General features: G+C 66.7%; 117 protein-coding genes, 1 other RNA gene and 1 pseudogene (1 of these 119 cut by a window edge). 48 read left to right on the forward strand and 71 right to left on the reverse strand.

The window, feature by feature from the left end; translation table 11 throughout:
* Positions 1-202: 202 nt before the first annotated feature.
* Positions 203-1,363, reverse strand: coding sequence for an FAD-dependent monooxygenase (locus tag AC13C7_RS13970; RefSeq protein ID WP_482867854.1), 1,161 nt, complete (start codon positions 1,361-1,363; stop codon positions 203-205).
* A 97-nt stretch (positions 1,364-1,460) separates the two neighbouring features.
* The gene (dksA, locus tag AC13C7_RS13975) at positions 1,461-1,883 is read right to left on the reverse strand and encodes an RNA polymerase-binding protein DksA (RefSeq protein ID WP_172317555.1); all 423 of its coding nucleotides are present in this window, start codon (positions 1,881-1,883) and stop codon (positions 1,461-1,463) included.
* A gap of 184 nt (positions 1,884-2,067) precedes the next feature.
* Here dksA and AC13C7_RS13980 point away from each other — a divergent pair, with 184 nt between their 5' ends.
* The 10 genes from AC13C7_RS13980 (at position 2,068) to AC13C7_RS14025 (ending at position 9,520) form a co-directional block, all read left to right on the forward strand.
* The gene (locus AC13C7_RS13980) at positions 2,068-2,919 is read left to right on the forward strand and encodes an AAA family ATPase (RefSeq protein ID WP_482867855.1); all 852 of its coding nucleotides are present in this window, start codon (positions 2,068-2,070) and stop codon (positions 2,917-2,919) included.
* Positions 2,920-3,837, forward strand: a complete 918-nt coding sequence (locus AC13C7_RS13985) for an AEC family transporter (protein WP_482867856.1) — start codon at positions 2,920-2,922, stop codon at positions 3,835-3,837.
* A 178-nt stretch (positions 3,838-4,015) separates the two neighbouring features.
* The gene (locus AC13C7_RS13990) at positions 4,016-4,471 is read left to right on the forward strand and encodes a GNAT family N-acetyltransferase (RefSeq protein WP_482867857.1); all 456 of its coding nucleotides are present in this window, start codon (positions 4,016-4,018) and stop codon (positions 4,469-4,471) included.
* Positions 4,472-4,478: 7 nt separating this feature from the next.
* On the forward strand, positions 4,479-5,849 hold the full coding sequence (locus tag AC13C7_RS13995) for a DUF2927 domain-containing protein (protein WP_482867858.1): 1,371 nt from the start codon (positions 4,479-4,481) through the stop codon (positions 5,847-5,849).
* Between the two features lie 23 nt (positions 5,850-5,872).
* Positions 5,873-6,034, forward strand: coding sequence for a hypothetical protein (locus AC13C7_RS14000; protein WP_172317545.1), 162 nt, complete (start codon positions 5,873-5,875; stop codon positions 6,032-6,034).
* A 5-nt stretch (positions 6,035-6,039) separates the two neighbouring features.
* Positions 6,040-7,224, forward strand: a complete 1,185-nt coding sequence (locus AC13C7_RS14005) for a vWA domain-containing protein (protein ID WP_482867859.1) — start codon at positions 6,040-6,042, stop codon at positions 7,222-7,224.
* Positions 7,225-7,294: 70 nt separating this feature from the next.
* A complete protein-coding gene (locus AC13C7_RS14010; protein ID WP_482867860.1) occupies positions 7,295-7,654 on the forward strand; it encodes a hypothetical protein in 360 nt (119 codons plus the stop codon).
* The gene (locus AC13C7_RS14015; protein ID WP_446170775.1) at positions 7,651-8,259 is read left to right on the forward strand and encodes a DedA family protein; all 609 of its coding nucleotides are present in this window, start codon (positions 7,651-7,653) and stop codon (positions 8,257-8,259) included. The genes AC13C7_RS14010 and AC13C7_RS14015 overlap by 4 nt, the downstream gene beginning before the upstream one ends.
* Before the next feature lie 82 nt (positions 8,260-8,341).
* The gene (locus tag AC13C7_RS14020) at positions 8,342-8,767 is read left to right on the forward strand and encodes an OsmC family protein (protein WP_482867931.1); all 426 of its coding nucleotides are present in this window, start codon (positions 8,342-8,344) and stop codon (positions 8,765-8,767) included.
* Between the two features lie 66 nt (positions 8,768-8,833).
* Positions 8,834-9,520 (forward strand): M48 family metalloprotease, encoded by a 687-nt coding sequence (locus tag AC13C7_RS14025; protein WP_474886951.1) that lies wholly within the window; start codon positions 8,834-8,836, stop codon positions 9,518-9,520.
* A gap of 125 nt (positions 9,521-9,645) precedes the next feature.
* Here the strand turns inward: AC13C7_RS14025 and AC13C7_RS14030 are convergent, their stop codons facing one another.
* The 16 genes from AC13C7_RS14030 to AC13C7_RS14105 form a co-directional block, all read right to left on the reverse strand.
* Positions 9,646-10,182, reverse strand: coding sequence for an RSP_2648 family PIN domain-containing protein (locus AC13C7_RS14030; protein WP_482867861.1), 537 nt, complete (start codon positions 10,180-10,182; stop codon positions 9,646-9,648).
* On the reverse strand, positions 10,179-11,381 hold the full coding sequence (locus AC13C7_RS14035) for an RSP_2647 family RNA methyltransferase (RefSeq protein ID WP_482867862.1): 1,203 nt from the start codon (positions 11,379-11,381) through the stop codon (positions 10,179-10,181). The genes AC13C7_RS14030 and AC13C7_RS14035 overlap by 4 nt, the downstream gene beginning before the upstream one ends.
* Before the next feature lie 41 nt (positions 11,382-11,422).
* On the reverse strand, positions 11,423-12,037 hold the full coding sequence (locus AC13C7_RS14040; protein WP_172317531.1) for a DUF6778 family protein: 615 nt from the start codon (positions 12,035-12,037) through the stop codon (positions 11,423-11,425).
* Positions 12,038-12,264: 227 nt separating this feature from the next.
* The gene (locus AC13C7_RS14045) at positions 12,265-13,089 is read right to left on the reverse strand and encodes a fumarylacetoacetate hydrolase family protein (RefSeq protein ID WP_482867863.1); all 825 of its coding nucleotides are present in this window, start codon (positions 13,087-13,089) and stop codon (positions 12,265-12,267) included.
* A 73-nt stretch (positions 13,090-13,162) separates the two neighbouring features.
* A complete protein-coding gene (locus AC13C7_RS14050; protein WP_482867864.1) occupies positions 13,163-14,152 on the reverse strand; it encodes a FliM/FliN family flagellar motor switch protein in 990 nt (329 codons plus the stop codon).
* 58 nt (positions 14,153-14,210) lie between these two features.
* Complete coding sequence (locus AC13C7_RS14055) at positions 14,211-16,886, reverse strand: ATP-binding protein (RefSeq protein WP_172317525.1); 2,676 nt, start codon at positions 16,884-16,886, stop codon at positions 14,211-14,213.
* Positions 16,886-17,155, reverse strand: a complete 270-nt coding sequence (locus AC13C7_RS14060; protein WP_172317523.1) for a hypothetical protein — start codon at positions 17,153-17,155, stop codon at positions 16,886-16,888. Before AC13C7_RS14060 ends, AC13C7_RS14055 begins: the two co-directional genes overlap by 1 nt.
* Complete coding sequence (locus AC13C7_RS14065; protein WP_172317521.1) at positions 17,152-17,523, reverse strand: response regulator transcription factor; 372 nt, start codon at positions 17,521-17,523, stop codon at positions 17,152-17,154. Before AC13C7_RS14065 ends, AC13C7_RS14060 begins: the two co-directional genes overlap by 4 nt.
* Positions 17,524-17,614: 91 nt before the next feature.
* On the reverse strand, positions 17,615-18,928 hold the full coding sequence (locus AC13C7_RS14070) for a short-chain fatty acyl-CoA regulator family protein (RefSeq protein WP_482867865.1): 1,314 nt from the start codon (positions 18,926-18,928) through the stop codon (positions 17,615-17,617).
* 255 nt (positions 18,929-19,183) lie between these two features.
* The gene (locus AC13C7_RS14075; RefSeq protein ID WP_482867866.1) at positions 19,184-20,170 is read right to left on the reverse strand and encodes an ABC transporter substrate-binding protein; all 987 of its coding nucleotides are present in this window, start codon (positions 20,168-20,170) and stop codon (positions 19,184-19,186) included.
* Between the two features lie 29 nt (positions 20,171-20,199).
* Complete coding sequence (locus AC13C7_RS14080) at positions 20,200-21,090, reverse strand: ABC transporter permease (RefSeq protein ID WP_482867867.1); 891 nt, start codon at positions 21,088-21,090, stop codon at positions 20,200-20,202.
* A gap of 56 nt (positions 21,091-21,146) precedes the next feature.
* Positions 21,147-22,199 (reverse strand): ABC transporter permease, encoded by a 1,053-nt coding sequence (locus AC13C7_RS14085; protein ID WP_482867868.1) that lies wholly within the window; start codon positions 22,197-22,199, stop codon positions 21,147-21,149.
* Between the two features lie 69 nt (positions 22,200-22,268).
* The gene (locus AC13C7_RS14090; RefSeq protein WP_482867869.1) at positions 22,269-23,045 is read right to left on the reverse strand and encodes an ABC transporter ATP-binding protein; all 777 of its coding nucleotides are present in this window, start codon (positions 23,043-23,045) and stop codon (positions 22,269-22,271) included.
* A complete protein-coding gene (locus AC13C7_RS14095; protein WP_172317511.1) occupies positions 23,042-23,452 on the reverse strand; it encodes a VOC family protein in 411 nt (136 codons plus the stop codon). Before AC13C7_RS14095 ends, AC13C7_RS14090 begins: the two co-directional genes overlap by 4 nt.
* On the reverse strand, positions 23,453-24,916 hold the full coding sequence (gene hydA / locus AC13C7_RS14100) for a dihydropyrimidinase (RefSeq protein ID WP_482867870.1): 1,464 nt from the start codon (positions 24,914-24,916) through the stop codon (positions 23,453-23,455).
* 219 nt (positions 24,917-25,135) lie between these two features.
* Positions 25,136-26,386, reverse strand: a complete 1,251-nt coding sequence (locus AC13C7_RS14105) for a Zn-dependent hydrolase (RefSeq protein ID WP_482867871.1) — start codon at positions 26,384-26,386, stop codon at positions 25,136-25,138.
* A gap of 237 nt (positions 26,387-26,623) precedes the next feature.
* Here AC13C7_RS14105 and AC13C7_RS14110 point away from each other — a divergent pair, with 237 nt between their 5' ends.
* Positions 26,624-27,241 carry a TetR family transcriptional regulator C-terminal domain-containing protein gene (locus AC13C7_RS14110; RefSeq protein ID WP_474886432.1) on the forward strand — a complete coding sequence of 206 codons (618 nt, stop codon included), beginning with the start codon at positions 26,624-26,626 and terminating at the stop codon, positions 27,239-27,241.
* A 38-nt stretch (positions 27,242-27,279) separates the two neighbouring features.
* Here AC13C7_RS14110 and AC13C7_RS14115 read toward each other — a convergent pair whose 3' ends face one another.
* The 4 genes from AC13C7_RS14115 to AC13C7_RS14130 all read right to left on the reverse strand — a co-directional run bounded on the left by AC13C7_RS14115 (position 27,280) and on the right by AC13C7_RS14130 (position 30,736).
* The gene (locus tag AC13C7_RS14115) at positions 27,280-27,669 is read right to left on the reverse strand and encodes a VOC family protein (protein ID WP_172317501.1); all 390 of its coding nucleotides are present in this window, start codon (positions 27,667-27,669) and stop codon (positions 27,280-27,282) included.
* The gene (locus AC13C7_RS14120; RefSeq protein ID WP_172317499.1) at positions 27,666-28,010 is read right to left on the reverse strand and encodes a hypothetical protein; all 345 of its coding nucleotides are present in this window, start codon (positions 28,008-28,010) and stop codon (positions 27,666-27,668) included. Before AC13C7_RS14120 ends, AC13C7_RS14115 begins: the two co-directional genes overlap by 4 nt.
* A 1-nt stretch (position 28,011) precedes the next feature.
* Positions 28,012-29,316, reverse strand: coding sequence for an NAD-dependent dihydropyrimidine dehydrogenase subunit PreA (preA, locus tag AC13C7_RS14125; RefSeq protein WP_172317497.1), 1,305 nt, complete (start codon positions 29,314-29,316; stop codon positions 28,012-28,014).
* A gap of 88 nt (positions 29,317-29,404) precedes the next feature.
* Positions 29,405-30,736 (reverse strand): NAD(P)-dependent oxidoreductase, encoded by a 1,332-nt coding sequence (locus tag AC13C7_RS14130; protein WP_482867872.1) that lies wholly within the window; start codon positions 30,734-30,736, stop codon positions 29,405-29,407.
* A gap of 247 nt (positions 30,737-30,983) precedes the next feature.
* On the opposite strand from AC13C7_RS14130, the gene accB reads away from it, so the two are divergent.
* The 3 genes from accB to aat all read left to right on the forward strand — a co-directional run bounded on the left by accB (position 30,984) and on the right by aat (position 33,639).
* Positions 30,984-31,481 carry an acetyl-CoA carboxylase biotin carboxyl carrier protein gene (gene accB, locus AC13C7_RS14135; protein ID WP_446121834.1) on the forward strand — a complete coding sequence of 166 codons (498 nt, stop codon included), beginning with the start codon at positions 30,984-30,986 and terminating at the stop codon, positions 31,479-31,481.
* A 10-nt stretch (positions 31,482-31,491) separates the two neighbouring features.
* A complete protein-coding gene (accC, locus tag AC13C7_RS14140; RefSeq protein WP_172317492.1) occupies positions 31,492-32,838 on the forward strand; it encodes an acetyl-CoA carboxylase biotin carboxylase subunit in 1,347 nt (448 codons plus the stop codon).
* Between the two features lie 135 nt (positions 32,839-32,973).
* Positions 32,974-33,639 carry a leucyl/phenylalanyl-tRNA--protein transferase gene (gene aat / locus AC13C7_RS14145; RefSeq protein WP_172317490.1) on the forward strand — a complete coding sequence of 222 codons (666 nt, stop codon included), beginning with the start codon at positions 32,974-32,976 and terminating at the stop codon, positions 33,637-33,639.
* Here aat and AC13C7_RS14150 read toward each other — a convergent pair.
* From AC13C7_RS14150 to ald, 4 genes are all read right to left on the reverse strand, one after another.
* Positions 33,603-34,013 (reverse strand): DUF2155 domain-containing protein, encoded by a 411-nt coding sequence (locus AC13C7_RS14150; RefSeq protein WP_482867873.1) that lies wholly within the window; start codon positions 34,011-34,013, stop codon positions 33,603-33,605. The two genes, aat and AC13C7_RS14150, sit on opposite strands and share 37 nt — an antisense overlap.
* Positions 34,010-34,471: an outer membrane lipid asymmetry maintenance protein MlaD gene (gene mlaD, locus AC13C7_RS14155; RefSeq protein WP_482867874.1), complete on the reverse strand. Its 462-nt coding sequence runs from the start codon at positions 34,469-34,471 to the stop codon at positions 34,010-34,012. Before mlaD ends, AC13C7_RS14150 begins: the two co-directional genes overlap by 4 nt.
* Positions 34,472-34,490: 19 nt before the next feature.
* Positions 34,491-34,868, reverse strand: coding sequence for an NADH:ubiquinone oxidoreductase subunit NDUFA12 (locus AC13C7_RS14160; RefSeq protein WP_172317486.1), 378 nt, complete (start codon positions 34,866-34,868; stop codon positions 34,491-34,493).
* A 126-nt stretch (positions 34,869-34,994) separates the two neighbouring features.
* Positions 34,995-36,113 carry an alanine dehydrogenase gene (ald, locus tag AC13C7_RS14165; RefSeq protein ID WP_482867875.1) on the reverse strand — a complete coding sequence of 373 codons (1,119 nt, stop codon included), beginning with the start codon at positions 36,111-36,113 and terminating at the stop codon, positions 34,995-34,997.
* A gap of 134 nt (positions 36,114-36,247) precedes the next feature.
* Between ald and AC13C7_RS14170 the strand changes: the two genes are divergently transcribed.
* Positions 36,248-36,703 carry an Lrp/AsnC family transcriptional regulator gene (locus tag AC13C7_RS14170; protein ID WP_446121843.1) on the forward strand — a complete coding sequence of 152 codons (456 nt, stop codon included), beginning with the start codon at positions 36,248-36,250 and terminating at the stop codon, positions 36,701-36,703.
* A gap of 76 nt (positions 36,704-36,779) precedes the next feature.
* Positions 36,780-37,655, forward strand: a complete 876-nt coding sequence (locus AC13C7_RS14175; RefSeq protein WP_482867876.1) for a hypothetical protein — start codon at positions 36,780-36,782, stop codon at positions 37,653-37,655.
* Positions 37,656-37,724: 69 nt separating this feature from the next.
* Here AC13C7_RS14175 and AC13C7_RS14180 read toward each other — a convergent pair whose 3' ends face one another.
* Complete coding sequence (locus tag AC13C7_RS14180) at positions 37,725-37,991, reverse strand: DUF2312 domain-containing protein (RefSeq protein ID WP_172317478.1); 267 nt, start codon at positions 37,989-37,991, stop codon at positions 37,725-37,727.
* A gap of 137 nt (positions 37,992-38,128) precedes the next feature.
* Here AC13C7_RS14180 and AC13C7_RS14185 point away from each other — a divergent pair, with 137 nt between their 5' ends.
* On the forward strand, positions 38,129-38,344 hold the full coding sequence (locus tag AC13C7_RS14185) for a hypothetical protein (protein WP_446121848.1): 216 nt from the start codon (positions 38,129-38,131) through the stop codon (positions 38,342-38,344).
* Positions 38,345-38,351: 7 nt separating this feature from the next.
* On the opposite strand, the gene AC13C7_RS14190 is transcribed toward AC13C7_RS14185, so the two are convergent.
* The 5 genes from AC13C7_RS14190 to acnA form a co-directional block, all read right to left on the reverse strand.
* Positions 38,352-39,068 (reverse strand): DUF1223 domain-containing protein, encoded by a 717-nt coding sequence (locus AC13C7_RS14190; RefSeq protein WP_482867877.1) that lies wholly within the window; start codon positions 39,066-39,068, stop codon positions 38,352-38,354.
* 77 nt (positions 39,069-39,145) lie between these two features.
* Positions 39,146-39,595: a methyltransferase family protein gene (locus AC13C7_RS14195; protein ID WP_446121852.1), complete on the reverse strand. Its 450-nt coding sequence runs from the start codon at positions 39,593-39,595 to the stop codon at positions 39,146-39,148.
* A gap of 6 nt (positions 39,596-39,601) precedes the next feature.
* Entirely contained in the window at positions 39,602-39,952 is a 351-nt protein-coding gene (locus tag AC13C7_RS14200; RefSeq protein ID WP_172317471.1) for a DOPA 4,5-dioxygenase family protein, read from the reverse strand.
* An 82-nt stretch (positions 39,953-40,034) separates the two neighbouring features.
* Positions 40,035-40,370 (reverse strand): hypothetical protein, encoded by a 336-nt coding sequence (locus AC13C7_RS14205; protein WP_482867878.1) that lies wholly within the window; start codon positions 40,368-40,370, stop codon positions 40,035-40,037.
* A gap of 363 nt (positions 40,371-40,733) precedes the next feature.
* Positions 40,734-43,508 (reverse strand): aconitate hydratase AcnA, encoded by a 2,775-nt coding sequence (gene acnA, locus AC13C7_RS14210; RefSeq protein ID WP_482867879.1) that lies wholly within the window; start codon positions 43,506-43,508, stop codon positions 40,734-40,736.
* A 185-nt stretch (positions 43,509-43,693) separates the two neighbouring features.
* Between acnA and ccmA the strand changes: the two genes are divergently transcribed.
* The 6 genes from ccmA to AC13C7_RS14240 all read left to right on the forward strand — a co-directional run bounded on the left by ccmA (position 43,694) and on the right by AC13C7_RS14240 (position 47,975).
* On the forward strand, positions 43,694-44,320 hold the full coding sequence (gene ccmA / locus AC13C7_RS14215) for a heme ABC exporter ATP-binding protein CcmA (RefSeq protein WP_482867880.1): 627 nt from the start codon (positions 43,694-43,696) through the stop codon (positions 44,318-44,320).
* Positions 44,317-44,973, forward strand: coding sequence for a heme exporter protein CcmB (gene ccmB, locus AC13C7_RS14220; protein ID WP_172317463.1), 657 nt, complete (start codon positions 44,317-44,319; stop codon positions 44,971-44,973). Before ccmA ends, ccmB begins: the two co-directional genes overlap by 4 nt.
* Before the next feature lie 56 nt (positions 44,974-45,029).
* On the forward strand, positions 45,030-45,758 hold the full coding sequence (gene ccmC / locus AC13C7_RS14225; RefSeq protein ID WP_172317461.1) for a heme ABC transporter permease CcmC: 729 nt from the start codon (positions 45,030-45,032) through the stop codon (positions 45,756-45,758).
* On the forward strand, positions 45,755-45,913 hold the full coding sequence (gene ccmD / locus AC13C7_RS14230) for a heme exporter protein CcmD (protein WP_172317459.1): 159 nt from the start codon (positions 45,755-45,757) through the stop codon (positions 45,911-45,913). Before ccmC ends, ccmD begins: the two co-directional genes overlap by 4 nt.
* Complete coding sequence (locus AC13C7_RS14235) at positions 45,910-46,500, forward strand: DsbE family thiol:disulfide interchange protein (protein ID WP_482867881.1); 591 nt, start codon at positions 45,910-45,912, stop codon at positions 46,498-46,500. The genes ccmD and AC13C7_RS14235 overlap by 4 nt, the downstream gene beginning before the upstream one ends.
* Positions 46,501-46,682: 182 nt before the next feature.
* A complete protein-coding gene (locus tag AC13C7_RS14240; protein WP_446249274.1) occupies positions 46,683-47,975 on the forward strand; it encodes an O-acetylhomoserine aminocarboxypropyltransferase/cysteine synthase family protein in 1,293 nt (430 codons plus the stop codon).
* A 265-nt stretch (positions 47,976-48,240) separates the two neighbouring features.
* On the opposite strand, the gene AC13C7_RS14245 is transcribed toward AC13C7_RS14240, so the two are convergent.
* Complete coding sequence (locus tag AC13C7_RS14245; protein ID WP_482867882.1) at positions 48,241-48,951, reverse strand: SIMPL domain-containing protein; 711 nt, start codon at positions 48,949-48,951, stop codon at positions 48,241-48,243.
* A gap of 182 nt (positions 48,952-49,133) precedes the next feature.
* On the opposite strand from AC13C7_RS14245, the gene AC13C7_RS14250 reads away from it, so the two are divergent.
* A complete protein-coding gene (locus AC13C7_RS14250) occupies positions 49,134-52,187 on the forward strand; it encodes a hypothetical protein (RefSeq protein WP_482867883.1) in 3,054 nt (1,017 codons plus the stop codon).
* 175 nt (positions 52,188-52,362) lie between these two features.
* On the opposite strand, the gene mgtE is transcribed toward AC13C7_RS14250, so the two are convergent.
* From mgtE to AC13C7_RS14275, 5 genes are all read right to left on the reverse strand, one after another.
* Complete coding sequence (gene mgtE / locus AC13C7_RS14255) at positions 52,363-53,751, reverse strand: magnesium transporter (RefSeq protein ID WP_474886467.1); 1,389 nt, start codon at positions 53,749-53,751, stop codon at positions 52,363-52,365.
* Positions 53,752-53,966: 215 nt separating this feature from the next.
* Positions 53,967-54,377: a CAP domain-containing protein gene (locus tag AC13C7_RS14260; protein ID WP_482867884.1), complete on the reverse strand. Its 411-nt coding sequence runs from the start codon at positions 54,375-54,377 to the stop codon at positions 53,967-53,969.
* Between the two features lie 13 nt (positions 54,378-54,390).
* The gene (locus AC13C7_RS14265) at positions 54,391-55,722 is read right to left on the reverse strand and encodes an 8-oxoguanine deaminase (protein ID WP_482867885.1); all 1,332 of its coding nucleotides are present in this window, start codon (positions 55,720-55,722) and stop codon (positions 54,391-54,393) included.
* Between the two features lie 127 nt (positions 55,723-55,849).
* Entirely contained in the window at positions 55,850-56,659 is an 810-nt protein-coding gene (hisN, locus tag AC13C7_RS14270) for a histidinol-phosphatase (RefSeq protein WP_172317445.1), read from the reverse strand.
* 55 nt (positions 56,660-56,714) lie between these two features.
* Positions 56,715-57,080, reverse strand: a complete 366-nt coding sequence (locus AC13C7_RS14275; RefSeq protein ID WP_172317443.1) for a helix-turn-helix domain-containing protein — start codon at positions 57,078-57,080, stop codon at positions 56,715-56,717.
* A 141-nt stretch (positions 57,081-57,221) separates the two neighbouring features.
* On the opposite strand from AC13C7_RS14275, the gene AC13C7_RS14280 reads away from it, so the two are divergent.
* On the forward strand, positions 57,222-58,187 hold the full coding sequence (locus AC13C7_RS14280) for an NADPH:quinone oxidoreductase family protein (RefSeq protein ID WP_482867886.1): 966 nt from the start codon (positions 57,222-57,224) through the stop codon (positions 58,185-58,187).
* Between the two features lie 256 nt (positions 58,188-58,443).
* Here the strand turns inward: AC13C7_RS14280 and AC13C7_RS14285 are convergent, their stop codons facing one another.
* Complete coding sequence (locus tag AC13C7_RS14285; RefSeq protein WP_172317439.1) at positions 58,444-59,295, reverse strand: LysR family transcriptional regulator; 852 nt, start codon at positions 59,293-59,295, stop codon at positions 58,444-58,446.
* Between the two features lie 110 nt (positions 59,296-59,405).
* Between AC13C7_RS14285 and AC13C7_RS14290 the strand changes: the two genes are divergently transcribed.
* Positions 59,406-59,618, forward strand: a complete 213-nt coding sequence (locus tag AC13C7_RS14290; RefSeq protein ID WP_172317437.1) for a YjiS-like domain-containing protein — start codon at positions 59,406-59,408, stop codon at positions 59,616-59,618.
* A gap of 139 nt (positions 59,619-59,757) precedes the next feature.
* Complete coding sequence (locus AC13C7_RS14295; protein WP_482867887.1) at positions 59,758-60,534, forward strand: Bax inhibitor-1/YccA family protein; 777 nt, start codon at positions 59,758-59,760, stop codon at positions 60,532-60,534.
* A gap of 137 nt (positions 60,535-60,671) precedes the next feature.
* Here the strand turns inward: AC13C7_RS14295 and rpmG are convergent, their stop codons facing one another.
* The 4 genes and pseudogenes from rpmG to rnpB form a co-directional block, all read right to left on the reverse strand.
* Positions 60,672-60,839 carry a 50S ribosomal protein L33 gene (gene rpmG / locus AC13C7_RS14300; RefSeq protein WP_035256543.1) on the reverse strand — a complete coding sequence of 56 codons (168 nt, stop codon included), beginning with the start codon at positions 60,837-60,839 and terminating at the stop codon, positions 60,672-60,674.
* Positions 60,840-60,937: 98 nt separating this feature from the next.
* Positions 60,938-62,251, reverse strand: coding sequence for a chromate efflux transporter (gene chrA, locus AC13C7_RS14305; RefSeq protein ID WP_407925843.1), 1,314 nt, complete (start codon positions 62,249-62,251; stop codon positions 60,938-60,940).
* A pseudogene (locus AC13C7_RS14310) lies at positions 62,214-62,405 on the reverse strand (chromate resistance protein ChrB domain-containing protein); the annotation flags it as partial. The pseudogene AC13C7_RS14310 and the gene chrA, both read right to left, overlap by 38 nt.
* A 314-nt stretch (positions 62,406-62,719) precedes the next feature.
* An RNA gene (rnpB, locus tag AC13C7_RS14315) (RNase P RNA component class A) lies at positions 62,720-63,122 on the reverse strand.
* 171 nt (positions 63,123-63,293) lie between these two features.
* On the opposite strand from rnpB, the gene AC13C7_RS14320 reads away from it, so the two are divergent.
* Positions 63,294-63,920 carry an isochorismatase family protein gene (locus tag AC13C7_RS14320; RefSeq protein ID WP_482867888.1) on the forward strand — a complete coding sequence of 209 codons (627 nt, stop codon included), beginning with the start codon at positions 63,294-63,296 and terminating at the stop codon, positions 63,918-63,920.
* On the opposite strand, the gene AC13C7_RS14325 is transcribed toward AC13C7_RS14320, so the two are convergent.
* From AC13C7_RS14325 to gatC, 4 genes are read right to left on the reverse strand one after another with little or no spacing between them, the layout of a single operon-like run.
* Complete coding sequence (locus AC13C7_RS14325) at positions 63,896-64,564, reverse strand: N-acetylmuramoyl-L-alanine amidase (RefSeq protein WP_482867889.1); 669 nt, start codon at positions 64,562-64,564, stop codon at positions 63,896-63,898. The genes AC13C7_RS14320 and AC13C7_RS14325 overlap by 25 nt on opposite strands.
* Entirely contained in the window at positions 64,561-65,214 is a 654-nt protein-coding gene (locus tag AC13C7_RS14330) for a hypothetical protein (protein ID WP_482867890.1), read from the reverse strand. The genes AC13C7_RS14325 and AC13C7_RS14330 overlap by 4 nt, the downstream gene beginning before the upstream one ends.
* A gap of 49 nt (positions 65,215-65,263) precedes the next feature.
* Positions 65,264-66,748 carry an Asp-tRNA(Asn)/Glu-tRNA(Gln) amidotransferase subunit GatA gene (gene gatA, locus AC13C7_RS14335; protein WP_172317431.1) on the reverse strand — a complete coding sequence of 495 codons (1,485 nt, stop codon included), beginning with the start codon at positions 66,746-66,748 and terminating at the stop codon, positions 65,264-65,266.
* A complete protein-coding gene (gene gatC / locus AC13C7_RS14340) occupies positions 66,748-67,035 on the reverse strand; it encodes an Asp-tRNA(Asn)/Glu-tRNA(Gln) amidotransferase subunit GatC (protein WP_172317429.1) in 288 nt (95 codons plus the stop codon). Before gatC ends, gatA begins: the two co-directional genes overlap by 1 nt.
* 158 nt (positions 67,036-67,193) lie before the next feature.
* Between gatC and AC13C7_RS14345 the strand changes: the two genes are divergently transcribed.
* Positions 67,194-67,886, forward strand: a complete 693-nt coding sequence (locus AC13C7_RS14345) for a metal-dependent hydrolase (protein ID WP_482867891.1) — start codon at positions 67,194-67,196, stop codon at positions 67,884-67,886.
* A gap of 51 nt (positions 67,887-67,937) precedes the next feature.
* Here AC13C7_RS14345 and AC13C7_RS14350 read toward each other — a convergent pair whose 3' ends face one another.
* Positions 67,938-68,387: a nucleoside deaminase gene (locus tag AC13C7_RS14350; protein ID WP_446169941.1), complete on the reverse strand. Its 450-nt coding sequence runs from the start codon at positions 68,385-68,387 to the stop codon at positions 67,938-67,940.
* Between the two features lie 202 nt (positions 68,388-68,589).
* Here AC13C7_RS14350 and AC13C7_RS14355 point away from each other — a divergent pair, with 202 nt between their 5' ends.
* Complete coding sequence (locus AC13C7_RS14355; RefSeq protein WP_446121485.1) at positions 68,590-69,408, forward strand: pseudouridine synthase; 819 nt, start codon at positions 68,590-68,592, stop codon at positions 69,406-69,408.
* On the opposite strand, the gene AC13C7_RS14360 is transcribed toward AC13C7_RS14355, so the two are convergent.
* Together AC13C7_RS14360 and AC13C7_RS14365 are read right to left on the reverse strand one after the other, a co-directional pair.
* The gene (locus AC13C7_RS14360; RefSeq protein ID WP_172317898.1) at positions 69,405-70,016 is read right to left on the reverse strand and encodes an inner membrane-spanning protein YciB; all 612 of its coding nucleotides are present in this window, start codon (positions 70,014-70,016) and stop codon (positions 69,405-69,407) included. The genes AC13C7_RS14355 and AC13C7_RS14360 overlap by 4 nt on opposite strands.
* A gap of 14 nt (positions 70,017-70,030) precedes the next feature.
* Positions 70,031-70,933: an EamA family transporter gene (locus tag AC13C7_RS14365; protein ID WP_482867932.1), complete on the reverse strand. Its 903-nt coding sequence runs from the start codon at positions 70,931-70,933 to the stop codon at positions 70,031-70,033.
* A gap of 143 nt (positions 70,934-71,076) precedes the next feature.
* Between AC13C7_RS14365 and AC13C7_RS14370 the strand changes: the two genes are divergently transcribed.
* A complete protein-coding gene (locus tag AC13C7_RS14370; RefSeq protein ID WP_172317421.1) occupies positions 71,077-71,559 on the forward strand; it encodes an MgtC/SapB family protein in 483 nt (160 codons plus the stop codon).
* A gap of 17 nt (positions 71,560-71,576) precedes the next feature.
* On the opposite strand, the gene ftsY is transcribed toward AC13C7_RS14370, so the two are convergent.
* The 4 genes from ftsY to AC13C7_RS14390 all read right to left on the reverse strand — a co-directional run bounded on the left by ftsY (position 71,577) and on the right by AC13C7_RS14390 (position 75,774).
* Positions 71,577-72,731 (reverse strand): signal recognition particle-docking protein FtsY, encoded by a 1,155-nt coding sequence (gene ftsY / locus AC13C7_RS14375; protein WP_482867892.1) that lies wholly within the window; start codon positions 72,729-72,731, stop codon positions 71,577-71,579.
* Positions 72,732-72,804: 73 nt separating this feature from the next.
* Complete coding sequence (locus tag AC13C7_RS14380; RefSeq protein ID WP_482867893.1) at positions 72,805-73,344, reverse strand: dTDP-4-dehydrorhamnose 3,5-epimerase family protein; 540 nt, start codon at positions 73,342-73,344, stop codon at positions 72,805-72,807.
* 100 nt (positions 73,345-73,444) lie between these two features.
* Positions 73,445-74,092, reverse strand: coding sequence for a lysoplasmalogenase (locus AC13C7_RS14385; protein ID WP_482867894.1), 648 nt, complete (start codon positions 74,090-74,092; stop codon positions 73,445-73,447).
* Complete coding sequence (locus AC13C7_RS14390; RefSeq protein WP_482867895.1) at positions 74,089-75,774, reverse strand: NAD(P)H-dependent oxidoreductase subunit E; 1,686 nt, start codon at positions 75,772-75,774, stop codon at positions 74,089-74,091. The genes AC13C7_RS14385 and AC13C7_RS14390 overlap by 4 nt, the downstream gene beginning before the upstream one ends.
* A gap of 162 nt (positions 75,775-75,936) precedes the next feature.
* Here AC13C7_RS14390 and AC13C7_RS14395 point away from each other — a divergent pair, with 162 nt between their 5' ends.
* Positions 75,937-76,953 (forward strand): alkane 1-monooxygenase, encoded by a 1,017-nt coding sequence (locus AC13C7_RS14395; RefSeq protein WP_482867896.1) that lies wholly within the window; start codon positions 75,937-75,939, stop codon positions 76,951-76,953.
* Positions 76,954-77,138: 185 nt separating this feature from the next.
* Here the strand turns inward: AC13C7_RS14395 and xseA are convergent, their stop codons facing one another.
* Positions 77,139-78,701 (reverse strand): exodeoxyribonuclease VII large subunit, encoded by a 1,563-nt coding sequence (xseA, locus tag AC13C7_RS14400; protein ID WP_482867897.1) that lies wholly within the window; start codon positions 78,699-78,701, stop codon positions 77,139-77,141.
* A 58-nt stretch (positions 78,702-78,759) separates the two neighbouring features.
* A complete protein-coding gene (locus tag AC13C7_RS14405) occupies positions 78,760-79,350 on the reverse strand; it encodes a hypothetical protein (RefSeq protein ID WP_482867898.1) in 591 nt (196 codons plus the stop codon).
* An 81-nt stretch (positions 79,351-79,431) separates the two neighbouring features.
* Between AC13C7_RS14405 and purD the strand changes: the two genes are divergently transcribed.
* Positions 79,432-80,700 (forward strand): phosphoribosylamine--glycine ligase, encoded by a 1,269-nt coding sequence (gene purD, locus AC13C7_RS14410; protein WP_482867899.1) that lies wholly within the window; start codon positions 79,432-79,434, stop codon positions 80,698-80,700.
* A gap of 379 nt (positions 80,701-81,079) precedes the next feature.
* On the opposite strand, the gene AC13C7_RS14415 is transcribed toward purD, so the two are convergent.
* Both AC13C7_RS14415 and AC13C7_RS14420 read right to left on the reverse strand, forming a co-directional pair.
* A complete protein-coding gene (locus AC13C7_RS14415) occupies positions 81,080-81,865 on the reverse strand; it encodes an FG-GAP repeat domain-containing protein (protein WP_172317403.1) in 786 nt (261 codons plus the stop codon).
* The gene (locus AC13C7_RS14420) at positions 81,865-82,185 is read right to left on the reverse strand and encodes a 2Fe-2S iron-sulfur cluster-binding protein (RefSeq protein WP_172317401.1); all 321 of its coding nucleotides are present in this window, start codon (positions 82,183-82,185) and stop codon (positions 81,865-81,867) included. Before AC13C7_RS14420 ends, AC13C7_RS14415 begins: the two co-directional genes overlap by 1 nt.
* 255 nt (positions 82,186-82,440) lie before the next feature.
* Between AC13C7_RS14420 and AC13C7_RS14425 the strand changes: the two genes are divergently transcribed.
* Complete coding sequence (locus AC13C7_RS14425) at positions 82,441-83,001, forward strand: peptidoglycan-binding domain-containing protein (protein ID WP_172317400.1); 561 nt, start codon at positions 82,441-82,443, stop codon at positions 82,999-83,001.
* Positions 83,002-83,081: 80 nt separating this feature from the next.
* On the opposite strand, the gene AC13C7_RS14430 is transcribed toward AC13C7_RS14425, so the two are convergent.
* From AC13C7_RS14430 to AC13C7_RS14465, 8 genes are all read right to left on the reverse strand, one after another.
* Entirely contained in the window at positions 83,082-84,497 is a 1,416-nt protein-coding gene (locus tag AC13C7_RS14430; protein WP_172317894.1) for a DegQ family serine endoprotease, read from the reverse strand.
* A 405-nt stretch (positions 84,498-84,902) separates the two neighbouring features.
* Entirely contained in the window at positions 84,903-85,382 is a 480-nt protein-coding gene (locus AC13C7_RS14435) for a GNAT family N-acetyltransferase (RefSeq protein ID WP_482867900.1), read from the reverse strand.
* On the reverse strand, positions 85,379-85,576 hold the full coding sequence (locus tag AC13C7_RS14440; RefSeq protein WP_172317398.1) for a DUF2065 domain-containing protein: 198 nt from the start codon (positions 85,574-85,576) through the stop codon (positions 85,379-85,381). Before AC13C7_RS14440 ends, AC13C7_RS14435 begins: the two co-directional genes overlap by 4 nt.
* A 4-nt stretch (positions 85,577-85,580) precedes the next feature.
* A complete protein-coding gene (gene hflC / locus AC13C7_RS14445) occupies positions 85,581-86,576 on the reverse strand; it encodes a protease modulator HflC (RefSeq protein ID WP_172317396.1) in 996 nt (331 codons plus the stop codon).
* Positions 86,576-87,721: an FtsH protease activity modulator HflK gene (gene hflK, locus AC13C7_RS14450; protein ID WP_172317394.1), complete on the reverse strand. Its 1,146-nt coding sequence runs from the start codon at positions 87,719-87,721 to the stop codon at positions 86,576-86,578. The genes hflC and hflK overlap by 1 nt, the downstream gene beginning before the upstream one ends.
* Positions 87,722-87,808: 87 nt before the next feature.
* On the reverse strand, positions 87,809-89,167 hold the full coding sequence (gor, locus tag AC13C7_RS14455; protein ID WP_482867901.1) for a glutathione-disulfide reductase: 1,359 nt from the start codon (positions 89,165-89,167) through the stop codon (positions 87,809-87,811).
* Positions 89,168-89,272: 105 nt separating this feature from the next.
* Positions 89,273-90,061 carry a ribose-5-phosphate isomerase RpiA gene (rpiA, locus tag AC13C7_RS14460; RefSeq protein WP_446119181.1) on the reverse strand — a complete coding sequence of 263 codons (789 nt, stop codon included), beginning with the start codon at positions 90,059-90,061 and terminating at the stop codon, positions 89,273-89,275.
* A 75-nt stretch (positions 90,062-90,136) separates the two neighbouring features.
* The gene (locus AC13C7_RS14465) at positions 90,137-90,763 is read right to left on the reverse strand and encodes a thiamine diphosphokinase (protein ID WP_482867933.1); all 627 of its coding nucleotides are present in this window, start codon (positions 90,761-90,763) and stop codon (positions 90,137-90,139) included.
* Between the two features lie 172 nt (positions 90,764-90,935).
* On the opposite strand from AC13C7_RS14465, the gene AC13C7_RS14470 reads away from it, so the two are divergent.
* Positions 90,936-93,389 (forward strand): hypothetical protein, encoded by a 2,454-nt coding sequence (locus tag AC13C7_RS14470; protein ID WP_482867902.1) that lies wholly within the window; start codon positions 90,936-90,938, stop codon positions 93,387-93,389.
* An 84-nt stretch (positions 93,390-93,473) separates the two neighbouring features.
* Here the strand turns inward: AC13C7_RS14470 and AC13C7_RS14475 are convergent, their stop codons facing one another.
* Entirely contained in the window at positions 93,474-93,719 is a 246-nt protein-coding gene (locus tag AC13C7_RS14475; RefSeq protein ID WP_172317384.1) for a DUF2842 domain-containing protein, read from the reverse strand.
* A gap of 22 nt (positions 93,720-93,741) precedes the next feature.
* Positions 93,742-95,037 carry an adenylosuccinate synthase gene (locus AC13C7_RS14480; RefSeq protein WP_482867903.1) on the reverse strand — a complete coding sequence of 432 codons (1,296 nt, stop codon included), beginning with the start codon at positions 95,035-95,037 and terminating at the stop codon, positions 93,742-93,744.
* A gap of 165 nt (positions 95,038-95,202) precedes the next feature.
* Between AC13C7_RS14480 and AC13C7_RS14485 the strand changes: the two genes are divergently transcribed.
* The 13 genes from AC13C7_RS14485 to AC13C7_RS14545 all read left to right on the forward strand — a co-directional run bounded on the left by AC13C7_RS14485 (position 95,203) and on the right by AC13C7_RS14545 (position 107,126).
* Positions 95,203-96,444: a GAF domain-containing sensor histidine kinase gene (locus AC13C7_RS14485; protein ID WP_482867904.1), complete on the forward strand. Its 1,242-nt coding sequence runs from the start codon at positions 95,203-95,205 to the stop codon at positions 96,442-96,444.
* Between the two features lie 123 nt (positions 96,445-96,567).
* Entirely contained in the window at positions 96,568-96,942 is a 375-nt protein-coding gene (gene secG / locus AC13C7_RS14490) for a preprotein translocase subunit SecG (RefSeq protein ID WP_172317378.1), read from the forward strand.
* A 163-nt stretch (positions 96,943-97,105) separates the two neighbouring features.
* Positions 97,106-98,749 carry a CTP synthase gene (locus AC13C7_RS14495; RefSeq protein ID WP_482867905.1) on the forward strand — a complete coding sequence of 548 codons (1,644 nt, stop codon included), beginning with the start codon at positions 97,106-97,108 and terminating at the stop codon, positions 98,747-98,749.
* A 132-nt stretch (positions 98,750-98,881) separates the two neighbouring features.
* Positions 98,882-99,463 carry an outer membrane protein gene (locus AC13C7_RS14500; RefSeq protein ID WP_482867906.1) on the forward strand — a complete coding sequence of 194 codons (582 nt, stop codon included), beginning with the start codon at positions 98,882-98,884 and terminating at the stop codon, positions 99,461-99,463.
* 139 nt (positions 99,464-99,602) lie between these two features.
* A complete protein-coding gene (locus tag AC13C7_RS14505) occupies positions 99,603-100,178 on the forward strand; it encodes a porin family protein (RefSeq protein ID WP_482867907.1) in 576 nt (191 codons plus the stop codon).
* 64 nt (positions 100,179-100,242) lie between these two features.
* Positions 100,243-101,145 carry a PhzF family phenazine biosynthesis protein gene (locus AC13C7_RS14510; RefSeq protein WP_482867908.1) on the forward strand — a complete coding sequence of 301 codons (903 nt, stop codon included), beginning with the start codon at positions 100,243-100,245 and terminating at the stop codon, positions 101,143-101,145.
* A gap of 39 nt (positions 101,146-101,184) precedes the next feature.
* Positions 101,185-101,625 (forward strand): tellurite resistance TerB family protein, encoded by a 441-nt coding sequence (locus AC13C7_RS14515; RefSeq protein WP_172317370.1) that lies wholly within the window; start codon positions 101,185-101,187, stop codon positions 101,623-101,625.
* Positions 101,622-102,413: a phosphate/phosphite/phosphonate ABC transporter substrate-binding protein gene (locus tag AC13C7_RS14520; protein WP_172317368.1), complete on the forward strand. Its 792-nt coding sequence runs from the start codon at positions 101,622-101,624 to the stop codon at positions 102,411-102,413. The genes AC13C7_RS14515 and AC13C7_RS14520 overlap by 4 nt, the downstream gene beginning before the upstream one ends.
* 75 nt (positions 102,414-102,488) lie before the next feature.
* The gene (locus AC13C7_RS14525; RefSeq protein ID WP_328700452.1) at positions 102,489-103,268 is read left to right on the forward strand and encodes an ABC transporter ATP-binding protein; all 780 of its coding nucleotides are present in this window, start codon (positions 102,489-102,491) and stop codon (positions 103,266-103,268) included.
* A 33-nt stretch (positions 103,269-103,301) separates the two neighbouring features.
* Complete coding sequence (locus AC13C7_RS14530; RefSeq protein WP_172317366.1) at positions 103,302-104,042, forward strand: transporter substrate-binding domain-containing protein; 741 nt, start codon at positions 103,302-103,304, stop codon at positions 104,040-104,042.
* A gap of 60 nt (positions 104,043-104,102) precedes the next feature.
* The gene (locus AC13C7_RS14535) at positions 104,103-104,984 is read left to right on the forward strand and encodes an ABC transporter permease (protein WP_482867909.1); all 882 of its coding nucleotides are present in this window, start codon (positions 104,103-104,105) and stop codon (positions 104,982-104,984) included.
* Complete coding sequence (locus AC13C7_RS14540) at positions 104,981-105,805, forward strand: ABC transporter permease (protein ID WP_482867910.1); 825 nt, start codon at positions 104,981-104,983, stop codon at positions 105,803-105,805. Before AC13C7_RS14535 ends, AC13C7_RS14540 begins: the two co-directional genes overlap by 4 nt.
* A gap of 109 nt (positions 105,806-105,914) precedes the next feature.
* A complete protein-coding gene (locus AC13C7_RS14545; RefSeq protein WP_482867911.1) occupies positions 105,915-107,126 on the forward strand; it encodes a DegT/DnrJ/EryC1/StrS family aminotransferase in 1,212 nt (403 codons plus the stop codon).
* Between the two features lie 49 nt (positions 107,127-107,175).
* On the opposite strand, the gene phaR is transcribed toward AC13C7_RS14545, so the two are convergent.
* The 3 genes from phaR to AC13C7_RS14560 form a co-directional block, all read right to left on the reverse strand.
* On the reverse strand, positions 107,176-107,718 hold the full coding sequence (gene phaR / locus AC13C7_RS14550; protein WP_172317358.1) for a polyhydroxyalkanoate synthesis repressor PhaR: 543 nt from the start codon (positions 107,716-107,718) through the stop codon (positions 107,176-107,178).
* Positions 107,719-107,905: 187 nt separating this feature from the next.
* The gene (locus AC13C7_RS14555) at positions 107,906-108,355 is read right to left on the reverse strand and encodes a phasin family protein (protein ID WP_482867912.1); all 450 of its coding nucleotides are present in this window, start codon (positions 108,353-108,355) and stop codon (positions 107,906-107,908) included.
* Positions 108,356-108,500: 145 nt separating this feature from the next.
* Positions 108,501-109,174, reverse strand: partial view of a PHA/PHB synthase family protein gene (locus AC13C7_RS14560; RefSeq protein WP_482867913.1) — the end only. It continues 1,138 nt past the right edge of the window; the window shows 674 of its 1,812 coding nt (coding positions 1,139-1,812); the start codon falls outside the window, past its right edge; the stop codon is at positions 108,501-108,503.

Genomic DNA, 109,174 nt, shown 5'->3' on the forward strand with positions numbered 1-109,174 from the left:
GTGCAGGACAAACCAATGCGGGCGGGGCTCAAGCCCGGAGACGATGTCTTTGAAAGCTCAAAGCATCTGGATATTTACGAGCTCCCGCCCGCAACCATCATCGCATAATCCAAACGGACTGGATATTTGCGGAACAAAGAAGGCGGGCGGGGACCGTCGGAAAGAAGGGCGCGCGTCAAGGTGAACGGCGCGCGCGTTAACCTTAATGTCGGGTTACGTCATGCCCGTAGAGCCACTCGAACTGGCGTGCGGCGAGGCCGGGGGCCAGCCTGGTGCCCAGTCTCAGGGCCAGATGTGCCGCAGCGCGGGTGGGACCGGGATGCAGGTGGTAGTTCCGCGCGTTCCGGGAGGCGGCGTCGATGACACGCGCGGCGCGCGGGCGGCGGCGGGCCTGGTAGGTGGCGAAGGCGGCCTCGGTCGTCGCATGGGTGTCGAGGCAGTCGGCCAGCACCCAGGCATCCTCCAGCGCCATGTTGGCGCCCTGCGCCAGGAAGGGCAGCGTCGGATGCGCCGCATCGCCCAGGATGGCCGCGCGGCCCTGGCCCCAGTTGCGCGCGACCGGGTGGCGGAAGAGGCCCCAGAGAAACACCTCCTCGGCGCGGTAGAGGATGTCGCGCACCTCGGGGCAGAAATCGACGAAGGCGCGCCAGGGGGCCTGGGGGTCGTCGCGGTGGTGCCAGCCCTCGGCGGCCCACGCATCGCGTTCTTCGACCGCCACCACATTGAGCAGCGCGCCACCGCGCAGGGGATAGGTCACCAGGTGGCGGCCCGGCCCCATATGGACCGTCGCCTCGGGCGGGGTGGTCGGGTCATCCCAGGGGATGGTGCTGCGCCAGGCGACCTGGCCGGTGAAGAAGGGCTGCCCGCCGGGGTTCAGCGCGGCACGGGTGGGCGAATGCAGCCCCCCTGCCCCGATGATCAGCGGCGCGGTTTCGGTGTGGCCGTTGACCTGCATCTGGCCCGCCTCGGGGTCGACGCCCGTGACGTGCTGGCCAAGCTCGATGCGGGCGCCGGCCTCGCTCGCGCCCTGGCGCAGGATATTGATCAGGTCGGCGCGGTGGGTCAGGTGATAGGGCCGGTCGGGGCGGGTGAGGTCCAGCCGGAACACCGGATCGCCGCGGCGGAAATCGCGCAGCTGCACCGCGCGCGCGAGCGGGGCCGCCGCCTGCAGCGCGCCTTCCAGCCCGAGCGCGCGCAGCACCGCCACGCCATTGGGCGTGACCTGCAACCCGGCGCCGACCTCGCGGATCGCATCGGCCTGTTCCAGCACGCGCACCTGCGCGCCGCGCTGCGCCAGGGCGGTTGCCACGGCCAGCCCCGCGATGCCCGCGCCCAGAACGGTGATCTCCTGCCCTTTCAGCATGGCCCCTGCCTTTCGCATGAAAAAACCGGGCACCCCCAAAAGGCCCCGGTTTCATCCCTGCCCCGGTCGCCCGGGGATTGCCATGAGGCACCGCGCCTCAGTCGTCGCGATGCACTTTCTCGCGGCGCTCGTGGCGTTCCTGGGCCTCCAGGCTCATGGTCGCGATGGGCCGCGCATCGAGGCGCTTGAGCGAGATCGGATCGCCGGTTTTCTCGCAATAGCCGTATTCGCCCTCTTCGATCCGGCGCAGGGCAGAGTCGATCTTCGAGATCAGCTTGCGCTGGCGGTCGCGGGTGCGCAATTCCAGCGCGCGGTCGGTTTCCTCCGAGGCGCGGTCGGCCACATCGGGGATGTTGCGGGTGTCGCCCTGCAGGACCGCGACGGTCGAGCGGCTTTCATCAAGAAGGTCCTCGCGCCAGGCGATCAGCTTGCGGCGGAAATACTCCACCTGGCGGTCATTCATGAACGGTTCATCCTCGGCGGGACGGTAATCATCAGGCAGAAAGACTTCAGCTTTCATTGTTCTCCCTTTCGCGGGACCGGAACGAGGGGGCGACTCAGTCATCACGTCCTCACGCGGCCTCATTGCGGCCCGATTACTCCAACATCGCCCCCTTGTCACCCCACCTAATGGCCGCTTGTGACCAAATGAGGGCATGCTATGGTCCGGCCCGATCGGGCAGGCCAAACGATTGAGGCAGTATATGAAATTCGACGGAACCGCCGATTACGTGGCGACGGAAGACCTGAGCGTGGCGGTCAATGCCGCGGTGACCTTGCAGCGCCCGCTCTTGGTCAAGGGCGAGCCCGGAACCGGCAAGACGGAACTGGCGCGGCAGGTGGCCCGGGCGCTGGATCTGCCGATCATCGAGTGGCATGTCAAATCCACCACGCGGGCGCAGCAGGGGCTATATGAATACGACGCCGTCAGCCGGTTGCGCGACAGCCAGCTTGGCGAGGGGCGCGTGCATGACGTCGCCAATTACATCCGCAAGGGCAAGCTGTGGCAGGCCTTCGAGGCGCCCGAACGGGTCGTGCTGCTGATCGACGAGGTCGACAAGGCCGATATCGAGTTTCCCAACGATCTTCTGCAAGAGCTCGACCGGATGGAATTCCATGTCTACGAGACCGGCGAGACCGTGAAAGCCGTCAATAGGCCCATCGTGATCATCACCTCGAACAATGAAAAGGAACTGCCCGACGCCTTCTTGCGGCGCTGTTTCTTCCACTACATCCGCTTTCCCGATATCGACGTGCTGAAACGCATCGTCGAGGTGCATCACCCCGGCATCAAGCCCGCGTTGCTGACCACCGCGCTCACGCAGTTCTACGAGATCCGCGACCAGCAGGGGCTGAAGAAAAAGCCCTCCACCTCGGAAGTGCTGGACTGGCTCAAGCTGCTGCTGGCCGAGGATCTTTCGCCTGAAGACCTCAAGCGCGACGGTGCCTCGGCCCTGCCCAAGCTGCACGGGGCGCTTCTGAAGAACGAGCAGGACGTCGCGCTTTTCGAACGGCTCGCCTTCATGGCGCGCTCCGGCGGGCGGTCGGCCCGCTAGATGCTGGCCACCCTCGCCGATCCGATCCTGCCGGTCTTCATGGTGATGGCGGCGGGCTACCTGTTGCGCAGGATCGGCGTGATGGAGGCCGAGCATGCGGGCATCATCAACCGCTATGCCTTCTACCTCGCGGTGCCCGCCCTCATCGTGTCGGTCGTGGCAACGACGCCCTTCTTGCAGATCGAATGGCGCGCGGTGGCGGTCTATTCCTCGCTTCAGGTCGGGCTGGCGCTGGCCGGTTTCGCGGTGCTGCGGCTGCTGTTCAGGATCGAGATGCGCGAGGCGGTGCTGCTTGGCATGGCCACCAGCTTCGTCAACCACGTCTTTTTCGTCCTGCCCATCGCCGAGCGGCTGGTGGGCCCCGATGCCGCCATGCCGATGGCGGGGATCGTGATGGTCGATGCCGGGTTCATCTTCCCGATGAGCGTGCTGCTGGTGGCACGGCTCAGCGGCGGGCGCACGGGACAGGGGCGGCTGGCGGGGCTGCTCTTTCGCAACCCTTTCGTCTACGCCTCGCCCATCGGGGTGGCGATCGGGCTGATGGGGGATGCCGCGCCCGCGGGGCTGATGACCTTCATGACCTTCGCGGGCGGGTCGGCGGCGCCTGTCCTCCTCTTCACGCTTGGCATCACGCTGGCGGGCTCGTCCCTGCTGCGCACCGGGGGCGCGGTCTGGACCGTCGTCGGGCTGAAACTGCTGGCCCATCCCGTTCTGGTCGGCAGCGGGCTGGCCTTGGTCGGAGCCAGCGCCTTTACCGGCGACATCACGCTTCTGGTGGCTGCCGGTCCCTGCGGGGCCATGCCCTTCGTCATCGCCACGCAATACGGTGTGGCAACCGAGCGACTGGCCAAGGTCGTGCTGATCTCGACCTTGCTTTCCATATTGTCGCTGGCCTATCTCACTTTGCGTTTTGTCTGATGCAGACAGCATCGAAAGGCGCGTTCGACCGCAGGGAGAGGCAGCGTCTTTCGATTCCAATCCAACGCAATGTGCTTTATCTCACGGGATAGTGCGGGCGGATTGACTTGTCCGACCCCCAAATTGTGCCACAATCGCAGGCTAAGACCCCCCGAAACCCGCAAAGGCCCGCCTCCGCATGACGTCCGACCTTGTTATCCGGCCCCTTGCGGCCCGCGACCGCGACAGCTGGCAACCGCTCTGGCGGGCCTATCTGGCGTTCTATGAGACGCAGGTGGATGGACAGGTCTATGATGCAACCTTCGCGCGCTACGCCGACCCGGAAAATTCGGATATGCGCGGCTGGCTCGCCTGGCAGGGGGACGCCGCGCTTGGCCTTGCGCATGCCATCGCACATCCGCATGGCTGGCGGGTGGCACCTGTGACCTATCTGCAAGACCTCTTCACCGTTCCGCAAGCACGCGGGCGCGGCGTTGCGCGCGCGCTGATCGACGCCGTTTACGCGGATGCCGACGCGGCGGGCCGCCCCGCCGTCTACTGGCTGACCCAGACCGGCAACGCCACCGCCCGCGCGCTTTACGACCGCATCGCCACCCCGACCGATTTCATGGTCTATCGCCGAAAGACAAACTGACCCGCCCATGATCAAGACCAGTCTTGCCATCCTGTCCCTCGCCTTCGTGGCCGCCTGCGCGGCCACGCCTGTTGCCGATCTGCCCGAGCGGCGCGGCGCGACCCTGCCCGCGGCGCTGCCGCCCATGGCCATGTTCGGCACCCCGCGCCCCGAGGCCAGCACCCGGTCGAACACCGAGATCGCGCGCGATTTCCTGGAACTCAGCTTCGAGATGGAAAGCGGGCGGGCCATCCCCACCCTGTCGCGCTTCGAAGGGCCGGTGACTGTCGCCGTGGCCCCCGGCGCGCCGGTCACGCTGAACCGCGACCTCGAACGGCTGATCGCGCGCCTGCGCGCCGAGGCCCGGATCGACATTCGCCAGGTCGCGCACGGGCCCGCGCCCGCCTCGATCACCATCCAGACCCTGCCGCGCGCCCGGATGCAGCGCGCGGTGCCGCAGGCGGCCTGTTTCGTGGTGCCGCGCGTCTCCTCCTGGGCCGAGTTCCGGCAGGCGCGGCGCAGCGCCGGCGCGCTGGACTGGACCACGCTGGAAACCCGCGAACGGGTGGCCATCTTCATCCCCAGTGATGTCAGCCCGCAAGAGGTGCGCGATTGCCTACACGAGGAGATCGGCCAGGCGCTTGGCCCCCTGAATGACCTCTACCGGCTGTCGGACTCGGTCTTCAACGACGACAATTTCCATGCCGTGCTGACCGGGTTCGACATGCTGATCCTGCGCACCTATTACGACGACGCGCTTGCATCGGGCATGTCGCGCGCCGAGGTCGCGGCCCGCCTGCCCGCCATCCTTGCCCGCCTCAACCCCACCGGCAACCGGGCCGCGGCCAGCGGGCCATCGCGTCCGCACCGGCAATGGATCGCCTCGATGGAGGATGCGCTTGGCGACCGGCTGCCGCTGCAATCGCGCATCGCGGCGGCCGAACGCGCGGTGCAGATCGCGGTTGCGCAGGGCTGGAGCGACACCCGCATCGGATTTTCCCATTTCGCGCTAGGCCGCCTGACGCTGGCGCGGGACGCCAACCGCTCGGTGCGGGCCTTCGTCACTGCCGGCACCTATTTCCGCCGCATCGACCCGAATGGCATCCAGGTCGCGCATGTGAACATGCAGCTTGCCGCCTTTGCCCTGTCCGCGGGCGAGGCCGACCAGGTCCTGGCCCTTGTCGGCGATGCCCTGCCCGCCGCGACGCGGGCCGAAAACGCCTCGCTTCTGGCAACCCTCCTGATGCTGCGCGCCGAGGCGCTGGAATTGCAGGGCCGCCCCTCCGAGGCCGCCACCGTCCGGCTCGACAGTCTGGGATGGGCGCGCTATGGCTTCGGTGCGGACCAGGCCGTGCGCGAACGGCTGACCGAGGTCGCCGCCCTGCCGCCGCAAAGCTGACCGACCCCATGGGATAGGATGACATGGCGAACCTTCTGGGACTGTTCCTTGGCGTGGCGATCGGCCTCTTCCTTGCGCGCCGCAAGGGCGGCAACCGCATGGATATGGCGCATTACGCGGGCGTCTTCGGCCTGATCGGGCTGATCCTCGGCACCCTTGTCGGCGTGTTCCTGCTGCGCGGGTAAGGGCGATGTTCCTGCCCTTCTTCGAGACCCTGCGCGCCGCCCGAATCCCCGTCAGCTTGCGCGAATACCTGGCCTTTCTGGAAGGCGTCGGCGCGGGGCTGGTCACCTATGACATCGACGGTTTCTACTACCTCGCGCGCACCGCGATGGTGAAGGATGAACGCCATCTCGACCGCTTCGACCGCGCCTTTGCCCACAGTTTCGGCAGCCTTGAGGCGATCACGCCGCAAGAGGTGCTGGAGGCCGCCGAGATCCCCGCGGACTGGCTGGAGAAACTGGCCGAAAAACACCTCAGCCCCGAGGAACGCGCCGAGATCGAGGCACTTGGCGGCTTCGACAAGCTGATGGAGACGCTGCGCGAGCGCCTGAAGGAGCAGCAGGGCCGCCACCAGGGCGGCAACAAGTGGATCGGGACCGCCGGAACCTCGCCCTTCGGCGCCTATGGCTACAACCCCGAGGGCGTGCGCATCGGGCAGAAGGAAAGCCGCCACCAGCGCGCGGTCAAGGTCTGGGACAAGCGCGAGTTCCGCAATCTCGACGACAGCGTGGAGCTTGGCACCCGCAACATCAAGGTGGCGCTGAAACGCCTGCGCCAATGGGCCCGCACCGGGGCCGAGGAGGAGCTGGACCTCGACGGCACCATCCGGTCCAGCGCCGAGAAGGGCTATATCGACGTGAAAACCCGGCCCGAGCGGCACAATGCGGTCAAGCTGGTGCTGTTTCTCGATGCGGGCGGCTCGATGGACCCCCATGTAAAGGTGGTGGAGGAGCTGTTCTCCGCCGCGCGGTCCGAATTCAAGCACCTGGAACACTATTACTTCCACAACTGCCTCTATGAAGGCGTCTGGCGCGACAACCGCCGCCGCTGGACCGAGCAGATCCCCACCTTTGACGTGCTCAACACCTACGGGCCTGATTACAAGTGCATTTTCGTGGGCGACGCGGCGATGAGCCCCTATGAGATCGCGATCCCCGGCGGCGCGAACGAGCATTGGAACCAGGAGGCGGGCCAGGTCTGGCTGGACCGCGCCCGCGCGCACTGGCCCGATCACCTCTGGATCAACCCGACCCCGCGCACGCATTGGCCCTATACCCAATCCATCGCCATGATCCGCGAGATATTCCAGGGCCGCATGGTGCCGATGACGCTGGAAGGCATTGATACGGGCATGCGGATGCTGTCGCGGTGACGGAAACGCCCGCCTGCCGCGTGTAACCGCAAACCGCCCGCCGATCCGGGCCAAGGCAGGGGCCACCCGCATGATCCGATTCCTCAGACGCATCTGGCAGGCCGCCCCGGTCGCGACCGTGATCCTGGCCCTCGCGCTGGCCGCATCGGTCTTTTTCGGGGCAAAGGTGATCAGCCGCGCGATCTACTGGAACGATCCGGCCCACCAAGAACAGGCCATCGAGCCCTGGATGACGCCGGGCTATGTCGCGCGGTCCTGGCGCGTCCCGCGTGAGACGGTGGGCGACGCGCTGGACGCGTTCGGCGCGCGCCCCGCAAGGCCGATGAATCTCGACCGCATCGCCGAGGAATCCGGCATCCCGGTCGCGGACCTGATCGCCGCCACCGAGGCCGCGATTGCCGCCTTCCGCGCCACAGAGGGCGCGGAATGAGCGATCTCGTCCTGTCGCTGGTGACCGAGTTCGGGGCCTATGTCATCTTTGCCTCGGCCTTCCTGTCCTGCCTCGCGCTGCCGATCCCCACCTCGTTGATGATGCTCTCGGGCGGGGCCTTCGTGGCCACGGGCGACCTGTCGCTCTGGACCGTTGTGCTTGCGGCCTATGCGGGCGCGGTCCTGGGTGACCAGACCGGGTATGTCCTGGCCCGGTGGGGCGGTGCGCCCTTGCTGGCCCACCTTGCCCGCGCGCCTGCGCGCCGCGCCGCGCTGGACCGGGCCCGCGCCCTTGTCGAGCGTCGTGGCGCGGTGGGTGTGTTCTTTTCCACCTGGCTTCTGGCCCCGCTTGGACCTTGGGTGAATTTCGTGGCCGGGGCGACGGGGTTTTCCTGGGCGCGGTTCGCGCTCTGGGACATCCTGGGCGAGGTCATCTGGGTCACCGGCTATGTCGGGCTCGGCTATGCGTTTTCCAGCAGCATCGGCACCGTGGCCGACGTGATGGGCAATATCGTCGGGTTGCTGGTGGCCGTTACCGTGGCGATCGCCATGGGCCTGTGGATCCGCACCATCCTGCGCCAACAGCGCCGCGCCAGGGCCCCTTGAGGCGTTTTTTATATGCAACCTTTATCGCCCCCCGCGCATTGGGCCTCCAAGACAATTCACAAAAGGAGACCGCGACATGGCTATCGAAAAACACGGGAGCGCGAACTGGAAGGGCGGATTGAAGGACGGCAAGGGCCTTGTCTCGACCCAGTCCGGCCACCTCTCGGACCAGCCCTATGGCTTCAACACCCGCTTCGAGGGTCAGGGCGGCACCAACCCCGAGGAACTGGTCGGCGCGGCCCATGCCAGTTGCTTCGCCATGGCACTGTCGATGATCCTGGGCGAGGCCGGCATGACGCCCGAGAACATCGACGCCACATCGACGGTCTATCTCGAAGAGGTCGATGACGGCTTTGCGGTGACGCGGGTGCACCTGGATGTCGAGGCGCAGATCCCCGGCGCGGATGCCGCGAAATTCCTGGAGGCCGCGGAGACCGCCAAGCTCAACTGCCCGATCTCCAAGCTTCTGGCGGGCGCCGAGATCACCATGGACGCCGCCCTGGTCTGACAATCGCGCCCCCCTGCCGCCCGCGCCATTGCCGCGCGGGCGCGCAGGCCCCATATCTGCGCCATGATTTTGCGCCTGACCCCCATCCTGCTTGCCATCGCCTACGGGCTGGTGATGTATCATTTCTCGGCCTGGCGCACCCGGCGCGAGCTGGATGCGAAATCCACCGAACTGGCCGATCCCGGCCTGCGCGCGCTCTGCGCCCGGATGGCGCGCGCGCTGGACATCGCGCGCATCCGCGTTGACATCTACGAGGTCGACCCGGTGAACGGGCTTGCCGCGCCCGATGGGCGGATCTTCCTGACACGAGGGTTCTACGAGAAATACCGCAAGGGCGAGGTGACCGGCGAGGAAATGGCCAGCGTCATCGCGCATGAGCTGGGCCATGTGGCGCTTGGCCATGCGCGCCGCCGGATGATCGACTTTTCCGGCCAGAACGCGGTGCGCACGGTGCTGGTGACGGTCCTGGGCCGCTTCATCCCCTGGGTCGGGCCGATGATCGCGAACCTGTTGATGTCGCTCCTGGCCGCGCGTCTCAGCCGGGGCGATGAGTATGAGGCCGACGCCTATGCCGCGGCGCTGCTGACGAAGGCCGGCATCGGAACGGGCCCGCAGAAATCGCTGCTGACCAAGCTGGAAGGGCTGACGGGGATGCGCGGGCGCGGCACCCCGGCCTGGCTGATGAGCCACCCGAAGACGGCGGAACGCATTGCCGCGATCGAGACGCTGGAGGCCCGGTGGGTGAAGGCGTGAAGGGCGTCGAACGCTGCCGCGTCCGACCGGGGGCCATGCGTGAACGCATGGCGGGACCCCTCCCTCCAGCATTGCGCCCCGGGGCGGATGGGCCCTCCGGGAGAGGTATTTCTGGCAAACTGAAATCAGCGGGTAAGGGCCTTGCCCAGTCGCGGCAGGCGGGCGCGCTTGAGGAGCGGGCGCAGGGCCAGGTCGGTCAGGGGCTCCGCCTCGGCATGGACCTGTCGTGCGGCGGCGGCGACAGGGTCGGGGTCGGAGAGCCAGAGGTCATGGAGCACCGCATCGGGATGGCGGGCGGCAAGGCCGTGGGCGGAAAGCTCCCGCGCCGGAAAATCCTTGAGGTTCAGGGTGATGATCGTGTCGGCGCGGCCCTCGATGGCGGTGGCCAGCACATGGATATCGCCCGGATCGGGCAGCCAGAGACCGGCCTCGCGCGCGGGGCTGGCCGCGATTTCGGCCCGGGGCCAGCGCGCCGCCATCCGCGCCATTTCCCCGCGCGCGAAGACCCCGTCGCCGGGATTGAGCCGCTCCGCGGTCAGATACCATTCCTTTAGGATGCGCGCCGACCAGAGCGGCGTGATCATCCCCGCCCCGGCCACGCCAAGCAGGATCTGGCGCAGCACGGTCGGGTAGAGCACGCAGGCATCCAGCACCGCCCTCATGGGAGGAGGCGGAAGGCCAGCGCCTTGAGGTAGCCGGTCTCGGTCAGCGCCGGGTGTTGCGGGTGATCCGGCCCGGCAAAGCCCGTGTAGATCAGGCGCGGGTCGCGGCCCGCCCGTCCGATCCCGCGCAGGCAGGCGGCACGGAACTTGCCCAGGTCGGCGGCGTGCGAGCAGGAGCAGAGCACCAGCGTGCCGCCCGGCGCCACCAGCGGGGCCGCAAGCCGCGCGATGCGTTCATAGGCGCGCAAACCTTGCGTCAATGCGGATTTGGACGGCGCGAAGGCGGGCGGGTCGGCGATGACGATGTCGAAGCGGGCCGGTTCCTCGGCCATCGCCTCCAGCACCGCGAAGGCATCGCCCTGCCGTGTCTCGAACCTGGCGCCCTGCCCCATCGCGGCGGCGCCCTGTTCGGCCAGCGCCAAAGCGGGTGCCGAGGCATCGACGGCCAGCGCGCTCTCCGCGCCGCCCGCCAGCGCCGCAAGGCCGAAACCGCCGACATGGGCGAAGACATCGAGCACGCGTGCCCCCCGCGCGAGCCCTGCCACGAAGGCGTGGTTGGGCCGCTGGTCGTAGAAAAGGCCGGTCTTCTGCCCGCCCGTCACATCGGCCAGATAGGTGGCCCCGGTCATCTGCACCGGCAGGGCCGCGTCGGGGGCGGTGCCGGTCAGGATCGCGCTCTCCTCCGGCAGGCCCTCCTGGGCGCGGGCGCGGGACTGGCCGTTCTTGATCACGGTCGTGGCCCCGGTCAGATCGCTGAGAATCGCAGTGATCTCGTCGAGCCTCTCCTCCAGCCAGATCGCGTTGGGTTGCAGCACCAATACATCGCCGAAACGGTCCACGATGAGACCGGGCAGCGCGTCGCCCTCGGCATGGACCAGACGGTAGAAGGGCGCGTCGAAGAGGCGCGCGCGCAAGGCCAGCGCGGCGGACAGACGCGCGCGCAGCCAATCCCCGTCAAGCGTCGCGCCCGGATCGCGGTCCAGCACCCGAAAGCCGATCTTCGCCTCAACGCTCGCGGTGCCGATGGCCAGCGGCTGACGCTCGCCATCCTCAAGCACGGCAATCGCACCGGGGGCGACCCCGCGCGCGCGGCGGTCGAGCACAAGCTCATCGGACCAGACGAAGGGATGCCCATGGCGGATGCGGCGCGCATCGGCCTTGGGTTTGAGCCGCAGAACGGGAAAGGGGGACGCTGTCATGCGCCCCCCTTATCGGGATTTCTTACCGTTGGAAACGGGGATCAGGAGGTGAAGCCCGGCACCGGTGGTGTCAGCCCGAACTCCTGTTGCGCCCACCTGACCACCTGGCTCTGGATGCGGTCGCGCTGGAAGATGCCGTTGCGTTCCGATTCGATGGCGCGCTGGCCGCCCAATGCGCGGAAGGTCAGGTCGATTTGGCGCGGGCCGGTCAGGGCCTGGCCGGTCTCGGCATGGCGCACGGTGAACAGGAACTCGATCTCGTGCTGGCCGCCGATCGTATAGCGGGTGCGTTCGGTAAGCGCGTGGAACCGGGTCATCTCGATCTCGACGATGACGGGGACAGAGCCCTCCATCGGGGTCAGGGCAAACTCCATCGCTTCGGCCATGATCGCCTGCACCTGGGCATGACGGTCGCCAAGCGGATCCTCGCGCCAGACGATATCGGCGCGCGGCTTGAGGCGGTTGGCCTCGGACACGGTCAATTCTGCGGGGACGTCGATGATGATCTCCTGCACGTCCCAATCGGCGCTGACGATATGGGTGGGCAGCGCGCCGGGCGCGGGAAGATCCTGCGTCACGTCGACGCCGGGAACGGTGGAACAGGCCGAAACGCCAAGTGCGGCAAGGCCAAGAAATGCGACTACGAAGCGGTTCATGCTCATCTCTCCTGCCCCGTACCTGGTTTTTGTTTTCACAGGGCTCTTTGGTTGCTCGATGGCATGATCATGACAGTGAATGAGGGCGGAAAATGGATGGCCCCGGTGCCAATCCGGGGCCATTTGGTGCAAGATCAAGGCAAATGCGACGCGAATTGTGGCGATCACATCCGCGCCCTATCGCCTGTTTTCATGGGGATTGTTTCGGATCCATCCCCAATATTGTGTCAGCCCTGCGCCACAATCATGCGCTGCTGGCCAAGCCCGTCAACCTCCAGCACGACCTCGTCGCCCGCCTTCAGGAAGGTCGGCGGGTCCATGCCAAGCCCGACGCCCGCGGGCGTGCCGGTGGCGATGATGTCGCCGGGATGCAGGGTCATGAACTGGCTCAGATAGGCGACCGAATAAACCACGCCGAAAATCATGTCGGCGGTATTGCCGTCCTGCCGAGTCTCGCCGTTCACCGTGAGGCGCAGGCCGAGCTTCTGCGGGTCCGCGATCTCGTCGGGCGTGACCAGCCAGGGGCCGATGGGGCCGAACGTGTCGCAGCTCTTGCCCTTGGTGAACTGGCCCGCGCGGCGTTTCTGATACTCGCGCTCGGAGACGTCATTGACCGCGACGAAGCCCGCGATATGGTCCATCACCTGATCTTCGGTAATGTATTTCGCGCGCTTGCCGATGACGATGCCAAGCTCCACCTCCCAATCGGTATTGGTCGAGCCGCGCGGCAATTCGATGGTGTCGTTCGGCCCGCAAATGGCCGAGGTGGCCTTCATGAAGATCATCGGCTCGGGCGGCGGGGTGGCTCCGGTTTCGGCGGCGTGATCGCGGTAGTTGAGGCCGATGCAGACCATCTTGCCCGTCCCCGCGACCGGAGGACCGAGGCGCGGGTTGCCCTCGACGACGGGACCATCGGCGGTCAGGCTGTCGAGCCGCGCCAGCACGTCACCCGCCAGGTCATCCACCTGCCCCGAAAGGTCGCGCAGCACGCCGTTCCCGTCCAGAATGCCGGGCTTTTCCCGCCCCGGTTCGCCATAGCGCAAGAATTTCATCGCCCTTGTCCCTTTCGATGTTCGGATGTCTGGCGACAGAAAGACCCGAAGCGCGCGCAGGGTCAAGCCATGCTCAGCCGGGGCCAGGCATGGCGGCGTCGATCAGGCGTTCGGCGGGGGTTTTCTCGGGTGCCGGTTCGGGCGCGGGCCTGGCCACGGTCTTCGGCGGCGGCAGCCCCGCGCCGGGCACCAGACAGAGCGCGCGCTTGCCCGCAACCGCGCCCAACCGCGCCCGCAGGACCGGTTTGCCCTTCACATCCGTGACCCGCATCTGCGCCAGGTCGGCGCGGTCGAACTCCAGCACGTCGCCGACATCGAGGCCCTGCAGGCGCGCCAGCGGCATGGTCTGGCGCAACAGCACCGCCTCGAGCGCAACCGGCGCTTCGGACGCGATGGCGGGCCAGAGCCGCGCCCAGGCCAACCCGTCGCCGGGGCCGTCCTCGGCCTGATACGCGGTCTCGCCGGTGACCGGCACCAGCAGCATGATCCGGCCCGTCTTGGCCCCGTCGCCCAGCGACAGCTGCACCGTGATCAGGTGATAGGGCCGGTCGGGCAGCAGCAGGTCCAACTGGCGATCATCGGTGACGCAGGCGCCATAGGTCAGGCCGAGGGGCCAGTTGACGCCCGCCTGCCCGCCCATCTCGGCGGCAAACCCGCCGAGGAACAGCCCGATGAAATCGCGGCTGAGCGCGGCGTCGATCTGGGTGGTGGCGCGCAGCATCGCTGGCGCGGTATCGACGCGCCCCGTGGTCTGCACCTCGACCAGCGCATCGACGACGCCGTTTTCCAGGATGCAGAGCGCGCGCGCGCCCTGCCCCCCCTCCAGCACCACCAGCAGGCGATGTTCGGGCAGCGCGGCGCGGGCCTCGGCCAGCGTCATGTCCCATTGGGCCTCTTGCGGGTCGGGCGTGGCCATCAGCCCCTCATAGGGGGCCGCCGCCTTTCGCAGCGCGCGGGTCAGCGCCGCCGACAAGCCATCGGGGCGCAACGCCGCGCGGGCGGCACCTGCCCCCGTCCCTGCCAGTTTCTTCCGCAATGCCGCGTTGAAGCCGCTTTCCGCCATGGCCTACCTGTTTGAAACCCATCCGCGCCTTTATGGCAGGCCCAGGGTTAAGAAAGCGTCAAGCCGCGCGCAGGGCACGGGCCGGCAGGCGCACCCGGAATGCCGCGCCGCCATGGCCCGCCACATAGGTCAGCCCGCCCCCCAGCCGCGCCATGATCTCGCGGCTGATGGCCAGGCCAAGCCCCGCGCCTTGCGCATCGCGCGCCGTCTCCAGCCGGGTGAATTTCTCGAAGATCAGGCGGCGCTGGCGTTCGGGTATCCCCGATCCGTTATCTATGAAATCCACATCCACATGCGGCCCCAGGCGCGAGACCGTGATGCGCAATTCCGGCTCCTCGGCATCGCAATATTTCCGCGCGTTGGAGAGGATATTGATGAAGACCTGCGCCAGCCGGTCGGGATCGGTCCAGAGCGATATGCGCTCAGCTTCAACGTCGCGGAGGATGCGCAACCCCTCGCCCGCCTCGATCACGCCGCTCGCGTGGATGGCCCTGTCCAGCACGTCGCCAAGGCTTGCCGCGCTTTCGTTCAGGCTGACGCGGCCATGTTCCAGCACGCTGAGATCAAGCAGATCGTCCAGCAGCCGGGTCAGGCGCAGGCTCTCGGCATGGATGATCCCCGCAAACCGCGCGCGGGCGGCCTCGTCCAGATCGCCGGACTTGAGCAATTCGGAAAACGCCCGGATCGAGGTCATCGGCGTGCGCAATTCATGGCTGATCTGGCTCAGGAAAGCGTCCTTCTGCTCGCCCAGTTGAGTCAGCTTCTGGTTGGCCTCGCGCAATTGCCGGGCCGAGCGGGTCAGTTCCTGGCTCTGCCGTTCCAGGCGGCTGGAATATTCCATCATCTGCGCGGTCTCATCGGCCACGGCCAGGAGGTCCTGCACCGACACCGTGGTGCCGCCGGTGATCTGGTAGACCATCGCATGTGCCGTCGCGGCCCCCACGGACCCGGCCAGTTCACGCTCCAGCATCTTCAGGAAATCGGGGTCCGGGTCGGGCAGCCGCGCGGCCCGGCCTTGCGCGCGGGCCGCCTCCTGAAACAGGCGCCCCGCCCGCCCCGTGCCCAGGATCCGCTGCGCCATCACCAGCAGGTCATCGGCGGCCGCCACCCCCGCCTGCCAGCCGATCGCGGGCGCGGAATGGTCGAAGACATTGACAAACTGCGCGCCCTGCAACCGCTCCATCGGCGAGGGGAACGTCACCAGCGAGACCAGCGTGAACATGGCCAGGTTCGACCCCAGCGACAGCACCATCGTCAACAGCAGCGGATCGGCCCCGGTGATGCCAAGCGGCGTTTCCGGGCGCAGCCAGCCGATCCCGAAGGGACCGCCCGCCAGCATCCCCTCCATCAGCCCGGAGGTCGCGGCATTGGGCAGAAGCAGCACCCAGGCCCAGATGCCAAAGCCCACGGCAATGCCCGCGCCCGCGCCTGCCCGTGTCGCGCCGCGCCAGAAGATGCCGCCGATGAGGGCGGGCAAGACCTGCGCCACACCCAGGAACGCGATCAGCCCGATCGAGGCCAGCGCCGCCGACCCGCCCGAGGCGCGATAGTAAATGAGCCCAAGCGCCATCACCCCGATGATCGACAAGCGCCGCGCCATCAGCGCCACCCGCCGCATATCGCCCGACATCGGATCGTCGCCCGCCGTCAGCCGCAGCCAGATCGGCACAATGATATGGTTCGACAGCATAGTGCTGAGCGCCAGCGCCGCGATGATCACCATCGAGGTGGCGCTGGAGAACCCGCCCAGAAACACCAGCAGCGCCAGCCCCTCCTGCCCCATCGCCTGCGGCAGGGTCAGCACGTAGAGGTCCGGGTTCGCCCCCGGCAGCACCTGCAACCCCACGACGGCAATGGGCAGCACGAAGAGACTCATGAGCAGCAGGTAGAGCGGAAAGGCCCAGGCCGCCGTCGCCAGGTGCCGCTCATCCGCGTTTTCGACCACCAGCACCTGGAACATGCGCGGCAGGCACAGGATCGCGGCCGCCGACAGCATGGTCAGCCCGACCCACCGCGCGCCATTGAGCTGCCATTCCGCCAGCGGGCTTTCCGCGATGCGGTCCAATATGTCCGACGGCCCGTCGGCCACGCCCCAGACCACGAAGACCCCCACCGCCAGCAAGGCCGCCAGCTTGACGATGGCCTCCAGCGCGATGGCGGACACAAGCCCCGGATGGCGTTCGTTCACATCCAGGCTGCGGGTGCCGAAGATGATGGTGAACAGCGCCATGCCCCCCGCCACCCAGATCGCGGTCACGTCCGATCCGACCTGCCCGAAGGCGCCGGGCTGCGCGAAGACCGAGAAGGACAACGTCACCGATTGCAGTTGCAGCGCCAGGTAGGGCGTGGTGCCGACCACCGCCAGGACCGTGACCAGCGCCGCCAACCCGCCCGATTTGCCGTAACGGCTGGAGATCATGTCGGCGATCGAGGTGATCCGCTGCGCCCGCCCGATCCGGACCAGTTTCCTGAGCAGCCAGAACCAGCCGACGAAGACGATCACCGGGCCAAGGTAGATGGTCATGAACTCCAGCCCCGAGCGCGCCGCCGACCCGACCGCGCCGTAGAAGGTCCAGGCCGTGGTGTAGATCGACAGCGACAGCGTGTAGGTCAGGGGCGAATTCAGCCAGCCTGCCCGCCCCTCGGCGGCGCGCTTCTCGGCCCAGAAGGCGACCGCGAACAGGCCCAACACGTAGAGCACGCAAATCGCGATGAGCCCGTCCAGCGACAGCATCAGTCGCCGCCATCCGCGTCCGGCCCCTCATCGGGGAAGGCGCGCGCCAGCGCCCCCGACAACACGCCCGACAACACCACCAGCCCGGCCCAGACGCCCAGGAAATAGACCAGCCAGCCGCCGGTCTCGCCGCTGATGCCGGTATTCGATGTCAGGATGAAGACCGGTCCGAAAAACAGGAACATCGCCAGCACCGGGGCCAGCCTTGCGGCATCCTGCAACCGGTTGCGCCGATAGGTGCGCCGTTCGAGAAACAGCCGCCGGCTCATGACGCGCCCGCCACGTCGCGCAGCGTCGCCACCATCTCGGCGTTGGAAAAGGGCTTGGTCAGGTAGGCATTGGCCCCCAGCGCCAGCGCCAGGTCGCGATCCTTGGTCTGGCCCTTGGCGGTCAGCATCAGCACCGGCAGATCGGCGGTCGCGGCATCGCGGCGCAGATCGCGCAGAATATCGAGGCCCGAGCGCCCCGGCAGCATCACGTCGAGGACCAGCACATCGGGGGCCTGGCGGGCGATCTCGGCCAATGCGGTCGCGCCATTGCCATGGCCATGCACCTCCCACCCGTCGCGCGACAGGATGAAGCTGATGGCCTCGAAGATGTTGACCTCATCCTCGACAAGCAGAACGCGACCCTTCACCGGCACCTCCCCTGGTCTCGCTCATGGCGACACACACCGTAAGAGTGCCGATGCGCGCGCGCGAATGTCAAACATTGAGTGGCGGGCCCCCTCATCCCCGCCGCGCCGCGCACTCCTCGCGCGGGCACATCTCGCAGCCCGGCCCCACCGGGCGCGGCCCCTGCGCCAGCGCCTCGTCCTCGGGCACCGCGCGCAGGAGCATCACCGCCTGCATCACCGGCTGCGCGCCGAAGCCCGTGGCCCCCACCGGCGCCGCCACCGCCCAGGCCCGGAACCGCGCCCCGTCGGGCTGCTCCAGCACCGCCAGGTCGGGCACCATGGGCCGCGCCAACGCCCCGTAAAGCGGCCAGAGCGCGCAGCCCGCCCCGTAGCGCGGCACCGAAAAGGCCGGGATGCGGCGGCGAAAGATCAGCGCCCCGGCCGCGTCGCAAATCGCAAGGCCGAACCCCGGCACGCCTTCCGCGCCACCCTCGGGCAGGCTCGCCAACCGCCGCAGCACCAGCGCCACGTCGCCGCCGCCCATCCCGATCAGCGCCTCGGGGTTGAAATCAACCGCCGCCGCCGCCGCCAGGAACGGCCCCAGAGGCAGCCGCGCCGCATCCTCGGCGTAGCGCGTCAGCCGGTCCCGCGCCAGCCGCGCCGCGCCCGCGTCCAGCCCCTCCATGCCCTCGATGACCTCCGCAACCGACACCACGCCACCCGCCTCGATGGCCGGAAAATGATGCCCCGCCGCGTCGAAAGCCGCCTCCACCCGCTCCTGCGGGGTCGAGACCAGGTCGGTCCGCGCGCCCTGCCGCTCGAAATGGCGCAGTAGCGCGGTGGCATTGTCCGACAGCCGCTCCGCCTCCTCGTGCAGGTTGCGATGAAACCGCCCCCGCCAGACCGCTTCCAGGTCGGGCTCGCGCACCAGGATATCCGAGGTCGAACGGATCGCGGCCACGGTCGACAGCATCTCGTGCATCGCGCCCGCCAGTACCGGGTCATGCGCCAGCCGGTCGCGCAACCCCTCCACCGCCGCTTCAAGATCGGCGATCCGTTTCTGCTGCGCCGCGATGATCCCGATCCAGCCGGGAAAGCGGCCTGCGAATTCCTCGATCCGATCCAGCTCGGCAGGCGGCCCGAGCGCCGGCAACCCGGCGCCTGCCGCGGCATGAACCATGTCGCTCAGGCTGGCATCCATGCCATCCGACAGCCGCGCCGGTTCCACCTCCATCGCGCGGGCCAGGTCCAGGAGAAGCTTGCCGCCGATGCGCCGCTTGTTGTGCTCGATGAGGTTGAGGTAACTGGCCGAGACCCCGACCCGCTCGGCCAGATCGCCCTGCTTCATTCCCAGCGCCAGCCGCCGCTCGCGGATCCGGCTGCCGGTCAGCGCATGCCTGCGCGAGGGGGGGGTGCTGCGCGCCATCTCGGGGCCGCTCCTGTCAAGGGTCTGAAAAGAAATTAACAACCTTTCCAAGCGCCGTCAAAGACATGACACCCCCCGCAACCCGCCCTCCCCTTCTTTGTTCCGCAAATATCCCCCCCGGAGGGTCCGCACTCAAATCCCGCGCCGCCCGTCTGGCCCAAAACGCCCCGCCGCCACAAGCGCCAATCAGGAACAAAGCGGCGCGGCCCTGCATCTTGCAGGGCCGCGCCTCAATTCAACACCAGTCGCGAGGTCTCAGTTGTTCAGCGCCGCGTCCGTCACCGCATGGGTGAACGCCCCCTCGGGCTCTTGCGTGATCACCGGGTCGGACCCGCCCGCCAGAAGCGTGTCGACCGTGCGCTGATAGGCCGCCTCGTCCAGCCGCCCGACCGAGCCCTCGGTCAGCTGCGCGATCTCGCCCATCATGCGGATCTGATGCGCCTCGGTCTGCGCCCCGCTTTCATCGTAATCCAGCACGATCATCGCGGCCTCTTCGGGATTCTCCTCGGCCCAGTCCCAACCGCGCATCGAGGCCCGCACGAAACGCGCCATGCGATCGACGAACGCGGGATCGTCCAGGTTCTCCTCGGAGACGTAGAGCCCGTCCTCCAGCGTCGCGACCCCCTGATCCTCATACTGGAAGGTAATGAGGTCATCCTCGCTGACGCCCGCATCCAGGACCTGGCCATATTCGTTATAGGTCATGGTCGAGATGCAATCGGCCTGGCGCTGCAACAGCGGGTCGACATTGAAGCCCTGCTGCAGCACCTCGACCCCGTCCTCGCCGCCCTCGGTGGGGATGCCAAGCTGGCTCATCCAGCTCAGGAACGGGTATTCATTGCCGAAGAACCAGACCCCCAGGGTATTGCCCCGGAAATCCTCCGGCCCCTCGATGCCCGAATCCGCCCAACAGGTCAGCATCATGCCCGAGCGGGCGAAGGGCTGCGCGATATTGACCAGCGGCAGGCCGCGTTCGCGCGCCGCCAGCGCGGCGGGCATCCATTCGACGATCACATCGGCGCCGCCGCCCGCCAGAACCTGCGGCGGGGCAATATCCGGCCCGCCGGGGTTGATGGTGACATCCAAGCCCTCTTCCTCGTAATAGCCGTTCTCCAGCGCCACGTAATAGCCCGCGAACTGCGCCTGGGTGACCCATTTCAGTTGCAGGGTCACCTCGTCCTGCGCCTGCGCCGCGCCCGCGGCAAGGCCGAGGGCCAGCGTTGTCGTCATCAGTCTTTTCATTGTCTTTCCTCCCAGAGTTATGGTTCTTGTCATGTCTTGCCGCGCTGCGACGGATGCCAGAAGGTCATGCGCGCCTCGATCCAGGCAACCAGCCCGTAAAGCGCCGAGCCCGCCACGGCGGCCACCGCGATCTCGGCCCAGACCATCGCCAGTTCCAGCGCGCCGAAACTGGTCTTGATGCGGAACCCCATGCCCACGATGGGCGAGCCGAAGAACTCCGCCACAATCGCCCCGATCAGCGCCAGCGTGGTGCAGACCTTGAGGCCATTGAAGATAAAGGGCAAGGCCGCAGGCAGGCGCAGTTTGAACAGGCCCTGCCAATAGCTTGCCGCGTAGGTGCGCATCAGGTCGCGCTGCATCGCGTCCGAGGCCTTCAGCCCCGCCACCGTGTTCACCAGGATCGGAAAGAACACCATGACCACGACCACGGCGGCCTTGGATTGCCAGCCGAAACCGAACCACATGACCAGGATCGGGGCCGTGCCCACGATGGGCAGCGCCGCGATGAAATTGCCCACCGGCAGAAGGCCCCGTTGCAGGAAGGGCGAACGGTCCACCGCGATCGCCGTCCCGATGGCCAGCATCGCGCCGATGATATAGCCGCTCAGCGCCCCCTTCACGACGGTCTGCACGAAATCGGCCCACAGGATCGGCCCGTTGGTCCGGATCTCGACCCAGATATCGGAGGGCGCGGGCAGGATCACCTGGTTCACATCATAGAGCCGGACCGAGACCTGCCACAGCACCAGCAGCGTCAGCCCGAAGATCACCGGCACCGCGAACCGCGTCGCCTGCGTCGGCCGGACCGAGAGCACCGTGTTCAGCCCCCAGGCCCCGAACCAGATCGCCAGGAGCAGCCCCGCGCGCCAGTCCAGAGCCGCGGCAATGACTACCAGCCCCGCGATCAGCCCCAGGCGCACAAGGCTCTTCGAAGAGCCTCGTGAGGTCCTTCGAAGGACCTCATTCCCCGCCGCACTCATCGCGCCAACCCCATTCTGTCCAGAACCCTGCGCTCCACCGCGCCAATCAGCCAGACCAGCACCGCCGCGCAGAGCGCCGCCATCAAAAGCGCGGCCCAGATCTGCACCGTCTGCCCGTAATAACTGCCCGAGAGCAGCCGCGCCCCAAGCCCGAACCGCGCCCCCGTCGGCAGTTCCGCCACGATGGTGCCGACCAGGGCCGCCGCGATGCCGATCTTGAGCGAGGCGAAGAGATAGGGCAGCGAGGCGGGCAGCCGCAGCTTCCAGAACACCTGCGCCCCGCTCGCGGAATAGGTGCGCATCAGGTCCAGCTCCATGCCCCTTGGCGATCGGAGGCCCTTCACCATGCCGACAACGACGGGAAAGAAGCTCAGGTAACTCGATATGAGCGATTTCGGCAGCAACCCCTGCACCCCGACCGCGTTCAGCACCACGATGACCATCGGCGCGATGGCAAGGATCGGGATGGTCTGCGAGGCAATCGCCCAGGGCATCACGCTGAGATCCATGGTCCGGTTATGCACGATCCCCACGGCCAGCAGAATGCCAAGCCCGGTGCCGATGGCAAAGCCCAACAGCGTCGGCGCCAGCGTCTGCCAGGCGTGGAACAGCAGCGACCGGCGGTTGTTGACGACCCGCAGGCAGCCCTCGGAAAGACCCGTCCAATGCTCGCGGCCCGCGCCCCACCCGGTGAACTCGCAACCGCGCGCGAGGCCGATGGTGTTCTCATACATCTCCACCACGACATCCTGCGGTCTCGGCAGGCGCGGGCGCTCGAACGCGTAGGCGGCGGGGATGACGCCGGGATTGTCGATCATCAGCCGCACCAGCCCGGTCTCGGATTGCGCGTCGGGCGTCGCCGGCGTCACATCCTCGCCGCCGCGCATCGCCGCATCCAGCGCCAGCCGGAAATTCATCGGCGCGACGGCGGCCAGCCAAAGGCCCAGAAGCGCCGCCACCACCACCACGACCGGCAGCGCGCCGCGCAGGCTGGCGAAGAGATGCGCCAGCAGGGTGCGGCGCGGGGCGGGGTTGGTCAGCGCCGTCATCGCGCGCCCCTCGTCTGCACGGGGGGTGCATGGGGGGGTGTACAGGGGGTGTACACGGGTTTCACGGCCTCAATCGTCATAGGCATGCCCCGCCCTCAGCCCTTCGCGCACCCGATGCGCGATCTCCAGAAACTCCGGCGTATCGCGGATATCGAGGGGGCGCTCAGACGGCAGATCGCTCTCGATCACGTCCGAGATCCGCCCCGGCCGCGGGCTCATCACCACGATCTTGGTCGAGAGATAGACCGCCTCGGGGATCGAGTGGGTGACGAAGGCAATCGTCTTGGTCGTGCGCGCCCAAAGCTTGAGCAACTGTTCGTTCAGATGGTCGCGCACGATCTCGTCGAGCGCCCCGAACGGCTCATCCATCAGCAGGATATCGGCATCGAAGGCCAGCGCCCGCGCGATGGAGGCCCGCTGCTGCATCCCGCCCGATAACTGCCAGGGGTACTTCTTGCCAAATCCTTCCAGATCAACGAGTTGCAGCACGTCCCTCACGCGCCGCTCCTGCTCGGCGCGGTCGAATCCCATGATCTCCAGCGGCAGCTTGATGTTCTTCTCGATGGTCCGCCACGGGTAGAGCCCCGCCGCCTGGAAGACATAGCCATAGGCCCGGTTGCGCCGCGCCTCATCCGCGCTCATTCCGTTGACGGTGATGCTCCCGCCGGTGGGGTTTTCAAGCGCCGCCATCGTGCGCAGGAAGGTCGTCTTGCCGCAGCCCGAGGGGCCGATGAAGCTGACAAACTCGCCCTTCCCGATTTCGAGCGAGACATCCTTGAGCGCATGGACCGGACCGTCATTGGTCTGGAAGGTCAGGTCGAGATTCTTGGCCTGAATGACACTCATACCGGACGCCCCCAAAGTTTCGGCTCGCTCACCTCGACCGAGTTCCGCGCCGGATCGCGCACATAGATCGACCGCGCCCCGTTGGGCCAGAAAAAATCGGACTCGATCCCGACCCCCTGCCCTTCGAACCACGACGCCCATCCGTCAAGTGCCTGAGCATCCACGCGAAAACACACATGCCCCGGCCCGCGCGCGCCATGCGGCGGCACCGGCAGCTTGCCGCCGGGCACTTCGGTCGCATCGGGATTGAACAGCATCACCATGCCCGGCCCGCACTCGAAAAACACGTGCCGCCCCTCGCTGCGCGAATGTTCCCGCAGCCCGATCACATCGGCGTAGAACCCGGCGGTCTCGTCCAGATTCCGTGCATAAAGCGCCGTTTCCAGCACCGCTTCGGGACCTCTCATTCAGATCCCCGCCGGAATGTTCAGCGGATCGCGGTTGATCTGCTTGGGCGCGGTCAGCGCCTTCCATTTGCTCAGCGCCTCATGCGCCGAGGGGAAAGGCGGGCGCGGCACGAAGCGGCCCCGGCCCGGTTGCGGCTGGCTGTTCTGCCCCCAGGCCCAGATGACCTCGCCCCGGCTCAGCGTGTAGCGCGCCTGAGCGGTCACGTCGAAGCCCTCGAAGACGTTGTAATCCAGCACCGAATGGTGGTTCGACGCGCTGATCGTCTTGGAGATCTTGGGATCCCAGACCACAATATCGGCATCCGCACCTTCCACGATCGCGCCCTTTTTCGGGTAGATATTCAATATCTTGGCGACGTTCGTTGAAGTGGCCGCGACAAATTCGTTCGGCGTCAGGCGACCGGTTTCCACGCCTTCCGTCCACAAGACGGCCAGGCGCTCCTCCAGCCCGTTCGAGCCGTTGGGGATGATCCGGAAATCGTCTCTCCCTGCGCGTTTCTGTTCGGTATTGAAGGCGGCGTGATCGGTGGCCACGACCTGCAACGATCCGGCCTGCAACCCCGCCCAGAGGCTCTGCTGGTGTTCCTTGTTGCGGAAGGGCGGCGACATCACGCGGCGCGCGGCATGGTCCCAATCCTTGTTGAAATACTCCGATTCATCGAGCGTTAGGAATTGTATGAGAGGCTCGCCATAGACCCGCATCCCCTTTTGCCGCGCGCGCCGGATGGCCTCATGCGCCTGTTCACAGGAGACATGCACAATGTAGAGAGGCACGCCCGCCGCATCGGCGATGGTAATCGCGCGGTTCGCTGCCTCGCCCTCGAATTCGGGCGGGCGCGAATAGGCGTGACCCTCGGGGCCGGTGATGCCCTGCGCCATCATCTGTTCCTGCATGTCGGCGACCAGGTCGCCGTTCTCGGCATGCACCATGGGCAGCGCGCCAAGCTCCTTGCAGCGCTTGAACGAGGCGAACATCTCGTCATCCTCGATCATCAATGCGCCCTTGTAGGCCATGAAATGCTTGAACGAGTTGACGCCCATATCGACGGCATCCTTCATCTCGTTGAAGACGCTCTCATCCCATCCCGTGACGGCCATGTGATAGCCGATATCCGAGCAGATCTGCGGCGCCGATTTCCGGTGCCATTCATTGATCGCGTTCTTGATGCTGCCATCGGCGCCCGGCAGGCAGAAATCGACCACCATGGTGGTGCCGCCCGTGGCCGCCGCCCAGGTGCCGGATTCGAACGTTTCCGCCGCCGTCGTGCCCATGAAGGGCATTTCCAGATGGGTATGCGGGTCGATGCCGCCGGGGATGACATAGGCGCCTTCCGCGTCGATATATTCATCGCCCTTCAGATCCTCGCCGATCCGGCTGATGGTCTCGCCCTCGATCAGCACATCGGCCTTCCAGGTGCGGTCGGCGGTGCAGACCATGCCACCCTTGATGACTTTCGTGGTCATTGTTTTTCCTCCCTTTTTCGTGCGCGCATCGCCCTACAGGCAGACCGGCACGTTTTCCTCATCACGCACCGGAATCAGGCGCGAGTCCCGTGGCCCGTGTTGCCTGTCCCGATCGCAGCGATCGACCGTGCCCTGCCGGATCGACTCCCCGGGCATGTCCGCGGGGATGTGATCCAAGGCGATCGGCGGACCCGACCCCGATCAGAGCAATGGCTGTTCTCATTCCACGATCTCCGCCGTTTCGACCACAGCGTGCATCAGGACGTTGGCCCCGGCCTCGGCCCATTCGGGGCTGATCTCCTCGGCCTCGTTATGGCTGAGGCCATCGACACAGGGGCACATCACCATCGCCGTGGGGGCCACATCATTGATCCAGCAGGCATCATGGCCCGCGCCCGAGACAATATCCATATGCGAATAGCCGAGCCGTTCGGCGGCGTTCCTCACCGCCGCGACGCAGCCCTCGTCAAAGGCGGGCGGGTCGAACTGGCCAACGATCTCGCTTGAGAATTCCACCCCGATATCTTCGCAGAGTTTCGGCGCGCGGGCGTTGAACTCCTCCACCATCCCGTTGAGCTTGTCCAGAAGATGCGTGCGCATGTCGACGGTGAAGACCGCGCGGCCGGGGATGATGTTGCGGCTGTTGGGGTAGATGTCGATATGGCCGATCGCGCCCACGGCATTGGGCTGGTTGTCCATGGCGATTTCATGCACCAGCTCGGTGATCAGCGCGAGGCCCCGGCCTGCATTCCTGCGCATCGCCATGGGGGTCGAGCCGGTATGGCTTTCCTTGCCCGTCACGGTGCATTCGATCCAGCGCAGGCCCTGCCCGTGGGTGACGACACCGATATCCTTGCCCTCGGCCTCCAGAATCGGGCCCTGTTCGATATGCAGCTCGAACATGGCGTGCATCTTGCGGTCGCCGACCTTCTCGGTGCCTTTCCAGCCGATGCGCTCCAGCTCATCGCCGAAACGCTTGCCCTCCGCGTCGACGCGGTCGTAGGCCCAATCGCGGTCATGCTTGCCCGCGAAGACGCCCGAGGACAGCATCGCGGGGGCATAGCGCGTGCCCTCCTCATTGGTCCAGTTCGTCACCACGATGGGGTGTTTCGTCTTAATTCCCAAATCATTGAGCGTGCGGATGATTTCGAGCCCCCCGAGCACGCCCAACACGCCGTCATACTTGCCGCCCGTGGGCTGCGTATCGAGGTGGCTGCCCACATAGACCGGCAGCGCGTCGGGGTCGGTGCCCTCGCGCCGCGCGAACATGTTGCCCATCTCGTCAAGCCCCATGGACAGGCCCGCCGCCTCGCACCATTCCTGGAACAGCGCGCGGCCCTCGGCATCCTCATCGGTCAGGGTCTGGCGGTTGTTGCCGCCCGCGATGCCGGGGCCGATCCTGGCCATCTCCATCAGGCTGTCCCAAAGGCGGCTGCCGTCGATCTTGAGGTTTTCACCGGGGGCGGGCATTCGGGCTCTCCTTCGCGTTCATGTCAAAGGGGGGCTTGGCACCGTCGAACGCGCCGCGCCGAACAGGTCTGATCCTGGTCATCTTCCCCCCTGGTCTTGCGTGCCGCCGGTAAAACTCCGGCCGGCTTGATTGTTCTTTTTGACCAATCGGTCAAGAACAGGCTATCAGAGGGATATGGTCAGTCAAGAAATAGCATGGCGCTTTGTCGGATTTGGCGCGAGATTCGAGGGACGGGGATGAACCTGCAGCCGCCGCGCACACGAATTCAGCGCAAGAATACCGAGAATATCCTGAATGCCGGGCTGGAGGTGTTCTCGCGCCACGGGTTTCGCGGCGCAACGCTGGACCAGATCGCCGCCGAGGCGGGGCTGTCAAAACCCAACCTGCTCTATTACTTCCCCTCGAAGGAGGCGATTCACGTCACCCTTATGGACCGGCTGATGCAGACCTGGCTGGACCCGCTGCGCAAGCTGGATGCCGGCGGCGACCCGGTGGCCGAGCTTTTGGCCTATGTCCGGCGCAAATTGCAGATGAGCCGGGATTTTCCGCGTGAAAGCAAGCTCTTCGCCAACGAAATCCTGCAAGGCGCGCCGCGGATGCTGGCGGCATTGGAGGGCGATCTCAAGCGGCTGGTCGATGAAAAGGCAGCGGTGATCGCGGGCTGGTCGCGGGCCGGGCGGCTGGCGCGGATCGACCCGCATCACCTGATCATCTCGATCTGGGCGCTGACGCAGCATTACGCCGATTTCGACGTGCAGATTCGCGCCGTTCTGGGGCCGGGGCACGACCCGATGACAGAGGCCGAGAGCTACCTTGTGACGCTGTTCACCAAGCTGCTGACGCCGGAGGGGTAAGGGCTTTCGAAAGCCCTCATGAGGCTCTTCGAAGAGCCTCAGCGCGCCACATCGGCAGCGGTGAAATCGATATGGATATGGTTGCCGTCGGGGTCGTGGATATTGACCTGCACCACATCGACCGGGCCGGGTGGCACGCGGGACAGGCGGTAGGGGATGCCCATCTCCTCCAGCCGCGCGATGAAATCGGCATAGCCCGTTGCGCGCAGGGCGAAATGCTCCAGCGCCAGGGTGTCGCCGCCGGGGCCGTCGACGGCCCCATCCTCTATCAGATGGATAACCGCCTGATCGCCCGCATAGAGCCAGGCGCCCGGAAAACCGAACGCGGGGCGCGCACCGGGCTGCATCATCAGTACACGCCCATACCAGTCGACCATCGTGTCGAGCTGGCCCGTGCGCAGGTTCACATGGTCGAGCGCTTCAATCATGTCTTGTCCTTTCTCTCACGCCGGAACCGCAATTGCCGCCGTCCGGTCATCCCCGCCTCGACACGCCCCGCCCAACGAAAGTAGCGAAACACAAGCTCGGCCTCGCAGATCTTGAAGACGAGATAGCAGGTCAGGGCCACCAGCCCGGTGCCCGTCAGTTGCAGAAGCTGCACCAGCGCCCCTTCGCGCAGCGCCACCAGCCCGTGGCGCTGGATGAAGTCGAAATTGGCCATCGCAATGGCAAAGAGGTTGACCGAGATGAAGGCCAGCGCCACCGCCGACAGCCCCGCAAGAGCAATTACGGCAAGGGCGGGCCAGCGCGTGACATTCAGCAAGATCACCTCATTCCGCCGCCTGCGCGCCGGGATTGTTGGGATGGGTCGTCCAGTTGGCGTAGTCCTCCTCCACCACCTTGCCGGTGCGTTCGTCGATCTGGCCGGGCTCCAGCGTCACCATGGTGATGCAATCCTCGACCGGGCAGACATTGACGCAGAGGTTGCAGGCAACGCATTCGTCATCCTTGACCTCGAAGACGCGATCCGCCGACATGGAAATCGCCTGGTGCGACGTATCCTCGCAAGCCGCATAGCAACGCCCGCATTTGATGCACATATCCTGGTCGATGCGCGCCTTGGTGACGTGGTTGAGGTTGAGGTAATTCCAATCCGTCACGTTCGGAACAGCCTGGCCGATGAAGTCCTGCGTGCTGGTATGGCCCTTTTCGTCCATCCACTGGGAAAGCCCCGAGATCATCTCCTCGACGATCTTGAAGCCATAGGTCATGGCGGCCGTACAGACCTGCACATTCCCCGCGCCAAGCGCCATGAACTCGGCCGCGTCGCGCCATGTGGTGATGCCGCCGATGGCCGAGATGGGGAAGCCGTGGGTTTCCGGGTCGCGGGCAATCTCCGCCACCATGTGCATGGCGATGGGTTTGACCGCCGGCCCGCAATACCCGCCATGCGTGCCCTTGCCGTCGATCATCGGCTCGGGGCTCATCACATCGAGATTGACCGAGGTGATCGAGTTGATCGTGTTGATGAGGGACACCGCATCCGCCCCGCCCGCCTTGGCCGCACGCGCCGAGCTGCGAATATCGGTGATGTTCGGTGTCAGCTTCACGATGACGGGGCGCGAGTAATACATCTTGCACCATTCCGCGACCATCTGGACATATTCCGGCACCTGCCCCACGGCAGACCCCATGCCGCGTTCGGCCATGCCATGCGGGCAGCCGAAGTTGAGCTCGATCCCGTCCGCGCCGGTATCCTCGACGCGCGGCAGGATGTCCTTCCAGGCCTGTTCCTCGCAGGGCACCATGATCGAGGCGATGATGGCCCGGTCGGGATAGTCCTTCTTGACGCGGGCGATTTCATCAAGGTTCACCTGCAAGGGCCGGTCGGTGATCAGCTCGATATTGTTGAGGCCCAACAGGCGGCGATCCGCCCCCCAGATCGCGCCATAGCGCGGGCCGTTCACATTGACGACGGGCGGGCCTTCCGCGCCGAGCGTCTTCCAGACCACGCCGCCCCATCCGGCCTCGAAAGCGCGGCGGACATTGTATTCCTTGTCCGTGGGCGGGGCAGAGGCCAGCCAGAACGGGTTGGGGGTCTTGATGCCGAGGAAGTCTGTCGTCAGATCAGCCATGGGTGTCGTCCTTTCAGGTCTCGCAGCGGGCCGAGTGTAGCACGGAAGGCCGCATCGCCCGGAATCACATTCAAATCGGGGCCGCGCGTCACGCGCTCAGGCTTGCGTGGATGTCCTCCGCCGCGTCGCGCCCTTCGGCCACCGCCGTCACGGTCAGGTCATCGCCGCTGCTTGCGCAATCGCCCCCGGCCCAAACCCCGGCCTCGGAGGTGCGGCCCGCGCCGGTGATGGCGATCTTGCGCCCGTCCAGTTTCAGAGCCCCGGCATCGCCGAGCGACTGCCCGATGGCCTTGAAGACCTGGTCGGCGGGGAGGGTAAAGCGCTCGCCCGTGCCTTTCAGCCCCTCGGGCGTCTGCGTCGTGTATTCGGCCTCAAGGGCCTGCACCGCGCCGTTTCCGGTCATTCGCACCGGCATGGCGTTGAAGATGATCCGAACGCCCCTGGAGGCGGCCAGATCCTGTTCATAGCGGCTGGCGGGCATGGCGTCGCGGCCCCGGCGGTAGAGGATGGTGACACTCTCCGCCCCGAGGAGCTTGGATTGCACGGCGGCGTCCACCGCCGTCATGCCGCCGCCGATAACCACCACGTTGCGGCCCACGGGCAAGGCGGAGAGGTCGCCCGTCTGGCGCAGGTCGGCGATGAAATCCACCGCGTTGGCCACACCCTCCTTGTCCTCGCCGTCAGCGCGCAGCGCGTTCACACCGGCCAGCCCCATGCCCAGGAACACCGCGTCGTAATCGCCGCGCAACTCCTCCAGGGTCAGGTCGCGGCCAAGCGCACGCCCGTTCAGCATCCGGATGCCGCCGATCTGCATCAGCCAGTTCACTTCCGCCTCGGCGAAGCCACCCACCGTCTTGTAGGCGGCGATGCCGTATTCGTTGAGGCCACCGGGTTTCTCCCGCGCCTCGAAGATGTCGACGTCATGGCCCTTCATCGCCAGGCGATGCGCACAGGCCAGACCGGCGGGGCCCGCGCCGACCACGGCGACCTTTCGGCCCGTGGGCGCGGCGCGGGAATAGGGATGCGTGCCCGCCGCCATCACCGTGTCGGTGGCATAGCGTTGCAGCCGCCCGATCTCGACCGGCTTTCCTTCCGCGGCCTCGCGCACGCAGGCCTCCTCGCAGAGCGTCTCGGTCGGGCAGACGCGGGCGCACATGCCGCCCAGGATGTTCTGGTCGAAGATCGTTTTCGCCGCCGCCTCGGGCGTATCGGTCGCGATCTGGCGGATGAACAGGGGAATGTCGATCGAGGTCGGACAGGCCGTGATACAGGGCGCGTCATGACAGAAATAGCAGCGATCCGCCGCCACCAATGCCTCATGGTCATCCAGCGGCGCGTGCAGATCGGCGAAATTGGCCGCGTATTCCGCGCGATCCAGCCGCGCGGGCGCGATGCCGGGGGTGAATGGGCTGTTCGACATGGGGCCTCCCTTCCCTGATCGAATGAATGTCTTGGCAAAACGCTTGCACAGGTCTGATTTTTGATCAAGTGGTAAAAAATGAAATCTGCGGGATCGCAGGCGCGTCCGCCGCGAAAACGGGGCCCCGTGGTTGGCTTTTGCTTTTCACCCCCCGCGCGTGGCACTATATACGGGCGAACAGGATCATGCGCAGGGCAATGACGGCAGAAAGCCGGGGCCCTCGCGCGGCACATGAGGGACAGGACATATGGCAGACAAGTCGCATGACGGGGACGTGGCATTCATCAAGGCGCTGGCCGAATTGCTGGAACAGAACGACCTGACCGAGATCGAGGTCATGCGCGAATATGGCGAGGATGACAGCCTGAACGTGCGCGTCAGCCGCCAGATGGCCGTGGCCCCCGCCCCCGCCTATCACGCCCCCGCGCCTGCCGCGCCGCAGGCCCAAGCGACGCCCGCCGCCCCGGCCACGCCCGCGGCCCCCGCGACCGGCGGCGACCCGGCGCAGGACCCCGATGCGCTGACCTCGCCGATGGTGGGCACCGCCTACCTGGCGCCGGAACCGGGATCACCCAATTTCGTCTCGGTCGGCGACAAGGTGGCCGAGGGGCAGACCCTGATGATCGTCGAGGCGATGAAGACGATGAACCAGATCCCCTCGCCCCGCGCGGGCACCGTCACCCGCATCCTGATCGGCGATGGCGACCCGGTGGAATTCGGCTCGCCCCTGATGATCATCTCCTGAAGGGCGCGACATGTTTGACAAAATCCTGATTGCCAATCGCGGCGAGATCGCCCTGCGCGTCATTCGCGCCGCGCGCGAGATGGGCATCCAGTCGGTTGCCGTCCATTCCACCGCCGACAGCGACGCGATGCATGTGCGCATGGCCGATGAGGCGATCTGCATCGGCCCGCCCTCGGCCACGCAAAGCTACCTGTCCATTCCCGCCATCATCTCGGCCTGCGAGATCACCGGCGCGCAGGCGATCCATCCCGGCTATGGTTTCCTGTCGGAAAACGCCGCCTTCGTGCAGATCGTCGAGGATCACGACCTGACCTTCATCGGCCCCACGGCGGAACATATCCGCGTCATGGGCGACAAGATCACCGCCAAGGAGACGATGAGGAAGCTCGGGGTTCCTTGCGTGCCGGGGTCCGAAGGCGGTGTCGACACGCTGGAGGACGCGCTGAAGATCGGCGAGGAATTCGGCTATCCCGTCATCATCAAGGCGACGGCGGGCGGCGGCGGCAAGGGCATGAAGGTGGCGCGCTCGGCCGAGGAGATGAAATCAGCCTTCCAGACCGCGCGTGCCGAGGGCAAGTCGAATTTCGGCAATTCGGATGTCTATATCGAGAAATACCTGACCACACCGCGCCATATCGAGATCCAGGTCTTCGGCGACGGCAAGGGCCGCGCCGTGCATCTGGGCGAGCGTGACTGTTCCCTGCAACGCCGCCACCAGAAAGTGTTCGAGGAGGCCCCCGGCCCCGCGATCGACGCGGCGACCCGCGCCCGGATCGGCAAGATCTGCGCCGATGCAATGGCCGATATCAACTATATCGGGGCCGGCACGATCGAGTTCCTCTTTGAGGATGGCGAGTTCTATTTCATCGAGATGAACACCCGGCTTCAGGTCGAACACCCGGTGACCGAGGGCGTCTTCGGCGTCGACCTCGTGCGCGAACAGATCCGCGTCGCCGCCGGTTTGCCGATGTCCTTCACCCAGGACGACCTGCAGGTGCAGGGCCACGCCATCGAGGTGCGCATCAACGCCGAGAAACTGCCGAATTTCTCGCCCTGCCCCGGCAAGATCACGCAATTCCACGCCCCTGGCGGGCTTGGCGTGCGGATGGATTCGGCGCTCTATGACGGCTATTCGATCCCGCCCTATTACGACAGCCTGATCGCCAAGCTGATCGTGCAGGGCCGCGACCGGCCCGAGGCGCTGGCGCGTCTGCACCGGGCGCTTGGCGAATTGATCGTGGACGGCATCGACACCACCATCCCCCTCTTCCGCGACCTTTTGCGCGAAGAGGCGGTTCAGACGGGCAATTACAACATCCACTGGCTGGAGAAGTGGCTGGCGGAAACCTATCCCTGACCCGACGCTTTCCGCCCCGTAACCCGATATGGATACGGGGGCGATTTCGCCTTTGCGCTGACCCGGATCGCGCAACAGTCTGTCGCAGCCGCCCCCCGCTACATTCGCGGGAAACCCTGCTAGACTGCCGGTGCAATGCCTCATGATGTCCTGACCCCCACACGCCCTGCCATCACCCCTGATCTTCTGCTCAGGGCCTATTCGGTGGGCATCTTTCCAATGTCCGAGGGACGCGAGGATCCGGGCGTTTTCTGGGTCGATCCGCAGATGCGCGGGATCATTCCCCTGAATGGCCTGCACATCTCGCGCAGCCTGGCCCGCGCGATCCGGGCAGAGCGCTACCAGGTCCGCGTCAACGCCGATTTCGCGGGCACCGTGCTGGGATGCGCCGCGCGCGACGAGACCTGGATCAACGACCAGATCTTCGACCTCTACGAACAGCTTCACGCCGCGGGCTTCGCCCATTCGGTCGAGGTCTGGGATGGGGATGACCTGGTCGGCGGCGTCTATGGCGTGGCGCTCGGCGCCGCGTTCTTCGGCGAAAGCATGTTCTCGCGCCGTACGAATGCCTCCAAGATCGCGCTGGCCTACCTGGTCAAGCGGCTGCGCTACGGCGGCTTTCAGCTGTTCGATACGCAGTTCGTCACCGATCACCTGCTGAGCATGGGCGCGGTCGAAATCCCGCGTTCCGAGTATCGCAAGCGGCTGGAAAAGGCGCTGGATTGGGAGGCCGATTTCCTCGCCCAACCCTCACCGGTGCCGGTTCACGAGATCCTGCACCGCAGAACCCAGACATCGTAGCGCGGGTGTTCCAGCGCCACCAGCGCGGGGCTGGAGGCGATCATCCAGGCGTTGAACAGCTCCTCGCCCTCAAGATCGAGCACCTGGACATGGGCATAGGCCTCGGCCTCGGGAGTGTCCTCGGGGTAGCGGCATTCGATCAGCCGCACCGCGATGCGCCCGACCAGCACGGTCTGGCCGCGCGCGATGTCGATATCGGTGGACCGGCCCACGGTCTTGTCCAGCATCCGCAGCACCGCGCCGGGGGCTTCCAGAACCACCGGGCCGGGGTCGAAATTCGGGTTCGGCTCCTGCGTGAGTTGCACGCCGTCCTGCTGCGCCAGCGCCGTGAGGGGCCAGAGCATCAGGGTCAGCGCAAGCGCGAGCCGCCTCATTGCGTGCTGTCCCCGCCATTGCCGCCGACATAGCGCAGCAGAAGCGTGACCAGCGAGACCGAGCTTTGCGTGTTGTAGACCTCGTCCCCCTCGGCCAGGGCTTCGAGGGATCCGCCGGGCAGAAGCTCAACGAAATTGCCGCCGAGCAGCCCTTCCGAGGAGATCGCAACCGTGCTGTCCTCGGGCACCTCGACATCGTCGAGCACGGTGAACCCGACATCGGCGCGGAAGGTTTCGGTGTTCAGCGTCAGATCGGTGACGGATCCCACGCGCACGCCGGCCAGCCGCACATCGGTGCCGACCGTGATGCCGTCCGCGGCGCGGAACGAGGCCGACAGGCGGTAGCTGTCGCTCGATTGCATCTCGTAGCCGCCGACCTGCGCGGCATAGATGAAGAACCCCACCGCGGCGGCCAGGACGGCGCCGCCGACCAGAACTTCTGTCGTGTTTTCGGACATGTGAAAGGCTCCCCGAGGGTTATTCCGGGCTCCAGGCCTCGTAATCGCTGCGCTCGGCCGGCACCGCGCGGCGGATCGACCCGGCGGGCGCATAGGCGTTTTCCGTGCCGGTCAGGTTGGGAATATGCGGCTTTTCCCAGGTCTTATGAACCATGGGCCGGTCGGTCGGCGGCTCGGCATAGGTGTGGTGCAGCCAGCCATGCCATTCCGGCGAGACGCGGCTGCCCTCGACCAGGCCGTGATAGATCACCCACCGGCGGCTGTCATCGGCGTTGCGATAGTAGATATTGCCCTGATCGTCCTCGCCCACCTTCTGGCCCTTGCGCCAGGTGAAAAGCTGCGTGCCGATGGTCTGGTCGTTCCACCAGGTGAACAGGCGATTGATGAACGCAAGCATTTGGGCCTCCGGCAAGGGGGTAATCGTCGCCTTCCCTAATGCCGCAACTGGGCGGGGAGGTCCAGCGCGAAAGCCTCGGGCAGGGTGACGCGGGCAGAGGTCCGCACCCCCTGCCCGCGCGGCGTCTCAGGCGGCCAGCGCCGAGGCGACGTCGGTATAGTCCAGGCCAAGCGCCTCGGCGACGGCCTTGTAGGTGACCTTGCCGTTCCAGACGTTGAGACCGTTTGCCAGATGCGGATCGGCGCGCAGTGCTTCCTGCCAGCCCTTGTCGGCGATGCGCAGGGCATGCGGCAGCGTCACGTTGTTCAGCGCATAGGTCGAGGTGCGGGCCACGGCACCCGGCATGTTGGCGACGCAGTAATGCACGATACCATCGACCAGGTAGGTTGGATCGGCATGGGTGGTCGCCTTCGAGGTCTCGAAACACCCGCCCTGGTCGATGGCCACGTCGACCATCACCGCGCCGGGCTTCATCGTCGACAGCATGTCGCGGCTGACCAGCTTGGGCGCGGCGGCACCGGGCAGCAGCACCGCACCGATGACCATATCGGCCTCGGCCACGCATTCGGCGAGGTTCGCCTGGTTCGAGAAGCGCGTCATGGCGCGGGCCTCGAAATGGATCGCCAGACGCTCCAGCACTTCCGGGTTGCGGTCGAGGATGGTGACATCCGCGCCAAGCCCCACCGCCATCTGTGCCGCGTTGAACCCGACGACGCCGCCGCCCAGGACGGTGACCTTGCCCGGCGCCACACCCGGCACACCGCCAAGCAGCACGCCGCGCCCGCCATGGGCCTTTTCCAGCGCCGAGGCCCCGGCATGGACCGACATCCGGCCCGCGACCTGGCTCATCGGCTTGAGCAGCGGCAGGCCGCCATGGCGGTCGGTGACGGTCTCATAGGCGATACAGGTCGCGCCCGAGGCCACGAGATCCTTGGTCTGGGCGGGATCGGGGGCGAGGTGCAGGTAGGTATAGAGGATCTGCCCCTCGCGCAGCATCGCGCGCTCACCGGCCTGGGGTTCCTTGACCTTGACGATCATGTCGGCGGCGGCAAAGACCTCCTCGGCGGTATCGACGATCGCGGCGCCCGCGGCACGGTAGGCGTCATCCTCGGCCCCGATTCCGGCCCCGGCCCCCGCCTCGATCACGACCTGATGGCCATGCGCGATCATCTCTTCGGCGCTTTCGGGCGTTATGCCGACGCGGTATTCGTGGTTCTTGATTTCCTTCGGGCATCCGATCTTCATGGCGCTGGTCCTCCCCCTATGCGTGAATTGCGCGTAAAATACCCGCGAAACGCCGGGATTTTGTTGATTTTTTCCTGATGTTATGGTGAGTTTCTGCAAGTTTCTTGCGCAACCGACACGGTATCCGGAAAATAATGGACCAGATCGACACCCGCATCCTGCGCGCCCTGCAACGCGATTCGCACCGCCCGGTGGCCGAACTGGCCGCCGATCTGGGTCTGTCGGCCTCGGCCTGTCACCGCCGCATCAAGGCGCTTGAAGGCGCGGGCATCATCGCCGGATACGCCGCCCGGCTGAGCCGCAGAAAACTGGGCTTCAGCCTGCTGGTCTTTGTCGAGATCACCCTGAAAAGCCAGGAGCGCAGCGTGCTGCAGGCGTTCGAGCAGGCGGTGCGCGCCGCCGATGACATCCTGGAATGCCACCTGACCAGCGGCCAGGCCGATTACACCCTGCGCGTCAGCGCCCGCGACATGGACGATTACGACCGCATCCACCGCGACGGGCTGGCCACCCTGCCCCATGTCGCGGCGATGCACACGACCTTTGCCCTGCGCCCCATCAAACACTGGCAGGGCTACCCCGTCAGATAGGGGTTTTGCTTGGCCGGGGGCTTCTGTAGGTTGCCCCCCAAAGGCCCATAAAAACGAGAGGTTCGAGGGGGATCACATGCAGGTAGTGTTTCACATCGGCGCGCCCTGCACGGATGACGACCGGCTGATCAAATCGCTCCTGCGCAACCGCGAGGCGCTGGCCCGCGACGGCATCGCCATCCCCACCCCGGCGCAGTATCGCGGCGTGATCTCGGACACGATGCGCGCGCTGGCCGGTGCGCCTGCGCCGCTCGAAATGCAGGACGCCATCCTTGAGGCCGCCCAGGTGCCCGATGGTGCCGCGCGGGTGGTGTTCTCGGATGCCAAGGTCGTCACCATCCCGCGGCTGGTCATGATCGGGCCGCAGATCTGGCCCAAGATCGAGCGCAAGGCGCGCAATCTGCGCAACCTTTTCCCCGAGGCCGAGGTGGAGTTCTTCGTCGGCATGCGCGACCCCGCCACGCTGATCCCGACGCTTTTCAAAGGCTCGCGCTTTACCGATTTCGCCGAGTTCACCGACGACATGCAGCCCCTCGCGCTGGCCTGGTCGGAAATGCTGATGCGGATGCGCGCCGCGGTGCCCGACAGCCCGGTCACGGTCTGGTGCAACGAGGATACGCCGCTGATCTGGGGCGAAGTCCTGCGCGAGATGGCCGGCTGCAACCCGACGGCCCCTCTGGCGGGCGTCGACGACCTGCTGGAGGAGTTGATGGAGCCCAAGGGTTTCAAGCGGTTGCAGGAATATCTGGAGAAGAACCCGCCGGAAAACGAGATGCTGCGGCGCCGGGTGACGGCGGCCTTCCTCGACAAATACGTGCGCGACGACATGATCGAGGAAGAACTGGACACGCCCGGCTGGTCGCCCGAGATGCTGGAGGCGATGACCGACGCCTACGAGGATGACATGGACGCGGTCGCCCGCATCCCCGGCGTCACGCTGATCACGCCGTGAGACCGGAGCGATGCGCGGGGTCGATCCCGCGCACGCAAACTGCGTCGGCGCAGTCTTCCCCCCCGGCAATCAGCGCATGCCCAAGGCTTCCTTGTACATCTCCAGCACCGCCTCTTCCTCGGCGATATCGTCGGGCTCGCGCTTGCGCAGCGCCACGACCTTGCGGATCACCTTGGTGTCGTAGCCGCGCCCCTTGGCCTCGGCCATGACCTCCTTCTGCTGGTCCGCGATGTCCTTTTTCTCGGCCTCGAGCCGCTCGAACCGTTCGATGAACTGGCGCAGCTCGTCTGCGGTCACGCGGTAGCTGTCGGGGGGGGAGGAAGCGGTGTCGTCCATCACGGGCCTGCCTTGTTGTTGGAAATCAGCTCTGGCCAGCGGTCTACCCCGACGCCCGCGCCCTCGCAAGACTTGCGAAGCGGCCCCCGGCGGGCTAAGGCCCAAAACGGCAGAGGGGCGGCGAAAGGATATCGGGGATGGTGTGGCTGGTCTGGGTCGGCGCGGGGCTGACATTGGCGGGGCTGGTGCTGATCGGCTACTGCATCGCGGCGGCGCTCAGGGTGCGGCGCGCGGGGCTTGCCGACGAGGAGACGCGCGCGCGCCTGCAACGCATCGTCTTCATCAACATGGGCGCGCTGTTGCTGTCGGCCCTCGGGCTGATGTCGGTCGTCCTGGGCGTGTTCCTGGCCTAGGCCCGCCCTATTCCAGCCGCGCCGCCCCCAAGATCAGACCCGGTCCGGCCTCCTGCACGATCACCACTACGGGCGTGTCGCTGGCATCGGTCAGGCTGAGGCGGAAAGGCTCCTCGCCGGTCCAGGTGCCGACCTGCGACCATTCGGTGACGATATTGGTATAGGTGAGGGTGCGGCCCGCATTCTCGCCGCGCCGGATCTCGACGGTTGCCGTCGGATCGTAGCGCACGACCTGCACCACCATCGCATCATCAGGCATCGCCATTGTGGCCTCGGCCTCGATATTCAGGACCGAGCCCTCGCGGCTCAGCCGCACATGCACCGGGTATTCGACCTCGCGTTGGGTCATGATCAGGTCGGCCACGCGCATCGTCTCGCTGCCGACGACATGCTCGCCGCCGCCAATGATCATCTGGGGCGTGTAGACCATGCGCCGCCCCGCCGCGCGGGCATAGGCGTGCTGACGGCGGGTGAACTGGCGCGAGGCAAAGGTGTCCTCCCACCCGATGTAATCCCAGTAATCGACATGCAGCGCCAGCGGGATGACGTCGTCGCGCGTCGCGAGCTCGGCCAGAAGCGCATCGGCGGGCGGACAGGCGGAACAACCCTGGCTGGTAAAAAGCTCGATCACGACGGGTACATTCACGACGGGGCCATCCGCGCGCGATGCGGTGGCCGGCGCGAGGCCGAGGATCAGGGCGAGGGCAAAGGCGATGCGGTGCATGGGGGTCCCTTCGGGTCTATGACCTAGACCTAGCCATCCGAAGCCCGGCTTACCAATCAAGCCTTTGCGATATTTCGTTACAGCCAGCGGCCTGTGGTCTGCATGTAACGGCGCGCCTCCAGCCCGAAGGTTTCGATCAGGCGTTCTTCTTCCGGTTGAATGAAGCGCAGGGTGAGGACCGAGATGAACAGCCCCGGCAGCAGCGCCGCGCTGAGCGCCCCGAGCCAGAGCACATAGCCCGTCAGCATCGCCACCAGCCCCAGGTAGATCGGATTGCGCGAGAAGCGGAACGGGCCCTCGGTAATCAGCACGCGCGGCGCGTGATGCGGCTCGATCGTGGTGCGCTTGGCCCGGAACCACAGCGCGGACCAGACGATCAGCCCCGCTCCGCCCGCGATCAGCACCAGCCCGAGCCCCCAGAAGACCGGCCCGAAGGCCAGCACCAGCGGCAATTCGCGCGCCAGCAGCCAGGCGGCGAGGCAGAAACCCGCGAACCAGATCGGCGGCAGATCGGGAAATCCCTTCATCAAGCGTCACTGGAAGATCGACAGGTCGAGGTCCAGCCCGCAGCCAAGCCAGATCGCGTGATCGCGGTGATCGGCCAGTTGCGCCGGTTTGCTCTCGCCGGTGATCGGATGGGCGAAGACGACCAGCCCGCCCCGGTTCAACGCCAGCCAGGGCAGCAGGCGGGCGAACTCCTCGGGCGTGGCGGACAGCTGGCACGAGCCGCAGGGATGCGGGCCGACGGGCTTGTCATGCAGCCGGCCCATCCCGACGCCGAAAACCTCATGCGCCGCCTCGCACAGCTCCTGCGCCCGCGCGCGGGTCTGCGCCGTGAAATAGACATGGGCGTGATAACCCTTGATTTCGGCGGTTCCGGTCATGGCGCAAGCCCCCCCTCTCGTAACCGCCCCAGTCTAGATCAAGCGCGGGAGTATCGCCAGAGGCGGTTGGGGGCCTGCCCCGTCAGGACACCGCCCGAACTGGGGCAGTTTCTGCGGCGGTTCCACCGAAAATCCCGAGCCGCGCCTTGAGGGCGTCCGGCAACAGCCGCGCGGTGGAAATCCGCGGCTGTGCCATCTCGGGGATGATGCGCTCGGCCCCGTAGAGGTCGAGATATTCGGCGTGGTTGTCGAAGGCGGCGCGTCCGAGATTAGAACCGTATCCGTCATAGCCGATTTTCTGCCCGGAAAGGCTGTTGGCGTTGGTCAAGATGAAATAGAGGCCGCCATCGACGATCATCGGATCGTTGCCCGGCCCCGCAGGCCCCACCACGGTCACCGGGTTGGGGGAATCCGTCAAGGTCGCCGGCTGTCCCGAGTTGGTCATTCCGTCGTCGATGGCGTCCAGATTGTCGGAACGCCTACTGCTTTCAACCGTTCCTGACCCGGCTACGATCGACCTGTCGGGCGGCGTGGATCCGAGAGGTAACAGAAATCGTAAGTCGCAGGTATTGGCTCAGTCCAATCTCCATCATCGCATCGGGTAAGGCGCGCCTTCGGGCGGGCGCGGGTATGCAACGCGCCAAGCACGTGCCTATTCTCACCAAAACAGGCTTTCCGGTCGCAACGCGGCCCGTCATGATTTTCCAGCGCGCACAGGGTGGGCAGTCCTGCCCTCCGATAACCTTGGAAAAGGTGGGCAGATCCCTGCCCACCCTGCCCGTCACCCCGCCTTGGCCAGGTCGCGCAGCACGTAATGCAGCACGCCGCCATGTTCGACATATTCCTTCTCGATGGCGGTATCGATACGGCACTTGAGGGTGATCTCCTTCACCGTGCCGTCCTCCATCGTGATCTTGCAGGGCACCTCCTGCTGCGGCTTGACCTCGTCGAGCCCCAGGATCGAGACCGTCTCCTTGCCGGTCAACCCAAGCGTCTTGCGGGTGTCGCCGCCGGTGAACTCGAACGGAATCACGCCCATGCCGACGAGGTTGGAGCGGTGGATACGCTCGAAATTCTCCGCGATCACGGCCTTGACGCCCAGAAGCGCGGTGCCCTTGGCGGCCCAATCGCGCGAGGAGCCTGCGCCGTATTGCTCACCGCCGAAGATGACCAGCGGCGTGCCCGCCTCCTGATGCGCCATCGCGGCGTCGTAGATCGAGGTCTGCTTGCCGTCGGGCCCAAGCGTGTAGCCGCCCTCGACCCCGTCCAGCATCTCGTTCTTGATGCGGATATTGGCGAAGGTGCCGCGCATCATGACCTCGTGGTTGCCGCGGCGTGAGCCGTAGGAGTTGAACTCGCGCACCGGCACCTGGCGTTCGACCAGGTATTGACCGGCGGGCGTGCTTTCCTTGAACGACCCGGCGGGGCTGATGTGGTCGGTGGTGACCATGTCGCCCAGAACCGCCAGCACCTTGGCATTCTCGATATTCGAGATCGTGCCGGGTTCCTTGCTCATGCCCTGGAAATAGGGCGGGTTCTGCACATAGGTGGATTGCGGCGGCCAGTCATAGGTCTCGGCCTCTGAGGTTTCCACCTGCTGCCATTTCTCGTCGCCCTTGAAGACATCGGCGTATTTCTCGATGAAGGCTTTCCGGGTCACGGTCTTCTGGACCAGGTCGGCGATCTCCTTCTGGGAGGGCCAGAGGTCTTTCAGGTAGACCGGGTTGCCGTCCTTGTCCTCGGCCAGCGGATCCTTCGTGATGTCGATATTCATGTCCCCGGCCAGCGCATAGGCCACGACCAGCGGCGGGCTGGCCAGGTAGTTGGCGCGCACATCCGGTGAAATCCGGCCCTCGAAATTGCGGTTGCCCGACAGGACCGAGACGCCGATCAGATCGTTGTCGTTGATCGCCTTGCTGATCGCGGGCTCCAGCGGGCCGGAATTGCCGATGCAGGTGGTGCAGCCATAGCCCACGAGGTTGAAGCCGATGGCGTCGAGATCGTCCTGAAGCCCGGCGGCTTCCAGGTATTCCGAAACGACCTGGCTGCCCGGCGCCAGCGAGGTCTTGACCCAGGGCTTGCGGTTGAGGCCCAATTCGCGCGCCTTGCGTGCCACCAGCCCCGCGCCGATCATCACGTAAGGATTCGAGGTGTTGGTGCAGGACGTGATCGAGGCGATCACGACCGAGCCGTCATGCAGCTGGTAATGGCCGTCCTCGGTGCTGACGAAGGCGTGCTCGTGCTGGCCGGTACTGCCGGGGATGTCGCGCGGCTCGGGCGCGCCGCCTTCGCCCAACCAGCGCGTCTCATCCTTGCCCCGGACATCGCGGCCTTCACGGAAGCCGTTGACATATTTCGTGAATTCCGACGCGGCGGCATCCAGCGCGATGTGATCCTGGGGCCGTTTCGGGCCGGAAATAGCGGGCACGACCGACCCCATGTCCAGGCTCAGCGTGTCGGTATAGATCGGCGCATAGCTGTCATCGCGCCACATACCGTTTTCCTTGGCATAGGCCTCGACCAGCGCGATGCGGTCCTTGTCGCGGCCGGTCAGCTCCAGGTAGCGCAGGGTTTCGCCGTCGATCGGGAAGAAGCCGCAGGTGGCGCCGTATTCGGGGGCCATGTTGGCGATGGTGGCGCGGTCGGCCAGCGGCAGGTGGTTCAGACCCTCGCCGTAGAACTCGACGAACTTGCTGACCACCCCCTTTTCGCGCAGCATCTCGACCACTTTCAGCACCAGGTCGGTGCCGGTGCAGCCCTCGACCATCTTGCCGATCAGCTCGAAGCCCACAACCTCGGGGATCAGCATGGAAATCGGCTGCCCCAGCATCGCGGCCTCGGCCTCGATCCCGCCGACGCCCCATCCCAGGACGGCCAGGCCGTTGATCATGGTGGTGTGGCTGTCGGTGCCGACCAGCGTGTCGGGATAGGCCACGCTCTCGCCATTCTGGTCCTCGTCGGTCCAGACCGTCTTGCCCAGATATTCCAGGTTGACCTGGTGGCAGATGCCGGTGCCCGGCGGCACCACGCGGAAATTGTTGAACGCGCCCTGCCCCCATTTCAGGAACTGGTAGCGCTCCATGTTGCGCTCATATTCGCGGTCGACGTTCATCTGGAAGGCGCGCGGGTTGCCGAACTCGTCGATCATGACCGAATGGTCGATGACCAGATCGACCGGGTTCAGCGGGTTGATCTGCTGCGCGTCGCCACCAAGCGCCACGATGCCGTCACGCATCGCCGCGAGGTCCACCACCGCCGGAACCCCGGTGAAATCCTGCATCAACACGCGCGCGGGGCGATAGGCGATCTCGCGCGGGTTCTGGCCGCCCTTGTCGGCCCAGTCTGAGAACGCCTTGATGTCGTCCACCGTGACGGTCTTGCCATCCTCGAAGCGCAGCATGTTTTCCAGCACCACCTTGAGGGCGGCGGGCAGCTTGGAGAAATCGCCAAGCCCGGCAGCCTCGGCCGCGGGGATGGAGTAATAGGCGACGGACTGGTCGCCAACGGTGAGCGTCTTGCGCGTCTTGGCGCTGTCTTGACCGACGGTAATGGGCATGGGTGGGGCCTCCCTGAACTGCGCGGAAATTGGGTATCGCTGCCGCTTCACATGCCAGCAAACCCTGCCCCGATCAAGGGGGGTGCGGCGATTTTGTATGCAATGGCATACTGAAATCGAGGGCTTTCGCGCTGTGACAGGCTGGCGCTTCCCCCCTTGCCCGGTTTGGGCTAGGGGTTCGGCCCATGACGCTTGTTGTAGACGCCCTGTCCTGCGCCCGAGGCGGTGTTCCGATCCTGACCGGGGTGGGCTTTGCGCTGGCGCCGGGCGAAGGGCTTGTCCTGCGCGGGCCGAACGGGTCGGGCAAGACGACCCTGCTGCGCGCGCTGGCGGGGCTGACGCCGCCCGTCGCGGGCCGGATCGACGCGCCCGAGGATGCCATCGCCTATGCGGGCCATGCCGACGGGCTGAAGGCGCAGCTCAGCGTCGCCGAGAACCTGACCTTCTGGGCGGGTGTCTTCGGCGGGCGCGACATATCGGCGGCGGTCGAGGGGTTCGACCTTGCGGGCCTTCTGGACCGGCGGGCGGGCAACCTTTCGGCGGGGCAGAAACGGCGGCTGAGCCTGGCGCGGCTTCTGGTCACCGGGCGGCCGATCTGGTGCCTCGATGAGCCGACTGTGTCGCTGGACACCGAAAACGTCGCCCGCTTCGGCGCGGCGGTGCGCGGGCATCTGGACGCGGGCGGGATCGCTGTCATCGCCACCCATATCGACCTCGGGCTGGAGGATGTGCAAAGCCTCGACATCACCCCCTTCATCGCACGGACCGAGCGCCAGAGCGCCGATCCGTTCCTGTCCGAGGGCGCGTTGTGAAGGGACTTCTTCTACGAGATCTGCGGCTCGCCTTCCGCGCCGGCGGCGGGTTCGGGCTTGGCCTTGCCTTCTTCCTGATCGTCACCGTCCTGATGCCCTTCGGGATCGGCCCCGAGACCGCGACCCTGGCCCGCATCGCGCCGGGGATTCTCTGGATCGGGGCGCTTCTGGCCTGCCTCTTGTCGCTGGACCGCATCTTCGCGCTGGACTGGGAGGACGGATCGCTCGACCTGCTGGCCACCGCGCCGCTGCCGCTGGAGGCCGTCGCCGCCGTCAAGGCGCTGGCGCATTGGATCACCACCGGCCTGCCGCTGGTCGCGCTCAGCCCGGTGCTGGCCGTGCTGCTGAACCTGCCCGCCGAGGGGTTCCCCTGGCTCATCGCGTCGCTCACGCTCGGCACGCCCGCCCTTTCCGCCATCGGCAGTTTCGGCGCGGCGCTGACGGTGGGGCTGAGACGCGGCGGGCTGCTCATGTCGCTATTGGTGCTGCCGCTCTATGTGCCGACGCTGATCTTCGGGGCCGAGGCCGTGCGGCGCGGGGCGGACGGGCTGGACGCCGCCACACCGCTGGCATTGCTGGCCGGGGTCACGCTGGCGACGCTGGCCGCGATGCCCTTCGCCGCCGCCGCCGCCCTCCGCGTCAATCTGCGCTAGGCGCGCGTCCTCAAGCCCCATTGTGATGCAAGGTAACGCGGCATAGGTTGCGGCGCATGTCGATCTGGGAATATGCAAATCCACGCAAGTTCATGGCCCTTTCGGGCGCTGTGCTGCCATGGGTCAGCGCAGCTGCCGCGATCGTGCTGGTCGGCGGGCTGATCTGGGGCTTCTTCTTCACGCCCGACGATTTCCGCCAGGGCTCCACCGTCAAGATCATCTACCTGCATGTGCCCGCCGCGATCATGGCGACCTCGGTCTGGTTCATGATGCTTGTGACCTCGCTGATTTGGCTCATTCGCCGCCACCATGTCAGCGCCCTGGCCGCCAAGGCCGCCGCCCCCGTGGGCATGGTCTTCACGCTGATCGGTCTTTTCACCGGCGCGGTCTGGGGGCAGCCGATGTGGGGCAGTTGGTGGGAATGGGATCCGCGCCTGACCGCCTTCCTGATCCTGTTCCTCTTCTACCTCGGTTATATCGCGCTGTGGGAAGCGGTCGAGAACCCGGACGCCGCCGCCGACCTGACCTCCGTTCTGTGCCTTGTCGGCACGGTCTTTGCCGTGATCTCGCGCTACGCGATCCTCTTCTGGAACCAGGGCCTGCATCAGGGCGCGTCGCTGTCGATGGATGCCGAGGAAAACGTGGCCGATGTCTTCGCCTACCCGCTCTGGACCAGTATCGGCGGGTTCTTCCTGCTCTTCCTGGCGCTCGTGCTCTACCGCACGAGGACCGAGATCCGCGCCCGCCGCCTGCAAGCGCTGGTGCAACGCGAGAGGATGGCATGATGCCGGATCTGGGGGCCTACCGGGTCGAGGTGCTGTCGGCCTATGCCGGGACGCTGCTGCTTCTCGCGGTGCTCGTCGCCGCATCCATCTGGAAGGCGCGGCGCACCTTGCGCCAGTTGCGCGATGCCGAGGCGCGTCGGGAAAACGTCAAATGAAATACAACTGGTTGCTGGCCCTGCCGCTGATCGTCACGGCGGCAATATCGGGTTTCTTCCTGGCGCAGCTTGTGCTCAATCGCGGCGATCCGGCGAGGGGGGGCGATTCCGCCGCCCTGCCCTCGACCCGCGCGGGCAGCGTGGCGCCGGATCTCGACCTGCAACCGCTCGCGCAATTGCCCGGACTGACCCGCGCCGATCTTGAAGGCAACGGGTTGGTGATCGTCAATTTCTTCGCCAGCTGGTGCGTGCCCTGCCGCGCCGAGCACCCGACCCTGACCGCGCTGGCCGAGGCGGGCAACCCGCTTTACGGGGTGAATTACCGCGATGCGCCCGACGATGCGCTCGGCTTCCTGTCCGATCTCGGCAACCCTTACGACCTGATCGGGGCCGATCCCGAGGCCCGTGCCGGCCGGGAGTGGGGCGTGGCGGCGTTGCCCGAGACCTTTTTCATCAACGACGAAGGTATCGTCGTGCTGCATTTGCGGGGCCCGGTCCTGCGCCGCAGCCTGCGCAACCAGGTGATCCCGGCCTTGGCCGAGGCCGGTTACACGCTGCAAGGCGCCGAGGCCATCGCGCAGCAGTGACGAACGGCCGTCCCGTCCCTCACGCCGTTGGCAAGACGGATATTCCTGCCCGCCGCCTGAACTGGCGAAACCGTCCCTGTTCCCGCACCACCCGCCCTGCGCGCCAAAGCGCTCTGTTGTGACGCGGGGGAACTTGGCCTAAGACGATGCGGGAATTTCTTGATCAGGGAGGCTTTCGCCCGATGTCCGACGCACCCACCTACGGTTTCGACACGCTGCAGATCCACGCGGGCGCCAAGCCCGACCCCGCCACCGGCGCGCGGCAGACGCCGATCTACCAGACCACCGCCTATGTGTTCCGCGATGCCGATCACGCCGCGGCCCTCTTCAACCTGCAAGAGGTCGGCTATATCTACTCGCGCCTGACCAACCCCACCGTCGCCGTGCTGCAAGAACGCATCGCCACGCTGGAGGGCGGCGCCGGTGCGGTCTGCTGTTCCTCGGGCCACGCGGCGCAGATCATGGCGCTGTTCCCGCTGATGGGGCCGGGCAGGAACGTCGTGGTCTCGACCCGTCTCTATGGCGGCACGGTCACCCAGATGAGCCAGACCATCAAGCGCTTCGGCTGGTCGGCCAAATTCGTCGATTTCGACGATCTGGACGCGGTGAAATCGGCGATTGACGAGGACACCCGCGCGGTGTTCTGCGAAAGCATCGCCAACCCCGGCGGCTATATCACCGATATCCGCGCCATTGCCGACATCACCGATGCGGCGGGCCTGCCACTGATCGTCGATAACACATCGGCCACGCCCTACCTGTGCAACCCGATCAGCCTGGGCGCGACGCTGGTGGTGCATTCCACCACCAAGTTCCTGACCGGCAACGGCACCGTCACCGGCGGCTGCGTCGTCGATTCGGGCAAGTTCGACTGGATGGCGTCGGACAAGTTCCCCTCGCTCAGCCAGCCGGAACCGGCCTATCACGGGCTGGTCTTCGCCGAGGTGCTCGGGCCGATGGCCTTCACCTTCCATTCCATCGCGATCGGGCTGCGCGACCTTGGCATGACGATGAACCCGCAGGCGGCGCATTACACGCTGATGGGGATCGAGACGCTGTCGCTGCGCATGGAACGCCATGTCGAGAACGCGGTGAAAGTGGCGAAATGGCTGGAAAATGACGACCGGGTCGATTTCGTGACCTATGCGGGGCTGGAAAGCTCGCCCTATTATGCCCGGATCGAGAAGGTCTGCCCGAAAGGTGCCGGCGCCCTCTTCACCTTTGCCGTGAAGGGCGGCTACGAGGCCTGCGTGAAGCTGGTCGATTCCCTTGAGATCTTCAGCCATGTCGCCAACCTGGGCGATACGAGGTCGCTGGTGATCCATTCGGCCTCGACCACGCACCGGCAGTTGACGCCGGAGCAGCAGGAGGCGGCGGGCGCGGCCCCGAACGTGGTGCGCCTGTCGATCGGGACCGAGAATTTCGAGGATCTGATTGCCGATCTGGACCAGGCATTGACCAAGGCCACCGCCTGACCTTTGCGTCGGATTGCCTGACGGCAATCCGATCCGTGGGGGGGCTGTCTGCCCCCGTCGCCATTGTCGCTCGGACCAATGGCGCAACAATGACGACCCCCCGAAGGTATTTCTGGCAAAATGAAGATAGGGGCGCGCGCGTTAAGGGTAACGGGCATGCGTTAGAGTTCGTCGCGTTCATTCGCATTCACGTAACGCCCTCTAACCTCTTGATGACGCATGTCCGAGAAGCTCGAAACCGGTTCCCACTTTTGAGCGACATGCTCTAATCATTTGACAGGGATCGGTTTTCGATCTCATAGGTGATCGTGACCTGCGCCGTGAGGGACAGCGCGCCTTCCGCCACCGGGACCGCGCTGCGCGTGGCCATCTCCATCATCTGCGGGCGCGGCTCGGGGCCGGTCTGCTCGGACAGTTCCAGCACATCGCCAAGCGTGACGCCCGCCGCCTCGGCATAAAGCGTGGCGCGGGCCTGCGCGGCCTCCACCGCCGCGATGCGGGCCTCGTCGGTCAGGGGTCCGGGTTCCTGCAGGCCGAAACTGATGCCGCGGAACTCGTTCGCCCCGGCCTCGGCCACCGCATCGAGCACCTCGCCAAGCGCGTCGATGTCGCGTACGATCACGGCAAGCGCATTGGTCACGCGGTAGGCCTCGATCCCGGCCGGGTCGCCGCCGCCCTCGCGCGCGTCCTGCCAGACCGGGGCCAGATCGAAGCGGGTGGTCTGCATGTCCGCCTCGGCGATACCGGCCCCCCGCAGCACCTCGAAGATGCGCGCCATGCGGGCGGAGTTCCGCGACAGCGCATCGGCAGCGGCCGCATCGCGGGTGACGACGCCAAGCGAGATCGTCGCCATGTCGGGGTCGGCCTGGACCTCACCGCGTCCGGTTACCGTCAGGATTGCGGGATCATCGGCCAGGGCCGGAGTTGCGACCGGGGCGGCCAGGATCAGACCCAGAACAAGGACAATAGGTTTCATGCGGCGACTTTCCTTTTACATTTTGCCCAAAGAGCTTAGGATGATTTCCGCCAACCCGCACCCGGTCGGGCGGCAGTAGGTTTTCCTTGGCGAATTCCTGCTATAGAGACCGGGTTTTCAGGATGAGGGCCGTCCCGGGGGGATTCGCGGCCCGATCTGACCGAACGGCATCAGAGGCATCAATGGCACCGGAATTCGCTCTGTTTCTATCACCCGATGGAATCGCATTGGCGCATCGCCAGCCAAAGGGCCATTGGGCCGTGCTGGCCGATACGCCGCTGGATGTGGACGACCTGTCGGTCGCGCTGACCGCTCTGCGCAAGCGGGCCGAGGAGCGGGCGGATGGCAAGTTCACCACGCTGGTGGTCCTGCCCGACGACCAGGTTCTGTTCACGTCGCTGACCGCGCCCGGCCCCGATGAGGAGGATCGGCTGGAGCAGATTCGCAGCGGCCTGGAGGGGCTGACGCCCTACCCGGTCGAGGATCTGGCCTTCGATTACACGCCGCTGGAATATGGCCGGGTCAAGCTGGCGGTCGTTGCGCGCGAAACCCTGGCCGAGGCCGAGAGCTTCGCCAAGGAACACGGGTTCGAGCCGGCGGGCTTTGCCGCGCGGCCCGTGGACAATCGCTTTCCGGGCGTGGCGCTGTTCGACCGCGAACCGGACTGGACCGCATCGCTGACCGAGATCGAGTTCGGGCGCGACAGCTGGCCCAAGTCGAATGCCAAGCCCGCAGAGGCAGCAGCAGCAGCAGCGGAACCGGCAAAGGAGGCAGTGCCCGAGGCTGAGGCCGATAGAGCGCCCGACAAGGCCGAGGACGCGGCGAAGGCGGCGACAGCCAAGACCAAGGACGCCCCCGCACCGAAAGACGAGCCGAAAGACGAGCCGAAGGACAGGACCGACCCGCCAGAAGCCGCCGAAGGGGCGGACGGCCCGGCCCCCGATCCCGTCACCGGGGACGCGGTCAAGGCCCCCTCCAAGGCCGCGAAGCCCGCGACCGGCACAGCGGCCGAGACCACGCGGGACAACGCCGAAAACGCCGCGCAGGTGCAACTCTCGGCCCTGTCCCTGCCCGAGGGTTTCGGCCTGCGCCGGGATCGCGACAACCCGGACGATGCCGTTGCCGACCGGATCGGCTCGCGCCCGCCGCGCTTCGGTATTTCCCCTCCCGAGTTGAGCCGCGGCACCGCCACGGGCGACGACATGGGCGACGACACTGGAGACGACGCGGGCGACCGCCCGCGCTTCGGGCGCGGCGAGACCCTGCCCGATCCGCTTGACGACCCGGAAACCAGCCCCGCGCGCCCCTCTGCCGCCGGTCCCGCGCCGGAACTGCCGCCGCTGACGCGGACCAAGCTCCAGGCGCAGCGCGCCAGCACAAGCCTGTCCTCCTCCGACCCTGTGCCCCGCCCCGACCTGCCGCCGCTCTCGACCGCGACCGGTGCGGGGGGGGGCGCGAAACCCGCACGGCGGGGGCGGCTTTCGGGCATGGGCAAGCGGCTGAGCGCGAAGAAACAGTCGCAGACCGGCGCGGCCCCGGCGCCCGAGGCGAAGGCAGGGGCGGAGGCGGCTCCGACACCAACCCCGGTCGGCTCGATCCGGTCACGGCTCAAGACGCTGGCCCGACGCCCCGGCGCGAAAAACGGCACGGCTGCCGACTCCGCGCAGGAGCGACAGGAAAACCCCGCCGCCAAACCAGCCACCATCGCGCCGCCGCCCGCCACCAAGCCGCGGCGCGCGGAAAAGGCGGTCGGGCGGAAATCCCCCGCGCCGGCCGCGCCGATGACGGATGCCGATGCCTCGCTGACAGGCGGGCTGCTGGCGCGCGAGGCGATGTCCAGGCCCAAGGGTCCGTCGCTGCGCGCGGGTCTGATCCTGACGCTGATCCTGCTGGCGGTGCTCGGCCTGATCGCGATCTGGGCCGCGCTCTACCTGCCCGACACCGCGCTTGCGCGCTGGCTCGGGATGGGGCGGGAGGAGCCGGTGATAACCGTCACCGAACCCGCCCCCGAAATCGCCGCGCCGCCCGCCCTGCCCGAGGCCGGGACCGCGGGCGACAGCGTCGCGGGCCTGCAGCCCGAGGCCAGCGCGCCCGAGATGCCCGCCGGGACGCCGGAGGCGCCCGAGCTTCTGCCCGATATCGACGCCGACCTCGATCTTGCCCCGGTCGCGCCACGCGTCGATCCCGAGACGCTCCTGCCCACACGCGCGGAGAACGAGGCCTTCTATGCCCGCACCGGCATCTGGCAGCGCCCGCCGGTGATCGACCTGCCGGTGCCGGAAGAGGTGCTGGACGATGTTCTGCTGGCCAGCCTCGATCCCCCCGTCACCATCCATGACGCCATCGCCCTGCCCGTCCCCGCCTTCAACCCCGCGGGCGACCTGCCGCGCAGGCAGACCATTCCGGTCGATCCCGACACGGAGTTTGTCTTCGATGATAACGGGTTGGTCGTGCCGGAGGCCGAGGGCGCGCTGAACCCCGATGGTATCTTGATCTATGCGGGCACGCCGGAGGTCACGCCGCGACCGCGCCCCGGCGACAACCCGGCAGCCCTGGCCGCCGCCGAGGCCGAGGCCGATGGCACAGCGGGCGAGGCCGATCCGACGGCAGGCGCGATCGACACCGCCGTGCTGGCCGCGCTGCGCCCCGATCAGCGCCCCGCCGATCTGCAGGAAACCCGCGAACGGCAGATACTGGGCGGCATCTCCTATTCCGAACTGGCGCGGATCCGGCCCGATACGCGCCCCGACTCGATCCAGGAACTTGCCACCGCCGAAGTGGCGGAATCCGAGGCCGAGACCCTCGCCCTGGGGACCGACCCCGCCGAGATCACCAGCGACAGCCCGATGGCCGTCGCGGTCTCCTTCGTGCCGCCCACCCGGCCCGCGAATTTCGCGGCGCTGGTCGAGACCGCGCGCGAGGCCGACAGCACCGAGCCCGCGCCCGTCGTAGCCGCCAGCATCTCGGATACGGTGCAGCCCTCGGTCCCCAGCTCGGCCTCGGTGACCCGCGCCGCGACCCAGGAAAACGCGATCAACCTGCGCCGGATCAACCTGATCGGCGTCTCCGGCAGCCCGTCTGACCGGCGCGCGCTGGTGCGCCTGCCCTCGGGCCGCTTCGTCACGGTCGAGCGCGGCGACCGCCTCGATGGCGGCCAGGTCGCCGCGATCGGCGAGAATGCCCTGCAATATATCAAGCGCGGCCGCACGATCACGTTGGAAATGCCGGCGGGTTGAGGCAGGCGCTGCGCCGATCCGGATCGGTAGGGTCGAATTGCCTTCGGCAATCCGACCGGTTGGGGCGCTCGCCCCGTCGCCAGTGTCGCCCGGACCAATGGCGCTACAATGACGACCCCCGAGGATATTTTCAGATCAAGGAAGGCGCGCTGGTCCCCGTGAAATCAAGCCTGGGTCAGAGAAGCACCACCGCCGCCAGCCCCAGGAAGGCGAAGAAGCCCACGATATCGGTCACGGTGGTGACAAACGCGCCCGAGGCCAGCGCCGGGTCGATCTTGAGCCGTTCCAGCGTCACCGGCACCAATACGCCCGCCAGCCCCGCGATCACCAGGTTGATCACCATGGCGACCGCGATGACGCCGCCAAGGGCGGCCGAGGCGAACCAGAAATAGCCGACCAGCCCCATGACGAGGGCAAAGGCCAGCCCGTTGATCAGGCCCGCCCCGGCCTCGCGCAGGACGACGCGCATGAGGTTCGAGCCGGTGAGGTCGCGCGTGGCGATGGCGCGCACCGCGACGGTCAGGCTCTGGGTTCCGGCATTGCCGCCCATCGAGGCCACAATCGGCATCAGCACCGCCAGCGCCACGAATTGCGCGATGGTCTCCTCGAACTGCGCGATGACGGCGGAGGCGAGGATCGCGGTGATCAGGTTGACGAAGAGCCAGGGAAAGCGGCGTTTCGTGGTCTCGAGGATGCGGTCGCTGAGGCTGCTGTCGCCGACACCGGCGAGCCGCAGGATGTCCTCCTCGGCCTCTTCCTCCAGCACGATCATGGCATCGTCGATGGTGATGACGCCCACCAGCCGCCCGTCGGCATCCACAACGGGGGCCGAGATCAGGTGATACTGGTTGAACGCATAGGCCACGTCGGCCTGGGGCTGGTCGGCGGGGATGGTGCGGAACATCTCCTCGACCAGGTCACGCATCATGACGGGGCGTGGGGTGGACAGGAGCCGCCCGAGCGTCACGTTGCCCACCGGCTTCATGCGCGGATCGACCAGGATCACGTGATAGAACTGTTCGGGCAGATCCTCGGTCTGGCTGCGCAGGAAATCAATGGTCTCGCCCACGCTCCAGAACTCGGGCACGCGGACCACCTCGGTCTGCATGAGGCGGCCGGCGGAGTCCTCGGGATAGCTGAGCGCGGCCTCGACCGCGGCCCGGTCATCATCGTCGAGCGCGCCGAGGATGGCCTGCTGCTGCCCGGCATCCTCGATATCCTCCAGAAGGTCGACGACATCGTCGCTTTCCAGGTCGCGCACCGCCTCGGCCAGCGCGCCCTCGGGCAGGAGCGAGATGACCTCCTCGCGCAGCACCTCGTCGAGATCGGAGAGCACCTCGCCGTCGATGGCGCGGCTGTAGGCGCCGAGCAGCTCGGCCCGCTCGCCCGAGGACATCTGTTCCAGAAGGTCGGCGATATCGGCGGGGTGGAGCGGTTCGAAAAGCGCGTCCAGCCGCGCCTCGTCCCCCGCATCGACCGCCGCGATGACATCCTCGTAGAGCGTCGCATCCAGCGCATAGGCGTCCTCGTAGCCCTCCGTGCCGCTCAACTCGTCCTTTGCCATAGGCCTGCCCCCGGGTCGCTGTTCGGGCTCAACATAAAGCGGCGGGTGCGGAGATGACAGGGGGAAGGCTGCGGGAAATGACGGGGGCAACTGCGTGGACGCAGTTGCGGGCGCCCGTGGTGAGGCAGGGGCCCATGCCGTCCGGGACGGTGCCTGGCTGAGAGCGACGGCAGCCTGCGGCGCAGGTATTTATGGCAAAATGAAAGGGTGTCCGGTCAGCAAGGAGAGGCCAGCACCAGCACCCGGATTGTGCCGTCGGAGGCGAAGCCATAAAGCGTTGCGCGCCGGTCCAGCATGTTGCGGCAGTGGCCGGGGGACGCCGCCCAGTCGGACAGCGTGGCGGCATCGCTGGCCTGCCCCATGGCGATGTTCTCGGCCACGAAACAGGGCGTCAGCCCCGCGCGGCGCACGCGCTCCATGACATCCGATCCATCCCGCCCCTCATGGCTGAGGCGGCCCGTCGCGGCCAGATCGGCGGCATGGCTCGCGGCGGCGGCGTCCAGCTTGCCCATCCGTTGCAGGGGCGCGCGCCCTTCCGCTTCTCGATAGGCGTTCAGCGCAAGGTCGGCCTCTGCCGGGAATGGCAGCAGGACCAGGACGACGAAGAGGACAAGCCGGGGGATCATGCGCCCATCCCGCCTATGCCATCAATGCCGCGGCAAGGCCGCGCTGGCGCGCGAGCGTGCCGGCCAGGTCAATGCTGGTGACCTGGCCATCCGCCACGATCGGGCGGCCCTCGACCAGCAGGTCGCGCACGCGGGTCGGTCCCGCAAGCAACGCCGCGCCCATGTCCCAGTTGCCCGCCGCCTCGACGCCCGACATGTCCCAGATCGCGATATCGGCGCGTTTGCCGGTCGCGATCTGGCCGCAATCATGCCGCCCCAGAACCTCCGCCCCGCCGCGCGTGGCGATCCACAGCGCCTCGCGCGCGCTCATGGCGTCGGCGCCGCTTTGCACCCGTTGCAAGAGCATCGCCATGCGCGCCTCGGCCACCAGGTTGCCGGAATCGTTGGAAGCCGAGCCATCGACGCCGAGACCGATCTTGACGCCTGCATCGCGCATCGCCCGGATGGGCGCGATGCCCGAGCCAAGCCGGCAGTTGGAACACGGACAATGCGCGATCCCGGTGCGGGTTTTCGCAAAGAGATCAATTTCTTGCCCATCCAGTTTCACGCAATGCGCATGCCAGACATCATCGCCGGTCCAACCCAGGTCTTCGGCATATTGGCCGGGGCGGCAGCCGAATTTCTCCAGGGAATAGGCGATATCCTCGTCGTTCTCGGCCAGGTGCGTATGCAGCATCACGCCCTTGTCACGGGCCAGGATCGCCGCGTCGCGCATCAGATCGCGGCTGACCGAAAAGGGCGAACAGGGCGCGATGCCGACGCGGCACATGGCGCCCTCGGCCGGGTCGTGGAACGCGTCGATGACACGGATGCAATCGTTCAGGATGTGGGCTTCACGCTCGACCAGGCTGTCGGGCGGGAGGCCGCCATCGCTCTCGCCGATGGACATGGCGCCACGGGTGGGGTGGAAGCGCATGCCGATCTCCGCGGCGGCGGCGATGGTGTCATCCAGCCGCGCGCCATTGGGATAGAGATAGAGGTGATCCGAGGTCAGCGTGCAGCCCGAGAGCGCCAGTTCGGCCAAACCGGTGAGCGCGGAGACATGTATCTCCTCCGGGCCGAAGCGGGCCCAGATCGGGTAGAGCGTCTGCAACCAGCCGAAAAGCAGCGCGTCCTGTGCTTGCGGCACCGCGCGGGTCAGGCTCTGGTAGAGATGGTGGTGCGTGTTGACGAGGCCGGGTGTCACCAGGCATCCGGCGGCGTCGATTGCCTCGCCGCCCGTCAGGCCCGCGCCGATCTCGGCAATCACGCCGTCCCGTACCCGGATGTCGACGCCGGCAAGTTCCCGCGCCGCATCATCCATCGTCAGGATCAGGCTGGCGGATTTTATCACGATTTCAGTCATATATGTCTCACACTTCATCCGGCCCCTTTGGTGTCACGAGGTGTGAGGGCGCGTGGCATAAAACGGGTGAAAGGCGGCCAGGCATCCCTGCCGAGCAGCCTAGCGCGCGCGCCACCCGCCGCAAATCCTAAAAATCAGATAGGATTTTCAGGACATTTCGATGCAGTTCGGGACAGCCCGCCGCAACCGCGCGCCCGCCCTCATGGACCGGGCCGCCCTGCCAGTCGGTGACGATGCCGCCCGCCGCCTCGATCACCGCGATGGGGGCGGCGATGTCATAGGCGTTGAGGCCCGCCTCGATGACCAGATCGACATGGCCGCCCGCGACCAGCCCGTAGGCGTAGCAATCCATGCCGTAGCGGGTCAGTTGCACCCGGTCGCGCACCGCTTCGAAGCCGCGCCGTTCCGCCGCGCTGCCAAGTTCGGGGAAGGTGGTGAACAGAACCGCCTCGGCCAGGCCCCGGCCCCGGCGGGTGCGCAAGGGACGGGGTCCGTGCGGGCCGGTCAGCTCGGCGCGGCCAAAGCCGCCCTCGAACCGCTCGCCGATATAGGGCTGGTCAATGAGGCCATAGAGCGGGCCATCCGTCCCCTGCACCGCGATCAGCACGCCCCAGGTGGGCGTGCCGGAGATGAAGGCGCGGGTGCCGTCGATGGGGTCGAGCACCCAGGTCAGGCCGCTGGTGCCGGGGGCCGCCCCGAATTCCTCGCCCAGGATGGCATCCTCGGGGCGGCGCTCGGCCAGGATGGCGCGCATCGCGGCCTCGGCGGCGCGGTCGGCCTCGGTCACCGGATCGAAGCCGCCCGCCAGCTTGTTCTCGGCGGCCAGGTCGACGGTGCGGAAATAGGGCAGGATCACCGCGCGCGCGGCATCTGCCATGGCATGCGCCGTGGCGATCAGATCGTCGGTCAGGTCTTGCGATAACGCGGGGCGGGTCATGGGCGCGGGCCTTCTTGCTGCTCGCACGCCCCGTGGCACGGCCCCGCCCCTGCCGTCAAGCGGCGCTGCCCGACAGCACGCGGGCCAGCTCGAACAACTGGCGGCGCTGGTTTTCCGGAATCGCGTAGTAGGAGCGGACCAGTTCCAGCGCCTCGCGGTCGGCCAGAACGTCGCCGGGCAGCGGACCCGACGCCTCCGTGCCGCCCTCCAGCCCGTCGAAGAAATAGCTGACCGGCACATCCATCGCGCCCGCAATTTCCCACAGGCGCGAGGCGCTCACCCGGTTCATGCCGGTCTCGTATTTCTGGATCTGCTGGAACTTGATGCCGACCTGTTCGGCCAGTTGCTGCTGCGTCATCTCGACCATCCAGCGGCGGTGGCGGATCCTCTTTCCAACATGGACATCCACGGGATGCTTCATAGTCCTCGATACTCCATACGCTCGACCCTTGCGCACAACCATAGGTGGAAGCGCGGCCATAGGGAACCCGCGATTGCCCGGTTGCACTCTGCTAAGGTAGCGCTAGCCTCGGCGGCGGCAACTGGAACGAGAGGAAAATTGATGCGCGCCTTCCGATTGAACGGGTTCGATACCGCGCCGGAGATCGAGGAACTGCCCCGCCCCGTGCCGCAAGAGGGCGAGGCGCTGGTGCGGATCGCGGCCTGCGGGCTGAATTTCGCCGATCTGCTGATGCTGACGGGCCGCTACCAGGACACGCCCGCGCCGCCCTTCACCATCGGGATGGAGGTGGCGGGCATCGTCGAGGCGCTCGGCCAGAACACGGACGGCCCCGCCCCCGGCACCCGCGTGGCGGTCTTTGCCGGAGAGGGCGGGCTGGCCGAGGCGGGCTGCTTTCCGGTCGCGCGCATGGTGCCGATCCCCGATGCGATGCCCTTCGACCAGGCGGCGGGGTTCCTGGTGGCCTATGGCACCTCGCACCTGGCGCTGGACCACCGGGCGCGGCTGCAGAAAGGCGAACGGCTGCTGGTCCTGGGGGCCGCGGGCGGTGTCGGGCTGACGGCGGTCGAGATCGGCGCCGGCATGGGGGCCGAGGTGATCGCCTGCGCCCGAGGGGCCGCCAAGCTGGAGGTGGCGCGCGCGGCCGGGGCGCACCACCTGATCGACAGCGAAACGGGCGATATCCGCGAGGCGGTGCGCGCGCTTGGCGGGGCCGATGTGGTCTATGACGCGGTCGGCGGCGACCAATTCAAGGCGGCGATGCGCGCGAGCAATCCGGGCGGGAGGCTGATCCCCATCGGCTTTGCCAGCGGCGAGGTGCCGCAGATCCCCGCCAATATCCTGCTGGTCAAGAACCTGAGTGTGATCGGCTGCTACTGGGGCGGCTATATGGGCTTTGCGCCCGACATCCTGCGCGACAGCCTGGCGGAGCTGTTCCGTCTCTACGAGGCGGGCCGCCTGCACCCCCATATCGGCGCGACCTACCCGCTGGAGCGGGCCGCCGATGCGCTGGCCCTGATGAAGGCGCGCAAATCGACCGGCAAGGTGGTGGTGGTGATGTCGGGCTGACCATGGTCCGCGCTTGCGCCTTGTTGCCGTTGGCGTCGAATTGCCTTCGGCAATCCGACCGGTTGGGGGGACGCTGTCCCCCCAAACCCCCCTGGGATATTTTCAGAACAAAGAAGGGGGCAGGCGCAGGCCAGGGACCGGGGGGAGCCCGGCTAGAGCATGTCTCTCAAAAGTGGGAACCGGTTTTGAGCTTCTCGGACATGCGTCATCAAGAGGTTAGAGGGCGTTGCGTGACTGCGAATGAACGCGACGAACTCTAGAGCGTCGCGAAGGCTTGGCGGACGAACTCCACCATGGCCTTTTCCGGCTCGCTCTTGGCCAGGTCGGCGCCGTACATGTTGATCTTGACCTGCGGCAGGTCCGGCAGCGCGCCGCCATGGCGCAGCTGCGCGACATAGCGCGGCTCGGCCCCCTCGATACAGGCATTGACGGCCAGATCGGCGCTGATCGTGGCCTCGATGGTGCGGGTGTTGTCGCTTTCGACGGCCATTTCCCAGGGGATCCCGGCGCGGTCCAGCTCGCGCTGCACGGCATGGCGGAAGATGCACATCTCCTCGAAGGCCAGGCGCAGCGGGCGCGCGCGCCATTGCTGCCCGTCGATGGCCCCGACCCAGACCAGGGGGCGCTCCAGCAGGGTCTCGCCGCCGCTGTCCAGATGCGGTTCGGTGGCCAGCGTCAGGTTGACCTCGCCGCGTTCCAGCATCCGGCGCAGGCGCGAGGTGAAGGAGCTGACCAGCTGCACCTTCATTCGCGGAAAGGTCGCGTTGAAACGTTGCAACACCTGCGGGATCGCCGGGTAGATGATGTCGCTCGGCACGCCCAGGGCCAGCTGCCCCTCGTAATCCTGCGCGGTCAGCCGGGTCATCGCCTCATCGTTCAGCGACAGCATCCGGCGCGCGTAGCTCAGCATCTGTTCGCCCTGCCGGGTCAGCGCCAGCTTGCGCGCCGAGCGATCCAGAAGCGAGACACCGACGCTTTCCTCAAGCCGCTTCAACTGCATCGAGACCGCCGATTGCGTGAGGTTCAGGAAGCCGCTGGCACGGGTGACGCCGCCGGTATCGGCGACGGTCACGAAGGCGCGCAGGGCGGTCATATCGAGATTTCGCATTCATCACGTTCCTTGATGCAAGCGTTCATGAACATTCATTTTCATAATGGATATGGGCGGCCTACATATCAAGCATCGAAATGATCCGACTGCTGAAAAGGCCTCCTCCCATGGCACATACCCTCCTGCACCGCCCCGTCACCACCGCCCGCCGCCCGTCCGTTCTGGCCTATGCCGCTGCCGGCCTCTCCGCGTGGCGCCAGCGCCGCGCCCTGACCCGCCTGGACGCCGCCGCGCGCCGCGACCTGGGCCTCTCCGAGGCGGATGTCTATGTCGAATCCAACCGCCCGGCCTGGAACATTCCGGCGGGCTGGCTGCGCTGAGCCGGAATTTCCGGAAAATTCGCGCGGGATCGGTCCCGGTTATCCTTGAATTTGCGCCCCGCCTTGCCGATATTCAGGCAGGAGGCGGGGCGCATGTCGTTCCGCCATACGAATCACTTGCCTTTCATCGGAGGATTCCATGGCAGAGTTTGACACGATCCGGTCGCGCGGCGCAGCCGTAAGCCAGGCCGAGATCGACCAGGGCCTGCGGGCCCACATGAACAAGGTCTATGGCACCATGTCGATCGGCATGGTGATCACCGCCGCCGCCGCGTGGGCGATCTCGGGCCTTGCCGTCACCGATATTCCTGGTGGCGTGCCCCTGCGTCCCGGCACGTATCTGACCGGCCTTGGCGAAACACTGTATCTCACGCCGCTGAAATGGGCGGTGATGTTCGCGCCGCTGGCCTTCCTGCTCTTCGGATGGGGCGCGCTGATGCGCCGGGGCTCGGCCGCTGCCGTCTCGCTCGGCTTCTTCATCTTCTCCGCCGTGATGGGCGTCTCGATGAGCTCCATCTTCCTGGTCTTCACGCCCTATTCCATCGTGCAGGCCTTCCTGGTGACCGCCATCGCCTTCGCGGGGCTCAGCCTGTTCGGCTACACCACCAAGCGCGACCTCAGCGGCATGGGGACGTTCCTGATGATGGGCGTGTTCGGCCTGCTTGGCGTGATGATCGTCAACCTCTTCATCCAGTCCGAATTGATGATGAACGTGATCGCGGTTGTCGGCCTGCTGATCTTCGCCGGTCTCACCGCCTTCTACACCCAGGCGATCAAGTCCGAATACGTGGCCCACGCCGCGCATAACGACCAGGAGTGGCTGGACAAGGCCGCCGTCGATGGCGCGTTGAGCCTCTATATCGCCTTCCTGAACATGTTCCAGTTCCTGCTAATGTTCCTCGGGCAACAGGAATAACAGCGGCGCAAGCTGACAGGATCAAGGGCCGGTCGCCAGTGACCGGCCCTTTTTTCATGGCCAGGGCGCCAGACGGAAAACGGGCCGCGACTGGATCACCAGCGCGGCCCGTTTGCAAAGCGGTTCGGCAGATCGGCTTACTTGATCTTGCCTTCCTTGTATTCGACATGCTTGCGCGCGACGGGGTCGTATTTGTTCACGACCATCTTCTCGGTCATCGTGCGTGCGTTCTTCTTGGTCACGTAGAAGTGGCCGGTGCCCGCCGAAGAATTGAGGCGGATCTTGATGGTGGTCGGCTTCGCCATGTGAAAACTCCTGATCAGCGGGGCGCAAGGGGCCTAGGGCCGCCCGCGCGGGCGTTCCTTGGTGTTGAGCGCGCTTTTTACCCTTGTCGGGCCGGGTGTCAACCGAAAACGGGCGCGATCAGGCCCATCCAGATCGCCCCGGCCCCCGCCATCAGCGGCAGCACCAGCAGCAGGTCCAGTTTGCGCCCGATCAGCAACCCTGCCGCGATCAGCGACAGCACCAGCGCGCCGGGGTTCAGCGTGGCCAGGTCGGGCAGCCACAGCCGCGCGGGGCCAAGATCGACCCGCGCCACATCGGCAAAGAGGACATTGAGCCCGAACCACAGCGACAGGTTGAGGATGACGCCCACCACCGCCGCCGTGATGCCGCGAAGCGCGCCCCCCAGGCGCGGCTGGTGGGTGATCCACTCCACGTAAGGCGCAAAGGCGAAGATCCACAGGAAACAGGGCGTGAAGGTCACCCAGAGCGTGATGAGTGCCGCCAGCACGCCGCCCCAGAGCCCGCCCTGCCCCGCGCCTGCCATGAAGCCCACGAACTCGGTCACCAGGATCAGGGGGCCGGGTGTGGTCTCGGCCAGGCCAAGCGCATCCATCATCTGCCCGGTGTCCAGCCAGCCGAAATCGCCCACCACCGCCTGCACCATATAGGCCAGCACCGCGTAGGCCCCGCCGAAGGTGACCACGGCAAGCTTGGAGAAGAACAGCGCGACCTCTGCCATGACGCCCTCGGGCGCGATCAGCCACAGCGCCGCGACCGGCAGCAGCCACAGCGCCAGCCACAGCGCGATGGTGGCGAGCGTGCCAGTCTCCACGGGGCGCGCGGGCGCGGGGTCGCTGGATGTCCTGCCCATGGCCAGCGCCCCCGCCAGCGCGGCGCCCGCGATGATCAGCGGAAAGGGCAGATCAAAGGCGAAGAGCGCCAGGAACGCCGCTGCGGCCAGCCCGTAGGCCAGCCTTGAGGTCAGCGCCTTGCGCGCCACCCGGATCAGCGCCTCGATCACGATGATGATGACCGTGGCCTTGATCCCGAGGAAGAGTGCGGCGATCAACGGCACCTGCCCGAACGTCGAATAGAGCGCGGCCAGCACCAGGATCACCATCGCCCCCGGCAGCACGAACAGCCCGCCCGCCAGAAGGCCCCCGCGCGTGCCGCCCAATCGCCATCCGGCATAGGTGGCCAGTTGCATCGCCTCCGGCCCCGGCAAGAGCATGCAGAAGGAGAGCGCGTTGAGGAACCGCTGCTCGCTCAGCCACGCCCGCGTTTCGACAAGCTCGCGGTGCATCAGCGCGATCTGCGCGGCGGGGCCGCCGAAGCTCAAGAGGCCGATCCGCCCGAAGACGCGAACCATCTCGCGATATCCGATCTCCATCGCCTCAGCCCCGGCCCGGTCCGGGCCAGTCATGCCCCTCATCCACCCCGTCCCGCGCCCACCGGTAGAGCGCATCATAAAGCGGCAGGGCCGCCTCAAGCTGCGCATTGTCATCGCGGTATTGGCGCGAGAAGCCGACGCTTGCGGCCAGCAGCCCGGCGGCCTGCGGGGCGAGGTCATGCGCGTTGGTGTCGGCGCCGCCCGATCGGCGAAGCGCCGGATCAGGCAGGGGCAGGCCGCACCCGCACATGTGGCGGTCAGGGGTGATCAGGTTGAGGCCGGACATGGGTGGCATCCTCCTTGTCGGTCAAGGGTTGGGGATGCGGGCAGGTTCGGCCTTGGCCTCACGGGGGTTGCACGCAGGGATGCCCCCATGCCCCCACCATCCGGCCAGTCGGGCGATGCTGTCAACCCCGGCGGCGCGTCAGGGGGTGTACAGGGGGTGCATCGGGGGGTGTACGGGGGGGTGCCCCCCGAAAATGGGCCGCGGAGGCCGGTTCGTGGATGAAAATGCGCGGAGGGCCTGTAAGCCGGATTCTGTCCTCGAGCCGGGTTTCCCCGTCCGATGGATGACCATTCCTCTCGGCTGCCGGTTGCCCGACAGCTCTAGCTGCCAACCCGGATCTCTCGGGCTGAAGCGGCCCTGTGACACGCACGCGAGATCCCTATTTGGCATTGCTCCCGGTGGGGCTTGCCATACCGTCCTTGTTGCCAAGGCCGTGGTGCGCTCTTACCGCACCGTTTCACCTTTTCCCTGAAGAATCAGGGTAGTTTCATTTCTGTGGCGCTGTCCGTCGGATCCGCGCGGGTTTCCCCGCCCCTCTCCGCCCGGGCGTTACCCGGCACCGCTGCTTCAGGGAGTCCGGACTTTCCTCGGTGCGGGGCTTGCACCGCAAGCCCCGCACCGCGCCGCGACAGTGTCTTTTCGCAAGAAAAGATCACAAGAGCGGCCCCGTCGAAGATTGCAGAGCAAACACCGCGCCGCGGCCATCCAGCCCTCCGCGCGTTGTTCACCTAGGCGCTCGCCCGGTCCGGCGTCAAGTCCAAGCCGACATGTGGTACATTCGAAAAAAGGGGAATCACGGTGTCGGACAGTGCGATCTACCGAAAGCAGCAACTTGGCCAGACCCTGAAGCCGGGCCGGCACCCGGCCCTGGTTCTGGTCGACTTCGTCAATGGCTTCCTCGACCCGGAGATATTCGGCGGCGGCAACAGCATCGACGCGCTTGGGGCGACGGTGCCCGTTCTGGACGCTGCGCGAGAGACCGGATGCCCCGTTGTCTTCACCCGCATCGTCTACGACGAAAACGGCGCAAATACAGGCGTCTGGTGCGAAAAGGCCCCCCGCCTGGCCGAGTTGACCAATGCCAATCCCGCGTCGCAAGTGCATCCTGCCCTGTCCCCGAGGACCGGTGAATACGTCCTGTGCAAGACGCAGGCCTCGGCCTTCTTCGGCACCGATCTTGCGGCGGTGCTCACGGGCTGGCGGGTCGATACGGTGCTGGTGGCCGGTTGCACGACCTCGGGATGCGTTCGCGCCACTGTGGTTGATGCCATCTCGCACAATTTCCGCCCCGTCGTGATCCGCGATTGCGTAGGAGACCGCGCCCTGCCCCCGCACGAAGCAAACCTCTTCGACATGGAACAGAAATACGCGGCGCTGTGGTCAGCGCGGCAGACGATGGATTACCTGCGCGCGCACGTGGGATAACGATTCGCCAGATCGGCCATGATCGCCATGTCGCGCCCATCGAGCGGTCCGGTATGGCGCGGGCGAAACCGCAGGCGCACTGTTTGCAGCAACAGGTCATCGGCCACATCCGGATAGCCGAAGGCAAGCGCATTGGCGCGAAAGCGGGTAACGTCCGGCGTCCGTTCCTGCCCGCCGGCCTCGGGCCAGACCGACAACCCCTGGCGCGCCAGCCTTTGCCAGTCAAACCGCGGGCCGGGGTCGATCTTGCGCCCCGGCGCCATGTCGGAATGGCCGATGACGCCATGGGGAGGGATGTTCCAGCGGGCGAGGAGCGGAGCGAGGAGCCGCTCCAGCGCGTCCATCTGCGCCGCCGCAAAGGGCACCAGCCCGGTGTTGGACAGCTCGATCCCGATAGAGCGGGAATTGACATCGTCACGCCCCGCCCATGCGCCCGCGCCCGCATGCCAGGCGCGCATCTCCTCATCGACCAGCGCGCGGATCCCGCCCGCCTCCGAGATCAGGTAATGCGCCGAGACCTCGCGCGCGGGATCGCAAAGCACCCGTTCGGCGGCCTCGCAATCCGCCATCGCAGTGTAGTGGATCACCACAAGTTCGGGCCGCAACCCGTTGCGCCGCTTGGTGAAATTCGGCGACAGGCTCACTGGTCGCGGGCAGCGGCGGCGGCGTTGCGGAAGACGCTCGGATCCCATCCGCAGGCATAGCCGTCGCCATCGGGGTCCAGCGCCTGCCGGTCGCGCTCAGGCCCTCCTGCGGCCAGGAACGACTCCTGCGCCAGGTCGTCGGAGCGGTAGCTGCGGCAGTTGCGTTCATCCCGGTTGCCAGAGAACAGCGTGTTGCGCGAATAGACCTGCTGGCCCACGGGATGGGTCGTGGTGACCGCATATTCGATGATGTTCGGCCCCGCATTGCCGGTGCGCGCGGGCAGCGCGGTCGGCGCGATCTCGACGCGCTGTTCGATCATGCGCTGGCGGCGTTCTGCATCGCTTTCGATGCTTTCGCGGGCGGAAACGGCGTCGAAATTCTGCTCATCCGAAATCGCGGCAGCGCCGGGGGTGGCTGCGGGGCGCGCCTCGGCGGCGGCAATCGCGCCGTCCGCGACGGCGGCGATGTCGGCGGTGCTGCCCGCGGATGGGGCGGCAGGCGCTGACTGCGGTTGCGGGGCGGTAGCCCATGCCGCGCGCGCCTGTGCCGTCGCATCATAGGGGCCGAACCCCACCCCGGTATCGTCCGGCACCCGCGCGCAGGCCGCCAGAGCCAGGAGGCCAAGCCCGAATGCCATCATGTTCCGCATTGTCCGTCCTCTGCCCAAATCGTCTTGCCGCAAGCGTTTTGACAGGGGTTTACCACCATTTCTCCGGTTTCGCCACAAAACCCGCCGCGCGTTCCAGCGCATAGGCGGTGTTGAGCAGGTCGCCCTCTTCCCAGGGCCGCCCGATCAGTTGCAGCCCCACCGGCAGCCCGCGCGAATTCTGCCCCGTCGGCACCGCGATCCCCGGTAGACCGGCGAGGTTGACGGTCACGGTGAAGACATCGTTGAGATACATCTCGACCGGGTCGGTATGGGTCTGGCCCAACTCAAACGCGGCGGATGGCGTGGCAGGCGTCAGGATGCTGTCGACACCGGCTGCGAACGCCTCCTCGAAATCGCGCTTGATCAGCGCGCGGACCTTGCGGGCCCGATTGTAATAGGCGTCGTAGAAGCCCGCCGACAGCACGTAGGTGCCGACCATGATCCGGCGCTTGACCTCGGGCCCGAAGCCTTCGGCGCGGGTCTTCTCGTACATCTCGGTGATACCGTCACCCTGCGCCAGATCGGCCCGGTAGCCGAAGCGCACGCCGTCATAGCGCGCCAGATTGGACGACGCCTCGGCGGGCGCCACCACGTAATAGGCGGGCAGCGCGTATTTGGTATGCGGCAGCGAGATGTCGCGGATCTCGGCGCCCGCATCCTTGAGCATTTCCGCGCCGTCCTGCCACAGCCGCTCGATCGCGGCGGGCATGCCCTCCATGCGGTATTCCCTGGGGATACCGATCACCTTGCCCTTGATATCGCCGGTCAGCATCGCCTCGAAATCGGGGACAGCCATATCGGCCGAGGTGCTGTCGCGCGCGTCATGGCCCATCATCGCCGTGCCCATGATGGCCGCATCGCGCACCGTCTTGGTCATCGGTCCGGCCTGGTCCAGCGACGACGCAAAGGCCACGATCCCCCACCGCGAGCAGCGCCCATAGGTGGGTTTCAGCCCGACCGTGCCGGTGAAGGCGGCGGGCTGGCGGATCGAGCCGCCGGTATCGGTGCCGGTCGCGGCCAGGCACAGATCGGCGGCCACGGCGGCGGCGGACCCGCCCGAGGAGCCACCCGGCGTCAGCGGCGCGGTCGATCCTTCCGCGCGCCAGGGATTGACGGCATTGCCATAGACCGAGGTTTCGTTGCTCGACCCCATCGCAAACTCATCCATGTTGAGCTTGCCAAGCATCACCGCGCCCGCATCGCGCAGTTGCGCCGAGACGGTGGATTCGTATTCCGGCTTGAAGCCTTCGAGGATCTTCGATCCGGCCTGGCTGGCGACGCCCTCGGTGCAGAACAGATCCTTGATCCCCACCGGGATGCCGCACATGGCGGGCGCATCGCCCTTCGCGATTCTCGCATCGGCGGCTTTCGCCCGCTCCAGCGCGATCTCGGGCGTCTTGTGGACAAAGGCCCCAAGCGCATCCGCGCCCTCGATGGCGGCAAGGCAGGCCTCGGTCAGCGCGACCGATGTCGTCTCGCCCTTGCGCAGCGCGTCGCGCGCCTGCGTGATGGTCAGCGTGTTCAGATCGGTCATCATTCCACCACCTTCGGCACGGCAAAGAACCCCTCACGCGCATCGGGGGCGTTGGCCAGCACCTTGGCCTGCTGGTCCCCATCCGTCACCACATCGGCCCGGCGTGGCAGGCGCATCGGCGTGACCGAGGTCATCGGCTCGACGTTCTCCACATCCAGTTCGCCCAGTTGCTCGATGAAGCCGAGAATGGCGTTGAACTCATCGGCCAGCGCCGGCAGCGCCTCGGGCTCCACCTTGATGCGGGCCAGCTTGGCGACGCGGGCGGCGGTTTCGATATCGATGGACATGGGGCTTGGCCTACCTTTCCAGGGACTTCGGATCGCGCAAGGGTGTATCGCCGCGCGGGCGCGCCCGCAAGCGTCCCTTGACGGGGTTTTGCATTGAAACGCGGGCGCACCCGCCCATAGTTTGACAGCAACGACAGCACAGAAAGGGGAGAACAGACATGAAGATCATCTGGCTTGGCCATGGCAGTTTCCGCATCGAGATCGGCGGCGAGGTCCTGCTTCTCGACCCGTGGTTCTCGGACAATCCGGTCTTTCCCGAGGACCGCAAGGGCGAGGCCACGCAAGGCGCCACGCATATCCTGCTGACCCATGCGCATTTCGATCACGTTGCCGATGTGCTGGATCTGGCGCGCGACCTGGATATTCCCGTCGTGGGCCAGTTCGACCTGATGAGCCATTGGGAGGAGCATGAGGGCATCAGCGTCATCGGCTTCAACAAGGGCGGCACGGTGATGTTGGGCAATGTCGCGGTGACGATGGTGAACGCGGTCCATTCCAGCAGCTTCGGAACCCCGGACGGGCCGCGCTATGGCGGCACCGAATGCGGCTTCATGATCAAGGGCGAGGGCCGCACGATCTATGTCTCGGGCGATACGGATGTGATGGCGGATATGGGCGTCTTCAACGATCTGCACGCGCCCGAGATCGGTATTCTCGCGGCGGGCGGTCATTTCACGATGGACATGGCGCGGGCGGGCTATGCGGCGAAAAAATTCTTCGATTTCAAGACCGTGATTCCCTGTCATTACAAGACCTTCCCGATTCTGGAGCAATCGGCGGAAACGCTCGTGCAGGCCCTGCCCGGTGTGGACGTGATCGAACCCGAAGTGATGACAGCGATCGAGTTGTAGCGGGGGGCAAGGCGCTTCGAAGCGCCTCATGCGCAATTTCGAAATTGCGTGTCACCGCCGCGCGGCAAAGAAGTCCCTGAGCAACTCCGAGGCCGCGCGCTCGGCTATCCCGCCATAGACCTCGGGCTTGTGATGCGCCTGCGCGTGGTCAAACACGCGCGGCCCCTGCGCCACGCCGCCCGATTTGGGGTCCGCCGCACCGTAATAGAGCCGCGCGATGCGCGCCGCCGAGATCGCGCCCGCGCAAGCCGTGCAGGGCTCCAGCGTCACGTAAAGATCGCAGCCCGCAAGCCGCTCCGAACCAAGCGCCGCGCAGGCCGCGCGAATGGCCAGCATCTCGGCATGGGCCGTGGGGTCGCATAGCTCCCGCATCCGGTTGCGCGCGCGCGCCAGCACCGCGCCATCCGGCCCGATCACCACCGCGCCCACGGGCACCTCGCCCGCGCGGGCGGCGGCGCGCGCCTCCTCCAGCGCAAGCGTCATGTGACTGGTAAACACCATGCCCACGGCAATCGCCGCTTTCCGCGCCGCTGTCAAATGCGGGCATTACCCCGGATCGCGCGGCAGAGCCCCCCGTGCGATCCGGGACAAGACCGAGGGTGCCCCCACCCAAGTTCCCTTTCCTAGCGCGGCGGAGGTTAATCGCGGGTTAACCCCGCATTCGCGCTTTCGCTTTTTCCCGCGAACCGCTACGCCCTAGCGCATGAGTGACGACACCCCCAAAGGCGACCGCATCGCCAAGCACCTCTCGCGCGCGGGCATCGCCTCGCGCCGCGCGGCCGAGCGCATGATCGAGGCGGGCCGCGTCAGCGTGAACGGCAAGACCATCACCAGCCCGGCGCTCAACGTGACCGAGTCTGACCGCATCGTGGTCGATGGCCGCGAAGTCGGAACCCCGGAACGCCCCCGCCTCTGGCTCTATCACAAGCCCGCCGGGCTGGTCACATCGGCCAGCGACGAGAAGGGCCGCGAGACGGTCTTCGACACCCTGCCCGAGGACATGCCGCGGGTGATGAGCGTGGGTCGGCTCGACCTCAATTCGGAAGGCTTGTTGCTGCTGACCAATGATGGCGGCATCAAGCGGCAGCTGGAACTGCCCTCGACCGGCTGGCTGCGCAAGTATCGCGTGCGGGTCAAGGGCGCGCCCTCCGAGGCGCTGCTGGAGACCTTGCGCAAGGGTGTCACCTCGGACGGCGAGAAATTTCAGCCGATGGATGTGAAATTCGACCGCCAGCAAGGGGCCAATGCCTGGCTGACCGTGGGCATCCGCGAGGGCAAGAACCGCGAGGTGCGCCGCGCCTTCGCCGAGATCGGGGTCAGCGTGAACCGGCTGCTGCGCGTCAGCTACGGCCCCTTCCGCCTCAACGATCTGAAACCCGGCGCGGTCGAGGAGATCAAGCCCAAGGTCCTGCGCGACCAATTGGGCATCGCCCTGCCGGACGGCCATGCCGAGGCCAAGGCGAAGCCGAAGCGCCCCGGCCCGAAGCGGGTCAAGAAACCCGCCCCGCGCAAACCGCGCTAGCCTTCGGCGTCATCCTCGGGCGTGATCATGTAGCGCTCGAAGAGCTTGGCCTGGAACATGAACACGGCGAAGAGGAAACCGGGCAGCACGAAGGTCTCGAAGGTCACCCAGAATTCCGTGGTTTGCGTGCGCCAGACGATCTCGTTGGCCAGTGCCATCGCCGCGAAGGCCGCGACCAGCCGCCTGGTCAGGATCATCCAGCCCTCTTCGCGCATCGGCATCATCTCGCCCATGACGAATTGCAGCCAGCTTTGCCCACGCAGCAGGCCGATACCCAGGACCACGACGAAGAAGGCATAAACCAGCGTCGTCTTCATCTTGAAAAAGCGTTCATCGTCGAACCAGACCGTCAGCGCGCCGAAGACCACGACCAGCACGGCGGTGAATATCTGCATCCGGCTGAGCTTGCCGGTCAGGTGCCACAACGCCGCGATCGAGGCCAGCAAGAGCGGGACAAAGGCCGCCGTCACCACGATGAAGCCGTCATAGTCGTGGCCCGCGATGGTGAAGCTCTCGTCCTTCAGCCACAGATAGGCGATGAAGAACAGGATCGGGGGGCCCAGTTCCAGGGTGAATTTCAGGGTCGGGTTGACTTTGTGTTCTTCCATCTCGGCCTCGGGGTTCATGCGCCCATCTCAACTATCACCGCGCCCGCCGCAATCAACCCCATGAGGCACAAACGTCGCGGTCCGACGCGCTCTCCCAGCATCAGCCAGCCGATCAGCGCCGCAAACACGGTCGAGGTCTCGCGCAGCACCGCCGCCTGCCCCACCTGATCGAGCCGTGTGGCCAGCATGATCGAGCCGAAGCTGAGCACCGCGATGACGCCGCCGACGGCCCCGCGCAGGAAAAGCGGGCCAAGCGTCGGCGGGTCGGCCATGCGGCGATAGGCATAAAGCGCGACCACGGGCATGGTGATCCCGTCGAGAAAGAAGAACCAGGCCAGGAAGGTGAAGGGATCGCGCGTGGCGCGGATGCCATAGGCGTCATAGGTCGTGTAGGCGGCCACGAAGAGCCCGGTCAGAACCGCCAGCCACAAGGCAGGCACCAGCGTCTCGCGCGCCACGGTGATGGTGCGCAGGTTATAGGCGGCGAGGCCGAAGATACCCGAAAGCAGCACCGCGACACCGGCCCATTGCAGCGGGCTGAACACCTCGCCGAACAAGAGCCAGGCTCCGATCACGGCGAAAAGCGGCCCGGTGCCGCGCATGACCGGATAGACGACCGTGAAGGCACCGCGCCGGTAGCTGGCGACCTGCGCCGCCTTGTAGCCGATATGGATCACCACCATGCCGGCGAAGATGGGCCACATATGCGACTCCGGCCAGGGCACGAGGAAGAGGGCCACGGGCGCGGCCATCAGGCCATAGCTTGCGTCGATGATGCCCCGGCTGAGCAGCGGATCGTGCCGCCCCTTCTGCAACGCGCCGAAAACGGCGTGCAGGAACGCCGCCAGCAGCGCCAGCGCGGTTGCAAGCGCCGCGCCCTGCGGCGTCCCGGCGATGGAGACCAGCCAGCCGCTCATCGCAATTGCCCCGCCGCCGCACGCGGGCGGAACCAAACCCGCGCCTTGCGCATTGATCCGGCACCATGCCCCGCCGATGCGCGGGCCGAGCGGGCTGCGCGGGTCCGACAGCATGTCCGACAGCATGGAGGCGAGGAGGCGATATGTGGCAGACGATACTCAACGAGCTTGAGGGCGGTTTCGCCGCGGTCCCTCCCTTCATCGCCGGGATCAGGCTGGTCGTCGCGATGGTGCTTGGCGGAATCATCGGGTTCGAGCGGGAATGGCGGCAAAAGCCCGCCGGTCTGCGCACGCATATGCTGGTCTCGACCGCCGCCTGCCTGTTCATCATCGTCAGCCAGCAACTGGCCTCGATGCAGTTCGGCGCGGGCGATGCGCTGCGCGTCGATCCGCTGCGCCTGATCGAGGCGGTGACGGCGGGGGTCGCCTTTCTGGCGGCGGGGATCATCTTCACCTCGCACGGCAAGGTGCGCAACGCGACGACGGGCGCGTCGATGTGGCTGTGCGGGGCCATCGGTCTGGCATGCGGATCCGGGCAGATTCCGCTGGCCGTGATGGCCACCATCATCGTGCTGGTGATCCTGTCGATCCTGGGGCTGATCTCGCGCCGGGTCGGCCAGGACTAGGCCCGGCGCGGGCGGCGTCATTGTGCGCCGGTCAGGGCGCGGGCGAACTCCTCTGGGTCAAACGGCGCAAGGTCGTCGATCTGTTCGCCAACCCCGATGGCATGGATGGGCAGGCCGAAGCGGTCGGCCAGCGCCACCAGCACGCCGCCCTTGGCAGTGCCGTCAAGCTTGGTCATGACGAGGCCCGACACATCGGCCAGTTTCTGGAAGGTCTCGACCTGGGAGAGCGCGTTCTGCCCCGTCGTCGCATCCAGCACCAGCAGCGTGTTATGCGGCGCGTCCGGATCCTTGCGGCGGATGACACGCACGATCTTGGCCAGCTCCTCCATCAGATCGGCGCGGTTCTGCAAGCGCCCCGCCGTGTCGATCATCAGAAGGTCGGCCCCGTCCGCCTCGGCCCTGGTCATGGCGTCGAAGGCCAGCGCCGCGGGGTCGGACCCTTCCGGCGCGGTCAGGACCGGCACGCCCGCGCGGTCGCCCCAGACCTGCAGCTGTTCCACCGCCGCGGCGCGGAACGTGTCGCCCGCGGCAATCACCACGGACTTGCCGGCGGCGCGGAACTGGCTGGCGAGCTTGCCGATGGTCGTCGTCTTCCCCGAGCCGTTGACACCGACCACCAGCACCACCTGCGGCGTCTTGGGGTAGATCGGCAGCGGCTTGGCCACGGGCTCCATGATGCGGGCGATCTCGTCGCTCAGCAGCGCCTTGATATCCGCCGCCGTCATCATCTTGCCAAAGCGCCCCTCGGCCATGTTGGCGGTGACGCGCATCGCGGTCTCGACGCCCATGTCGGCAGTGATCAGAAGCTCCTCCAGCTCCTCCAGCATGTCGTCGTCCAGCGCCCGGCGCGGCGCCGCGCCGCGGCCCATCAGGCGCCCCATCAGGCCGGGCCTGGCGGAGGTCGGATCGGGGATCGGTGCCGGGATCGGCTCGGGCGTCGGCGTCAGCGCGGGCGACGGCACGGGACCGTGCGAGGGCACCTGCGGCGGCATCGGGGCGGTCGGTGGGGTCGCGGGGGCGTCATCGGCGGGCTCAGACCGCTCCTCCACCCCTTGCGGGATGTCCTCGCCCGCATCTTCGTCGGCGCCATCTTCGATAATCGCATCCAGCCCTTCGTCCAGTCTGGACGAGGATTTGAACATCCGATCCTTGAGCTTCTTGAAAAACGACATCGACGGTCTCCGCTTTGCTGACATCCACCTAATACGGGGGCCCGCCGGATGCAAAGGGCGGCGCCTCCGGCGGTCAATCCTCGAACCGGTAGGGGATGCGCGCGTCGGGGTAGGGCATCCGGCGCTTGTCGGGGTTGGCGGGGTCATAGGCGCGGGTCGGCATGTTGACGAAACTTGCGTCACCCTCGCCCTCGTTCATCACGCCATGCACGACATGGGCCGGGATGGTCAGGCGCAGCGGGTTGTCGGCCCCGGCATGGATCACCTGCATCTGGCCGCGCGTCGGGCTGCCCAGGCGGATATCGTAGAGCACGACGCGGAACCGCCCCTCGGTATAGGTCAGTCGGTCGGATTGGTGGTCATGATAGACCCAGGCCCGGATCGACCCCGGCCTGGCCGTGACCCTGTAGACATGCACGATCTCCTCCACGGGCGCGTGCAGCTGGCTCAACAGCACCACGAGGTCGCCGCGCTTGTCGGAATGCACGGCCAGCGGCTCGATCACCACGCCCTCGATCGGGGATGGCAGCGGGGCCTGGGGGGCGTCGCCCCGCCAGGGCGTGTCCTGAACGAAATCGTCGAGCGACGGGAGGGGGTGGTCGGGTCGGGTCATGTTGCGAATGCCTTTGGGATAAAGAGCCACCGACAGGTTCTGGCCGAGTTTCGGGGATTGGGCAAGCGTCGGTGCGGACGGATCCCGGTGCCCCCCACCCTCAAAGCCCGCCGATCACCCCATAGGCAATCAGCGCCTGCCCGCCCCAGTAGAGCGGCCAGACCGCGCGCCCTGCGTTGCGATGCACAGGCGTGCCGGGGGCAAGCCGGAAGATCTGCACCGACAGGATCACGTCCGAGGCCAGGAACATCGCCGCCCCGAGCAGGGCCAGCCGGAAGGCCGGGGCCAGCAGCAGCGCCGCCGCCCCCATCGCGGTGATGACCAGAACATAGGCGACGACCGGCCCGCGCAACCGGCCCGTGTAGGGCAGCAGCCAGCGCGCCGTCGACGGGGCCAGGAGGGCGAGGCCAATCAGCCCCGCATAGACCGCCCAACCGGGATCTGAGGTATCTCCCCACCCCGGCAAGCCGGTAAAAAGCGCGATATAGGCCAGATGCGACAGGGCAAAGGCGATGAGCCCCCTCAGGAATGCCCCCTGCCCCGGCCGCGACAGGAAGAAATCGCCTGCGGCCCCGAGGGCCAGCGCCAGAACCAGCAGCCACGGGCCGCCCGCCACAAGGCTCGCCAGCGCCAGGGCCACCGTCGCCCCGGTCTTGATCGCGGAACGCGACCCGCTTTTCGGCGCGCCGAGCAGTCCCTGATAGGCCAGCGCCGCCGCCAGCCCGACCGCCGCCAGCGTCCAGGTCATATCTCGTCGGCGAAATGCTTCATCACCATGCGGATCGGATTCGGAGCCGCCTGCCCCAACCCGCAGATCGAGGCATCGCCCATGGCCACGCAAAGCTCCTCCAGCAGCGGCTGGTCCCAGGTCTCGGCCTGCATCAGCTTGACCGCCTTTTCGCAGCCGACCCGGCAAGGCGTGCATTGACCGCAGCTTTCATCCTCGAAGAACCGCAGCATGTTCAGCGCCGCATCGCGGGCATTGTCCTGATCCGACAGCACCACGATGGCCGCCGAGCCGATGAAGGTGCCATGCTCCTGAAGCACGTCGAAATCCATCGGGATATCGGCCATGCTTGCGGGCAGCAGCCCCGCCGAGGGTCCGCCGGGCTGGTAGGCCTTGAAGCTGTGCCCCTCGGCCATGCCGCCGCAAGCCTCGATGATCTCATTCATCGTCGATCCGGCAGGCAGCAGGTAGACGCCGGGGGTCTTGACGCGCCCCGAGACCGAATAGCTGCGCAGACCCTTGCGCCCGTTCTTCTCGACACCAGACAGAACCTCGGGCCCCTCGCGGCAGACCTTCGCAACCCAGTGCAGCGTCTCGACGTTATGCACCAGCGTGGGCCGGTCGAAGACGCCCACTTGCGCGACGAAGGGCGGACGGTGGCGCGGCAGGCCGCGCTTGCCCTCGATCGATTCGATCATCGCGCTTTCCTCGCCACAGATATAGGCGCCCGCGCCCCGGCGCAGGTCGATATGGCCCGGCTCCACGATCCCGGCCTCCTCCAGCGCGGCAATCTCGCGGCGCAATATCTCCAGCACCGCCGGGTATTCGTCGCGCATGTAGATGAAACAGGTCTCGGCCTCGACCGCCCACCCCGCGATCAGCATCCCCTCCAGCATCAGGTGGGGAGTGCGTTCCAGGTAATAGCGGTCCTTGAAGGTGCCGGGCTCGCCCTCGTCGCCATTGACGGCCAGGTAGCGGGGGCCGGGATTGGCGCGCACGAAGCCCCATTTCTTGCCCGAGGGGAACCCCGCCCCGCCAAGCCCGCGCAGGCCCGAGGCGAGCACGGTTTCCTGCACCGCCTCCCAGTCGCCGCCCGCGCGCAGCTTGTCCAGCACCTCGTAGCCGCCCTTGTCGCGGTAGGCCGCAAGCGTTTCATATTCGGGGATCACCGGATGCGTGTGGCCGCCCGCAATCGCCGCCTGCACCTTGTCGGCCGTGGCGTGGTCGATATGGGCATGGCCAAGCTCCAGCACCGGCGCGGTGTCGCAGCGGCCCATGCAGGGCGCGCGCAGCACGCGGACCTGGCCGGGGTCCAGCCCCTCCTCCAACGCTTGCTGCAACGCCTCCGCCCCGGCCAGTTCGCAGGACAGCGAATCGCAGACCCGGACGGTCAGCGCGGGCGGCGGGGTCTCGCTTTCGCGCACCAGGTCGAAATGGGCATAGAAACTGGCAACCTCGTAGACCTCGGCCTGCCCCACCCGCATTTCCTCGGCCAGCGCGCGGATATGGGCAGCGCTCAGATGGCCGAAACTATCCTGGATCAGGTGCAGATGCTCGATCAGCAGGTCGCGCCGCCGGGGCCGGTCGCCCAGAAGCGCCTGCACTTCCTCAAGGGCCACATCCTCGACCTGGCGGCCCTTGGGCGTGCGCCGCCCCTTGCCGCGCCCCGATTTCCACACACCCTTGTCCTGATCCAGCGCCATCGCGGTGGCCCCCCTTGCAGCCCGTCTTTCCCCCTTCTAACGCGTCCATCCCGACCGCGCCCCCCAAAACCGACATTCAATTGCCGCAAAACGCGGGACATACTGCCGCCGTGCCATGCCGCACCCGCCTTGCTATGACGGAACCCGAAAAGGAGCGCCCCGATGCTGATCCTGCGCTATGCCATCGCCACGCTGATCCCGCTGGCCTGCCTGCTCTTGGGCGCTGTCCTGGGCGGCTGGTGGGCGGCCCTGGCGCTGGTCTGGCTGACGCTCTTCGCCGCCGGGATGGACCACTTGCTGTCGCCGCCCCCCATTGGCACCACCCATGCCGCCAGCGCCGAGGCGCTCTCGGTCACGCTGGCCTCGGGCCATCTCGCGCTCCTGCCGCTGGCCAGCCTCGCCTTCGCGGATCCCACGCAGACCTGGGGCGAGACGATCACGCTCGCCCTCGCCGCCGCCTCCTTCATGGGCCAGGTCAGCCATCCCAACGCGCATGAACTGATCCACCGGAGGCCGCGCGCCCTGCGCCGTCTCGGCGTCGCGGTCTATGTCTCGATGCTGTTCGGCCACCACGTCTCGGCGCATCGGCTGGTCCATCACGCCTTTGTCGGCACCGAAAGCGACCCCAACACGCCGCGCAGGGGGGAAAGCTTCTGGGCCTTCCTGCCCCGCGCCTGGCTCGGCTCCTTCCGTGCCGGTCACGCGCAGGAGGCGCGCCGCCACAAACCCGGCACCCTGCCCGCTTACGCGATCTATGTCGGCGGGGCCGCGCTGGCGCTGGTGCTGGCCGCGCTCCTCGGCGGCTGGCCCGGCCTTCTCGGCTTCTCCATCATCGCGGTCCTGGCGCAGATGCAGATCCTGCTCTCCGACTATATCCAGCATTACGGCCTGACCCGCCGCACGCTGCCGAACGGCCGCCTGGAACCGGTCGCGCCGCATCACAGCTGGAACGCCCCGCGCGGCTTCACGTCCTTCCTGATGGTCAACGCCCCGAGCCATTCCGACCACCACATGCACCCCGACCGCCCCTATGATGCGCTGAGGATCCCCGAAGGCGCCCCCCTCCTGCCCTATTCCCTGCCGATCATGGCGATACTGGCCACCATGCCGCGCCGCTGGCGGCGCAATATGGACCGCCGCGCGGAAAAAGCGATGGCCAAGGCCCCGCCGCTGCCGTGAAGCGCAGAACCCGCCCCCATCTTCTTGGTCCAAATACTCAAGAAAACGCTGCCCACGCGCACGGGCGCCATCATCTTCTTCGTCCAAATACCTGAATCTGACAGCCAACCCAAGACACCGCCCCCTCGGGTCACGCGCCACAGATGCCCCGGCCGAGGAGGGCCGCAAGGCCCGAGGAGGCCCCGCTAAAAGAGCGACCCCTGTTCCTCATCGTCGCCGCCACCCGATCTGCCGCGCCGATGCCCTGCACCCGCGACCACATCCAACCTCCCATCGGAAAACTGGATCTCCAGCCGTCCGGCGCGCTCGGCCTCGGCCTTCGCGGTCACCACATCGGCGCCTGCCCGCACCACCGCGTAGCCGCGCTTCAGCGTCTCGGTATAGCCAAGCGTCTGGCGCATCCGCTCCAGCGCGTCCAGCCGGTCGCGCCGCTGCTCCAGCCGCGCCCGCGCCACCGCGTCGAGCCGGATCAGCGCCGCATCCAGTCGCGCGCGGCGCTCCACCACACGCTCGGACAGCCGTGCGACCTGCATCCTTGCGCCGAGCCGGTCCAGGTCCTCGCGCCGCCGCGCCACCTGGGCCTTGAGCCGCGTCACCGACAGCCCCGCCTCGGCCCGGCCAAGCGCCACGCGCTTGATGCCGACCGCGCGCTCCAGACCCGGGCCGAGCCGCGCCGCCTTGCGGTCCAACTCCATCCGCTTGGCCTGCGTCGCGGCGCGCAAGGCCGGGTCCAGCCGGTCGGCCCATCCGTCGAGCCGCTGGCGCGGGCCATCCAGCACGCTCTCAAGCCGCGGCAACCCGCGTGAGAGGTCGCCCAAGCGCTGCCGCCGTGCCGCCACCCCTTGCGTGATCGCGCGGCTCATCCGTCCGCCTGCCGTTTCCAGCCAGGCCAGAAGCTCCAGGCGCACCGGCACCGCCATCTCGGCGGCGGCCGTTGGCGTCGGCGCGCGGCGGTCGGCGGCATGGTCAATCAGCGTGGTATCCGTCTCATGCCCCACAGCCGAGATCAGCGGGATCGCGCTTTCCGCCGCCGCGCGCACCACAACCTCCTCGTTGAAGCCCCAGAGATCCTCTAGCGAGCCCCCGCCGCGCGCCACGATGATCAGGTCGGGCCGGGGGATGCGCCCGCCCGCCTCAAGCGCGTTGAATCCCCTGATCGCGGCAGCCACCTCCGGCGCGCATTTCGCGCCCTGCACCGCGACCGGCCAGATCAGCACCTTGCGCGGGAACCGGTCGCGCAGCCGGTGCAGGATGTCGCGGATCACCGCACCCGAGGGCGAGGTCACTACCCCGATCACCTCGGGCAGGCGCGGCAGGGGCCGCTTGCGGGCCTCGTCGAACAGCCCCTCGGCGGCCAGGGCCTGACGGCGCTTCTCCAGCATCGCCATCAGCGCGCCGACGCCTGCGGGGCGGATCTCCTCGATCACCATCTGGTATTTCGACTGGCCGGGGAAGGTGGTCAGGCGGCCCGTGGCGACGACCTCCATCCCCTCCTCGGGCTGCGTCGCCATCCGGCCCGCCACGCCCTTCCAGATGACGCCCGCCAGCACGGCGCGGTCATCCTTGAGGTCGAGGTAGATATGCCCTGAACGCGGGCGCGACAGCCGCCCGACCTCGCCGCGCACGCGCACGCGGGAAAACGCGCCCTCGACGGTTTTCTTGACCGCTCCCGAGATTTCGGAGACGGAGAATTCCGGCGCATTGCCGGGGCCCGGATCGGGGCCGTCATCATCCAGCAGGTCATCCATGCACGCGACCCTAGCTTTCGAGGTCGCGGGGGACCAGACCAATCTGGATCAAGATCGCTCAGGGACCGCCACCGGGCGTTCCGCCGCCCCCGCCGCCGACGCGCGCGGCCCCCGAAAGACCGCCCCCGCCCCCCATCCGGCCCTTGGTCAGCAGGTAGATGGCGATGACCAGCGCCGGGATGCCGCCGAGCGCCAGCGGCGCGAGGCTGCCATCGAAGACCGAGGCCACCGCGCCGCCCGCGACCAGCAGCCCCGCGAGGCTCCAATGCGCCACCCGCGACCGCGAGGCCCAGAAGAACCGGGGCGGGGCCTGGCCGAACTCGGCCTCGTAGCCCGCCAGTGTCGCGGCCCTGTCGCCGCGCTCGGGCGGAAGGGCCGCAACCTGCAACACGTCGCGGCAATAGTGGGCGAAATCCCCAGTCTGGCGGTGAAGTGCCAGCGCGGTGCCGATGAGGCCCGGCGCCTGGGGCCGCGCCACGGCGCCCGAGGCCGCGAGATAGGTGAAGCGCTTGTATTCCAGGATCACGTCGCCCGCCTGCCCTTGCCGGATGCGAGCGGTCTCGGCCAGCCAGGCGGCAAAGCTCTCGCCCTCCGGGCCGCGCGGCATGGGATGGGCCAGACAGCGCTGCCACATTGCCCGGTCTTTCATCCGCCCCGCCCCCTTCGCGTCTTGTGACTTTGCGCCCGCTTGCGTATCCCGGCCCCGGAATTACCAGTCTGGGGGCCGGAAGTGAACATACTCATCCTTGGCAGCGGCGGGCGCGAACATGCCCTGGCCTGGGCCTGCCTGCAGAACCCGAAATGCGACCGGCTGGTCGTGGCACCGGGCAATGGCGGCATCGCGCAGATCGCCGATTGCGCGGCCCTGAATCCGGAGGATGCAGGCGAGGTGGTGGACTTCGCCGCGGAGGAAGCCATTGATTTCGTTATCATAGGACCAGAGGGCCCGCTGGCCGCCGGGGTCGCGGATGCGTTGCGCGCGGCGGGGATCCTGTGCTTCGGGCCGAGCCAGGCGGCGGCGGAGCTTGAAGCCTCCAAGGCGTTCACCAAGGAGATCTGCGACGCGGCAGGTGCCCCCACGGCGGCCTATGCGCGCTTTACCGAGGCAGAGCCCGCGCAGGCCTATATCCGCCAACAGGGCGCGCCCATCGTGGTCAAGGCCGACGGGCTTGCGGCGGGCAAGGGCGTGATCGTGGCGATGAGCGAGGCGGAGGCGCTGGCCGCCGTCGACGACATGTTCGCGGGCAGTTTCGGCGGCGCGGGCGCCGAGGTGGTGATCGAGGCGTTCCTGGAGGGCGAGGAGGCCAGTTTCTTCGTGCTCTGCGATGGCGAAACCGTGCTGCCCATCGGCACGGCGCAGGATCACAAGCGGGCCTTTGACGGCGATCAGGGGCCGAACACGGGCGGCATGGGGGCCTATTCGCCCGCGCCGGTGATGACGGATGCTATCATCTTGAAAACAATGGATGAAATTATCCGTCCAACGATGGCCGAGATGGCGAGGCGCGGCACGCCTTTCTCGGGTGTGCTGTTCGCGGGGCTTATGATCAAACACGGCGCGCCGCGCCTGATCGAATACAATGTCCGCTTCGGCGATCCCGAATGCCAATGCCTGATGTTGCGCCTCGGCGGTCAGGCGCTGGATCTCATGCTGGCCTGCGCCGAGGGGCGGCTCGGTGACATGGCCGTCAACTGGGCCGAAGATCACGCGATGTGCGTGGTGATGGCGGCGCAGGGGTATCCCGGAAGTTACGAGAAGGGCAGCGTGATCAGGGGGTTGGAGGAGATGCCCGAGACCAGCCATGAGATGTGCTTTCACGCCGGGACCACGCGCAGGGACGGGCAATACCTGGCCAATGGCGGCAGGGTTCTGGGGCTGACCGCGCGGGGAGAGAACTTGCGCGCGGCACGGGACCGGGCCTATGCGCTGGTGGACCGGGTGGACTGGCCCGAGGGGGTCTGCCGCTCCGATATCGGCTGGCGGGCGCTGGAGGGATGAGGGGGGTCGCCGCCTGACGGCGGCGACCGTTCTGAAGAGTTATGGGAACGGGATTTGCGCGGCTTTTCTGACAGGAGTGTCAGAAATTCCTGACAGGTTTGTCCGGTTTTCGAGGACGGGATTTCGCCGCCTTTCGGCGCCGATCCGGCGCCGCGCGCACGCGCGGCGGGCAGGGATCGAGGCTGCGTCCGGGATTCGGACGGAGTGAGTATGGAGGGCGTGATGCCGGTTTGCTGAGAGGTCCGAATGGCGGGGAATGCCCGCATTCGGACCTGATCAAGGCTGCTGTCCGATTCGCCTGCCGCGTCAAGGACGGGGCCGCGCGGGGCGCGGTCGCTGGCGCGATCCTTGACCCGTCAGACGAATCGGGGTTGGGGCGCTAGTCGCAGGACAACGCGGTTTGCAGCGCGGTGGCGCTGTAGGGGCCGAGGTCGGTTGCGGTGATCCCGGTGCCATCGAAGCGGCTGGCGATGAGGCGGGACCAGTCGGCATTGGCGGTCAGCATCTCGGGGCCGTCCCCGCAATCGCGGAGACCCGAGGAGATGAAATCCTCGCCGATGCGGTGATTGGTGAGGCCGGTGGCGGCGGCAAGTTCGGTCAGGTCGCCATTTGCAAAGCGCCAGATGCGCAGGGTGCGCGCCAGGTGGGGGCGGTCGATATAGGCGATCTCCATATGCCCGTCGCCATCCAGATCGGCGGCCCCGATGGGCGCGAGCCAACGATTGGCGCGGCCGATATAGGGGGTCGTGGCGAGGAGCGTCAGCGAGGCGCCGGTGGCGGCGTAGATGGCCAGTTGCGCGCCTTGCGTCAGGCTGGAACGGACCGTGATGATCTCGGCCATGCCGTCGCCGTCCAGGTCGGCCAGGCGCGGGGCGGTGTCCTCGAACACATGGGCCCCGTCCAGGGTGACGCCGACGAGGTCGCAGTCATTGCCCGCACCTTCGGCATAAGCGTAGAGCGCGCCGCCCTCGATGGCGTCGCCAAGGACGCCGTGGCCGTAGCGGGTGGTCGCGGAGCCATACCAGGCAGCCCAGACCCCCTCGCCCTCGGCGCCCGCGAAGGTGACGCTTTCCGGCAGATCGGTCGCCCGGTGCGGGGGTTGTTCGCAGGCCATCGCGGCACCCGTCCCGAGGCCAAACGCCGCGACGAGCCCCGCAAGCCGCATCAGATCTGCTTTTCCGGCATCCGCACGATCAGCCCGTCCAGCTCATCCGTGACCTTCAACTGGCAGGTCAGGCGCGAGGTTGCATCCGGCTCGTAGGCGAACTCCAGCATGTCCTCTTCCATCGGGTCGATGGCGGGCAGTTTCTCGACCCAGGAGGGATCGACATGCACATGGCAGGTGGAACAGGCGCAGGCGCCGCCGCAATCGGCCTCGATGCCCGGAATGTTGTTGTCGCGGGCGCCTTCCATCACGGTCAGCCCGGTGGGAACATCGACGACATGTTCGGTGCCGCCGAACTCGATATAGGTGATCTTTGCCATGGGGGGAGCGGTCCTCGTCTTCAAATCCATCAAACAGGTAACGACCCCGGCCCGCCTTTTCCAGCCCCGAAATCGCCCCTGTATATGTGCAGACATATAGAGGATCGTGCCAGGGGAGGCCAGAGGCCCCGGACCGCAAGGACACAGGATGCCGCCGATCCCCGCCTGGGCGCTTTTCCGGGGCGTCGAATGGCGGTATAAGCGGGCGCAGAACAGATGCCCCGGCAAACGGGGCTCTCCGGATACAGGCCCGATATGAAACTCTTTCCCCTGATCGGCGCGGGCGCGTTGTGGCTTGCCGCATGTAGCCCCGCCCCCTCGCCCGAGGTGGCGCGGCTTCTGGATCGTGACGGCACCATCGTGACGCGCGGCGAGGGCCCCGAGAATGCCCGGCCCGATGCCTGTTACGCGCAGGACGTGACGCCCGCCGTGATCGAGACGGTGACGGAGCAGGTGATGGTCGCCCCGCCCCAGGTGGATGCCGGCGGCACCGTTACCAGCCCCGCGATCTTCCAGACCGAGACCCGCCAGCGCATCGTGACCGAGCGCGACGACCTGTGGTTCGAGACACCCTGCGCCGCCGAAAACGACCCCGAGTTCATCGCCATGGTGCAGCGGGCGCTGGCCGTGCGCGGGCATTATCGCGGGCCGGTGACGGGGGTGATGGATCTGCGCACGCGCCGCGCCATCCGCGAATACCAGCGGCCCCAGGGTCTGAATTCCGGCGCGCTGTCGCTGGCGGCGGCGCGGCTCTTGGGGCTGGCGGTCTGGGATCCGGAGGCGGCGGCGGTGCGGGGGGCACCTTCGGACGCATGACCCCGTTCAGATGACAAAACGCCCGGCCTGATCTCTCGGGCCGGGCGGTTCTTGCAATGTCGGGAGGCCGTGTCCCGGCATTATTCGTCCTCTTCGTCCGAGATCGGCAGCGCCACGAAACGCGGGTTGCCGCCCCGGCTGATCAGGAGCAGCACCGATTTCTGGCCGGCCTCGGCGGCCTCGGCCACGCGGGCGTGGAAGGCGTCGAGATCGGCCACCGGCTCCTGGCCGACCTCGGTGATCACGTCACCCGCCATCAGGCCGCGGTCGGCGGCTTCGCTGTTGGGGTCGACCGCCTCGATCACCAGGCCGCCCTCGACGCCCTCGGCCCCAAGCTGCTGGCGCAGCTCATCGGTCAGCGGCATCAGGGTCAGGCCCCGGAAATCGCTCTGCTCGGGGGCGACGTCGGGGCTTTCCGTATCGGGGAAGGCGACGCGCTCCTCGGTTTCGCGGCGGCCGAGCGTGACCAGCAGGGTCTGGGTCTCGCCCTCGCGCAGGACCACGACGCGGACGGTCTCGCCAACCGGCGATTCGCCGACGATGCGGACCAGTTCGCGGGTATCCTCGACCGTGCTGCCGTCGAAGCTGGTGATCACGTCACCCACTTCCATCCCGGCCTCGCGCGCGGGGCCTTCGGGCACGTCGGTGACCAGCGCGCCCGCGCTGGCTTCGAGCCCGAGACCTTCCGCGATATCGGGGGTCACGTCCTGGATGCGCACGCCGAGCCAGCCACGGCGGGTCTCGCCGAATTCCTGCAACTGTTCGACCACGCGCATGACCACGTTGGACGACATCGAGAAGCCAAGCCCGATCGAGCCGCCATTGGGGCTGAGGATCGCGGTGTTCACGCCGACGACCTCGCCATCCATGTTGAAGAGCGGCCCGCCCGAGTTGCCCCGGTTGATCGCGGCATCGGTCTGGATGAAGTCGTCATAGGTGCCCGAAAGCGCGCGTTCCCGCGCCGAGACGATCCCGGCGGAGACCGAGAAGCCCTGGCCCAGGGGGTTGCCCACGGCCATGACCCAATCGCCCACGCGCATCACGTCGCTGTCGCCGAAGGGGACGAAATCGAGCGGCTGGTCGGGATCGACCTTGAGAAGCGCGATATCGGTGTTCTCATCGGTGCCGATTACCTCGGCGGGCAGTTCGAGCCCCGAGCGGAACTCGATCATGATCTCGTCGGCTCCGGCGATGACGTGGTTGTTGGTGACGATAAAGCCATCCTCGGAGATCACGAAGCCCGAGCCGAGCGCATTGGGCCGGCGCGGCTGCGGCTGGCCGGGGCCGTCCCGGTCCAGAAACTCGTTGAAGAAATCCTCGAGCGGCGAGCCCGGCGGCACGTTCGGCCCCGGCCCGGTGCCCGAGGCGACAAGGCTGGTGGTCGTGATGTTGACCACGGAATCGCCGACCTGGTCGACGAGATCGGCAAAGCTGGACGGGCCGGAAAACTGCGCCCGTGAGGGCAAGGCCGAGGCGATGACTGTGGCCAGCGCCATCGCGATGATCAAGATGAATGCCAGTGCGGTCTTGGCCTGCTCGGTCCCGCGAACCGGACGGGCCTGGGTGACGGCCCGCGTGTCTGGATTGTGATGGATCACGTTCTTCCTCCGTTCAGAGTTGTTCAGGAAATCCTGTCCTCATGCTGACAAGAGATATTTGCCCGCAGCCGCTGTCAATCAACCAATGGATTTGAAACCTCGGTCACATGGGCGTGAAGTTGCTTGTCGGAGAGAGGGCGAAACGCGCCGTCGACGGCGCGCCCCGTCCGCAAATTCGAATTTGCGGGGGAGGCTTTTGGGAAAGCCTCCACCACTGCGGTCCGGGTGGGGGCGGCAGGGCCTTCGAAGGCCCTGTGGAGGCTTTTCGAAAAGCCTCCGGCCAGCCCCGGCGCGGTCTATCGCCTACATGTCCACCGGCAACTCGTAGCACTTGCAGATCGCGCCGCCCGAAACCCGGTAATCGCGAAACCCCATCGCCTCGTAATAGGCCAGACCTTCGGCGTTCTCCGGCTGGATCGTCGCGTCGATCGAGCGCACCCCGGCGCGCCGCGCGGCATCCCGGCTGGCAGCGAACAGCGCCCGCCCGACACCGCGCCGGGCGGCATCGGGGCTGACATGAGTGCCGATGATGCCCCATCCCTGCGTCACGCCGTAGATATTCCCGTCGCGCGCATGCTTGAGGCTCTGCATCCCCAGTATGTGCCCCTGCGCATCCAATGCCACGCTGCATGCGATCCGGTCGGGGTGGCCGATATAATGGATGCGCACGAAATCGACATCGCTGGGGCTCTTGCGCTTGCCGCGCGCGGCAAGCTCCCGCAGGAAGTCACTGATTGCGGGCGCGTCCTCTGGCGCCGCCGGTCTGATCCGGATGTCGCTCATCCCCCCGCAACCTGGCTCAGCACCACCAGGAGCGTGCCGATCACCAGCGCCCCGAAGCCCGCGATGCGCAAGGTCTCGATGGGTTCATGGCGCATCCGTTCCATCAGGTCCTTCATGAAGGAAGGGGCCAGCGCATAGGCCAGCCCCTCGATCACAAGTACCAGTCCGAACCCCCAGAGGATCGTCTGGAGCATGGGTCTACTGCCCCACGGTCGGCGCATCCGCCGGGAGGGGGGCGTCCGCCTCCTCCTCCTCGGGGGTTTCGACCTCCTCTTCCGGGGCCGCGTCGGGGGTCGCCGCGACCGGGGCCGCGCCCAGGCTGCCGCCCATGGGGTCGGCGAAGAACTCGAAGAAGGCACTGTCGGGTGACAACACCATCGAGGAATTCGAGCCCGGCAATGCGCGCTCATAGGCCGTCATCGAGCGGTAGAACTCGAAGAAGTCCTGATCCGCCCCGAAGGCCTCGGCAAAGATCCGGTTGCGCGCGGCATCGGCTTCACCGCGGATGATCTCGGCGTCGCGGGTCGCCTCCGAGACCAGTTCCACCACGGTCCGGTCGGCGGTGGCGCGCACGCGCTGTGCGGCTTCCTCACCCCGTGCCCGTTCATCCGTCGCCTCGCGTTCACGCTCGGCCCGCATCCGGGCGAAGGTGGCGGCGAGGTTCTGCTGCGGCAGTTCGGTCTGTTTCAGGCGCACGTCCAGCACATCGAGCCCGAGCGGCAGGGCGCGCAGCCTTGCCTGTTCGGTGATGCGCTCCATCAGCACGGCGCGTTCAGAGGACAGGATCGTGTTGGAAGTCACGCCCTCGGAACCCAGAACGGCGCGGATCTGCGGGTTCAGGATGTCTTCCAGCAGGCGTTCGGCCTCGCGCAGGCCCCCGGCACCGACGGCCAGCCGGAACTGTTCGGCATCGACGATGCGGTAGCGGGCGAAGGCATCGACCACCAGGCGGCGGTCATCCGACGGCGTGACCTCGATCGCCGCGGTATCGAGCGACAGGATGCGGTCGTCGTAATAGACCACCTCCTGAATGAAGGGGATCTTGAAGTTGAGCCCCGGTTCCTCGATGACCTGGCGGATCTGACCGAATTGCAGCACCAGCGCGCGCTGGCGTTCATCGACCACGAAGACCGAGGACAGAAGCAGCGCGACGGCCACCACGGCGACGGGTATGAGGATGGTGATCTTGCGCATCAGTTGGTCCCCCGGTTGCGGAGTTCATTGAGCGGCAGGTAGGGCACGATGCCCCCTGCCCCGGTGCCGGCCTCGGTATCCAGGATCATCGTCTCCATGTCGCCAAGCACGCGTTCCATCGTCTCCAGGTAGAGACGGCGGCGGGTCACTTCGGGGGCCAGCAGATATTCGGCCAGAACCGCCGAGAAGCGGCTGGCCTCACCCTGGGCCTCGTTGACGACCTGGGCGCGGTAACCCTCGGCCTCTTCCAGCAATTGTGCCGCTTCACCGCGTGCGCCGGCCAGAACCCGGTTGGCATAGGCATCGGCCTGGCGTTGCAGCTGGTCGCGTTCCTGTTCGGCGGCCTGCACATCGCGGAAGGCGTCGATGACCTCGTTTGGCGGATCGGCGCGGTCGAGGTTGAGGCGGACGATGTTGATGCCGCTTTCATACCCGTCAAGCGTGGTCTGGATCAGTTCCTCGACCGTATCGGCGATCAAGGCCCGGTCACGGTTGAGGATCGGGGCCAGTTGGCTGGCCGCGATGACCTCGCGCATGGCGGCCTCGGAGACCGCGCGCACCGTCGCCTCGGGATCGCGCAGGTTGAAGAGGTAGCGTTGCGGGTCGGAGATGTTCCAGACCACTTCGAAGTCGATATCGACGATGTTCTCATCCGTCGTCAGCATCAGCCCATCGGCCTGCGCGCCGGAGCGGTTGTTGCCAATGCTCTCGGTGCGGTTGGTGGTGACCTCGACCACTTCGGCAGTGACCAGCGGCCAGGGCGCGAAGTTGAGGCCGGGATCGTTGACCGAGGAAAACTCGCCCAGGAAGAGCTCGACCGAGCGTTCCTCGGGCTGGACCGAGTAGACCGAGGCGTAGAGCCAGAGGCCAATGACGGCGAGACCGGCGATGACGAAGCCGCCGCGCCCGATCTGGGGGCCGCCACCGCCGCCTTCGCCGTTGGCACCGCCGCCGCGACCGCCCATCAGGACGCGCAGCTGTTCCTGGCCCTTGCGCATGATCTCGTCCAGTTCGGGGATCTGCTGACCCCCGCCCTGTCCGGGGCCGCGCCCGCCTCGGGGTGGATCGCGGTCGTCATCGCCCCTGTTGCCACCGTTGCCAGAGCCGCCACCGCCGCCCCAGGGTCCGCCAGAATTTCCTGCCATACCAGCCTTCTTCCCTCTAGATGTCCAAGCCGCACACGTCGGCGCGCGCGGCGGTTCCTTGCTACCTGTGCTTATACTGGTCGAAAATCAAGCCGTGCGCACGGGTGTTTTCATCGTGACCAGTTCTTCGGCCATCGTGGGGTGGACCGCAACCGTGCGGTCGAAATCCTCTTTCGTGGCCCCCATGCGCACCGCGATGCCCACCATCTGGATCATTTCGCCCGCGTGATCGCCCACCAGATGCACGCCCAGGACGCGGCGCGTGTCGGCGCAGACGACCAGTTTCATCAGCACTTTTTCAGCGTGCCCGGCGAACATCGGTTGCATCGGGCGGAAGGCGGCGACATAGACCTCGATCGGGCCTTGGGCGCGGGCCGCCTCCTCGGTGAGGCCCACGGTGCCCATCTCGGGCTGCGTGAAGACGGCCGAGGGGATCAGGTCATGCTCGGCCTTGCGCGGCGTGCCGCCAAAGACGGTGTCGGCAAAGGCGTGGCCCTCGCGGATCGCCACAGGCGTCAGGTTGACGCGGTCGGTCACGTCGCCCACGGCAAAGACCGAGGGGATGTTGGTCTGGCTGTACTCATCCACCGCAATCGCCCCGTTCTCGCGCAGGGTGACGCCGATCTCCTCCAGCCCCAGGCCGGCGGTGTTGGGGTGGCGCCCGGTGGCATACATCACCGCGTCATATTGCGCGATGGAGCCGTCGCCGGAGGTCGCCTTGATGCCGTCGGGGCCGCGCTCCAGCTTGCGCAGCACGGTGTCGGTATGAAGCGTCACACCGCGCGCGCGCATCGCGTCGGCGATGTGGTCGCGCGCCTCATCGTCGAAGCCGCGCAGGATCTGGGGACCGCGATAGAATTGCGTCACGTCCACGCCCAAGCCATTCAGAATGCAGGAAAATTCACAGGCGATATAGCCGCCCCCGACGATCAGGATGGATTTCGGCAGCGCGTCGAGCTTGAAGATCTCGTTCGAGGTTATGACCAGGTCGGAGCCGGGGAAATCCGGCACGAAGGGCCAGCCGCCGGTGGCGATGAGGATGTGTTTCGCGGTTTTCGTGCTGCCATCGGCCAGCTTGACGCTGTGGGGGTCGGCAAGCGTCGCGCGGGTATCGAAGACCTCCACGCCCGCGCGGTCCAGGTTGCGGCGATAGGCCGCTTCCAACCGGTTAAGCTCGGCCTCCAGTTTGCCGTGAAACCTGCCCCAGTCGAACGCCCCGAGCGTGGCCTCCCACCCATAGGCCGCCGCATCGCGCACCTGGTCGGGGTATTCCGAGGCATAGACCATCAGTTTCTTCGGCACGCAGCCCCGGATCACGCAGGTTCCGCCCATGCGGTATTCCTCGGCCAGCGCCACCTTCGCGCCATGTTCCGCCGCGATCCGCCCCGCGCGCACCCCGCCCGAGCCGCCGCCAATGACGAAAAGGTCGTAATCGAATGCGCTCATGTCACGCCGTCCTTCCTGATTGCCTCATAACCCCTATCTGGCGCCAATCACCCCCGCGCGCAGCCCGCGCGGCTGCACACGTCCCTGTGCAACAGGAGGTGGCGATCACTCCGCGATGTCGACGAAGAGGTTGTCGGTGTCGATGATGTCGATGCGCTCGTGTTCAACGGTGCCGTTGTTGATGTCGCGCACTTCCACGCTGCCATCGCCCTTGCCGATCACCACCACGTCGCAGATATCGAGGAAGAGCCCGTTTTCGACCACGCCCGGCACCTGGTTCAGCACCAGGCTCAGCTGCTGCGGATTGGGGATGTGGCGCAGGTGCAGATCGAGGATGAAGTTGCCTTCATCGGTGCGGAACGGCGTGTCGTGGTTGAGGCGCAGCGAGGTCGTGTTGCCGAGCACGTCGAGATTTCCCAGCATCTCCTCGACCAGCGCCTTGGTGGTCTGCCAGCCGAACGGGATCACCTCGATCGGCAGCGGGAAGGCCCCGAGGGTTTCGACCTGCTTGGTGGCATCGGCGATCACGATCATCTGGTCGCTGGCCGTGGCCACGATCTTCTCCTGCAAGAGCGCCCCGCCGCCGCCCTTGATGAGGTTCAGTTGCGGGTCGTATTCATCGGCCCCGTCGATGGTCAGGTCCAGCCATTTGACCTCATCGAGCGTCGAGATCGGCACCCCCACCTGGCGCGCCAGATCGGCGGTGCGGGTCGAAGTGGCGACGCCGGTGACCTTGATCCCCTCATCGCGCACCAGTTCCCCCAGGCAGCGCACCATCCAGGCCGCCGTCGAGCCCGTGCCGAGCCCGATCCGCATCCCGTCCTCGACATAATCCACCGCGCGTTTGGCGGCGACGAATTTGGCCTTGTCGATGGGCGAAAGCTGTGCGGTCATGTCGGTTGCGTCCCTCGTTGATTGGGCTCGGGTTTACACAAGCGCGCCTGCACTGGCGAGGGAAAAACGCGCCTGTCAGAACAGCGCGGCGCACACGATGCGCAAATGCGCCTTGGGCAGGATCACCAGCATCGCGGCGGCGTCCATCGTCAGGCGGACGCTGGCGGCCACGCTGCGGTTCGAGGTGCCGATGCGTCTGCCGGGCGCGAAATCCAGCCCGTCGATGGGCCATTCCAGACCTTGCGATGTCCCGCTGACGGGGGCCAGCGGAAAGAGCGAGACGCGCGTGCCGATGGGCAGGCGCAGGGTCAGCTCGGCGGGGCAGAGGAAGACCAGATCGGCCCCGCCCAGGACGATCGCGCGCGGGGCCCGCTGCGCCATCAGCGTGTGCCAGGCGGCCAGTTCATGATCGCTGCGCCCGCCGGTAAACCCAAGCGCCAGCACGCCGGGCGCGTCAATGCGCGACAGCGCCTTGTGAAAATCCGTGCTCTCCTGCTCGGCCACATGTATAAAGGCCCCGTCAGGCAGCGAGACGCGGGCGTGATCCGAGATCGAATCGAGATCGCCGACAACCGCGCAAGGACGGTATCCGAGGCTCAGGGCAGCATCCGCGCCGCTATCGGCGGCCACGAGTTTCGGGGCGAGGCTTAAAGATTCGGCAAGATCGGCCGGGTTAAGGTCCCCCCCGCCCAATAATGTCACCAAGGTGTCAGATCGGATTTTGGACGATGAAGCTGGCAAGATATCGCCTTTTTTCCGGACAGAAATCAAAGAATGGCCCCAATGGTGACCGTTTTGAATGGAATAGATTTGTCAGAAGATTTCGCAAGAGTGTAAATTCCGGGGCCACGCCGGGAGGAGCAGAGGCAAGACCATGAGTGATGCAAACAAGATTTTGACGGTCTCCTACGGGACGTTCTCCTGCACGCTGGAAGGGTTCAACGATCCCTTCTCGGCGATGAAGGCGATCGCGGAATATTTCCGCGACCTGGCCGCGGGCGACAGGTTCTTCGGGGCCGAGCCGCCGACCCCCGACGCCGAGATGCTGCACCGGATCACCGAACAGGCGGTCAAGGCGCGGGTCAATGCGCAGCTCTCCGAAACCGGGCTGATCCTGCGCCAGTCGGACGAAGCCTATGACAATACCGACGCCGCCCCCGAAGGCGCAATGGCCGAGGATGGCGATGCGGCGCGTGGCGTGGCCGAGGTCGAGGAGGACGGCGCCAGCCCCGAAGATGTCGCGGAAGCGGCCGAGGATGTGGCCGAAGACACCGCCGATCTGGCCGATGCCGCCGAGGAGGTGGCCGAGGATGCGGCGGAGTTGGCCGAGGCTGCGGGCGACCTGGCCGAGGCGGAGGCGTCTGCGGCTGAAGACGAACCCGAGGATGGTCGCGAGCAGGCCCCTGCCGAGGATGTCGCGCAGGATGAGGCCCTCGTCGAAGATACCGCAGCCACCGAGGTTGCCGCGGAAGACGAGTCCCTCGTCGCGGATTTCACGGCCCCCGAAGCCGCTGCCGAGGACACGACCGGCGACGACGCACCGGCAGAGGAAACCGCCGAAGATGCGGCGGAAAATTTCTTTGCCGAAAGCGACACGCCGGTTGAGGCCGAGGATGAGGACAGCGATGCCGCCGCCCTCGCCGCCGCCGCCAGCGCCACTGCCGCAGCCCTTGCCGCCGGTGCCGCCGGTGCCGCTGATGCGGAAGAGGACGGGCAGGACGACCGGGCCGAGGGCGAAGACACGCTTTCCGCGGTCATGCAGGCGATGTCGGCCGCCGATGAGACTGTGCAGCACCGCGCCGCGGACAACCGCGCCGAGGAAGCCGTTGCCGAACCCGTCGAGGAAAGCTTTCCCGACCCCGACAGTGTCGCCGCGAAACTGGCCCGCATCCGCCGCGTCGTCGCGCTGGAGGAAGCCCGCGACCGCGATGACGAGATCGGATATAGCGAGGACGAGCACGCAGGCGACCCTTTTTCCGATGATCCCGAGGATGGGGATGATGAAGACGTCGCCGAGGTCGGGGCCGAGGTTGGGGATGACGACACTGACGATGCGGTGGCGCAGGATGCCGATGAAAACGCCTCGGACGCGCTGATCGCGGCGCTGGCGGCGGCAGGCTCTGACGACACTCCGGCGCAGGAGACGGCCGAGGCCGTCGAGGACGCGCCCGAAACGGGTGACGCGCCGGAAGCCGAGGCCGAGGCCGCTGATGAGGCCGAGATCGCTGAAGACACCGGCAGCGAAGACGCCGCGCAACCGGCCCCCGCCGCCACAGCGCCGCGCGTCTGGGTGATCCGCGGCAAGACCAGAGCCGCTCCCGAGGCCGACGCCGAGGATGCGGCCACTGCCGACGCGGGCGACACGGACACGGCCGAGGCCGGGGCCGATCCCTCGCCCACCGATCTCGACCCCGCGGACGAGGCCGAATTGCAGCGCGAACTGGCCGCGATCGAAGCCGACCGGCAAAGCCGCCGCGCCGAGCGCGAGGCCCGCCGCCAGCAATTGGAGGAGCGCTCGGAAACCGGCGACCCGGAGGAGGATGTGCGCCGCCTGTTCGAGGCCACCGACAGCCGCCTCTCGACCGATGAGAACAGCCGCCGCCGCGCCAATATCGGCCACCTGAAAGCCGCCGTCGCCGCGCGCGCCGCCGAGGAACAGCTGGCCGAGCCGCAAGCCCCCGAGGACGAGACCGAGCCATACCGCGAAGACCTGGCCCGCGTCATGCGCCCGCGCCGGGTGCAGAAGGAGGGCCAGCGCCGCCTGGACCGCCCCGCCCCGGCCACCGCCCGGCCCGCGCCGCTGGTGCTGGTCTCGGAGCAGCGCGTCGATGAGACCACCGGCGAGGGCCGCGCCCGCGCGCTGCCCACCGCCACCGTGGTGCGCCCGCGCCGCGTGGTGAAAAGCAACCTTGCCGTCGCCCGCGATGTGTCGCGCGACGATGAGGACCTAGCGGACGAGGATCAGGACGCCGCGACCGGCACGCTTGACCTGGAACCCGAGCAGGCCATCGCCCGGGTTGTCGATACACCCGCCCCCACCGGGCCGGTGCTGGCGGATGATGAATTCGGGCGTTACGCACAGGAAAACGGCGCCAGTGAGCTGGTCGATGTCGCGGCTGCCGCCGCCGGGTTCGTGACGCATCGCATGGGCCAGTCGGTCTTTGGCCGCGCAGAGGTCGTCAACCTGGTGATCCAGGCATCGAATAGCGAGATCGCGCGCGAGGATGCGCTGCGTGCCTTCGGCCTGATCCTGAATGACGGCCAGATCGAGAAGATCCGCCGCGGCCAGTTCCGCCTGACCCGGAAATCGGATTACTACCGCCGCTGACCGCAGGCCCCGATCCCGAACAGGGAAACCCCCGGCAGGCGATGCGCCTTCCGGGGGTTTTCTTTTGTCATCACCAGATGTCGGTCACCGGTCGGGTGTGTCGTCCCGGTCTCTGTCCGCATCCGGGTCGGGCTGGCCGATCCCCATGAAGATCGGCTTGAGCGGAATGATCCAGACCACCCCCAGGCCCACGAAGATCGCCAGTTGCAGCAGCACCGACTGCACCTCCAGGAAACTGGTCAGGAACCAGGCCACGGCGATGTAGCCGGGCAGGCCGAGAAGCAAGATCACCAGCGCCCAGCGGCGGCGCGCCTTGTAGGACAGGGCCATATCGGGCCTCCTTATCAGTCGGTCAGTCGGCGAAGGGGTCGGTCACCAGGATGGTATCCTCGCGTTCCGGGCTGGTCGAGAGCATGGCGACAGGGCATTGGATCAATTCCTCGACCCGGCGCACATATTTGATCGCGTTGGCGGGCAGGTCGGCCCAGGAGCGGGCGCCTTCCGTGGTCTCGGACCAGCCCGGCATCTCCTCGTAGACCGGCACGCAGCGGGCCTGTTGCTCGGCGGCGGTGGGCAGGTAGTCCAGCACCTCGCCTTCCAGCGCGTAGCCGGTGCAGATGCGCAGCGTCTCGAACCCGTCCAGCACGTCGAGCTTGGTCAGCGCGATGCCGTTGACACCGCTCGTGGCGCAGGTCTGGCGCACGAGGACGGCGTCGAACCAGCCGCAGCGGCGCTTGCGCCCCGTGGTGGTGCCGAACTCATGCCCCCGCTCGCCCAGGCGCTGGCCGTCGGCATCCTCCAATTCGGTCGGGAACGGGCCTTCGCCGACGCGGGTGGTGTAGGCCTTGACGATGCCAAGCACGAAGTCGATCGCGCCGGGGCCGATGCCTACGCCGGTGGCGGCCTGGCCCGCGATGACATTGGACGAGGTGACAAAGGGATAAGTGCCGAAGTCGATATCCAGGAGCGCACCCTGCGCCCCTTCAAAGAGGATGCGTTTGCCGGCGCGGCGCTTCTCGTTCATCACCTTCCAGACCGGCGCGGCGTATTCCAGAACCTGCGGCGCGATCTGGCGCAGATCGGCCAGCAGCCGGTCGCGATCGACAGGCGCGATGCCCAGACCCCGGCGCAGCGGGTTGTGATGTTGCAGCGCGCGGTCCACCCGCGCCTCAAGCGTCGCGTCATCGGCCAGATCGGCCACCCGGACCGAGCGGCGGCCCACCTTGTCCTCATAGGCCGGGCCGATGCCGCGCCCGGTGGTGCCGATCTTGGTGCCCGTGCTGGCGGCCTCCTCGCGGGCGCGATCAAGCTCACCGTGGATGGGCAGGATCAGCGGCGTGTTCTCGGCGATCATCAGCGTCTCGGGGCTGATCTGCACGCCCTGCGCGCGGATGGTCTCGATCTCACGCATCAGGTGCCAGGGGTCCAGCACCACGCCATTGCCGATGACGGACAGCTTGCCGCCGCGCACCACGCCCGAGGGCAGCGCGTGCAGCTTGTAGACGGTGCCATCGACAACCAGCGTGTGGCCCGCGTTATGGCCGCCCTGGAATCGCGCGATCACATCGGCGCGCTCGGACAGCCAATCGACGATCTTGCCCTTGCCTTCATCGCCCCACTGGGCCCCCACCACCACGACATTGGCCATGCTGTTCGTCCTTCCTGTCCGAAACTCCGCAGGCGGTATAGCGGCGCGGGAGGCGGGGTGAAACCGGAATCTGGCGCGGCGCGCGCGCGGTCAGGCAAGATTGCCTCCCATCCCGTGTTGTGCAAGATTTGGCGGATGTCGGGTGACATACGGGATGGGTGGGATATGACGGACGAAATGCTGCGCCGGACGCAGTTGCAGGATAACGCCGCCTTTCTGGCGCGCGCGCATGATTTCCAGGCCGATATCGAGATGCTGTCCAGCAGCGATCTTGTCGGCACCATCCTCGAAACCGTGATGCTGGCCGCGAATATGCGCTTTGCGGCGGTCGCGCGCGTGACCGAGGATCGCTGGGTCGCCTGCCGGACCGTGGACGAGGTCGATTTCGGCCTGGCACCGGGCGACGAGATCGAGATCCGGTCGACCTTCTGCCAATCGGTTCGGGTGACGCGGCAGAAAGTGCTGTTCAACGATGTCGCCACCGATGAGGTCTACCGGAACCACCCGATCGCGGCAAAGTTCGGCATCGTCAGCTACGCCTCGATCCCGATCCATCGCAGCGATGGCAGTTTCTTCGGCACGCTCTGCGCCATCGACACCGTGCCGCGCGACGTCAAGCACCCCCGCGCCGTCGCCATGCTGGAGATGTTCGCGGACCTCATCGGCCGCAGCCTGGAGACCGAGGAACGGCTGGAGGCACAGGAGGCGCATGTCGCCCATGAGCGCGAGATGGCGCGCATCCAGGAGGAATTCGTCGCCGTCCTGGGCCATGACCTGCGCAACCCGGTGGCCGCCCTCGACGCGGGCCTGCGGCTGCTGGCGAAGGAGCCGCAGACCGACAAGGCGCGCGATCTGCTGCCCCTGATGCGCGCCTCGGTGCATCGCATGAGCGACCTGATCGGCAATATCATGCTGCACGCGAAGAACCGTCTCGGCGGCGGCATCCGGGTCAACGCCGAGCCCGACGCGCCGCTGTCGCAGGCCATCACCCATGTCGTCGGGGAAATCCGGTCGGCCTTTCCCGAGAGGGAGATCGCGCTGGATCTGTCGATCACCCGTCCCGTGCACTGCGATGCCGCGCGGGTGGCGCAGGCGGTTTCGAACCTCGTGTCAAACGCCGTGCAGCATGGACAAGAGGGCGCCCCCATCGCGGTTCGGGCGGTGACGGATGCGCAAGGCGTCACTGTCTGTGTCGCCAACCAGGGCGAGGCCCTGCCCGAGGAGATGCGTCAGCAACTGTTCCAGCCCTTCCAGAGGGGCAACCGGGAAAGCGGCGGCGGGTTGGGGCTTGGCCTCTATATCGCGGGCTCCATCGCCGACGCGCATGGCGGGCGGATCGAGGTGGACTGCGCGGACGGCACCACCACCTTCACGATTGCGCTGCCGGACCCCGTGGCACCGACATGAGGGGCGGCATGCGCATCACCGTCCGGCGAAACCCGTGCTGCACCTGCATCCATGGGCTTGCGGCGGCCTGTCGCATCTCATAAGTAGGCGAGAAAGCACACCAAGGCCCGGACCGATCCCCCCATGGAAAATGTCATTCTCGTCATCCACCTGATCCTCGCCATCTGCCTGATCGGCGTGGTGCTGCTGCAACGCTCCGAAGGGGGCGGGCTCGGCATGGGCGGCGGCGGTGGCGGCGGCGCGATGACGGGGCGGTCTGCGGCCTCGGCGCTTGGCAAGATCACCTGGGTTTTCGCGGTTGCCTTCCTGGTCACCTCGATCACGCTGACCATCCTGTCGGCGCAGAACTCGGGCGGCGGATCGGTGCTGGACCGGGTCACCGACGCGCCAGCGGAAGAGCCCGGCGATGCGCCCGTCCTTCCCGACCTGAGCGGCGACGGCCCGCTTCTGCCGCCATCCGATAGCGACGCGCCGCTGGTGCCGCCGCGCACCGAATGATCCAATAAATCTTGGGGGCCTGCCCCCTTTACTCAACATCATCTAGCGGCTGCCTTGCGGACGCGCTGCGAATCCTGTTATCCTCAAATCCCGTGAGTATCGGATTTCAGGACCGGGAATCGCTATTGCGATGCGGCGGTCCGGCACGGGGGGCAAGCACCATATGGCGCGTTTCATCTTCATCACCGGCGGTGTGGTCTCGAGCCTGGGCAAGGGGCTGGCCTCGGCGGCGCTCGGCTCGCTTCTGCAGGCGCGTGGATTCACCGTGCGGCTGCGCAAGCTGGACCCTTACCTGAACGTCGATCCCGGCACGATGAGCCCGTTCGAACATGGCGAGGTCTTCGTCACCGATGACGGGGCCGAAACCGACCTCGACCTCGGCCATTACGAGCGTTTCACCGGCGTGCCTGCCTGCAAGACCGATTCTGTCAGCTCGGGCCGGATCTATTCGGACGTGCTGGAGAAGGAGCGCAAGGGCGACTACCTGGGCAAGACCATCCAGGTGATTCCGCATGTCACCAACGAGATCAAGGATTTCATCCGCATCGGCGAGGATGACGTGGATTTCATGCTCTGCGAAATCGGCGGCACGGTGGGCGATATCGAGGGCCTGCCATTCTTCGAGGCGATCCGCCAGTTCTCCCATGACAAGCCGCGCGGGCAGTGCATCTTCATGCACCTGACGCTGCTGCCCTACCTGGCCGCCAGCGGTGAATTGAAGACCAAGCCGACGCAGCACAGCGTCAAGGAATTGCAGTCCATCGGCATCGCGCCCGATATCCTTGTCTGCCGCTCGGAACAGCCGATCCCCGAGAAGGAGCGCGAGAAGATCGCCCTTTTCTGCAATGTCCGCAAGGAGGCGGTGGTGCCCGCCTATGACCTCAAGTCGATCTACGAGGCGCCGCTGGCCTATCACCGCGAGGGGCTGGACCAGGCGGTGCTGGACGCGTTCAACATCTCGCCCGCGCCGCGCCCCGATCTGGGCATCTGGCAGGACGTGGCCGACCGCATCCACCATACCGAGGGCGAGATCAACGTCGCCATCGTCGGCAAGTACACGCAGCTGGAAGACGCCTACAAGTCGATCAAGGAGGCGCTGACCCATGGCGGCATGGCCAACCGGGTCAAGGTCAATGTCGACTGGGTCGATGCGGAGGTGTTCGACACCGAAGACCCCGCGCCGCATCTTGAGGGCTTCCACGCGATCCTGGTCCCCGGCGGGTTCGGCGAACGCGGCACCGAGGGCAAGATCAAGGCGGCAGAGTTTGCCCGCACGCGGAAAATTCCCTATCTGGGCATCTGCCTCGGCATGCAGATGGCGGTGATCGAGGCCGCGCGCAACCTGGCCAAGATGGAGGATGCGGGGTCCGAGGAGTTCGACTTCGAGGCCGGGAAAAAGCGGTTCACGCCCGTGGTCTACCACCTCAAGGAATGGGTTCAGGGCAATCATACCGTGTCCCGCAAGGTCACGGATGACAAGGGCGGCACCATGCGGCTTGGCGCGTATGACGCGGTGTTGAAGGACGACTCAAAAGTGGCCGAGATCTACGGCACCACCCGGATCGAGGAACGCCACCGCCACCGCTACGAGGTCGACCTGCGCTTTCAGAAGGCGCTTGAGGAAAAGGGCCTGATCTTCTCCGGCATGTCCCCCGATGGCCGCCTGCCCGAGATCGTCGAGGTCGAGGATCACCCGTGGTATATCGGCGTGCAATTCCACCCCGAGCTGAAATCCAAACCCTTCGCGCCGCACCCCCTCTTCGCCGATTTCGTGCGCGCGGCGGTGGACGTGTCGCGGCTGGTGTGAGGGACACAGACAGGGAAAATCGAGCCGCCCCCATCGCCGGGGCGGCTTTTCTTTGAACGCCGGTCCGCCGTCCTGCGACCCATGATCACGACATCCTTTTCTCTTCACGATCATTTTCCAGGAGGCCGCCCCATGCGCCGTTCCCTCAAGACCTTTACCGCCGCCCTTGCCCTTTCCGCCGCGACGGCCCCCGCCGCTTTCGCCGACGCCACTGCCTTCCAGGGGCTTTATGGCGGTTTTTCCATGGGGCTCAGCAGCGCCGACATCAACGCGATCACCGCCGATATCGACACCGGTTTCAGCGGCGATGTGTTCGTCGGCTACAACCACGCGATCGGCCCGAACTGGGTGATCGGGGGCGAGCTTGGCTATGGCCGGTCCCTCGGCCATGACATTCCGGCGCTTTTCCCCGCCTCGTTCGATGTCGAGAACCTGGTCACGGTCAGCGCGCGCGCGGGCTACGTGACCGGCAACACGATGATCTATGGCCGTCTTGGCTACCAGTCCGGCGACATGGCGATCAATTTCGCCCCCGGCACGCCCGACCTGGAGGGCCACGTCTTCGGCCTCGGGGTCGAGCACATGTTCGCGCAGAATTTCTCGGGCCGGATCGAGGTCACGCAGAGCGTCTGGGATGTCGATGGCGGCGGTGCGCCTCCGGGCACCGAACTGGAATCGACCCGCGTGTCCATCGGCGTGGCCTATCACTTCTGATCCCCGACCGGACCCCGACGAGGGGCGGCGTGCAATCCCCGGCGCGCCGCCCCTTTTTTCTCATGCGATGCTTTGAACCTTTACGCTGCGTCATCCGACCTATGGGCAGAAACCACCCCCGTCCAAGGAGGACGCCACGATGACCCGCCTGCCCCGCACCCTCGCCGCCGCGCCGATTGCCGGTGCCACTGCCACCTCAGCCCATGCCGATGCCGCGCTCTGGCAAGGTTTCTATGGCGGTCTATCTGTCGGCGCGGTCAATCCGACCGTGCCAGCGGCGACCGTCGATCCGGAAATCGCGCCGGGTTACGCCATTTTCGCGGGCTACAACCACGCCCTCGGCCCCAACTGGGTGCTTGGCGGCGAGCTCTCCTATGGCATGTCGGGCACCCATTCCATGGCCCCCTCACCCACCACGATCGCGATGGAAAACACCCTGACGGCCAGCATTCGCGGCGGCTATGCGTTCGGCAATTCGCTGGTCTATGCGCGGCTCGGCTATCAGACCACGGATGTCGAGGTCAGCACATCCACCGGCGATTTCGAAGCCGAGGGCATGGTCTACGGGCTCGGCTTCGAACAGATGCTGGCCGAAAACCTGTCGGCCCGGATCGAGTATACCCATGCCGACATGGACCTGCGCCGGGTCGGGTTCCCGAACACGACGAATTTCGACACCGACACGATCTCGGTCGGGATCGCGTTTCATTTCTGACACTTGCGAAACGGCCCCGTTTGCGTGTCAATTGCCCCGACCTGATCCGAGAGAGAGACGCAAGATGACCGCCCTGCCCTTCGCCACCTGCGATGTGTTCACCGACGCGCCCTATGGCGGCAATCCGCTGGCCATTGTCGAGGGGGCGGATGACCTGACCACCGCGCAGATGCAGCTGATCGCGCGGGAGTTCAACCTCAGCGAGACCATCTTCGTGCAGACGCCCGATGACCCCGCCAACGCCGCCAGGGTGCGCATCTTCTTCCCCACCGCCGAGATCCCCTTTGCCGGTCATCCCACCATCGGCTGCGCGATCCGTCTGGCCAGGGTGCGGCAGGCGGGCGAGGACTGGACCGACCTGATCACGCTGGAGGAAATGGCGGGCCTGGTTCCCGTCACCGTCACCTGCAAATCGGGCAAGATCACCGCGCAGTTCACCGCGCCGGTGCTGCCGACCCCGCATCCCGGCCCCGTCGATCCCGACCTGATCGCCGACGCGCTCGGGCTGGAGCGCGCGCAGATCGGCTTTGACAGCCACGCGCCCGCGATGTGGGCGGGCGGGCCGGATTTCCTCTATGTGCCGGTGGCCAGCCTCGATGCGCTGGCCCGCGCGCAGCCCGCGCAACCCGCCTGGGGCAGGCTGACGGCGCAAAGCAATGAATCGGTCTATGTCTATGCGCGGGGGAAGGATTGCGATTTCCGCGCCCGCATGTTCGCGCCGGGGCACGGGATTGCCGAGGATCCCGCCACCGGCTCGGCCTCGGCCATCCTTGCCGCGCAACTGCACGCCTCGGCGCAGATCGGGGAGGGCACGACGCGGTTCAGCTTGCATCAGGGCGTCGAGATGGGCCGTCCGTCGCAGATCGGCCTGAGCGTCGATTGCGAGGATGGAAAGGTCACGGCGATCCGCGTCGCGGGCACAGCCGTGCCGATCATGTCGGGGCGGATCACGCCGCCCGAGGCGTGAGTGCTTGGCAGATGCGCTGATCGGGACTATCTGACATCCATGTTTGCTGATCTGCTCAAGCGCCTGACGGCCCCCGACCCCGCCCCTCTGCCCGACCCGGAGGCGAAACTGGCGCTTGCCGCCCTTCTGGTGCGCATCGCGCGCAGCGACGGCAGTTATGATGACAGCGAAAAGGCCCATATCGACCGCATCCTGGCCGCGCGTCACGATGTCGGGCCGCTCAACGTCGCCAAGCTGCGCGCCGAGGCGGAAGTGCTGGAATCCGAGGCCCCCGACACCGTCCGCTTCACACGCGCCATCAAGGAGGCGGTGCCGCATGAGGACCGCGAGGCGGTGATCGAGGCGCTGTGGTCCGTGGTGCTGGCCGATGGCGTGCGCGACCACGAGGAGGACGCGATGCTGCGGCTGACGGCGAACCTGCTTGGCATCAACGACCGCGATAGTGCGCTGGCCCGCCAACGGGTCGAAGCGCGGGGATGATCGCCGCCCTGCCGATGTATGACCGGCCCGAGACGGCGGCGGCAACCGATCGTTATTGGGGCCTTATCCGCGACGGTTTGCGGGCGCGGGAGATCGACGCGCCCGATGACCTGACGCGCACGGATGACCTCTGGACGCTCTGGCAATCGCCCGATCTGGTGCTGGCGCAGACCTGCGGGTTGCCCTTCCGCGCACATCTTCACGCACAGGTGCAACTTGTCGGCACCCCCGATTTCGGCCTGCCGGGCTGTGCTCCTGGCTATTACAACTCGGTCATCATCGCGCGGGCGTCGGATGGCGCGGTGCCGCTGACCACGCTGATGGCGGGGCGCGTGGCGATCAACGAGGGGCTCAGCCAATCGGGTTGGGCCGCGTTCCACGATTTCGCGCAGAGCATCGGCATGACGCCCGCGCGGCCGCTCATTTCGGGCGGGCACCGTAACTCGGCCCGGATGGTGGCCGAGGGCCGCGCCGACATCGCCGCGCTCGACGCGCAGACCTGGGGGCTCATCCTGCGCCACGACGCCTGGAGCGAACGCCTGACCGAGCGCAGCTGCACAAGGAAAACCCCCGCCCTGCCCTATATCACCGCCAGGGGCCAGGACGCGGAGGCCATTGCGAACGCGGTCGAGGAGGCCATCGCGGCGCTCGCGCCCGAGGATCGCCAGATGCTTGGCCTGGTCGGGCTGGCCCGCATTCCCGCCAGCGACTATCTGGCGCAGCCGCTGCCGCCCGACCCTGCCGATATGCCCGAATACCCCGTCACTCCGGCGGATGACCACGGGTAACCCGCCAGAACGGCGTTGCAATTGGGCCGATAATGCGCACAAATCGCCAATGCTCCGGGGAGGGATAGGACCAACGTGACGCAAGAGACGCCGCCCGTCATCGAAATTACGGGCCTGCACAAGAGCTATGGCGCGCTGGAGGTGCTGAAGGGCGTCGACATGGCCGCCAGGGCTGGCGATGTCGTCTCGCTGATCGGCTCGTCGGGCTCGGGCAAATCCACGCTGCTGCGCTGTGCCAACCTGCTGGAGGACAGTCAGGAGGGCGAGATCCGCTTCGAGGGCGAGGCCGTGCGCTGGAAAGGCACGGGCCATAACCGCCGCCCCGCCGACGCGGGCCAGGTCCGCCGCATCCGCACCAACCTGTCGATGGTGTTCCAACAGTTCAACCTCTGGGCGCATATGTCGATCCTGCAAAACGTGATGGAGGCGCCGGTCACCGTGTTGGGCGAGGACCGCGCCGAGGTCGAGGCCCGCGCACGCAAGTTGCTCGACAAGGTCGGGATCGGCGACAAATGCGATGTCTGGCCCGCGCAACTGTCCGGCGGCCAGCAACAGCGCGCCGCCATCGCCCGCGCGCTCTGCATGGAGCCGCGCGCGCTTCTGTTCGACGAGCCGACCTCGGCGCTGGACCCCGAGCTTGAGCAGGAGGTCGTCAAGGTCATCAAGGATCTGGCCGGTGAAGGCCGCACCATGCTGCTGGTCACCCATGACATGCGGCTGGCCCGCGATGTCAGCGACCATGTGGTGTTCCTGCACCAGGGCCGGATCGAGGAAGAAGGTCCGCCCGACACGCTTTTTGGCGCCCCCAAGACCGAGCGCCTGCAACAATTCCTCAGCCATACCGTTTCGGCCTGAGGACGAACCGAACCAAATCAGGGAGTTACAGACATGAAAAAACTGGTTCTTTCCACCACCATCCTGGCGCTGAGCGCCGGGTTTGCGCTGGCCGACAGCCATGAGCGCACCATCCGCATGGGCACCGAGGGCGCCTATCCCCCCTACAACTTCATCAATGACGATGGCGAAGTGGACGGGTTCGAGCGCGACCTTGGCGATGAGCTTTGCGCCCGCGCCGAACTGACCTGCGAATGGGTCACAAACGATTGGGATTCGATCATCCCGAACCTCACCTCGGGCAATTACGACACCATCATCGCGGGCATGTCGATCACCGACGAGCGCGACGAAGTGATTGATTTCACGCAGAACTACATCCCGCCGACCCCGTCGCTCTATGTTGCGCTCAGCGATGATGTGGACCTGTCCAGTGCCGTGATCGCGGCCCAGGCCAACACCATCCAGGCGGGTTACATCGCCGAATCCGGTGCCACGCTTCTGGAATACGCAACGCCCGATGAGACCGTCGCCGCCGTGCGCAACGGCGAGGCCGACGCGGTCTTTGCCGATGACAGCTTCCTGCTGGATATCACCGCGGAAGATCCCGACCTGATGGTCGTGGGCGACCCGGTGCCGCTTGGTGGCGGCATCGGCATGGGCCTGCGCGAGAACGATCAGGAATTGCTGGCAACCTTCGACGCGGCCATCACCTCGATGAAGGAAGACGGCAGCCTGAACGCGCTCTTGGTCGAGTGGTTCGGCGACGACGTGCCGCTCTACGACGACATGTAAGATCGGCGGGCGCAGGGCCTCTGCCTTGCGCCCGACCCCCTTTTCGCATCCCGAGGTCCGATGTTCGAGTTTTGCGCCGACCCCTCCACGCTGGAAACCGGCCCATGGTTCGCCTGCTATCTGACCAATGGCGTGCATCTGCTGTTCTATCAGAGCTTCCTGACCGTCCTTCTGCTGCTCGCCATCACCGCCCCCGTGGCGCTTGTCTTCGGCTTTGCCGGGGCCGCCGCCTCGCGCAGTCACATCGCGCCCCTGCGCTGGTTCGGCCAGGTCTACACCTCGATGGTGCGCGGCGTGCCGGATATCGTGTTCTTCCTCTTCTTCGTCATCGCGCTGGATCAGGCGCTGGAATGGATCAACCACCAGATCCGATGTCCCGACTGGGACGAGCCCATTCGCCAGGGCGCGAATTTCACCGTCTGCCAGGCGGCCAAGATCCCGCTCTCCTCCTCGCCGCAATGGGTGCATGAGGTCTATAATTTTGGCGTCGCGGTCTTCACCTTCGCCATCGTCTTCGGGGCCTTCGCGGCCAATGTCCTTTTCGGGGCGATGCGGGCGGTGCCGCGCGCACAGCTTGAAACCGCCGAGGCCTATGGCATGACGCGGCGGCAAAGCTTCTGGCGCGTGCTGGTGCCGCAGATGTGGATCTACGCGCTGCCGGGGCTTTCCAACCTCTGGATGATCCTGATCAAGGCGACGCCGCTTCTGTTCCTTCTGGGCGTGGAAGACATCGTCTACTGGGCGCGGGAGCTTGGCGGCTCGCGCACCTCGCAATTCGCCTATCCCCACCCGGATTGGCGGCTGTGGTATTTCCTTGCGCTGCTGATCTTCTATCTCGGCTTTACCCGGATCTCCGAGGTGGTGCTGGCGCGGCTCACCACGCGGCTCAGCCGGGGCCAGGCCACCATGGCAGGCGAAGCGCAGCGGAGGGCGGGGGCATGAGCTGCTGGGACACCGTTCAGGCCTATGCCTTCCGGTCCTTGGGCTATGGCGAGCGCCTGCTGCCGCGCGGCGAGATCACGCTGTGTGAACAGGTCACGCTGATCGGGTCCGGCCTGATCTGGAACGTCTATTTCGGGCTGGTGGCGCTGGTCACCGGTTTCGTCTTCGCGGTGACCCTGGCCGTGGGCAAGAACGCGACCCGCGCGTGGGCGCGCAAACCGGCGGAATGGTTCATCTTCGTCTTTCGCGGCTCGCCCCTCTTCATCCAGTTCTTCCTGGCCTATTACGCGCTGGTCAACCTGCCCGAGGAGATCGGCCGCTATGACATCAGCGGTTTCACCGACCCGTTCGCGCGGGCCTGGCTCGGCGCGGCCATCGTCCTCTTCCTCAACACCTCCGCCTATGCGGGTGAGATCTTCTACGGCGCGCTGCGTTCCGTTCCCAAGGGCGACCTGGAGGCCGCGGATGCCTATGGCCTCTCGGGCTGGAAACGCTTCCGCCGGGTGGTCTTCCCGACCACGATGCGGCTTGCCTGGCCCGCCTATACGAACGAGGCGATCTTTCTTTTCCACGCCACCACGCTGGTGTTCCTGTCGGGCTTTCCGGCCTTCCGGCAACAGGGCGATGCGCTCTATTACGCGCAGTATTTCGCGGACCGGACCTTCAACCCCTTCGTCCCCTACCCGATCGTCGCGGTCTATTTCATCATCGTGACGCTGAGTGTGATCGCGGGCTTTTCGCTGATCAACCGCCGCCTGAACCGGCATCTGCCCGGTGAAAGCCGCGCGCGCCTGAAATTCCGCCCCACCCTGATCCGCTGATCCGCCACAGATCTGCGCCCAAGTGACCGCCCGGCGCGGTTTTTCCTGTCCTTTTGCCCGCGCCCGAGGTAAAGAAAAATGAAATACAGGCTTTCAAAAAGGTGAAACCATGACGCTTGCGCCCAATGTCTATGACGCCGAGCCGATCCCCGAGGCCGCGCGCGCCGAGATCGACCGCCTGCTGGCGAGCGGTGACCTCTTCCGCTACACCGCGCCGGAAAACGCCCCGGTGGCGTTGCTGGAGCGGGAGTTTGCCAAGCTTTTGGGCACGAAATACGCGCTGGCCGTGTCGTCGTGTTCCGCCGCGCTGTTCCTGTCGCTGCTTGGCCTGGGGCTGAAACCGGGCACGAAGGTGCTGATCCCGGGCTTTACCTTCGCCGCCGTGCCGTCGGCGGTGATCCATGCCAATTGCCGCCCCGTGCTGGTCGAGGTCGGGCAGAATTACCGCATCAACTTGGAGGATTTCGCCGCCAGGCTGACCGATGAGGTCGGCGCGGTGATCATCAGCCACATGCGCGGGCATACGTCCGATATGGACGCCATCATGGCGCTTTGCGATGCCGCGGGCGTACCGGTGGTCGAGGATGCGGCGCATTCGCTCGGCACGCTCTGGAACGGGCGCAATATCGGCACCCTTGGCCGCGTCGGCTGTTTTTCCTTCCAGTCCTACAAGCTGATCAATTCCGGCGAGGGCGGCATCCTGGTGACGGATGATGCCGACCTGGTCGCGCGCGCCGTGATCATGTCGGGCGCATATGAGCATAACTGGGCCAAGCATATCGGCGGCAGTGATCCGGCGCTGGAGGCCGCGTTTGCCCGCTGGCAGAACAAGCTGCCGCTCTACAACCTGCGCCTGTCGAACCTCTCCGCCGCGATCATCCGGGCGCAATTGCCCGAGCTTGCCCGCCGGGTCCGCGATGGCCGCGCCAATCACGATTACGTCGCCGAGGCGCTGGACAGCTCGCCCTGGCTGGATGTGCCGCCGCCCTTGACCCCCGAGACCCGTGCGCCGGATTCGATCCAGTTCAACCTGGTGGGTTTCGCCGACGATGCCGAGGCGCGGGCCTTTGCCGAGGCGGCGGCCGCGCGCGGCGTCAAGGTGCAGATCTTCGGGTTGAGCCGCGACAACGCGCGCGCCTTCTGGAACTGGCAATTCATCGAGGATCTGCCCAATCTGCCGCAGACCCGCGCGATGCTGATGCGCGCCTGCGACGTGCGGCTGCCCGCGCGGCTGACGCGCAGTGAGCTGGATTTCATCGCCGACGCGCTGATCGAGGCGGCCGAGGACATCAAGGGCGTCACCCAGGCCTACGGGACCTGAATTTTCGAAAATTCAGGGGAGAATTTTTCGAGAATTCTCCCCGCCCGGATCAGAGCTTGTTCAGTTTCGACTGAAGGTCGGCGAGCTGTTTCTTGATCTCGGCCAGTTCATCCTCCGCGTTGCCGCTCTCGTCACCCTCCTCATCGCGCGGCACGCCCATGCCGCCGGTCATCGCCTTGATGAACTGTTCTTGCTGCGCGCGCATCGCCTCGAAGCCCGGCATTTTCGCCATCGGGTTCATCGCGGCGATGTTCTCGACCATCTTGGACTGCCCGTCGCGCAGCATGTCGAAGGACATCGCCAGGAACTCGGGCACCACGCTTTGCGCCTGCGTGGTGTAGCTGCGCACGAGGTCGGTCAGCACCGCAATCGGCAGCACGCTTTCGCCGCGGCTTTCATGTTCGGCCACGATTTGCAGCAGGTATTGCCGCGTCAGGTCATCGCCCGATTTCAGATCGACGATCTTCACCTCGCGCCCGTCGCGGATAAAGCCCGAGATATCCTCCAGCGTCACGTAATCCGAGGTCTCGGTGTTGTAGAGCCTGCGGCTGGCATAGCGCTTGATCAGCAGCGGCGCTTTGGCGTCACTCATGGCAACCCCTCTCCCTTATCCGTTACACTGCAATGCAGCGTTCGCAGCCTAGCCCGCTGGATTGAAAATGCAATCGCCATGCTGACATAAAAAAGAACGGCCCCCCTTTCGGGAGACCGTTCCTCTGGATGTCACGGGGGCAGGGTCGGGAGGAAACCCCGGGCCCCGTGATCGTCCTATCTGTCGCTTACGCGGCGGTCGCTTTCTTGGCGGCGGTCGTCACGTCGGCGGTTGCTTTCTTGACGGCGGCAGAGGCTTCCTCGGAGGCTTCCTTGCCAGCGGCCATCATCAGCTCGACGGTTTCGACCTGCACCTTTTTCGCGATCTCGGCGAAGGAGGCGAGGTTTTCAGCTGCCATTTCGGCCTGCGCGGAGGCGAAATCGGTCATCGCCTTGGTGTAGTCGGTCGGCTCGGATTTGACCGAGGTCACGTCCGACAGCTTGGCGATGGTGTCTTTGGTCCACTTCGAGGAGATCTCGGTGGATTTCTCGGCGGCTTCCAGAGCGACTTTCGAGAACTTCTCGCCCATTGCGGCGGAGGTCTTGAACGCGTCGTTATAGGCGGTCATGTCGACCGGGAAGTTCGCCATTGCTTCGTTGACATAGGCGGTGAAGTCGGTGGTCTTTGCTTTGGCCATGGTCTTGCTCCTGATGTTCGCCCCGGTGCCGGGGGATGAATGTGTCGGTCCGCATTGCTGCGTCTGCAAAGAATATGCGCGCTGCGTTGCAGAATTTCAAGATATTTTTCTGCACCGCAGCATATTTTCGCAAAACCGTTCAAATTCAGGAGGTTGACCCTTCCAACACATAGGTTCCGGGGGCATCGCCGAGGATCTCATGGCCCGACTCACCGGGAACGCGGGCCGCGACCTGCGCGCCGGAGCGCTTTTTCAGCCAGGCTTCCCACCGCGGCCACCACGATCCCTCGTGGAACTCGGCGGCCTCTTCCCAGGCATCCGGGCCCTGCCCCATCTCGCCACTGGTGAAATGGCCGTATTTCTTCTTGGAGGGCGGGTTGACAATGCCCGCGATATGGCCCGATTCCGACATGATGAAGGTCTTGTCCTTCGATCCGAATTTCTCGAACCCCACAAAACACTGCCGCCAGGGCGCGATATGGTCGGTCTTGGTGCCGATCGACATGACGGGCAGCTTGATGTCGCGCAGATGCACCGTCTCGCCCAGGATCTTGAAGCCATCCTCGGCCAGCGCGTTCTTCTGGCACAGCTCGCGCAGGTATTGCACCGCCATGCGCCCCGGCAGGTTGGTGCTGTCGCCGTTCCAGTAGAGCAGATCGAAGGCGGGCGGCGCCTCGCCCATCATGTAGCTTTTCACGGCGGGGCCATAGACCAGGTCGCGGGCGCGCAGGAAGCTCATGGTCTTGGACATGAAATAGCTATTGAGGATGCCCTTTTCCGTCACCTGCCGTTCGATCGCATCGACGAAATCGTCCTGCA

This window comes from Alterinioella sp. B-7, assembly GCF_056857775.1.

Bases quoted from the DNA above. Each gene is read 5' to 3' on its own strand.
- AC13C7_RS14395 (WP_482867896.1), top strand. From the start codon at position 75,937: ATGCTGATCCTGCGCTATGCCATCGCCACGCTGATCCCGCTGGCCTGC.
- chrA (WP_407925843.1), bottom strand. From the start codon at position 62,251: ATGAGGGGCATGACTGGCCCGGACCGGGCCGGGGCTGAGGCGATGGAG.
- AC13C7_RS14110 (WP_474886432.1), top strand. From the start codon at position 26,624: ATGAACCTGCAGCCGCCGCGCACACGAATTCAGCGCAAGAATACCGAG.
- AC13C7_RS14385 (WP_482867894.1), bottom strand. From the start codon at position 74,092: ATGACCTGGACGCTGGCGGCGGTCGGGCTGGCGGCGGCGCTGGCCTAT.
- gor (WP_482867901.1), bottom strand. From the start codon at position 89,167: ATGAGCGCATTCGATTACGACCTTTTCGTCATTGGCGGCGGCTCGGGC.
- AC13C7_RS14370 (WP_172317421.1), top strand. From the start codon at position 71,077: ATGTGGCAGACGATACTCAACGAGCTTGAGGGCGGTTTCGCCGCGGTC.
- AC13C7_RS13995 (WP_482867858.1), top strand. From the start codon at position 4,479: ATGATCAAGACCAGTCTTGCCATCCTGTCCCTCGCCTTCGTGGCCGCC.
- AC13C7_RS14275 (WP_172317443.1), bottom strand. From the start codon at position 57,080: ATGAAGCATCCCGTGGATGTCCATGTTGGAAAGAGGATCCGCCACCGC.
- AC13C7_RS14070 (WP_482867865.1), bottom strand. From the start codon at position 18,928: ATGGCGCGCAGCACCCCCCCCTCGCGCAGGCATGCGCTGACCGGCAGC.
- AC13C7_RS14090 (WP_482867869.1), bottom strand. From the start codon at position 23,045: ATGAGTGTCATTCAGGCCAAGAATCTCGACCTGACCTTCCAGACCAAT.
- AC13C7_RS14085 (WP_482867868.1), bottom strand. From the start codon at position 22,199: ATGACGGCGCTGACCAACCCCGCCCCGCGCCGCACCCTGCTGGCGCAT.
- AC13C7_RS14510 (WP_482867908.1), top strand. From the start codon at position 100,243: ATGACCGCCCTGCCCTTCGCCACCTGCGATGTGTTCACCGACGCGCCC.
- AC13C7_RS14035 (WP_482867862.1), bottom strand. From the start codon at position 11,381: ATGACAGCGTCCCCCTTTCCCGTTCTGCGGCTCAAACCCAAGGCCGAT.
- ccmD (WP_172317459.1), top strand. From the start codon at position 45,755: ATGATGCCGGATCTGGGGGCCTACCGGGTCGAGGTGCTGTCGGCCTAT.
- rpmG (WP_035256543.1), bottom strand. From the start codon at position 60,839: ATGGCGAAGCCGACCACCATCAAGATCCGCCTCAATTCTTCGGCGGGC.
- AC13C7_RS14420 (WP_172317401.1), bottom strand. From the start codon at position 82,185: ATGGCAAAGATCACCTATATCGAGTTCGGCGGCACCGAACATGTCGTC.
- AC13C7_RS14515 (WP_172317370.1), top strand. From the start codon at position 101,185: ATGTTTGCTGATCTGCTCAAGCGCCTGACGGCCCCCGACCCCGCCCCT.
- AC13C7_RS14235 (WP_482867881.1), top strand. From the start codon at position 45,910: ATGAAATACAACTGGTTGCTGGCCCTGCCGCTGATCGTCACGGCGGCA.
- AC13C7_RS14245 (WP_482867882.1), bottom strand. From the start codon at position 48,951: ATGAAACCTATTGTCCTTGTTCTGGGTCTGATCCTGGCCGCCCCGGTC.
- AC13C7_RS14175 (WP_482867876.1), top strand. From the start codon at position 36,780: ATGCAGGTAGTGTTTCACATCGGCGCGCCCTGCACGGATGACGACCGG.
- AC13C7_RS14075 (WP_482867866.1), bottom strand. From the start codon at position 20,170: ATGAAAAGACTGATGACGACAACGCTGGCCCTCGGCCTTGCCGCGGGC.
- AC13C7_RS14060 (WP_172317523.1), bottom strand. From the start codon at position 17,155: ATGAGCCGGCGGCTGTTTCTCGAACGGCGCACCTATCGGCGCAACCGG.
- AC13C7_RS14535 (WP_482867909.1), top strand. From the start codon at position 104,103: ATGTTCGAGTTTTGCGCCGACCCCTCCACGCTGGAAACCGGCCCATGG.
- AC13C7_RS14530 (WP_172317366.1), top strand. From the start codon at position 103,302: ATGAAAAAACTGGTTCTTTCCACCACCATCCTGGCGCTGAGCGCCGGG.
- AC13C7_RS14250 (WP_482867883.1), top strand. From the start codon at position 49,134: ATGGCACCGGAATTCGCTCTGTTTCTATCACCCGATGGAATCGCATTG.
- AC13C7_RS14545 (WP_482867911.1), top strand. From the start codon at position 105,915: ATGACGCTTGCGCCCAATGTCTATGACGCCGAGCCGATCCCCGAGGCC.
- AC13C7_RS13990 (WP_482867857.1), top strand. From the start codon at position 4,016: ATGACGTCCGACCTTGTTATCCGGCCCCTTGCGGCCCGCGACCGCGAC.
- hisN (WP_172317445.1), bottom strand. From the start codon at position 56,659: ATGACCCGCCCCGCGTTATCGCAAGACCTGACCGACGATCTGATCGCC.
- AC13C7_RS14010 (WP_482867860.1), top strand. From the start codon at position 7,295: ATGATCCGATTCCTCAGACGCATCTGGCAGGCCGCCCCGGTCGCGACC.
- AC13C7_RS14290 (WP_172317437.1), top strand. From the start codon at position 59,406: ATGGCACATACCCTCCTGCACCGCCCCGTCACCACCGCCCGCCGCCCG.
- AC13C7_RS14180 (WP_172317478.1), bottom strand. From the start codon at position 37,991: ATGGACGACACCGCTTCCTCCCCCCCCGACAGCTACCGCGTGACCGCA.
- AC13C7_RS14115 (WP_172317501.1), bottom strand. From the start codon at position 27,669: ATGATTGAAGCGCTCGACCATGTGAACCTGCGCACGGGCCAGCTCGAC.
- AC13C7_RS14030 (WP_482867861.1), bottom strand. From the start codon at position 10,182: ATGAGGGCGGTGCTGGATGCCTGCGTGCTCTACCCGACCGTGCTGCGC.
- ccmC (WP_172317461.1), top strand. From the start codon at position 45,030: ATGTCGATCTGGGAATATGCAAATCCACGCAAGTTCATGGCCCTTTCG.
- AC13C7_RS14045 (WP_482867863.1), bottom strand. From the start codon at position 13,089: ATGAAATTCTTGCGCTATGGCGAACCGGGGCGGGAAAAGCCCGGCATT.
- AC13C7_RS14540 (WP_482867910.1), top strand. From the start codon at position 104,981: ATGAGCTGCTGGGACACCGTTCAGGCCTATGCCTTCCGGTCCTTGGGC.
- AC13C7_RS14050 (WP_482867864.1), bottom strand. From the start codon at position 14,152: ATGGCGGAAAGCGGCTTCAACGCGGCATTGCGGAAGAAACTGGCAGGG.
- AC13C7_RS14505 (WP_482867907.1), top strand. From the start codon at position 99,603: ATGACCCGCCTGCCCCGCACCCTCGCCGCCGCGCCGATTGCCGGTGCC.
- AC13C7_RS14260 (WP_482867884.1), bottom strand. From the start codon at position 54,377: ATGATCCCCCGGCTTGTCCTCTTCGTCGTCCTGGTCCTGCTGCCATTC.
- AC13C7_RS14435 (WP_482867900.1), bottom strand. From the start codon at position 85,382: ATGAGCGACATCCGGATCAGACCGGCGGCGCCAGAGGACGCGCCCGCA.
- ald (WP_482867875.1), bottom strand. From the start codon at position 36,113: ATGAAGATCGGATGCCCGAAGGAAATCAAGAACCACGAATACCGCGTC.
- hflK (WP_172317394.1), bottom strand. From the start codon at position 87,721: ATGGCAGGAAATTCTGGCGGACCCTGGGGCGGCGGTGGCGGCTCTGGC.
- AC13C7_RS14405 (WP_482867898.1), bottom strand. From the start codon at position 79,350: ATGAAAGACCGGGCAATGTGGCAGCGCTGTCTGGCCCATCCCATGCCG.
- AC13C7_RS14150 (WP_482867873.1), bottom strand. From the start codon at position 34,013: ATGAGGCGGCTCGCGCTTGCGCTGACCCTGATGCTCTGGCCCCTCACG.
- gatA (WP_172317431.1), bottom strand. From the start codon at position 66,748: ATGACCGATCTGAACACGCTGACCATCACGCAGGCGCGCGACGCGCTG.
- AC13C7_RS14380 (WP_482867893.1), bottom strand. From the start codon at position 73,344: ATGACCCGACCCGACCACCCCCTCCCGTCGCTCGACGATTTCGTTCAG.
- AC13C7_RS14365 (WP_482867932.1), bottom strand. From the start codon at position 70,933: ATGAGCGGCTGGCTGGTCTCCATCGCCGGGACGCCGCAGGGCGCGGCG.
- AC13C7_RS14345 (WP_482867891.1), top strand. From the start codon at position 67,194: ATGAAGATCATCTGGCTTGGCCATGGCAGTTTCCGCATCGAGATCGGC.
- AC13C7_RS14355 (WP_446121485.1), top strand. From the start codon at position 68,590: ATGAGTGACGACACCCCCAAAGGCGACCGCATCGCCAAGCACCTCTCG.
- AC13C7_RS14005 (WP_482867859.1), top strand. From the start codon at position 6,040: ATGTTCCTGCCCTTCTTCGAGACCCTGCGCGCCGCCCGAATCCCCGTC.
- AC13C7_RS14390 (WP_482867895.1), bottom strand. From the start codon at position 75,774: ATGGCGCTGGATCAGGACAAGGGTGTGTGGAAATCGGGGCGCGGCAAG.
- AC13C7_RS14240 (WP_446249274.1), top strand. From the start codon at position 46,683: ATGTCCGACGCACCCACCTACGGTTTCGACACGCTGCAGATCCACGCG.
- aat (WP_172317490.1), top strand. From the start codon at position 32,974: ATGCCTCATGATGTCCTGACCCCCACACGCCCTGCCATCACCCCTGAT.
- AC13C7_RS14285 (WP_172317439.1), bottom strand. From the start codon at position 59,295: ATGCGAAATCTCGATATGACCGCCCTGCGCGCCTTCGTGACCGTCGCC.
- AC13C7_RS14295 (WP_482867887.1), top strand. From the start codon at position 59,758: ATGGCAGAGTTTGACACGATCCGGTCGCGCGGCGCAGCCGTAAGCCAG.
- gatC (WP_172317429.1), bottom strand. From the start codon at position 67,035: ATGTCCATCGATATCGAAACCGCCGCCCGCGTCGCCAAGCTGGCCCGC.
- hflC (WP_172317396.1), bottom strand. From the start codon at position 86,576: ATGCGCAAGATCACCATCCTCATACCCGTCGCCGTGGTGGCCGTCGCG.
- acnA (WP_482867879.1), bottom strand. From the start codon at position 43,508: ATGCCCATTACCGTCGGTCAAGACAGCGCCAAGACGCGCAAGACGCTC.
- secG (WP_172317378.1), top strand. From the start codon at position 96,568: ATGGAAAATGTCATTCTCGTCATCCACCTGATCCTCGCCATCTGCCTG.
- accC (WP_172317492.1), top strand. From the start codon at position 31,492: ATGTTTGACAAAATCCTGATTGCCAATCGCGGCGAGATCGCCCTGCGC.
- xseA (WP_482867897.1), bottom strand. From the start codon at position 78,701: ATGGATGACCTGCTGGATGATGACGGCCCCGATCCGGGCCCCGGCAAT.
- AC13C7_RS14480 (WP_482867903.1), bottom strand. From the start codon at position 95,037: ATGGCCAATGTCGTGGTGGTGGGGGCCCAGTGGGGCGATGAAGGCAAG.
- AC13C7_RS14185 (WP_446121848.1), top strand. From the start codon at position 38,129: ATGGTGTGGCTGGTCTGGGTCGGCGCGGGGCTGACATTGGCGGGGCTG.
- AC13C7_RS14475 (WP_172317384.1), bottom strand. From the start codon at position 93,719: ATGGCCCTGTCCTACAAGGCGCGCCGCCGCTGGGCGCTGGTGATCTTG.
- AC13C7_RS14105 (WP_482867871.1), bottom strand. From the start codon at position 26,386: ATGCCCGCCCCCGGTGAAAACCTCAAGATCGACGGCAGCCGCCTTTGG.
- AC13C7_RS14095 (WP_172317511.1), bottom strand. From the start codon at position 23,452: ATGAGAGGTCCCGAAGCGGTGCTGGAAACGGCGCTTTATGCACGGAAT.
- AC13C7_RS13980 (WP_482867855.1), top strand. From the start codon at position 2,068: ATGAAATTCGACGGAACCGCCGATTACGTGGCGACGGAAGACCTGAGC.
- preA (WP_172317497.1), bottom strand. From the start codon at position 29,316: ATGGCTGATCTGACGACAGACTTCCTCGGCATCAAGACCCCCAACCCG.
- dksA (WP_172317555.1), bottom strand. From the start codon at position 1,883: ATGAAAGCTGAAGTCTTTCTGCCTGATGATTACCGTCCCGCCGAGGAT.
- mgtE (WP_474886467.1), bottom strand. From the start codon at position 53,751: ATGGCAAAGGACGAGTTGAGCGGCACGGAGGGCTACGAGGACGCCTAT.
- AC13C7_RS14360 (WP_172317898.1), bottom strand. From the start codon at position 70,016: ATGGAAGAACACAAAGTCAACCCGACCCTGAAATTCACCCTGGAACTG.
- AC13C7_RS14160 (WP_172317486.1), bottom strand. From the start codon at position 34,868: ATGCTTGCGTTCATCAATCGCCTGTTCACCTGGTGGAACGACCAGACC.
- AC13C7_RS14440 (WP_172317398.1), bottom strand. From the start codon at position 85,576: ATGCTCCAGACGATCCTCTGGGGGTTCGGACTGGTACTTGTGATCGAG.
- AC13C7_RS14195 (WP_446121852.1), bottom strand. From the start codon at position 39,595: ATGAAGGGATTTCCCGATCTGCCGCCGATCTGGTTCGCGGGTTTCTGC.
- mlaD (WP_482867874.1), bottom strand. From the start codon at position 34,471: ATGTCCGAAAACACGACAGAAGTTCTGGTCGGCGGCGCCGTCCTGGCC.
- AC13C7_RS14470 (WP_482867902.1), top strand. From the start codon at position 90,936: ATGAGTGATGCAAACAAGATTTTGACGGTCTCCTACGGGACGTTCTCC.
- AC13C7_RS14495 (WP_482867905.1), top strand. From the start codon at position 97,106: ATGGCGCGTTTCATCTTCATCACCGGCGGTGTGGTCTCGAGCCTGGGC.
- AC13C7_RS14425 (WP_172317400.1), top strand. From the start codon at position 82,441: ATGAAACTCTTTCCCCTGATCGGCGCGGGCGCGTTGTGGCTTGCCGCA.
- rpiA (WP_446119181.1), bottom strand. From the start codon at position 90,061: ATGACCGCACAGCTTTCGCCCATCGACAAGGCCAAATTCGTCGCCGCC.
- AC13C7_RS14485 (WP_482867904.1), top strand. From the start codon at position 95,203: ATGACGGACGAAATGCTGCGCCGGACGCAGTTGCAGGATAACGCCGCC.
- phaR (WP_172317358.1), bottom strand. From the start codon at position 107,718: ATGAGTGACGCCAAAGCGCCGCTGCTGATCAAGCGCTATGCCAGCCGC.
- AC13C7_RS14350 (WP_446169941.1), bottom strand. From the start codon at position 68,387: ATGGTGTTTACCAGTCACATGACGCTTGCGCTGGAGGAGGCGCGCGCC.
- AC13C7_RS14520 (WP_172317368.1), top strand. From the start codon at position 101,622: ATGATCGCCGCCCTGCCGATGTATGACCGGCCCGAGACGGCGGCGGCA.
- AC13C7_RS14130 (WP_482867872.1), bottom strand. From the start codon at position 30,736: ATGTCGAACAGCCCATTCACCCCCGGCATCGCGCCCGCGCGGCTGGAT.
- AC13C7_RS14280 (WP_482867886.1), top strand. From the start codon at position 57,222: ATGCGCGCCTTCCGATTGAACGGGTTCGATACCGCGCCGGAGATCGAG.
- AC13C7_RS14330 (WP_482867890.1), bottom strand. From the start codon at position 65,214: ATGCGGAACATGATGGCATTCGGGCTTGGCCTCCTGGCTCTGGCGGCC.
- AC13C7_RS14265 (WP_482867885.1), bottom strand. From the start codon at position 55,722: ATGACTGAAATCGTGATAAAATCCGCCAGCCTGATCCTGACGATGGAT.
- AC13C7_RS14200 (WP_172317471.1), bottom strand. From the start codon at position 39,952: ATGACCGGAACCGCCGAAATCAAGGGTTATCACGCCCATGTCTATTTC.
- AC13C7_RS14415 (WP_172317403.1), bottom strand. From the start codon at position 81,865: ATGCGGCTTGCGGGGCTCGTCGCGGCGTTTGGCCTCGGGACGGGTGCC.
- AC13C7_RS13985 (WP_482867856.1), top strand. From the start codon at position 2,920: ATGCTGGCCACCCTCGCCGATCCGATCCTGCCGGTCTTCATGGTGATG.
- AC13C7_RS14055 (WP_172317525.1), bottom strand. From the start codon at position 16,886: ATGCTGTCGCTGGACGGGCTCATCGCGATTTGCGTGCTCTACGTGTTG.
- AC13C7_RS14555 (WP_482867912.1), bottom strand. From the start codon at position 108,355: ATGGCCAAAGCAAAGACCACCGACTTCACCGCCTATGTCAACGAAGCA.
- AC13C7_RS13970 (WP_482867854.1), bottom strand. From the start codon at position 1,363: ATGCTGAAAGGGCAGGAGATCACCGTTCTGGGCGCGGGCATCGCGGGG.
- AC13C7_RS14170 (WP_446121843.1), top strand. From the start codon at position 36,248: ATGGACCAGATCGACACCCGCATCCTGCGCGCCCTGCAACGCGATTCG.
- AC13C7_RS14190 (WP_482867877.1), bottom strand. From the start codon at position 39,068: ATGCACCGCATCGCCTTTGCCCTCGCCCTGATCCTCGGCCTCGCGCCG.
- hydA (WP_482867870.1), bottom strand. From the start codon at position 24,916: ATGACCACGAAAGTCATCAAGGGTGGCATGGTCTGCACCGCCGACCGC.
- ccmA (WP_482867880.1), top strand. From the start codon at position 43,694: ATGACGCTTGTTGTAGACGCCCTGTCCTGCGCCCGAGGCGGTGTTCCG.
- accB (WP_446121834.1), top strand. From the start codon at position 30,984: ATGGCAGACAAGTCGCATGACGGGGACGTGGCATTCATCAAGGCGCTG.
- AC13C7_RS14040 (WP_172317531.1), bottom strand. From the start codon at position 12,037: ATGAACCGCTTCGTAGTCGCATTTCTTGGCCTTGCCGCACTTGGCGTT.
- AC13C7_RS14015 (WP_446170775.1), top strand. From the start codon at position 7,651: ATGAGCGATCTCGTCCTGTCGCTGGTGACCGAGTTCGGGGCCTATGTC.
- AC13C7_RS14500 (WP_482867906.1), top strand. From the start codon at position 98,882: ATGCGCCGTTCCCTCAAGACCTTTACCGCCGCCCTTGCCCTTTCCGCC.
- ftsY (WP_482867892.1), bottom strand. From the start codon at position 72,731: ATGTCGTTTTTCAAGAAGCTCAAGGATCGGATGTTCAAATCCTCGTCC.
- AC13C7_RS14000 (WP_172317545.1), top strand. From the start codon at position 5,873: ATGGCGAACCTTCTGGGACTGTTCCTTGGCGTGGCGATCGGCCTCTTC.
- AC13C7_RS14430 (WP_172317894.1), bottom strand. From the start codon at position 84,497: ATGGCGCTGGCCACAGTCATCGCCTCGGCCTTGCCCTCACGGGCGCAG.